Here is a 111,866-nt window from a genome sequence, read left to right as displayed (position 1 = left end):
TGCCTCCTCGCAGTCGAGCCGGGGCGGCATATGGACGCAGCGGTTGAGGTAGGCATAGACCCGGCCGTCGAAGCGCAGGAGCAGGCATTCCTCCTTGCGCCCCTCGAAAACCATCGTCAGCTTGCGATGCTGACCGTCGGCCAGGGCGGCGCTGGGACAGACGGGAAACTTCGGCGGCTGCGGCTGCTGCATCGTTCAGCCGCGCTTCAGGCAGCCGGCGAGCGCCGCATCCATGGTCGCGAGATGGGTCGCGAACCAGTCTGGCAGGCCCATGACGTACTTGCGCGCCAGGCCTAGGCGGCCGGCGGCGACGCCGCGCCCGAAATGGGCCAGCTCGCCGAGCACCCGCAGGTGCTCGCTGTGGTGTTCGCCGATCGCCGGAAAGCGGCAGCTTTTCATCAGCCTGCCCTCGTCCTCGAAATGCCGGCGGGTATGCTCGGCCAGCTGCGCGAAGAGGGCCGGGAACTCGTCGTCGCCGGCCAGCAGCAGGGCATCGGCCAGTTCGACGAATTCCCGGTGGGTGGCGTCCATCTCGGCCACTCCGAGCGCATAACGTTCGCCCCAGGGCATCAGACCGCGCCGTGCACTTCGCGCTTGGCGTTGTTGGTGGTCTTCAGCGCTTCCTCGACCGACACTTCCGGATATTTGTACTTGTTGCCCTTCAAGGCGTTGAAGACGGTGACGATCTTGTCGGCGGCCCCCTGCCCCTTGAAATCGCCCTTTTCCAGCGCCGCCAGGTCGATCAGCTCATTCCAGCACAGGCCTTCGGTCAGCGGGATGAAGACGACGGTGGCGCCGTTGATGGTCGACACGAAGGGCTTGGGAATGTTGACCGTGAACATGACGGCGATGGTGGCCGGCGTGAAGTCGGCCCCGAACTTTTCCATGAAGTGCGGCCAGTGCTGCAACTCCTCCAGCGAACCGGAGATGAGCTTGAGCTCGTCGCCCTGGGCGAGCACGGTGGCCTGCTTGAACAGCGCATGGGGCGGCTTGCGGCGGCCCTGGTCATCGGCGACTTCCCCCTCAATGACCACCAGTTCGCCGCGATAGCCTTCCCAGCCGGCCTCGCTGGCCGCTTCGCGGAAATTCGAGTTAAAGAAATAGGGTTCGTAGCGATTCAACAACATGGTTTTTCCTCCCGTTTTATGAACTGGTTCAGGCCGGCTGCGCGGCACCGATGAATTCGAAAATGTCGGCGTCGATGATCTCGAGGCCGATCTTCCTGCAGTAGCGCCTTTCCTTTTCCGTCGGCTCGCTGATGAACACCCAGCCGGCCGGCTCGGCGGCGCTGTAGATCATGTCGGCCATGACCATGCGCTCGGTGTCGCGGTTCAGGCGCATGCCCAGCAGCAGGTACTGCTTGCCCTTGCGCAATTCCTTGATTTCCGGCGGGATCGAGAAGCCGCCCATCAGCTCGGTGATGAAATCGACGTAGTCGGCATCGGAGGCGATATAGACGGCCTCCGGCTTCGGCGTGCCCATCGGCTTGAACAGGATAGGCAGCGCCGGGTTGATCACCTCGGTCTTCCGGTAGGCGGCGCCGTCCCAGAAATACAGCTTGTAGCGGAAATCGGTGCCGCCGATGCGGGCGATGCCGACGATCAGGTTGTGCGGCAGGTCGGCGTAGGAATCCTGCAGCTGCGTGTCGCGGTTGATGTCGATGACGTAATGCGGCGAAATCGCCTTCAGCCAGTCGTGGACCGCAGCACGCGTCCATTGCGTCTCGCCGTAGACGCGGGTCAGGAACTTGGTCACCGTCGTCCGCCCGCGCTTCAATTCGACGTTCATCGCCGCGCGCGGAAATTCGTACATCAGCTTGGGCGCCATCGGCTTGCCGTCGTTCATCGCGTAGATCAGCGAATCGCTGTCGGCGGGAATCGGCGCGCCGGTCGCGACATTCTTGACGTCGGCCAGCACGCCCGGGCCGAGATAGGGAACGATGCTGCCGTCCTTGAGGCCGGCCAGCAGTTTTGCGCGAAGTTCTGGGGTCATGTCTTTTGCTCTGAAGTGGGTCTCCCCCCTCCACAGCAAATTCCACGCCCGGCGCCGAAGGACGCAGCGGCGCGCCTTTCCGGACGCAGCGCCGCGCGATTGTCGTGTTTACGACAGGGCGTTTCGCGGCTGGCCCGACAACGGCCCCGCCGCCCGCTCAGGCGCGCTCACCCCCGGAACGCCCCCGGCCGCACCCGGCCGGGGAATGGTCGGCGAACAGCCCTAGTTGACCGCGACCCCGCGCAGTTCGGCGAAGCGTTTGGCGACCAGCATCGACCACTTGTCGAAGGCGTTCTTGGCATACGACCACGCCTGGAACGAGTTCATGTAGCCGCTGGCCCAGGTCTGCGCCGTGCCGACCGCGCCGGCATCGACATCGGCGGCGTACTTGCGGCCGATCTGGGTATCGCGACATTCGGCGAGAATCGCGCCGTTCGCACCGTCGCGGAATTGCATCTCCATCGCGGTTTCGCCCAGGTAAGGGGTCGACCCCGCCGGACGGCCGGTGGCCACGCCGGACCCCGCTTCGGCGATGAAGGCGTACGGAACGAGGGTCCCGGTCAGGCTGTCGGCCACCTTGGTCGGCACCAGATTGGTCAGCGCGATGCGGATCACGACGACCCCTGGCCCCGCCTTGTCGACGACCGGCATCTGCGGCTTGAGGGCTTTGGTCAGCGAATCGTGGAAGTAGTCGGTCAGCGTCTTGAGATCGTTCGGATCGATCATCGGCTGCTCGCCGGCTTCGCCGCTCTTCGGCGGCACGAGCGAGACGACGATGCGCGAGATCATCGCCTTGTCGAATTTTTTGGCGTCGAGGCGCGCGTCGCGCCAGCACTCGATGCCGCCCGCTGCCGGATTGGCCTTGAGCCGCGCGTAGTCGCTCAGAAACCCGCTTTTCGTCAGGCGCGCGCTGTCGGTCGCCGTCACGCTGGTGCCGCTGCCCAGCGCGGCGTCGTAGGCCTGGCAGCCGGCGAACAGCGTCGCCGCGCCGGCCACGAGACAAACACCCAAACCGCGCACGGCAGCCGCCCCCGTATTTTTCCTGATGGTCATGATCATCACGTTTCCTTGTTTCGTCTGTTGGTCATCCGCTATCGCCGCCCCGCCACGCTAGCCGGTTGTCATCGGCACGGCCGGGATGCAGTTTATCGCATCGCCCGCCGGCAGTGCTGTCGCCGCGACCGGCAAAGATGAATAATGACGCATCGGGCATCCCCGCCCGCATTCGACGATGGCGGTCAGATGATGACCAGGATGGAAGAATGAACATGGCTGGCAAGCGGGTGCCGGCGAACCCGGCTGGCGGGCGCACGGCCTCGATCCTGCGCGCCCTCGGCATCGCCCTGTTGCTGGCGACGGCCGGCTGCGCCACGCCGGAGCGGGCGCCCGGACCGCCGCCGGTGCAGGTCGCCGACGATACCTGGCTGCAGGTCGACGGCGACATCGTCGCCGCGTCGCAGGCGGCGCGTGAACCGGCACGCAATTACGCGCACGGCTTCATGGCGCGCTGGCGGGAACTCGTTCACCAGCGCACCGAGTCGGACTTCATTCCCTGGCTCACCGGCTACTGGACCCGGCAATGGCTGGCGATCCGGGTCGCCTGGTACAAGCTCAACGACGGCGAGGGCAACGACCCCGCCGTGCGACGACTGGCCGCCTACCTGCAGGAACAATACGACGGGCGCGTCTTGGCGCCGGTCGCCCGGGAGATAGATCCTGCGGCGGTCAGGGACCGGACGACGACCCTCTACGTGCGCCTGCTCGGCGAGCAGTTGCAGGCCATCCCGCGCCGCCACGGTGTGCCGCGCGACCAGTTCGACCGCCGGCTCGCCGACATTCCGGCAATCGCGCCGCCATCGCCGGGCGCGCCGGGCGCTTCGCTGCGTGAACTCGTCGATGCCGATCCGCTCGCCCGGCTGCCGGCCTACGCGGCACTGAACGCCCGGATCCGCAAGGCGGCCGGCGAGGCCGGCACCGGTCCGTCGGGCGCCCGCATCTCGCCGGCGGCCGAACAGGCCAGCGAAAAAATGATGTCCAGGCTCGCCGTCAGCGGCGGCGCCAGCGCTGCCGCGGCAGCGGTCGGCGGCGTTGCCGGCATGGTGATTTCACTGGGTGCCGCCGGCTTCGGCGCGCTGGCGCACGAAAGCGAGCGGCCGGCGCTGGAAGCGCAGCTCCGCGAGAACCTGGCGGCGGCGCTCGACGAGCAGTGGCGCACGCTGACGGAAGACCCCGCCAGCAGCGTCATGGCAGCGGTCGATCACATCGCCGGACAGATCGAGGGAGGCCTGGCCCGGCCCGAAACCCTGCCGCTCGAACTGCCGGCGGCACCACAGGAATCCCCGCTACCCGACCTGCCGCCCGTGCCGGACGACGAAACCGGCGCTGCAGCAGCGGACGTCAGGGACGCCGATCGCTGAGCGCCCGCCTCACGCCCCTCAGGCCGGGCGGCACTCGTTGACCAGCGGCTTGCCGGTCTTGCCGTCGAGCAGCATGCTCTTCCACGGCAGGTCGATCCACACCAGGCCGCTGGCGCTGTCCTCGAAGCGCGGCAGGCCCGAATGGGAAGGATCGCGTTCAAGGCGGTAGGTGTCGCCGTTCCAGACGAGATTGATGCGGTAATTCACCTTGTCGCGGACTTCGCGCCTGACCTGGATGCGCACCCGCTGTTCGCAGTTGTAGGTGCCGCTCGCCAGCTTCAGTTCGAGCTGTGGATTGCCGGCCGCCGGCGGCTGCTCTTTGGGCGGGCTCGCACAGGCCGCCAGAAAGAGAAAGGACGACGCAACGAGCGCCGGAAGCAGGGAATGGCGCATGGGCATGACTCCCGTTAGCAGAATGTGGGTCGGCGCGACACTCACAGCGTAGACAGGGTGACATCGACGACGCCGCCGATGACGAGGAATTCGTCCTCGCCCTGCAGCACGCCGGGCAGCAGGCCGCAGTGGAAGAAAATCTTGCTCAGCGGGACGTCGACCGCAAGGATGTAGTCGCCGAATTCGCAGGCACGCTCGCGGCTGTGGGTGAACGAGCTGATGTTGTTGAGCAGGATGACGTGGTGTCCGCCGTCGCCCTTCGCCAGCACCTCGTGGTCGGCCATGCGATTGACGCCGCGATAGAGGGTGACGTGGCGGGCGCCCGGGTGGCGCAGCGCCAGTTCCTGCTGGCAGAAGGCATAGACCAGGTCGAGCTGGGCCTCCAGCGCGTTGGTGCCGTAGAGGCCCTGCGAACGCATTTCCAGGTAGCGCCGGTAGGCCGCGCCCGACGGATCGCGCAGCGGCTGGCCGTGGTGCCGGGGCATCAGGCCGAAGCGCGACTCGACCCAGCCCTTGAGCACGGCGCCCTCGCGGCTGTCCGAATCGAAGCTCCAGCCGCGGATCATGCGCACGTAATTGGCCTTGGCCCGGCTTTTCTTCTGCCCGGTGAAGCCCATCTCCTCCGGCCGTTCGAGCCGGAAATGCACGGTCAGGTAATCGCGGAACACCGCCGCACGCGCCTCCGGCGCGGCGGCCTGCAGGCGGCGGAAGAGATCGCCGTGGAGTTCGGCGACGCCGTCGAGCATCAGCGGCGAGGGATGCCGCTGGTAGGTCAGGCTGCCCAGCACGACGGCCGGCAGGTTGCAGCGGTTGATCGGCAGGCGCGCCTCGCGCGGTAGCGACGCCTTGTGCGCTGCCACGGCCGGAAGCCCGTGGCTGCTGCGTAAGGAGTCAGAGAGGAGACTGTCGTCTCCTGAGCAGGGTTTTGTCTCGCTTGCGCTCGCCGCGTTGTGAGTTGCCACGGTCTCAAGCCCGCGGCCGCCTCGCAACAAGTTAGAGAGGAGACTGTCGTCTCCCGAGTACGGCTTTGTCTCGCTTGCGCTCGCCGCGTTGTCGTCACCCCTACAAGGTGTAGGGGAATTGTCGGATGCCGACATGCCGACCAGCGCCGGCTGTTTTTCAATTTTCATCGAAAATTCAATCGCTTGAGGTCTGCCAGTCGACCTGGCACGGTCCGTGCAGAAGGTGAGGTGCGACTCTCACTGATTCCTCGCAAATCGACTGACAGACTAAGGAGATTACACCATGGCAAAACTGCGTCAATGCGCCATTTACGGCAAAGGCGGCATCGGCAAGTCCACCACCACCCAGAACCTGGTGGCTGCGCTGGCCGAATCCGGCAAGAAAGTGATGATCGTCGGCTGCGACCCGAAAGCCGACTCGACCCGCCTGATCCTGCATAGCAAGGCTCAGACCACCGTGATGCACCTGGCTGCCGAAGCCGGCTCCGTCGAAGATCTCGAACTCGAGGACGTTCTCTCGGTCGGTTTCGGTGGCGTCAAGTGCGTCGAGTCCGGTGGCCCGGAACCCGGCGTCGGTTGTGCCGGCCGCGGCGTCATCACCGCCATCAACTTCCTGGAAGAAGAAGGCGCCTATGACGAAGACCTCGACTTCGTCTTCTACGACGTGCTCGGCGACGTGGTCTGCGGCGGCTTCGCCATGCCGATCCGCGAGAACAAGGCGCAGGAAATCTACATCGTCTGCTCGGGCGAAATGATGGCCATGTACGCTGCCAACAACATCTCCAAGGGTATCGTGAAGTACGCGAACTCCGGCGGTGTCCGTCTGGCCGGCCTGATCTGCAACTCGCGTAACACCGACCGCGAAGACGAACTGATCATGGCCCTGGCCGCCCGCCTCGGCACCACCATGATCCACTTCGTGCCGCGTGACAACGCCGTCCAGCACGCCGAAATCCGCCGCATGACCGTCATCGAATACGATCCGAAGCACAAGCAGGCCGACGAGTACCGTCAGCTGGCCTCCAAGATCGTCAACAACACCAACTTCGTCATCCCGACCCCGATCGAGATGGAAGAGCTGGAAGAGCTGCTGATGGAATTCGGCATCATGGAAGCGGAAGACGAGTCCGTCGTTGGCAAGACCGCCGCCGAACTGGCCGCCTAAGCAACACCTGCACGTCCCGGGCGGGTGCGCAGGCACCCGCCAATTTCAACCAGCACGCCGGCTACAGATTGGTAGCGGCGTCAGGAGGAAAACATGAGCACCATGACTCGCGAAGAAACCGAAGCCCTCATTGCCGAGGTGCTGGAGGTTTATCCGGACAAGGCCAAGAAGGATCGCACCAAGCACCTGGCCGCCAACGACGTTTCCGTCGAACAATCCAAGAAGTGCATCACATCCAACCGCAAGTCCCTGCCCGGCGTCATGACCATCCGTGGCTGCGCCTATGCCGGCTCCAAGGGCGTGGTCTGGGGTCCGATCAAGGACATGATCCACATCTCGCACGGCCCCGTCGGCTGCGGCCAGTATTCCCGCGCCGGTCGCCGCAACTACTATGTCGGCACCACCGGCGTCGACACCTTCGGCACGATGAACTTCACCTCGGACTTCCAGGAAAAGGACATCGTCTTCGGCGGCGACAAGAAGCTGGCGAAGCTGATCGAGGAAATCGAACAACTGTTCCCGCTGCACAAGGGCATATCCGTCCAGTCCGAGTGCCCGATCGGCCTCATCGGCGACGACATCGAGTCGGTTTCCAAGAAGGCTGCCGCCGCCATCGACAAGCCGGTCGTTCCCGTTCGCTGCGAAGGCTTCCGCGGCGTCTCGCAGTCCCTCGGCCACCACATCGCCAACGACGCGATCCGTGACTGGGTGCTCGACAAGCGCGACGGCCAGCCCTACGAATCCACCCCCTACGACGTGGCCATCATCGGCGACTACAACATCGGCGGCGACGCCTGGGCGACCCGTATCCTCCTCGAAGAGATGGGTCTGCGCGTCGTGGCCCAGTGGTCCGGCGACGGCACCCTGGCCGAGATGATGAACACGCCGAAGGTCAAGCTGAACCTGCTGCACTGCTACCGCTCGATGAACTACATCTCGCGCCACATGGAAGAGAAGTACGGCATTCCCTACCTGGAATATAACTTCTTCGGTCCGACCAAGATCATCGAATCCTGCCGCAAGATCGCCGCCTTCTTCGACGATACCGTCAAGGAGAAGACCGAGGCCATGATCGCCCGCTACCAGGTGATGATGGACGAGATCATCGCCAAGTACAAACCGCGCCTGCAGGGCAAGAAGGTCATGCTCTACGTCGGCGGCCTGCGTCCGCGCCACGTCATCGGTGCCTACGAAGATCTCGGCATGGAAGTCATCGGCACCGGCTACGAATTCGCCCACAACGACGACTACGACCGCACGATCAAGGAAATGGGCGATGCCACCCTGCTCTACGACGACGTCACCGGTTTCGAGCTGGAAGAGTTCGTCAAGCGCCTCAAGCCCGACATGGTCGGTTCCGGCATCAAGGAAAAGTACATCTTCCAGAAGATGGGCATTCCGCTGCGCCAGATGCACTCCTGGGACTACTCCGGTCCGTACCACGGTTACGACGGTTTCGCCATCTTCGCCCGTGACATGGACATCGCCCTTTCCAACCCAACCTTCAAGAACCTGACCCCGCCGTGGAAGAAGGTCGCTGAAGAAGAAGTGAAGAAGGCTGCCTGAGTTTCAGGAACTGGAAAGCCGCTGCGGCGGCGGGTGATTGCGGCCCTGAGGTCTTCACCCGCCCCGCTCCCGGTGGCCCCGATCATCAACCTTGCGCCCGGCACTGCAGATGAGCGGTACGGGCAAGGAGATAGCAATGCAAACCGCAGAAAAGATCAAACCCTGTTATCCGCTGTTCCGCGACGATGACTACAAGAAGAACCTGACGGAAAAGCGTCAGCAGTTCGAGGAAGGTCACGGCCCGGAAAAGGTGTGGGAAACCTTCATGTGGACCACCACCAAGGAATACCAGGACCTCAACTTCCAGCGCGAAGCCCTGACCGTCGATCCGGCCAAGGCCTGCCAGCCGCTCGGCGCCGTCCTCTGCGCCTCCGGCTTCCACAAGACCCTGCCCTACGTGCATGGTTCGCAAGGCTGCGTCGCCTACTTCCGCACCTACTTCAACCGTCACTTCAAGGAGCCGTGCTCCTGCGTGTCCGACTCGATGACGGAAGACGCCGCGGTGTTCGGCGGCCAGAAGAACATGTTCGACGGCCTGGAAAACGCCAAGGCCATCTACAAGCCGGACATGATCGCCGTCTCCACCACCTGCATGGCCGAAGTCATCGGTGACGACCTCAACGCCTTCATCAACAACGCCAAGAAGGCCGGCCACGTGCCGCAGGAGTACCCGGTTCCCTTCGCCCATACCCCGTCCTTCGTCGGTTCGCACACCACCGGCTGGGACAACATGGAAGAAGGCATCCTGCGCTACTTCACGCTGAACAGCATGGAAGGCAAGGTCGTCGGCTCGAACAAGAAGGTCAACATCGTTCCCGGCTTCGAAACCTACCTCGGCAACTACCGCGTCATCAAGCGCATGCTGACCGAGATGGGCGTCGGCTACACCATGCTCTCCGACCCGACCGATGTCTTCGACACCCCGGCTGACGGTGAATTCCGCATGTACTCCGGCGGCACGACGATGGACGAAGTCAAGGACGCACCGAACGCCATCACCACGCTGCTGATGCAACCGGCCCAGCTGGAAAAGACGAAGAAGTTCGTCGAAAACACCTGGAAGCATGACATTCCGAAGCTCAACATCCCGATGGGTGTCGAGTGGACCGACGAGTTCCTGATGAAGGTCTCCGAAGTCACCGGCCAGCCGATCCCGGCTTCGCTGGAACTGGAACGCGGCCGCTGCATGGACCTGATATCCGACAGCCACGCCTGGTTGCACGGCAAGAAGTTCGCCATCTACGGCGACCCGGACTTCGTCATGGGCATGGTCAAGATCCTGCTGGAAGTTGGCGCCGAGCCGACCCACATCCTGTCCCACAACGCCAACAAGCGCTGGGGCAAGGCGGTCGAGAAGCTGCTCGCTTCCAGCCCCTTCGGCACCCTGGGCAAGGTCTATGTCGGCAACGACCTATGGCACATGCGCAGCCTGTGCTTCACGGACAAGCCGGACTTCCTGATCGGCAACAGCTACGGCAAGTACATCCAGCGCGACACCCGCCACAAGGGTGAAGAGTTCGAAGTACCGCTGATCCGCCTCGGCTTCCCGATCTTCGACCGTCACCATCAGCATCGTGCCACCACCATGGGCTACGAAGGCATGATGTCCGTGGTCACCCAACTGACCAACGCCGTCCTTGAGCAACTCGACAAGGAAACGATCGGCATGGGGACGACCGACTACAACTTCGACCTGGTCCGCTAAGGCGGTCCGACCCGAGCCCCGCCGACCGGCAACGGCGGCGGGGCATCGGCGCGAAGTGCAGTGACAACGAACCTAAGGGAGCCGAAATGGCCAACATCATGATCCAGCAGGGTGCCGGCGGCGGGCTGGTGTTCTACCTTCCGAAGCGCGACCTGGAAGCCTCCATCGAGTCCATCGAATTCGACACCCCGGAAAAATGGGGCGGCGAGCTGAAGCTGGACAACGGCGGCACCTACTACATCGACCCGATCGCCAAACCGCCCCGCCTGCCCATTTCCCTGCGTGCCAAGCGCCTCGGCGCCGCCGAGGACTAAGTTTGTTGTTGAATCTCACCGCCCAGCCAGCCGATTAGCCAGCGAAGGCGGATTGAAAGGAGAGCATCATGGCAATGAAGATTGATCCCGACATGTGCACCGCCTGCGGCGACTGCAAGCCGGTCTGCCCGACCAAGTCGATCAGTTCCGGCAAGATCTTCTACAAGATCGACGCCGCGACCTGCACCGAATGCGACGGCCACAACGATTCCCCGCTGTGCGTCGACGTCTGCCCCTCGGGCTGCATCAGCGCCGCCTGAACCCAGCGGCTTGAGCCGAGCGTCCGCGCCACGCGGACGCTCCACTGAAGACGCTGCCAGGAGCCCACCATGTCGCCCACCCCCATCGCCTCCCGCGAAGCCGCGCTGCGCATCGCGCTGGCTGCCCGCGCCCTCGACGGCCTCGACGTCAAGGCCTTCGTCGGTGCCCTGATCGAGAAGCTCGAAGCCCCGCTGACCGAAGCCAAGCTCGGCAAGCTGACGGTCGAGGATCTGCGCGCCATCCTCGCCGGCGACTTCGCCGAGCAGGGCTGCCATGTCGGCGTCGAACCCGAACAGCTCAAGGAAGCCGTCCGCCTGCTCTGGGGACAGGGGATCGAGCACACCGACTTCCCCGCCATCGAAGCCTATGCCGACGGCGAAATGCCCGGCTCGATCCGCGTCGCCGTCGCCGCCAACCGCGGCGAGAATCTCGACGGCCACTTCGGCTCCTGCGACCGCTTCCTGGTCTACCAGGTCGGCCAGCAGGCAATCAAGCTGATCGACGTGCGCAGCACGGCCGAGGCCGACACCGCCGAAGACAAGAATGCCGCCCGCTCGGCGCTGATCGGCGACTGCCAGATCGTCTATATCCAGTCGATCGGCGGCCCGGCTGCCGCCAAGGTGGTGCGCGCCGGCGTCCATCCGGTCAAGAAGCCGGTCGGCGGTCCGGCCCGCGAGGTGCTGGCCGAACTGCAGGGCCGTCTGTCCTGCCCGCCGCCCTGGCTGGCCCAGATCATGGGCGTCCCGGCGGCGTCGCTGGCACGCTTCGAGGAAGAACTGGAAAACGAGGAGCCGGCATGATCACCCCGACCCAGCTCGCCCAGGTCGGCGAAGCGACCCTGCTCGACGCGCGCGCCGCCTCGCTGCGCCAGCGCTTTCCCGGGATGCATTTCACCGAGTGCGGCGAGGACGACGTTTCGCCGCGCTACAGGCCGGCCTTCAGCGTCGACGGCTACGACCTCTACCTGATCTCCGGCGCCTCCGGACACTGCCTGGAGCTGACCAACGATCCGGGCTCCGCCACCGGCATTCTGGTTGCCGCCAAGGTCGATGAGGAATGAAAGCCGCCCCGCCGAGGCCGGCGTCGGCCGCCTCGGCCTCTGTTCCGGCTGCGTCTATTACCCGGACTACCTGAACGCGCATCGCTGCACGCCGGGCGACGCCTGCATCCGCGCCCACAGCGGCCGGCAGATCGACCGCTTCCTGCGCGGCAACCCGGAACTGGCGCGCGACTACCTGGGCGACATCTTCTGGGAGCGGCGCGCAATCGCCGCCCGCTATGCGCCGGTCGACGCCATTTTCGGACTCAAATCCGACCCCGACGAGGTGGTCCGCCGCGTCGTCGCCATGCGCCTGCCGGTCGACTCACTGGTCGACATGGTCGGCGACCCCGACCGCGAGGTGCGCCTGTCGGTCGCCGCCCGCCTGCCCGAGCCGCTGCTCGTCCGCCTGATCGAGGACCCGGATTACCTGATCCGCGCCACCGTCGCCCGCCGCCTGCCGCACGGCCAGCTCGCCAAGCTGGCGCGCGACCCGGAACGCGAGGTGCGCAAGGTCGTCGCCTCCCGCCTGCCGCCCTTCGCCCTGCACATGCTGGCCAACGACCCCGAGCCGGAAGTCCGCGCCGTCGTCGCCGAGCGCGCCCTCCCCGGCCTCGCCGCCGCGCTGCTGCAGGACGAGGAATGGTGGGTGCGGCTGGCCGCCGTCGGCAACGCCCCGCGCGAATTCCTGCAGCCGCTCACCAGCGACCCGGAACTCGAGGTGCGCGAAGCCGCGCAGGCCCGCCTCGCCGAATGACACTTCGCCTGCTCACGAGGAACTCCCGATGAAAGAAACCCTGGCCTGGACGGAATACTGCAAGTCGCTCGCCCCCGCCATCGTCGAAACCTGCGCCAAGGTTCCGGTCAGCAGCGGCCCCGGTGCCCTGGTCAAGGCCCTGAGCGTCGCCCTGCCCGACTGGAAGTTCCGCCACGCGATGAGCCGCGGCGGCTGGTACCGGCTGGGCGGCATCCTCGACGGCGACGGCCGGCGGATCAGCGACAACCTGGAGGCCTGGGTCGAGGACGCGCTCGACGAGCGCGACGGCGATTTCCACCGGCTGATCGACGACTTCGCCGACCAGACCCTGTTCGCCACCCGCCTGGTCGGCCAGACGCACTACCTGGTCGCCTCGGCCGGCGACGAGAGCGACGGCTTCCTGCAGCTGGAAATCGAGGACCTGCAGGAAATGCGCGTCCACCAGCTCTTCGTCAACGAACCCGGCTCGCTCGAGGAACTGGTCGACCCGCGCGGCGGCGCCGACAATCCGCAGGCGGTCGACCTGCCCTTCTACACCTTCCGCCGCATCCAGCACATCGGCGCCTTCCTCAAGCGCATGCTGGCGCAAAAGCCCGAGCCGGCCTCGATCCACCGCATGCTCGAAGACTGGGCGAAGAGCAGCGCCGCCCACACCAGCGCCTATTACAACCATTGGGTGATCGCCACCCGCGAGCACCTCGACCGCTACCACCAGCCGGTCTTCCGCGCCCAGCCGATCGCCACGCTGGCCGGCGACCCGCCGGAATTCGCCGCCGCCACCGGCACCAGCGGCCTCAAGCTGCAGGACGCGCTGACCCACTTCGACCGCGAAACCGGCTACCCGATGGCCTGGTACTTCCACATGCTGACTACCAAGGCCGTCCCGCACTGGGTCGCCCAGGCGGTCGTCGAGGATTCCCTGGCCGGCTTCGCCTACCTGCCGCAGCGCGACGTCGATGTCGTGCGCGGCTGGCTGCACCGGCCGTATTCGGTCTGAACGGGGATCCGCAGCGCGATTCCGGCCGGGGCGGCTTTCGACGGCGGCGGGCTACAGCCGGTACCTGTTGCGGTCGACCCCACGATTGAGGCAAAACCGGCATTGGCGCCTTGCCGACCATCGCCAAGGCACGCCGGATCCGCCGTTCCGGATCGGAAGCGCGATAGCGCGCATGGTGCCGGTACGGACTGCCGGCCTGCTTCCCGGTGACCTTCAATGGATCCGGCCTTTACTTTCACTCTAACAATCGCTAGATTGTTTTCATGAAGCCTAACATCACCAAATCCCAGCTCTATGAACACGTGTCGCGCATCGGCAAGGCGTTGTCGAGCCCGAAGCGCCTCGAACTGATCGAGTTGCTGGCGCAGGGCGAGAAGACCGTCGAAACCCTGGCCGCGCAGGCCCGGATCGACATGCGGCTGGCCAGCGCGCACCTACGGGCGCTGCGCGAGGCGCGCCTGGTCGAAACACGCCGCGCCGGCAAGTTCATCAACTACCGCCTGAGCGGGGAGGATGTCGGCCGACTGTGGGTCAATCTGCGCGAAGTCGCCGAGGAACACTTGGTCGAACTGCGCATCGCGCTGGCGCAGATGACGGCGGCGCCCGATGCGCTGAGTTCGGAAAGCCGGGCGTCGCTGCTCGCCAAGGCGCGCAGTGGCGACGTCCTGGTCATCGACGTCCGCCCCGCCGCAGAATACGAGGCCGGCCATCTGCCGTTCGCCCGTTCAATGCCGCTCGCCGAACTCGAAAAAAGACTGGCCGATCTGCCGGCGGACAAGGAAATCGTCGCCTACTGCCGCGGTCCGTTCTGCCTGATGTCCGACGAGGCGGTCCGGCTGCTGCGCCAGCGCGGCTACACCGCCCACAAGATTTCCGACGGCGTGAGCGAATGGCTGGCCAGCGGCCTGCCCATCGAGCGCCAGCCGCCTGTTCCCGATACGGACGGCGAGCAGCTTCGCGATATTCACTCGGGAGAACGACCATGACCACCCTGTTCATCCTCAACGATGCCCCATATGGCACCGAACGTAGCTACAACGCGCTGCGCCTGGCACGGGTGCTGGCCAAGACGGGCGGCCAGACGGTGCGGGTCTTCCTGCTGGGCGATGCCGTCAATTGCGCCAAGGCCGGCCAGAAAGTGCCCGAAGGCTACTACAACGCCGGAGACATGGTGCACATGGCCGGCGGTGAGGTCGCCCTGTGCGGCACCTGCATGGATGCCCGCGGCCTGAGCGAAGAGCAGCTGGTCGAGGGCGCGCGCCGCGGCACCCTGAAGGAACTGGCGGAGTGGACGGCCGCCGCCGACAAGGTGCTCGTTTTCTAGCCACACGACCCAGCCACAACCCCAACAGGAGACAAGATGCCATTCAAGCTGATGCGCGCCGGAGCGCTCGCCCTGGCGATGGCGGCCACGCCCGCCCTGGCCAACGACGAGGCCGTGAAGGCCATGGAGGAATACCTCGATTTCGTCGACTACGGCGGCGCCACCATCTTCCCGGAGCAGATACCGAAGGAGGACTGGAAGAAATTCCACGTCATCGACGCCCGCGACAAGGACCAGTACGCCAGGGAGCACATCCCGGGCGCCGTCAACCTCGAATGGCGGCAGGCGCTGGCCAGGCGGAGCAGCATCCCGAAGGACCAGCCGGTGCTCATCTACTGCAACACCGGCACCCTGTCGGCCCAGGCCGGGTTCGCCCTGCGCGTCGCCGGCTACGACAACGTCCGCATCCTGCAGGGCGGCTACGCCGAGTGGAAGTCCAAGGGCGGCTTCGACGCGGCAGCCCGGGCCAGTGCGCCGGCAAAACACTGAATCGACAAGGCCGGGAACCTGCATGAAGGGGCGCGAGAGCGGGATGCCCGATGAAGCGTCCTGGTCATCCTTCTTCGACCCGGCGGGGGTTCTGGAGCGACTGCTCGGCACCGGCGGCCAGGCCGGCAACCTGGTCGAGTTCGGCTGCGGCTACGGAACGTTCACGCTGCCCGCAGCCCGTCGCACCGCTGGGCTGGTCACCGCGCTGGACATCGAACCCGGCATGATCGCCCTCGTCCGCCAACGCGCTGCCATGGCGGGTCACGCAAACCTCCGCACCGTCCTGCGCGATTTCGCGGACCACGGCAGCGGGCTGGCGAATGCCTCCCAGGATCACGCCATGGTGTTCAACCTGCTCCACATCGAGGCGCCGCTCGCCCTGCTCCGGGAGGCTTTCCGCAACCTGCGCCCCGGCGGCATCCTTTCGGTGATTCACTGGCGCAGCGATATCGACACCCCGCGCGGTCCACCGCTCGCCATCCGCCCCACGCCGGCGCAATGCGCGGCATGGCTGGCGGAAGCCGGATTCGCGTCGGTGGCGCCGGTCGACCTGCAGGCGGCGGCGCCCTACCACTTCGGGCTGATCGCGCAACGGCCGGGTTAGGAGCATTGACGGCGAGCGGCGGCTCGCAGCTGCGCACGCCAGCCGGGCGGACCAGCGCGCCGTCAGGGCAGCGCGAAGCTGCTTTTCTCGACGACGCTGGTGGCCGGCGCCTGTCGGGCGGTGATGCGGAAGCTGATCGGCTGGATGCCGGACAGGGAATTGTCTCCGGGGGCCGAGACGGTCAGTGAAACCGGCCGGATGCTGCCGGGCGCGGCCGAGAACTCGTGCTCCCCGACGATCTCGACGCCCGGCAGGCCGCTGACCTCGACCGTGAAATCGCGCGGCGCTTCGGCCAGATTCATCAGCTTCAGCGTGTAGGCGTTTTCGATCCGGCCGTCGGCGGTTTCGCGCAGCAGGGCGCCGCGGTCGCGCAGCACGTCGACCAGCAGCAGCGAGCGCTGGTTCAAGGTCCACGCCCCCAGGGCCGCGAAGATAGCCAGCAGCGCAGCGTAGGCGGCGACCCGCGGGCGCTGGCGCAGCCCGGCCGGTTGCGCCTGCCCGGCCAGCTCCCGTTCCGAGGCGAAGCGGATCAGCCCGCGCGGCGCGCCAGTCTTGTCCATGACCTCGTCGCAGGCGTCGATGCACAGGCCGCAGTTGATGCACTGGTATTGCAGGCCATCGCGGATGTCGATACCGGTCGGGCAGACCTGCACGCAGATGCCGCAATCGATGCAGTCGCCGGTATTCCCGGCCTGCCGGCGGAGATTGCGCGGTTCGCCGCGCTGCCGGTCGTAGGCGACATTGCGCGTCGTGTCGTCGAACATGACGCCCTGGAAGCGCGAATACGGGCACATGTGCTGGCACACCGCCTCGCGGGCCAGCCCCGCCTGCACGTAGGTGAAGGCGGCGTAGAAGATCAGCCAGAAACCTTCCCACGGGCCGACTTCCCAGCGCGGGAGGGCGGGCAGCAGTTCGCGAATCGGCGTGAAATAGCCGACGAAGGTGATCGCCGTCCACGCGGCGATCAAAAACCACAGTCCGTGCTTGGTCGACCGCAACAGCAGCTTGCGCGCGCCCTTTGGCGCCTGATCGAGCCTGAGGCGGGCCAGATGGTCGCCCTCGACCCGGGCCTCGACCCAGGTGAAGATCGTCGTGTACACCGTCTGCGGGCAGGCGAAGCCGCAGAACAGCCGCCCGGCCAGCGCGGTGACGAGAAACAGCCCGGTCGCCGCCAGGATCAGCACGATAGCCAGCAGCAACGCATCCTGCGGCCAGAGGACGAGGCCGAACAGGTACAGTTTCTCGTGCGCGATGTCGAAAAGAATGGCTTGCCGGCGCAGGCCGTCGCTCTCCCAGGTCAGCCAGCAGGCGCCGTAAAAAATGCTCTGGGTAAGCCAAACCATGGCCCAGCGCAGGGTGTTGAAGCGGCCCGCGGTCTCCCTGGCGTGGATCTTCCCCTTCCTGCGGTAAAGCTCCAGCTTCGCCTCGCGCACCTTGCTGACTGTTTTGCCCATCCTGCCCTCGCTCCTGATGACGATGCGCGGGGACGAATTCCCCGGGCGATCTGAAAGGCAAGTAGAACACCGCGCCAAGAATGGGAACAGTTTCAGTTAATCCGATTTGTTATAGGAACAGATTCGCGATCCCGGACGCCGACGCCTGGCAACTGTGCGCATAGAAAATCAACTTTTCTGTATCTGTGCTTTTTTTGCCGGACTGCAACAATTCCGCCATCGAATCCCTCAGGAGCAGCAGACATGACAGCGGCAGCGATACCGGCATTCGACCCGCCGGCAGAACGGGAGAGCAGCGGGCGCATTCCCGGCAACAAGGGGATCTGGGTCGGCATCTGTTGCGAGTTCGTCGAGTTCCTGGTGCTCTTCATCGTCTATTTCGTCGCCCGCGCCCACTTTCCGGACGCCTTCGAACAGGGTACCGAACGGCTTTCGCGCCTTGCCGGGACGGTCATCACCCTGCTGATGGTGACCAGCAGCTTCTTCATCGCCTGCTCGGTGGCGACGATGCGTGCCGGGCAACGGCGCCGCTCGCTCTGGTGGCTGGTCGCCGGGCTGGTCGTGGCGCTCGGCTACCCGGTCGCCAAGTACCTGGAAATCCGCTGGAACCTGGCGCATGGCATCGACGGCGATTCCGGCATCTTCTTCACCGTCTATTACTACCTGACCTTCAACCATCTGGTCCATGCCACCTGGGGCATTCTCGGCATCCTCTGGGTGCTCGCCCGCCACCTGGGCGGCGGCTACACGCCCGACGACCACGACGGCCTCGAAGCCCTGGCCAGCTACTGGCACGCCACCGACATCATCTGGCTCGTCATCTTCCCGTTCTTCTACGTCCTCGCCTGAACCATGAACGCCAACAGGAAACTTCCCCCGGCCAATCTGCCGACACTGACCTTCGCCTGGCTCACCCTGGTCGCCCTGACGCTGCTCTCGCTCGGCATCGGCCAATGGTTCCACGGCGCACCCTGGCTGCCGCTGCTGGTCGCCGCCATCGTCTGGGTCAAGGGCAGGCTGGTCGTCCAGCGCTTCATCGAAGCACCGCAGACGCATCCCTTCATCGATCGCACGCTTCACGGATTCATCGCCTTCACGCCACTCGCCCTGCTCCTGACCGCCTTCTTCGGCACCCAGTTCGCCCACTGGGCGACGCTATGAACCGGCCGCGGCCAGCTCCCCGAGGGTAGCGATCGCCGCCTGTTGTTCCGGCGAATCGGGATGGCCGAAGTTGAGGCGCAGGCAATTGCCGAATTCGCGCTTGGCCGAGAAGATGGGGCCGGGTGCGATGCTGATACCGCGCACCAGCGCCTGCTGGTGCAACCACAGGGCATCAACCGACTGCGGCAGTTCCAGCCACAGGAAATAGCCGCCCTGCGGCCGCGCCAGGCGGGTGCCGGGCGGGAAATGCCGCTCGACCGCCTCGGTCATCGCCGCTTCGCGGCTGGCCAGGGTGCGGCGCAGATGGCGCAGGTGATTTTCGTAGCCGCCATGTTTAAGGTACTCGGCCAGCGCGATCTGCACCGGCACCGTCGTCGCCAGGCTGGTGGACAGTTTCAGGCGCTGAACCTGGCTGGCGTAGCGCCCGGCTGCCACCCAGCCGACGCGATAGCCGGGCGCCAGGCATTTTGCGAACGACGAAACGTGCATGACCAGGCCCTCGCGGTCCTCGGCTTTGCTGCACAGCGGCGCCTGCGGACCGAAGTGGAGTTCGGCATAGACATCGTCCTCGATCAGCGGCACCTCGTGGCGGCGCAGCAGTTCGAGCAGCGCCTTGCGGCGCTCGTCCGGGACGAGGCAGCCCAGCGGATTCGAGAAATTCAGCATGAACAGGCAGGCCTTGACCGGATGCTGGCGCAGCACCTCTTCCAGCGCCGGCAGGCTGACGCCCTCGCGCGGGTGGCTGGGAATTTCGATGACTTTGAGCCCGAGGCGCTCGCTGGCCTGCAGCCCGGCGTAGAAGGTCGGCGACTCGATGGCGATCAGGTCGCCCGGCCGCGTCACCGCCTGCAGACAGAGATTCAGTCCCTCCATGGCGCCGGAGGTGATGACGATTTCCTGCGGCGAGACGGTGGCACCGTGCGCCAGGTAACGCAGGGCCAACTGGCGGCGCAGCTCCTCGTTGCCCGGCGGCAGGTCGGTCACCGTCGCCAGCGGGTCGAGCCGGCGTGCAGCGTTGGCGAGAAAGCGGCCGAGCTTGTCGAGCGGGAACAGATACGGACTGGGAAAACTGGAGCCCAGCGGCACCACCGCGGGATCCTTGACGCTTTCGAGAATCTGGAAAATAAAATCGCTGACCTCGAGCTGTGTCGAACTGGCCGCCGGCTGGCTCATTTCCGGTTCCGGCAGGCGTTGACCGAGGCGGGCGCGGACGAAATAGCCGGACTTCGGGCGCGCCTCGATCAGACCGCGACTTTCGAGCAGGTAATAGGCCTGGGTCACGGTGATCGGGCTGACGTCGTGGATGCGGCAGGCCTGGCGCACCGACGGCAGGCGGTCGCCGGCGCGCAGCACGCCGTCGGCGATCAGCCTTTGCGAAAGATCGGCGAGTTCCTGGTAACGGCTCACGGCGCGCCACCCCGGCACGCCGCTGCGCGCGCATGCAGGTCGGCCAGCGTGTTGCCGCGGCAGCCGGCGTGGCCCGGCACCCAGCACAGGGCGGCATGGTCGAGCACGCCGGCGATCTGCAGGTCGCCGAACATGCCGGCCAGCGCCGGATCCTGCGCCAGCCCGTGCAGGCGGGCGCGGTCGAGGCGGATCACCGCATCCTGGTTGTCGGAAAACAGCGCGAAGGGTTCGCCGGGAAAATGCCGGTGCGCCTGCTGCAGCCCGAACAGGGCGGCCTGCAGTTCCAGCTCGTTGCTGCCGACAACGGGCACGGTGCGCGTGGCGACCAGCGGTGCTTCGTCCGGCTCGCCGAACAGCACCACGGCCAGCCCGCCGTGGCGCTGCCGGCTGGCGTCGCTGAAGACCAGCCGGCGACCGACGAAGCGGTCGGCCAGGCGCAGCGGCAGCGGCCCGACCGACTGGTGAATCACCCGCACTGCCTTCTTCCTTCGCCTTCCCGCCATCGTGGTTCGTCGCCTCCGCCGCACACGGGCGCAAGCATAATCCGGAACCCCCGGCCCAGAAAGGCGAAAGCCCCGCACCGGGGGAAGTGCGAGGCTTTCTGGACGGCCCGTTGGGGGGAGGGAGGGAGGTGGGGCCGTCAGGCTGATGTCTGGTCAGCGCATGGAGCAAAGATAAGGGCCGGCGCGCCCGGGTTCAAGTAACGGTTTGCAACAAAGCGTATCGTTCTGTGCCCCGGCGTCCGCGCACAAGGCGATGCCGGGCACCCGGCCCGGCGCTGTCGCCCGCCGGCACTGGCCCGTCAGCCGGCTGCCGGGGCGGGGTGGCGCAGATCCACCTCTTCGTGCTCCCACTGCGTGATCGCGTTGGAGATGATGCGCGCCTTCTCGTGAATTTCCGGCGAGTGGTGGTGTGCCTCGACGTATTCGTCCAGTGCTTCGTGGACAGCTTCGGCCTTCGTATGCGCATGAGTATGGGGCATGGTGTCACCTATATCGGTTGAAATGCTCGTTGCAAATATTTTTGCCTTGCAACAAGCCGATATTAGGCTTCTGTCAATGCATTCTCAATAATTCGGCAAACAAATTAATGCATTGCAGCATGCGAAATCCAAGCTACCGGAAAGAGATGCGCGCGAGCCTTTGCGTAAGCCAGCGCGCCCGGAATCAGTTGAGGTCCTTGTCCTTCCAGAACTTCGTGCCGCCCATCGCGCCGCCGGCCTGGAAGCCGTTCTTGGTCAGGCTGTACAGGTTGCCATAGGTGAACTGGCCGACCGTCCCGCCGGCCGCGTGCTTGCCGGCACCGGCGCCGGCGCCGACTTCACCGCCGGCTTCCCAGCCGGAATCGATGAAGGTCTGCATCCCCTTGGCGTCCTTGAAGACGAACAGATAACGGGTTTCCGACGCCCCGATCTGCAGGCCGACGCTCGCCTGCGCGAGATCCATGTAGGTCTTTTTCCCGGTCTTGTTGTCGTGCACCACGCCCTTGCCGCCGCTGCCGCCGGCCAGGAAGCTCAGCCCGTAGGTGGTGAACACGCCATAGCCGGCAGCGTTCTTCACCTCGGCCTTCAGCTTCGGCTTGGCCTTGAAGAAGTCGTTGAGCGTCTGCTCGGCCTTGGCATTGACCTCGGCCTGATTCTTTTCCTTCTCCGACTGCGCCAGGGCGCCGGTCGAGGTGAACGAGAAGATCGCCAGCGTGGCGACCGCGAGGAGCTGGGTCAGTTTCATGATGTCCCTTTCAGTGAGAAACCATCGGAGCCGGGCGCCCCCACCATGTGCCGGAGGTCGGCGCCAGACGTTCGTCATGTGCAGCGGATGACTGTTTTCACTTTAGCCCACCGCCGCCCGAACTGCGCCCCGATTTTTGCCCTTGTCCGGCCGTCGACCGCAGCAGGACCGCCTTACGCGAAACCGAAAAACACCGCCAACGCGCGATTGACCGCCAGCAGGTTTTCATTGCTCAAGCGGCCGAATGTCTCGCCAATTTTCTCGCGGGGAATGGTCTGCGCCTTGTCGACCATGACCTGTGAAGCCTGGCGCAAGCAATTGCCGGCATCCGGCTCGATCGTGATGCGAAACAGCGGCGTCGCGCGGAGTTCGCTCGTGATCGGCAACACCGTCACCGACGGGTGTTCATCGAAAAGGTCGGATTGAATCACCAGCGCCGGGCGCGGCTTGCCATACGCCCCCTGCAGCGCAACGGTGACCAGATCGCCACGCCTCATTCCCAGTCATCCGTGTCGGCTGCAGCCGCCAGCCACTCAAGGGTTTCCCGCTCCAGCGCATCGTCGCGCAAAAGATGGGACTGGCGGCGGCACTCCTCGGCAAAGCCGGGACGACGGGTGTCCGGCACCCAGATCTGGACCGGGCGCAGGCCGGAGGCACGCAAACCTGTCCGATGCTTTTGTACGCGGTCCGAAACACTTGTCGTCATGTCTTGCTCCTGAATCGATGTAGTTACATGCAACCCGATGATAGCCCCGGATCACGTTACATGCAACGAAACATCAGCACCGCCGCCGGTCGTGACGGATCAGGAGATGCCGGCCAGCATCCCGCGCATTTCGTCGACCGAGAAGGCATGCAGCGTCTGCGAGCGCACGTTGCCGAGCGAGCCGACCTTGAGCATGGCGGCCACCGCCGCCTGCTCGTTGCCTTCGACGACGATCACCATGTCGTACTGGCCGATGGTGTAGTAGGCGGCCTTGACCTTGAGCCCTGCCTTTTCCGCGAGCGCCTGGAAAGCCAGGAAGCGATCCGGGGAATCCTTGATGTTGCGGATGCCCTGGTCGGTGAACGACACCAATGAAATGAGCGTTGCCATGATTTTTCTCCTTCGTCGGACAACAAGCAGCGAGCCGCTGCAACACCGCCACGCCTGCCGCGGGCAGACGGGCGCAAACCGCTTGCGTGGGTGAATCGTCGGCGGACCGGCGCCGATGGTCTCCTGCCGGATGACCCGGCCATGCGGCGCTGCCCGGAAAACGAAGGGATGAATCCAGTGTAGGCGGAAATCGTGCAAAGGCAATCCGCACGTGACATGTCAATAAAAGCGGCCGGCGCCCTGCCCGGCCGGCGTCGGATCAGGCGGCGGCGCGCTGCAGGTTGAGCGCCAGCAAGCGACGCAGTATCTCGTCGTCGGGCAGTTCCGGGGTGTAATCGGCCCAGCCGTAGGCGGCGGCGACCGCCGCGTCGAGCTCGCGGTGGGCGAGGTCCAGCCAGGCCGGACGGGCGTTGTAGAGGTTGGTCAGGGTGCGCTTCTTGAGTTCGGCCTCGTGGCCCGGTTTGGCCACCGGGCGCGGCGGGAAGTCGGCCTTTTCCTCTTCCGTCGTGCGCACCCAGTCCACCCATTCGGCCGGGTTCAGCCAGTTTTCGCGCAACTCGTTCAGGCGGCGGGCGGCAGCGGCGATGCGTTCGGCCAGCGGGCCGGACGGCGCGCCGACGGCGGTATCGCGCGGCGTCAGGCCGGCGGGGAACGGGAAGGTTTCGAAGCAGGTGGTCGGGGTGTAGCGCGGGCGGTCTTCGAGCGAGGTACCGAGGCGCAGCGACCAGAGTTCGTGGAAGCGGGAATGCAGGATGCCGAAGGTAGTGTCGTCGGAGCGGGCGATAACTGAAGTGGCACTATCCGGAAGTGTCGCTAGAGGCATCCACACAAATAGCCGGTGCTTTGAAACTCTCGGCGTTATGAGATAGCGGCTCAAACCCTCAAGCGCAGCCCGCATTTCTGGGCGAGGCCGAGTGTGTAACCACCATTTGCTCGCAATAGCCTCGCGACTACCTTCGCGGCCAACGCGTACAAGCTCCTCGATATACGTAAATGGCAACTCATACAAGGCCGCATCGGCCTCTGGCGTTGAATGGCCAAAATCTATAATCCACGTATCAGAAGGCCGACGAGTAATGTCCATTCCGTTTGCCCAAGGCCGAACGACGTTTGCTGTAGCCTTGTTGTTTGGGTTGGGATGTTTCAACCAGGCACGCGCCATCTCCCCAGGAACATCAAAAGCACCGGTTTTCTGGGTGCCAATAAATGACGTATTGCTGTTTTCGGTCAATGGCAGCGCCTGCGTTAGATCAACACCAACGCCTGTCGTCAGATCGGCGTGAATCGCATCAACTTCCACCCCATCCAACCGGCTGTTGCGGTCGACCCCGAAAAAAGGGCCAAATCCAAGCAGCGACACACGCACCGCCGCGCCCTCGTTCACCCAGGCTTCGTCGCTCCACGCCTCGAAGATGCGCGTCGTGTCGACGATGCGTTCCAGCACCTTGCGGTTGGCGCCGCCGCGTATTGAATTGGTGGCGACGAGGCCGGCGGCTTGCAGTTGGCCGGCGGCAATCTGCGCCCGCGCTTTCTCGAACCAGTAGGTGACGAGGTCAGCACCGCCCGGCACGCGGCCGTCGAAGCGCTTGCGCAGGCGTTCGACGTAATCGGCGCCGAGTTCGCCGCGCATCATCTTGTCGCCCAGAAACGGCGGGTTGCCGACGATGACGTCGGCCACCGGCCAGTCGGCCTCGCTGCCATCTTCGTTCAACAGCGCGTCGCGGTGCTCGATGTGGTCGAGGGTGGCCAGGATGGGGTTGCGCCGGCAGTCGTAGCCGTTCCTGAGCATCCACTGAATCTCGCCGATCCAGACGGTGACGCGGGCGAGTTCGGCGGCGTAGGCGTTGATTTCGATGCCCAGCACGTTGGCCGGGCTGGTTTCGATCAGCAACTGGCGTTGCAGGCCGAGGGCTTCGGCGTCGAGGTTGGCGCGGTGTTCGAGGTCCTTGAGGGCGCGCAGGCTCAAGTACAGGAAATTGCCGGAGCCGCAGGCGGGGTCGAGGACGCGGAAGTTCTTCAGGCGTTCGATATGGCCGAGGAAGAGGCCTTGCGCTTCCTTGAGCGCGCTTTGCGAGCCTTTGCCGCCGGCGTGGTATTTGCCGACGAGGGCGCCGATGCGTTCGCGGGCGGCAGCCCATTCGCGGGCCAGCGGTTCGACGACGAGTGGGCCGACCAGCTTCATGATGGTGCCGGGGTCGGTGTAGTTGGCGCCGAGCGGGGCGCGAACCCTGGGGTCGAGGCCGCGCTCGAACAGGGTGCCGAGGATCGCGGGTTCGATGGCGCTCCAGTCCATTTTGCTGGCGGCATGCAGGGCGTCGATTTCGCCGGGGGCGAGCTCGATCAGCTCGATGCGGGCGAAGAGGCCGCCGTTGAACCAGGCGATGTCTTCGAGCAGGAAATCGCCGCCGGCCTGCATGGCGCGGAAGAGTTCGCCGAGCGCGGCGCCGAGCTTGACGGTGTCGCCGCCGCGCTTGTCGAGCACGCGCTCGAACAACCGTCTGGGCAGCAGGCCGATGTCTTCGGCGAACATGCAGAACAGGCACTGGATGAGGAAGTGGGCGACTTTTTCGGGGTCGTGCCCGCGATCCGTGAGCGAGCGGGCGATGCTGGCGAAGCGGCCGGCGGCGTCGGCGGTGATGTCCTGCACGGTGCGGCCGGGGCGGAATTTTTCGGGGTCGGTGAATAGCCAGCGCAGCTTCTGCTGGTTTTCCGGGGTGCCGATGTCGGCGAGCCGGATGGTGTGGGTTTCGGATGGGGTGCCGGTGAAATGGGTGTGGATCTGGGTGACGTCGCGGTTGCTGACGACGAGCAGCGGCGGGTTGTCGAGCGCCAGCGCGTAGGTCATCAACTGCTTGAGGGCGCCGCCGAGATCGCCGCCGGGGCCCTTGTTCTCCCAGCCGAAGTGGCCGCGCTTCCAGACGTCGGCCCAGCCGTGCCCGGCGCCGGTGCGCGTGGCGCCGCGCTCGAAACAGTAGTGGTCGGGGTCGTCGGGCGGCGCGACGTCGAGCATGGCGCACAGGTCGATGAAAAAGGGCTGCGACCCGGCGCGTTCGGAGAGCGGGTTGTCACGCCATTTGGCGATGAATTGGGCGGGGGTCATGGGCGGACCGGTGCGGTTGCGAATGCCGGGAAGGATACCCGATCTTCATGCGCGCCGCGGGCGGACGGGGATTGGCGCGGGGCCAGTCGGATGAAAACGCACCCTCCCCGTCAAGGGCAGGATTCGGGTGGGTATGGGTTATGGCCGGGAGATTGCCACCTGACCCATCCCCCTCCCGGCCTCCCCCTTGAAGGGGGAGGAGTGAGGGTGGTTTTTGGCCTTTTTTGGCGGTCGACCGCAGCCGGCGCGGGCGGCCGCCTGACGACGCCGTCAGTCGGCGATGGCGAGTGCCGGCGGGTTCCAGGTGCCGGAACCGGGGGGCAGGATGGAGGGCGGCGTGTCCTTCGGCCAGTAGAGGCGCATCACCAGATAGATATCGCCATCGGGGGCCGGCAGCCAGTTGGCTTCCTTGTCCTTGCCCGGCGAATCCTTCTGGATGTAGAGGGTCAGCGAACCGTCCTTGTTCTTCTTCATGCCGGACAGCATCGGCGAATTGATCAGGTAGCGGTTGATGGGGTTCTTGACCAGCAGCTGGTTCTTGGCGTCGTACATGGTGACCGACCAGAAGGCGTTGACCGGCGGGAACTGATCCTTGGCGAAGGTCAGCGTGTACTTGTGCTTGGCGCCGTCGAGCACCGTGCCGTCGGCTAGGGTCTTGGTCATCGGGTACATGGCTTCGGCAGCATCGTTGCCGTAGATGCCGGCGCGCGCGGCAGCCGCCCGCAGCAGCCAGTCGCCGTTGTAGAAGGCGCGGTCGCCGAACGCCGAGCCGACGTGCCAGCCGTTGATCGACTTGCCGATGCTGGCGACCTTCTCGTCGACCTTCTTGTCGCCTTCCTTCATGCCGAGCAAGACCGCCGCCTTGTGCTCGAGCGAGAGGTCCTTGAAGGCGAACTTCTTGCCCGGGCCGATACCGATGCTCGCGAGCTTGGCGCGGATCGCTTCTTCTTCCGGACCGGCCGGCGCGAACTGCAGGGCGAGATCCAGGAACTCGAAGAATTCGGTCTTGACCAGGTCCTTGTCGAACTTGGGCCACTCGACGGCAGCGGGAGCGGCCGGTGCCGGCTGGTTGAGGAACGCCGACAGCGGCTGCACCTTGTAGCCGGCCTGGACGGCTTCGACGTTGGGCATATCCTTGGCGTCGATCAACTGGGTGCGGAACACGGCGAGCGAGAAATCGGTGGTCGAATTGAATACCTTCTTGATTCCCGGCGGCGTCTCGCCCTTCCAGCGCGGGCCGGCGATCAGGTAGTCGCCGGCTTCGCTGCCGGTGGCGCGGCTGCCGATGTAGCCGTAGTTGAAAGTGTTGCCGTCGTTGAGCATCACCGAGTAGTAACGCTTGGGATCGACCGCCGGCACCGAAATGACGACCGGTTCGGCACGCAGGTCCAGCCAGGCCATGGAATAGGGGGTGTCGCTGTTGGGCGTGGGGATCGCCGTGTCCTCCCAGGTGAAGACGCGATGCTGGTTGTTGATGGTATTGAACGGTGCCTTGTACTGATTCGAGTTCTTGTCGATGACGAATTCGTACATCACCCCGTAGTTCATGACGATCGGCAGGCCGTAGATGAAGGCTTCCTCGGCGATGGCCTTGACCTCGGCGATGCCGGGCGCCGGCACGCCGGCCGCGACATCCTTCTTCGCCGCCTGGCTGACGGGATCTTCCTTCTTCCCGCAGCCCCCCAGAAGCGCGACGGCGATCAGGCCGCCGGCGAGCATCGTCTTCACATCCTTGTGCATGGTCCGGTCCTCATGGTGGGTTGAGCGCATGATTGTGGCAGACAATGCAATGACGTCCAAGTATGCGGCCGGCCGGTTTCTGGCCTTTGCGGGCGGTCGACCGCAACCGGTGGGGGCGCGCCCCCCGGTAATCATTTCATCGAATGGAGGCCGATCAGGTTGCCCTCGCTGTCGACCACCAGCGATATGAAGCCGTACTGGCCGATGGAGGCTTTCGCGCGCTCGACGCGCCCGCCCGCCTGGGCGACCCGGCCTTCCTCGACGGCGCAATCGTCACAGCTGAAATAGACCCGGATGCTGTTGCCACCCGGGGGGCAGCCGGCCATCCTGACCAGAGAGCCGCCCGCGCCCCAGAGATCCGGCGCCATCGGGAAGGCCCACATTTCCGCATCCGCGGCGTGCAGGTTTTCCAGCGTGGTCCGGAAAACCGATTCATAGAATTTCCTGGCGCGCGCCATGTCCTGCACATAAATCTCGAACCAGCCGACGGGATTGGGTTTCATCGTGCGTCTCCTTTGTCTTTGGCAGGCAACCGCTCAGGCGCGGTAGCCCGGATTCACCCGGTCGAGCCTGCGCAGCAGCGCCGGCCAGGCGAGGCCGCCGCCGACGCCGCGGGTGACCTGTTCCCACTGCGCCTGGGCGCCGTCGATGATCGGTTGCCCGATGCGGCGCAGAGGCTGACCGCCGCTCTGCGCGCGCACCTGCATCATGCAGGTGGTCTCGAAGAAATACATGGCGACGAAGGCTTCGGCGACCGAGCGGCCGACGGTCAGCAGGCCGTGGTTGCGCAGCATCAGGAAGCGCTTGTCGCCGAGGTCGCGCACGAGGCGCGGCTTTTCGTCGTCGACCAGGGCGACGCCTTCGTAGTCGTGGTAGGCGAGCGACGAGAGGACGAAGATGGAATGTTGCGACAGCGGCAGGACGCCCGCCTCCTGCGCAGAGACGGCGACGCCGTTGACGCTGTGGACATGCAGCACGCACTGGGCGTCCTCGCGGGCGGCGTGGATGGCGCTGTGGATGACGAAGCCGGCCGGGTTGATGTCGTGGGGGCTGCTCTCGACCTTGCGCCCCAGCAGGTCCACCTTGACCAGGCTGGAGGCGGTGATTTCGTCGAACATCATGCCGTAGGGGTTGATGAAGAACTGGTGCTCGGGGCCGGGCACGCGCGCCGAGATGTGGGTGAAGATCAGGTCGTCCCAGCCGAACATCGCGACCAGGCGATAGCAGGCGGCGAGATCGACGCGCAGCGACCATTCGAGTTCTTCGGCGTCGGACAGCAGTTCGCAGGCAGGCTCGTTCATGATGCGCTCCTTTCGTCGCGGGACACTGAAGGAAACACTCGTTTCGCGTTCGACACGCGGGCGCTTGTCAGGTTCGCGACACGAAGCCGACACGGCCGCACCGGCGCAATCATGAACCTTTATTTTTCAATGACTTGGTCGCTGGCACCGCCCTTGCTAGAAGCTCGGCAAGGAGACTTCCAATGACCCAGCCGCAATTCGTCACCATCAACGACACCACCCTGCGCGACGGCGAACAGTCGGCCGGCGTGGCGTTCTCGCTGGACGAAAAGCTGGGCATCGCCCGCCAGCTCGCCGCCATCGGCGTGCCGGAACTGGAAGTCGGCATCCCGGCGATGGGCGAGGAGGAGCGCGATTCGATCCGCGCCGTCGCCGCGCTCAAGCTGGCGCCGCGCCTGATGGTGTGGAGCCGCATGCACGCCGCCGACATCGCCGCCTGCGCCGGCCTCGGCGCCCATCTGATCGACATCTCGGTGCCGGCTTCCGACCAGCACCTGGCCTACAAGCTGAAGCAGGACCGCGCTTGGCTGCTGCGCGAGTTGCCGAAATACATCGGCGCCGCGCTCAGCCTCGGCCTCGAAGTCGGCCTCGGCTGCGAGGACGCCTCGCGCGCCGACATGGGTTTCCTGTGCGCCCTGGCCGCAACCGCCGAACGTGCCGGCGCCCGCCGCCTGCGTTTCGCCGACACGCTGGGCATCCTCGAACCGTTCGCCACCTTCGAGCGGATTTCCACCCTGCGCCGCAACACCGGCCTCGAAATCGAGATGCACGCCCACGACGACATGGGGCTGGCCACCGCCAACACGCTGGCCGCCTGCAAGGCCGGCGCCACGCATGTGAACACGACGGTCAACGGCCTCGGCGAGCGCGCCGGCAATGCGCCGCTGGAGGAAGTGGTGCTCGGCCTGACCAAGCTTTACGGCATTGAAACCGGCGTCAATCTCAAGGGCTTCCCGGCGCTCTCCAGCCAGGTGGCCAGCGCTTCCGGGCGCGCCGTACCGTGGCAGAAGAGCGTCGTCGGCGCCGGCGCCTTCACGCACGAGGCCGGCATCCACGTCGACGGCCTGCTCAAGCATCCGGACAACTACCAGGGCTTCGACCCGCGCGAGGTCGGCCAGGCGCACCGCATCGTGCTCGGCAAGCATTCCGGCTCGCGCGCGGTGCAGGTCGTCTATGCCGGGCTTGGCATCACCGTCGACGACGGCGAGGCGCAGGCGCTGCTGCCGCGCGTCCGCAACTTCGTCGCCGAACACAAGCATCCGCCGGAGACGCCCGACCTGCGCGCCCTCCTGGCTTCGGTCCGGAGCCCCCAACATGTCTGAAGCGATGACCATGACCGCAACCGCACTGGCCGCGCCCGGCCTCTGGGCAACCCTCAAGGAAGACCTGGCCTGCGTCTTCCAGCGCGACCCGGCGGCCCGCTCGACGCTGGAGGTGCTGACCACCTACCCGGGCGTCCATGCCATCCTCGCCCACCGCCTGTCGCACCGCCTGTGGCGTTCCGGCTGGCGCTTCCCGGCGCGCTTCCTGTCCTTCCTCGGGCGCACGCTGACCAATGTCGACATCCACCCCGGCGCCACCATCGGCCGCCGCTTCTTCATCGACCACGGGGCCGGCGTGGTGATCGGCGAGACCGCCGAAGTTGGCGACGACGTCACGCTCTACCACGGCGTCACGCTCGGCGGCACCTCGTGGAACAAGGGCAAGCGCCACCCGACGCTGGCCAGCGGCGTGGTGGTCGGCGCCGGCGCCAAGATCCTCGGGCCGATCAGCATCGGCGAGCGGGTGCGCGTCGGCGCCAACTCGGTCGTCGTCAAGGACGTGCCGGCCGACCGCACCGTGGTCGGCGTACCGGGCCGCATCGTCGATACGCGGGCCGGCGGCCAGCGCCCGGAAAACGGCATCAGCCTCGACCACAACCTGCTGCCCGACCCGGTCGCCAAATCCATCGCCTGCCTGATCGAGCGCATCGAGACGCTGGAGAAGGAACTGGCCGAAGTCCGCAACGAACCGCCGCCGTCCGATCACACCGGGCAATGTAAAACCTGTACCGCCGGCGACTTGTGCTGCGAGCACGAGTCCATGCACTGAGGGCCCCATGGACCTGCTCGACTTCTCCGACTGCAAGCTGTATTTCGAGGACGCCCTGCCCGTCGAGGCGGAGCGCCTGATCGCCCAGGCCGCCGAGGACTACGGCAGCCCGGACGCCGAGATGGCGCTGCTGCGCGCCCACCTGATCGCCCCGGAGCACCTGACCGTGCTGGTCGGCCTCTACCGCTACTACTTCTACCAGCACCGGCTGGCCGACGTGCTGATCGTCGCCGACCACGCCAAGCGCATCGCCGCCCGCCATCTCGGCATTCCCAGCGACTGGCGCCAGATCGACGAAGCCCAGCTCGGCACCGCCGCCGCCATTTCCTTCGGCCTGCTGCGCTTCTACCTGCTGGCGCTCAAGGCCGAAAGCGTCGTCCTGCTGCGCCTCGGGCGCATTGCCGAATCACGCGACCGCCTGACCCGGCTCGCCGCCCTCGACAGCCGCGACCACCTCGGCGCCGCCAAGCTGCTCGAAGTCGTCGATGAATTCCAGTGCGACGGCGCGGCCGACGCCGACAACCCTTCACTGAACCTAGCCGCAGCCTGAGGAGGCCCCATGGATGACACCCTGACCCTTGCCGAAGCCATGGAAGACCTGGTTTCCGCCGAAGATTTCCTCGACTACTTCGAGGTGCCCTACGACCCCGCCGTCGTTCATGTGAACCGCCTGCACATCCTGCAGCGCTTCCACGACTACCTGACCAAGCAGGCGCCCAACCTGCCGCCGGAAGAAGCGCAGCAGCGCGGCATCTACCGCCTGTGGCTGGAACGCGCCTACCAGGACTTCGTCACCTCCGACTCGCTGACCGAGAAGGTCTTCGCCGTCTTCCAGAACCAGGCCAGGCCGGATGGCGGGATGAGTTCCTTCGTCTCGCTCGACAAGGTGTTCCGCCAATGATGGACGCCCGCTGGGACTACGGCGAGGCCGTACGTCTGACCCGCAACGTCCGCAACGACGGGACCTACCCCGGCCTCGACCCGGGCGCCTTCCTCGTTCGCCGCGGCAGCATCGGCTATGTCGTCGATGTCGGAACCTTCCTCCAGGACCAGATCATCTACTCGGTGAACTTCCTCGACGAAGGCAAGGTCGTCGGCTGCCGCGAGGAGGAGCTGATCGGCGCCGACGACCCGTGGCTGCCGTCGCGCTTCGAATTCCGCGAGAAGGTTCGCGCGGCCAAGGGACTCTCGGTCGGCGGCGAGGTGCTGGTTCCCGTCGGCGCCCTCGGCGAGGTGATCAAGGTGATCCGCGACGCGCCCGGCGGCGTCGCCTACCACATCCACTTCGACAGCCTGCCGGGCCGCGTCCTGCAGATTCCGGAAGACGCGCTGACGGCGATCGAAGCGAAGGAGTGAGGCGATGCAGCTCGGCTATCTTGAACTGAAACTTTCCTGGGAACTCTTCAAGAAAGCGCCGGAAACGCTCTCCGACCCGGAGCGCAACCGCCTGGCCGAGGTCGCCCGCAAGCAGGACAGCATCGAGCAGCGCATCCTCGCCAGCCGCGAGGCCGCCAACGTCGTCGTCCCGGCCGCCACGCTGCAGACGCGCCTGAAGGAGATCCGCCAGCGCTACCCGAATCCGGACGAACTGGCGCACGACCTGGAACGCATCGGCCTCGCCGCCGGCGATCTCGACAAGGCCGTCGAACGCGACCTGCGGGTCGAGGCCGTGCTGGAAAAAGTCGCCTCGCAGGCGGCGCCGGTCACCGCCGTCGATGCCGAAATCTACTACCGCCTGCACCCGGAAGCCTTCGACCGCCCCGAGGCCCGCCGCCTGCGTCACATCCTGATCACCTTCAACAACGACCAGGAAAAGGCCAGGGCCGCAGTGCAACTCGAAGGGCTGCGGTCGACCGTCAAAAATACCGAAAAATTCGCTGCCGCCGCCCTGCGCCATTCGCAATGCCCGACCGCGATGGAGGGTGGCCAGCTCGGCGTCGTCAAGCGCCAGCAGCTCTACGCGGAGCTCGAACCGAGTGCCTTCGCGCTCGCCGAGGGGGAGATCAGCGCCGTCCTCGAATCGCCGATCGGCCTGCACCTCGTGCGTTGCGACGAGATCCTGGCGAGCGGCATGCTGCCTTTCGCCGACGTCCGTCAGCGCATCATCGAGCGCCTGACCGACAAGCGGCGCGGCGAGGCGCAGCGCGACTGGATCAAGCGGCTGCCGGCGGCGGCCAGGTAAACGGCCGGCGGCACCGATTCCACTGTGGCCGCTCAGGCGGCGGCCGGCTTTCCCGGCAGGCGGCGGGCGACCTGCCCATCCACCGCGACCTTCCCTTCCCGCGTCAGCCTGGCCAGCGTCCGGTAGAGCGCCTCGTGCGTCAACCCCAGCTCGGCGGCCCACGCCTTGCGCGTGGGCGGCAGCACCACCCGGCCGGCGACACCTTCGCTGTCGATGTAGTGGAGCACGCGGGCGGCGGCGCCGCGCAGCGCCAGGCGCTCGCACTGGGTCCGGCTGCGCCGCATCTCGCGCAGCAGGTGGGACATCCAGCGGTTGCGGAACTCGGGACACTCGGCGAGCGCAAGGCGGAACGCGGCCATCGGGAAGGCGAGGACAGCCGCCTCTTCGGCGGCGATGGCATCGCAGTGGTAGACCGGCGATTCGATGCTGGCTTCGGCGAGGAAGGTGTCGCGCGCCCGTTGCAGCACGATTTCCCCGCCATCGGGAGAACAGCGCCCGAGGCGCACCTCGCCGCGCGCCACGTAGAACATCCGCTGCGGCACCTCGCCCAGCTTGAACAGGGCCGCGCCGGCGGCATAGCGCCGCGCCTGCGCGGCGGCCCTGAGGGCGGGCGGCATGGCGGCGAACTCGGGACGTTGCGGCCAGACGAGGTCGGCGGCGGGCGTGGTCATATGATCGCGATCATAGGGATGGACACGGCTGCGAGCTTATCTTGCCCGGCCATACAACGCCAACGGAGACTCCCCATGCGCCTGATCGCCCCCCTCACCGCCCTCGCCCTGGCGCTGCCGGCCCTCGCCCAGCAGCACGACCCGGCGCTGCACCAGCAGCACATGGCCGGCGCGCCGGCGCCGACGACGGCGAAGGATGCCCGGCAGGCGGTGAAATTCCCTGCCCAGATGCGGGAGCACACGCTGGCCAACATGCGCGATCACCTGCTGGCACTGCAGGAAATCCAGTCCGCCCTGTCGCGCGCCGACTACGACCGCGCCGCGGACGTCGCCGAAAGCCGGCTCGGCATGACTTCCCTGACCCTGCACGGCGCCCACGAGTCGGCGAAATTCATGCCTAAAGGGATGCAGGATGCGGGCACGGCGATGCACCGCAGCGCCAGCCGGTTCGCCGTCGTCGCCCGGGATGCCGCGGTGACCGGCGACGTCCGGCCAGCGGTCGGCGCCCTGTCCGACGTCATGGGCGCCTGCGTCGCCTGCCATTCCGGCTATCGCCTGCAGTAGCCCGTCATGGAAATGGCCCGCTTTTCCGGGTCGACCGCAACCGGCCGGGAGAGCGCTGAATGAGGCCCTTTCAGGGCGTCGTCAGCGCGGCGGCCAGCGTCTTCAACGCCGCCATCGGCGGCGCGTCGCGCAGGGTGATCATGCCGGTCGGCACGCGGCCGATCTCGTCGGGCACCCTTTCGATCGCCAGGTCGGCGGCATGGGCGGACTGCTCGACGACGCGCCGCGGCATCAGGGTCCAGCCGAGGCCGACGGCGACGCAGCCGAGGATGCCTTCCAGGGTGCCGAATTCCATGGCGTCGGCGACCGCGTGGCCGATGGCGCGCTGCCAGGCGAGCGCCCGGCTGCGGTAGGCGCAGCCTTCGCGGAAGAGGATCAGCGGCTGCAGCACCGGGCTGGCGCCGACGGCGCAGACCTGCACCAGCTCCTCGACCACCAGTTCGTCGAACACCAGGTCGGGATGGATGACCGGCCCGGCGACGAAGGCGCAGTCGAGCTTGTGGGCCAGCACGCGGTCGATCAGGAAGGCGCTGGTGTCGGTATGGACACGCAGTTCGAGGCGTGGATGCCCGGCGCGCACGGCCTTGAGCGCCGCCGGCAGGCGCAGCGCAGCGAAGGTTTCCATGGCGCCGATGCGCAGTTCGCCGACGCTCTCGCCGACCTGGCGCACGGCGGCGCTGGTCTGCCGCTCGAGCAGCAGCATGCGGCGCGCGTAGTCGAGAAGCACGCGGCCGGACGGCGCCAGTTCCAGCCCGCGCCCCTTGCGGAAGAACAGCTCGGCGCCGAGTTCCTCTTCGAGCCGGCGAATGCGGCTGGTGACATTCGACTGGACGGTGTTCAGCTTGCGCGAGGCGGCGAGGATGCCACCTTCCTCGACGACCGTCTGAAAGGTGCGCAGGGCGACGAGCTCCATCGAACAATCTCCAAAAACGAATGATCAGTTCTTAACAATTCATTTGATTCGATAGCTTACCCTGTTTATCGTTCTCCCATCAAATCAAGAAGGAGAACCCCATGAGCGAACAGAGAGAGCGCATCAAGGTGCTCGGCGCCGGCATCTTCAGCCTGATCCTGGTGCTCGGCGTCGCCCGCTTCTCCTACACGCCGCTGCTGCCGCTGATGCAGGCGCAGGCCGGGCTGGGCGTCGCCGAGGCCGGCTGGCTGGCGGCGATCAACTACGCCGGCTACCTGAGCGGCGCACTGATCGCCTCGCTGATCAGCGACCTGGCGCTCAAGGACCGCCTCTACCGCATCGGCATGGTGGTCGCCATTCTCAGCACCGTCGTCATGGGCCTCACTACCGACGTCACGGTCTGGGCGCTGTCGCGCTTCGTCGCCGGCCTCTCCAGCGCCGCCGGCATGCTGCTCGGCACCGGGCTGATCCTCAACTGGCTGATCCGCCACCATCACCGCAGCGAGCTGGGCATCCATTTCGCCGGCATCGGCATCGGCATCGCCGGCTGCGCCGCCGCGGTCGCCGTCATGAGCCACTGGCTGGACTGGCGGCAGCAGTGGTTCGCCTTCACGGCGATCGGCTGCCTGCTGCTGGTTCCCGCCCTGCGCTGGCTGCCGCCGCCGGACACCAGCGGCGTGACGAAGTCGGGCCAGAAGCTGGAGGACAACCCGCCGAGTCCGCTCTTCATGCGCCTGTTCATGGCCGCCTACTTCTGCGCCGGGGTCGGCTACGTGGTCAGCGCCACCTTCATCGTCGCCATCATCGAACGCCTGCCGGGCCTCGCCGGGCAGGGCAACCTGGTCTTCCTGGCGATCGGCATCGGCGCCGCGCCGGCCTGCATCAACTGGGACTTCATCGCCCGCCGCATCGGCGACCTCAACGCCCTGATCGCGGCGGCCGTCCTGCAGATCGTCGGCATCCTGCTGCCGGTCGTCGTCGGCGGCCTGGTCGCGGCGATCTTCGGGGCGCTGCTCTTCGGCGGCACCTTCATCGGCATGGTCAGCCTGGTGCTGACCATGGCCGGCCGCTACTACCCGACGCGCCCGGCCAAGATGATGGGCAAGATGACGCTCTCCTACGGCACCGCGCAGATCCTGGCGCCGGCGCTCACCGGCTGGCTGGCGACCCGCTTCGGCAGCTACGACGCCGGCCTCTACCTGGCGGCCGCGGTGATGGTCGTCGGCACCTTGCTGCTGCTGGTGCTCAAGGGCGTCGAGAAACGCGATGCCGTTGCGGGCGGGGCGCCGCTGCAGCCCTGCCCGCAACGCTAACCGGGATTTCCCAGCCGCTGGAAGCGAGAAGTCCGCGGCCCGGAACACCGGGGACGAGGGCTTTCAAACGTGGCGCCCGGGACACGGTCGCACCCTGGCCGGCGCCACCGGTGCCGCCCATCGCCTTGCCAATCAAGGTAAAGTGCAATCTGCCCGTTTGATTGCCCGTACCGTGCCCCGGAAGCCTCTCGACCCGACACCCGCCAGCGAAGCAGCCACGGTCGTTTCACGGCCGCTGCGGAATACGCTCCTGATGGCCTGCCTGCTCGCCGCATGCGCTTCCTCGCTCGCGCGCGGGCCATGGCGCGCAAGCGACCAGAACACCAGCGGCTGGGACCTGATGTCTCCCGAAGAACGGATAGGGCATCAGGCCAGGATTCGCGGCTTCAAATCCTACGATGAATGCCAGGCCTATCGCCGCGAACACCATCAGGCCATGGAAGAACGTGCCCGCCGCGAGGGAAGGCAGCTCGGCGCCGGGCGTCGCGACTTTTGCAGCCACCTCTCACCTGCCGTCCCGCAACGGTAGGCGGACGCCCCCATGTCACCCCGGCGCCACCTCGCACTCCCGCTCGCTGCCGTCATCCTCGTCGGGCTGCCGGTATTCTGGGCTTTCCCGGAAGACCTCGCATTCTGGCGCAGCGTTGCCATCGTCTGCGGCTGGCTCGGCTGGGGGTTGCTGCTCGTCAGCCTTCTGCTCATGATCCGTGAATCCTGGTTGGCGGAATGGATGGGGGGTCTGGAGCGCATGTATCGATGGCATCATCGTTCGGGCACCCTGGCCTACCTTGTCCTGCTGCTCCATCCCCTCGCCCTGTCGGTCGATGCCTGGAGCGAAGCGCCATCCCTGGCATGGCCAGCGCTCAGCCCGCTGCGGAACAGCCTTGCGGTTCAACTCGGGTGGGCTTCCCTGCTGGCGATGATGCTCGGCCTCGCGCTCGCGTTTTCCCGAGCCCTGGCCTACGACAAGTGGCGCTGGCTCCACCTGTCGCTCGCCGCAGCGGTCGTGCTGGCGATCCTGCATCTCGTGTATCTCGGCCTCGACGACTGGCTGCTCTGGGTACCCGCCGCCGCGATCGCATTGATGCTCTGGCGTTTCCTGCGTTCCGACAGCGGCCAGGCGGCGCACCCCTATGTGGTCACCCGGGTCGATCACCCGGCCCACGCACTGATCGAGGTCTCGCTGCGCCCGCTGGCAACCGCCATCACCGCCCGCCCGGGCCAGTTCGTGCTGGCCGCATTCGCCGATGCCCCCAGCTGGAAGGGCTTCGGCGAATATCACCCGTTCTCGCTCAGCCGCATCGGAAAGGATGGCGAGATTGCCATGGGGATCAAGGCGCTCGGTGATTGCACGACCCGCCTGCAGCACGTGCAGTGCGGCTTCGCGGCAAGGGTGCAAGGCCCGTTCGGCGCCTTTCTTGCCGATGCCGGGGCGACGCCGGGCCTGTGGGTCGCCGGCGGCATCGGCATCACCCCTTTCCTGGCCCTGCTGCGGGCACGACCATTGACGCAGCCGACCCGACTGATCTACCTGTATCGGGAAAGCGCCGACGCCGCCTACATCGGGGAACTGAATGAAATCGCCGCCGGGCAGGACAGCCTGAGTCTCGTCGCATTGGCCACCGGGGCCTCCGATCCCGATATCGAACGCCTCATCCCCGACCCGAGCGGCCTCGCCGGCTGCGACTGCTACCTATGCGGACCGCCGGGACTGCTCGACTCGGTCATCGGGATCCTGGCGGCCCGCGGCGTGGCGGCGTCACGAATCCACTTCGAAAGATTCGATTTCCGATGATGCGCGTTGCCTTCACTGTCGGAACCGGATTGTTCTGCGTGGCGGTCCTGCTTGTCTGGTTATTCAGCCCGCCACCCTCGCCAACGATCGAGGCTCCACAGCCCATCCTGCCGGCAAGCCGGATTCCACTGGCCGAGGTATCGCGCCATGGCCAGGCGGACGACTGCTGGATGGCGATCGAGGGCAAGGTCTACGACCTGACCCCCTACCTGCCGCTGCATCCCACGAAGCCCGGCATCATCGTCCCCTGGTGCGGCCAGGAGGCCTCCGAAGCCTACCGGACCAAGACCCGGGGCCGGCCGCATTCCGCGGAAGCCGGCGAGCTTCTCGAGAAATACCTGATCGGCCAGCTCGCCGAGTGATCCGCCGGAGCGAGCGGTGCGCGGGGCCGGGTCGCCGGCATCGTTCCGCCCCGCCCTAATCGCCGGATGCCGTCAGGCTGCGGTCAGCCCTTCGGCCAGAGGATCATCTGCGTGCAGCGGAAGAGCGCCAGCTGGCGCCCGTCCGCCTCGTCGGTGACCACGGCATCCCAGACCTGCGTGTTGCGCCCGAGGTGCTGCGCCGTCGCCACGCAGGCGATGCTGCCGTCGCGGACGGTGCCGAGATGGTTGCTCTTGAGCTCGATGGTGGTGAACGACTGCGCGCCTTCCGGCAGATGGGCGATGGTCGCGTAGCCGCAGGTGGTGTCGGCCAGCGCCACGACGCTCGCCGCGTGCAGGAAGTCGTTCGGCGCGAAATGGAGCTTCCTGACCGGCATCCGGCTGGTCAGCGAATTGGGGGCCAGTTCGCGCATCTCGATGCCGAGATAGCCGGGCAGGTATTCGCTGCCGCGTTCGTTGAGGGTGGCGATCGAGACGCCGGGGCGCAATGTGCTCATCATGGTTTCTCCTGGTTTCAGGCCGGAGCCAGCGCCCGGGCCACCGGCGCCTCGCGGATCGGCAGGTTGAGGATGGCGGCAGCGGCGGCGAGCGCCATGTCGGCGTACCACATCCATCCGAAGTCGCCGAAGCGGGTGATCGCCAGGCCGCCGAGCCAGGCGCCGAGGAAGCCGCCGATCTGGTGGCTGAGCAGGGTGAGGCCGAACAGCGTGGCGAGGTAGCGGATGCCGAACAGCTTGCCGACGATGGCGGCGGTCGGCGGCACGGTCGCCAGCCAGGTGAAGCCGAGGCCGGCGGCGAACAGGTAGAAGTTCAGCTCGGTGCGCGGCAGCATCAGGTAGAGGGCGATCAGCACGGCGCGCGAGCCGTACATGGCGGCCAGCACGTACTTGCTGCGGTAGCGCGAGATGCACGAGCCGGCGTAGAGGCTACCGAAGATGTTGGCCAGGCCGATGATCGCCAGCGACCAGCTGGCCACCGACGGCGGCAGGCCGCACAGGTTGACCTCGCCCGGCAGGTGGGTGACAAGGAAGGCGATATGGAAGCCGCAGGTGAAGAAGCCGGCGTGCAGCAGCAGGTAGCTGCGATCCTTCATTGCGCTGCCGACCGCGTTGAGCACGCCGGTGTCGTGCTCGGCGTGTTTGGCTGGCGCCGGTGCCGCCTTGGTCAAGCGGCCGACCAGCGGCAGCGCGGCCAGGGTCATGACCGCCATCGCCCACATCGCCCCCATCCAGCCGACCGACTGGATCAGCTTCTGCAGGATCGGTGCGAAGACGAACTGGCCGAACGAGCCGCCAGCGTTGATGACGCCCGAGGCCGAGCCGCGCGCCTCGATCGGCAGGCGCTGCGCGGCGGCACCGATCAGCACCGAAAAGCTGCCGGCCCCCGAGCCCATGGCCGAGAGCAGGCCGAGCGAGACGATCAGGCCGAAGCCGCTGCCCATGAACGGGGTGATGGCGCTGCCCAGGGCCAGCACCAGCAGGCCGCCGATCAGCACGGTGCGCGGCCCGTAGCGGTCGGCCACCGCGCCGGCCACCGGCTGGATGGCGCCCCAGGTGAATTGTCCGATCGCCAGCGCCAGGCTGATGGTGGCGATGCCCAGCCCGGTCGTCGCGTCGAGCGGGGCGACGAACAGCCCGAGCGACTGGCGCGCGCCCATGGTGACCATCAGGATGCCGGCAGCCGCCAGCGTGGTGACCAGGACGTCGGGCCGGCCCAACAATGAACGCAACATGATGAAATTCCCCGCTCGATAGTTCGTTTTTGAAAGACGAGGCAACTATAGTTGTCAATTTGGTTGGCAAATAGCCCATAATTCTTGCCATTACGTCAACGGATCATTGACAACATGGCATGGCTCGCGAGTTGGGACTGTTTCGTCAAGGTCGTCGAAAGCGGCAGCATGGCGGCCGCCGCCCGCCGCCTGGACTGCACGCGGGCGCAGGTCAGCAAGCAGGTCGCCGAGCTCGAACGCACCTTCGGCGTGCGCCTCTTCGAGCGCTCGACGCGCAAGCTCGGCCTGACACCTTCCGGCGAGGTCTTCCACCAGCACGCACTGCGCGCGCTGGAGGCGATCCACGGCACCGAGGTCGCCGTCAGGAACCTCGGCGACGCGCCGCGCGGCGTGCTGCGCATCAGCGCCTCGATCACCTTCGGCCGCATGTACATCGCCCCGCTGCTGCCGCAGGTCGTCGCCAAGTATCCCGACCTGGGCTGCGAGCTGGTGCTGACCGACGCGCTGGTCGACCTCGTCGACGACAACATCGACCTCGCGCTGCGCCTGACGCGGGCGCCGCCGCAGGACGCCGTGGCCCGCAAGGTGGTACCGATGAAGCGCCTGATCTGCGGCACGCCCGCCTATTTCGCCGCGCACGGCGAACCGAAGACGCCGCACGACCTGGCCCATCACCCCTGCTTCAGCTACATGCTGCCGGAGGACGGCCGCACCTGGCGGCTGGTCGACCGCGCCGGCGAAGAGATCAGCATCCCGGTCGCCAGCAAGTTCGACTTCAACAACGTCGACTGCATCCTCGACGCCGTGCTCGCCGGCCACGGCCTGGCGATCCTGCCGACCTACCTGTGCGGCCCGGAACTGGCGCGCGGCCGCCTGCAGGCCATCCTCGGCGACTGGGAGCCGGTCAGCAGCTTCGGCCGCTACCTCTACGCCTGCTACACCCCCAACCGGGTGCGCGTGCCGAAGGTGCGGGTCTTCCTGAACGAACTGGAACGGACCTTCAACCCGGTGCCGCCGTGGGAACAGGCGTGAGCCGGAGCGCGCCGGCCTGCTACGCCTTCGCGACGGCGGCCAGCCAGGCCTCGTAGCCGCCCTGCACCGGGCGCACCGACAGGTAGCCCGCTTCCAGCAGGCGGCGGGCGGCCTGGACCGCGCCGGCGTCTTCCGGGCAGGCGCAGAGCGTGACGATCGGCCGCTCCTTCGGCCAGTGTCCGACGGCGTCGAGCAGGAAGTCGTGCTCGGCCACCGTCGCCCCCGGAATCGGGCCGGTCGCGGCGATCATCGTCGCCCCACGCAGGTCGAGGAACAGCGGCGGCTGCTCGCCGGCCAGCGCCGCCAGCAGTTCGTCCGGCGTGATGTGGGGCACCGTGCAGAATTGCCGGAAGCGGTATTTCTGCCACAGCTTCCAGCCCAGCCAGACGGCGCCGACGGCGAGCACGATGAGCAGGGCGCTGCCCGCCTGCTCGTCGAGGACAGCGAGCGCCGCATGCACCTGCTCGCGCAGGAGCCAGCCGGCGCCGAGCGCCAGCCCGGCCCACAGGGCGGCACCGACGGCGGCCGCGGCCAGGAAGCCGGGCAGCGCCATGCGCATCGAGCCGGCGATCGGCGGCGCGACGGTGGAAAAGCCGGGAATGAACTTGGCGACCACCAGCGAGGCGACGCCCCAGCGGATGAAGCGGGACTCGGTCTGGCTGACGCAGGAACCAGGATTGATCGACAGCTTGCACAGCCCGGCCAGCACCCGGTAGCCGAAGGCGCGGCCGGCCAGGTACCAGATCCAGTCGGCGAGCACCGAGGCGACGATGGCCGCCGCCAGCACCTTGCCGAGCAGGCCGGGCGCGGCGACCAGGCTGCCGGCGAGCAGCAGGGTCGGTACGGCGGGCACCGGCAGGCCGATCTGCTGGAGCAGGACATTGAGGAACACGACCCACACGACATCCTGCCGCAGCGCCTGGGTGATCTGGGAAATTTCCATGGTTGGCCTCGTGCGCGTTTCGGCGAAGCTTGGACGAAAGATGGCCGCCTGGGCAAGCGCGATCTGCGTTCAGCCGGTGCCGAGCGGCAGGCGGATGGTGAATTCGGTGACCTGCCCGGCGGCACGGGCAGCGATGGTGCCGCGGTGGGCGAGAACGATGGAACGGGCGATGGCCAGCCCGAGGCCGCTGCCTTCGGCAGTGCTGTCGAGGCGCACGAAGCGGTCGAAGATGCGCTCCAGCGCCGCCGGCGGGATGGCCGGCCCGGAATTGACGATGCCGACCACCGCGCAGTCGCCGTCCACGCCGATCCCGACGTCGACCCGGCCGCCTTCCGGCGTGTGCTGGATGGCGTTGAGCAGCAGGTTGCCGATTGCCCGCTCCAGCATCAGGCGGTCGCCGTGCACGGTCACCTCGGCGCCGTCCAGCCGCAGGCTGAGATGCTCGGCGAGGATGCCGTAGTAGTCGAGCAGGCGCTGGCACAGCGCGCGCAGCGCGACTGCCTGGCGCTCGGGAACGACCAGGCCGTGATCGGCCTTGGCCAGGAACAGCATGTCGCCGATGATCCGCGACAGGCGCTCGTATTCTTCGAGGTTGGAGGCCAGCAGGTCGCGGTATTCGTCGGCGTCGCGCGCCTTGCCGAGCGACACCTCGGTCTGCATGCGCAGGGTGTGAATCGGCGTGCGCAGCTCGTGGGCGAGGTCGGCCGAGAAATCGGACAGGCGCCGGAACGATTCCTCCAGGCGCCCGAGCATGGCGTTGAAGGCGGCGACCAGCTCGGCCAGCTCGGGCGGCACGTCGCGCTCGGGAATGCGCTCGGCCAGCTGGCCGGCCGAGATGCGCCCGGCGGCATGCGCCAGTTCGCGCACCGGCCGCATGCCGCGGCGGGCGATCAGCATGCCGACGACGACCGTGAGCAGCGCCGCGGCCAGCACCGCCAGCCAGAAGTCGCGCTGCAGCTCGTCGAGGAAGGTGGTGTGGTGATGGATGTCGCGTGCAACGACGACGCGCACCGTCTCGCCCCAGGCCGTTTCCATGCGCCCCGCGACGATCCGCAGGTCCTGCCCGGCCAGCGTCAGGCGCACCGGCGTATCGCCGATCCCGGCCGGCGCCGACGCCAGCACCGCGGCCTGGTCGTCCGCGGGCCAGGTGAAAATCGGCCCTTTTTCACCGTCGACCGCAACCAGCACCCCGTGCTCGCCGACCAGGGCATCGGCCAGCCGGGCAGCGAGCGCCGCCGGCGACTGCTCCCGGCTGCCGATGTGGCGCGCCAGCGCCAGCTTGCCGAGCAGTTCGTGGGCGTCGAGCTCGGCCATGTGGCTATCCGCCGAACGGCTCAGGTAGATGCCGAGGGCGGCGAAGACAAGGGTCGCCAGCAGCGCGAAGGCGAGCGCCAGGCGCAGCGTGAGCGAATGGTGCCAGCGCGCCACGGTCAGCGGATTTCCATGACGTAGCCCATGCCGCGCAGGGTGTGGATCAGGCGCGGCGCGAAATCGTCGTCGACCTTGGCGCGCAGCCGGCGGATGGCAACCTCGACGACGTTGGTGTCGGAATCGAAATTCATGTCCCACACCTGCGAGGCAATGAAGCTGCGCGACAGCACCTCGCCCTGCCGGCGCAGGAAGAGTTCGAGCAGCGCGAACTCCTTGGCGGTCAGGTCGATGCGCTGCCCGGCGCGCGTCGCGCGGCGCTTGAGCACGTCGAGTTCGAGATCGGCGATGGCCAGCACCGCGCTTTCCCGCGCCCGCCCCCGGCGCAGCAGGGTGCGCACGCGGGCGAGCAGCTCGGAAAAGGCGAAGGGCTTGACCAGGTAGTCGTCGGCCCCCAGCTCCAGCCCCTTGACGCGGTCGGCGACCTGGTCGCGCGCCGTCAGGAACAGTACCGGCAGGTCACGCCCAGCGGCGCGCAAGGCCTGCAGCACCTGCCAGCCGTCGAGCCCCGGCAGATTGACGTCGAGGATCAGCAGGTCATGTTCGCCGGCCAGCCCCTCGTGCATCCCGTCCACCCCGTTGCGGACGAGATCGGCAGTGAAGCCGGCCTCGCTCAGCCCCTGCTTCAGATAATCGCCGGTCTTCGCTTCGTCTTCGACGATGAGGATTTTCATTGTCGCGTCTTCGCCGGGCCAGCCTCATCCGCTGGTGAATGGCGTTTCAAATCCATGCTGTCATGGAGCAGTCGCAGCACATCGATGACATCTTGTCCATCGACGCTGGTCACCCGAAAAAGGACAAAGTGCCTGCCCTTGCGTCCTTGCCGTGCAACGTGCAGCGTCCTGATGTCGGCGCCGATTTCGGGGCGCGCCTTGATGCCGATGGTGGCGGGGCCGGCAGACAAGGCCTGCAGCGCGGCAGACAGGGTGTCGGCATATGTTCCGGCCTGTGCAGTACCGAAGTTCTCCGCCGTCCAGCCCAGGACTTGCCGAAAATCCGCTGCGGCGCTTGCCGTCAGGCGAACGGTCCAAACGTTGCCAGCCACTATTCGCCGATCGCCTTGGCAGTCAATGTGGCCAGATGTTCACCCAGGGCTGCTGCCGAATCGAAGCTGCGATAATCGCCGGCCTCGATGTCGGCAATGCCGAGACGTGCCGCTTCACGCAGTGCGGTCAAGCGTATTTCGTCCTCGGACTCGCGGCGCTCGATCAGGCGTAACCCTTCCCGCAGGACCTCGCTGGCATTCTGGTAACGCCCTGACTTCACGAGCTTCTCGACAAAATTTGATTGGTGATCGGTTAGAACCACATTTCGGGTAGCCATGGTGCCCTCGCGCTTTGAATGTTCCGATTGGCACATTATGCCAATTTATCAGTAGCCGCAAGCGCCGTCGGCAGCACGCAGGATTACAAACTTGTAATCCTGCCGTCAGGAGGCCGTCGACCGCGGCAGCCGACAATGCGGGAAACATTCTTCGAGGAATCCGCCATGCGTCTGCTGCTCTCCCTGTTGCTCGGCCTCAGCCTGCCCGCCTTCGCCCAGCACGACCACCACGCCAGCCCGCCGCCGGCCGCCGCCAAGGCCGCGCCGTTGAGCGACGGCACGGTCAGGAAGATCGACAAGGCTGCCGGCGAGGTCGTCATCCAGCACGGCCAGCTCGACAGCATCGGCATGCCGCCGATGACGATGGCCTTCGGTGTCGCCGACAAGGCGTGGCTGGGCAAGCTCAAGGCCGGCGACCGGATCCGCTTCGCGGCCGAGATGCGGGGCAGCACGCCCGTCGTCAGCCGCTACGAAATGGCGAAGTAGTCCGGCCCGCGATGCCTGAAATCGTTCCCAACTGGCATCCGGCGATCGTCCACTTCCCGATTGCGCTGACGATCACGACGACGCTGCTCCTGCTGGCCGCCCGCCTGCGCCCGGCGCACCCGCTGCTGCCGGCCTGCGCCCGCCTGCTGCTGCCGCTCGCCGCGTTAAGCGCCGTCGCCGCCGTCGGCCTCGGCTGGCAGGCCTACCTGACGGTCGAGCACGATGCCGCCGGCCACCGCGTCATGACCCGCCATCGCGACTGGGCGCAGCTGTCCGCCGGCGGCCTGCTGATACTCGCGCTGTGGGACGGTTTCCGGCTGCGGCGTGGACGAGGCGTCAGCGCGGGCCTGCTGCCGGCCCTGCTGCTGCTCTCCGGCAGCTTCGCCTTCACCGGCTGGCTGGGCGGCGAAATGGTCTATCGGCACGGGGTCGGGGTCTCGGCGGCGGCCTTCGCCAGCCCGCCGCCGGCGGTCGAAGCCGCCGCCGCGCCGGCGCCGGCGAGCGAGCCATCCGCTCCGGCCGCCCCGGCCACCGCGCCCGGCGAGCATGTCCACAAGGATGGCCGGCGCCATCGCCATTGAGCCCGTCACCGCCATGAAAGCTCCGCTGCTCGTCGCCCTCTTCCTTGCCGCGGCCCTGCCCGCCGGCGCCGCCGAGCCGCTGCCCGGCGCCAGCGTCGATTCGCTGCTGGCGGCCGCCCGCGAGGGCAGCCCGGACCTGCGCCTGGCGCAGCTGGAAGCGGAGGCGGCGCGCGAGCGGATCGGGCCGGCCGGCGCCCTGCCCGACCCCTTCCTGCGCGTCGAGCTGGAGAACATCACGCGCAACGGCACGCAGAACGCGACGCTGTCACCGTCGCGCGTCGGCGACACCAAGTACCTGCTGGCGCAGCCGCTGCCGTTCTGGGGCAAGCGCGACCTCAAGCGCGAGATCGCCGAGGCCGAGGCCGAGCAGGCCGGCGGCCGGGCGGCCGACACCTGGGCCGAGGTGGCCGGCCGCATCAAGGGGCTCTACGCGCAGTACTGGCTGACCCACCGGACGCTGCAGCTGATGCGCGAGAACATCGCCCTCGGCCGCCAGCTCGAGCAGATCGCCCAGGTCCGCTACGCCGGCGGCCTGGCCGCGCAGCAGGACGCGATTCGCGCCCAGGTCGAGCGCAGCAGCATGGAAGCCGAACTGGTCGGCATGGAGGCCGAGTACCACCACCTGAGCACCTTCATCAACGCCATGCTGGCGCGCCATGCCGACGCGCCGCTGGCGACACCCGAGGCCCTGCGCCCGATCCCGGCGCGCCTCGACCATGTCGTGCTCGGCGAACGCCTGCGCGCCCGCAACCCGCAGCTGGCCGTCGAATCCGCCCGCCTGGAGGGCGCCGGGAAGAGCCGCGACCTCGCCTACCGCAACAACTTCCCGGACTTCATCGTCGGCGTCCAGCCGATGCAGGTGCAGGACCGCGTCGACGCCTGGAACCTGATGCTGGAATTGAACATACCGCTGCAGCAGGGCACCCGGCGCAGCCAGGAACGCGAGGCCGAGCGCATGCTGGAAGCCGCCGCCGCGCGCAAGGAGGCGCTCGGCCATCGCCTGCACGGCGAGCTGAGCGGCGCCGTCGCCAACCTGGAGGCGGCGCGCACGACCGAGGACATCACCCGCACCCGCCTGTTGCCGCAGGCCGAACTGACCTTCAAGGCGGCGCTCGCCGGCTACGAGACGGGCAAGGTGGATTTCGCCACGCTGCTCGACGCCCAGCGCCAGATCCGCAACGCCAAGCTCGCCCTGCTGCGCGCCCAGGCCGGCCAGCAGCAGCGGCTCGCCGAAATCGAACGCCTGCTCGGAGAAGACCTGTGAACACCGGCACCACCCTGACCGTCGCCCTCATCGCCCTGGCCGCCGGCGGTTTCGCCGGCTACCGCCTGGCGCAGCCGAACCACGACGGCGACACGCCGATGGCTGCGGTCGACACGCAGAAACCGGCCAAAAAGCTGCTCTACTACCGCAACCCGATGGGCCTGCCCGACACCTCGCCGGTCCCCAAGAAGGACCCAATGGGCATGGATTACCTGCCCGTTTACGAAGGCGACGACGAGGCCGCGGACGACGGCGGGCTGAAGATCAACCCCGGCAAGGTCCAGAAACTGGGCGTGCGCACGGCGCCGGCGCGCCTGCAGGTGCTCGACCGCAGCGTGCGCGCCAGCGGCCGCGTCGAGATCGACGAGAGCCGCAGCTACGCGGTGACTGCCAAGTTCGAGGGCTACATCGAGCGCCTCTACGTGAACACCAGCGGCCAGCCGGTCGGCCGCGGCCAGCCGCTGTTCGAGGTCTACAGCCCGGAACTGGTCTCCGCCCAGCGCGAATACGCGCTCGCCGCGCAGGGCGTCGCCCAGTTGGGCGAGGCCGGCGGCGAGGCGCAGGGCGCCATGCGCCAGCTCGCCGAATCCAGCCTGCAGCGGCTGAAGAACTGGGACATTTCCGCCGAACAGGTCAAGGCGCTGGCCAAATCGGGGGACGCGAAACGCACCCTGACCTTCCGCTCGCCGGTGGCCGGCATCGTCACCGACCGGAAGGCCGTCCAGGGCATGCGCTTCATGCCCGGCGAAACGCTGTTCCAGATCGCCGACATCTCGTCGGTGTGGGTCCAGGCCGACGTCTTCGAGCAGGACATCGGCGCGGTCCACGTCGGCCAGAAGGCCAATATCCGGATCAACGCCTACCCCGGCGAAGTCTTCACCGGCCGCATCGCCTACGTCTATCCGACGCTCAAGGCGGAAACACGGACTGTGCCGGTGCGCATCGAACTGCCCAACCCCAGGGGCCGGCTCAAGCCGGCGATGTTCGCCGACGTCGACATCCCGACCGGCGGCGCCGCCCCGGTGCTGACCGTGCCGGTCTCGGCGGTGATCGACAGCGGCGCGCGCCAGGTGGTCGTCGTCCAGCTCGCCGAAGGCCGCTTCGACCCGCGCCCGGTCAAGCTCGGCCAGCGCGGCGGGGATTTCGTGCAGGTGCTGGAAGGCATCCGGGAAGGCGAGCTGGTGGTCACCGCGGCCAACTTCCTGATCGATGCCGAAAGCAATCTCAAGGCGGCACTCGGCGGCATGCAGACCCCCGACCCGGCGGCGAAGCCGGCCGCCGTCGGCCACCGGGCCGAGGGAACGCTCAACGCCATCGACCTCGCGGCCGGCAGCGTGACGATCAGCCACGGGCCGGTGGCAAGCCTGAACTGGCCGGCGATGAAGATGGATTTCGCGCTGGCCAACCCGGCACTGGTGTCCGGGGTGCAACCGGGAACGGCGGTGACGTTCGAGTTTGTCGAGCGGCAGGCGGGGGAATGGGTGATTACTTCGTTGGTGAGGAAATGATCTGGTGGCCCGATGCGTCGGGTTCCGCGCCTGATGCGCGGGCGGTTTTCTTGATACGCCGTTTTCCGCCTGGTCGGCGGGCATACTTTCTTTTGGGTGGCCAAAAGAAAGTAGCCAAAGAAAAGGCCACCCCTGGGTCGGCGCCGGGCAAGCCCGGTCCCTTGCGCTACTCGGCGGGCCGGGCGGCTTGCCTGAACTCGCCTGCGGCTCAAACAAGGCAAGCCGACTGCTCCCGACCCGCCTGCGTTGCTCAGCGCCTCTCAAGGGGCCCGAAAAACCGAGGGTGTGCGAAGGGCGTTCCGCATTTTTGGCCATTTTGGAGGGTCGACCACAGCAAAGCGTTTTCCTTCTTTGCCGGTTGTGCCGCGACGCCTTTCCGGGTCCCCATGTGGCGCGCCGAGCAACGCAGACGGGCCGGGGGCAGTCGGCGAGGACTGTCTGAGGGCCGCAGCCCCGAGTTCCGCAGCCGCCCGGCCCGGCGAGTAGCGCAGGGAAGTCGGCGCAGCCGGGCGCAAAACCTGGGGTCGCCATTTCTTTGGCTACTTTCTTTTGGCGAAGCAAAAGAAAGTACGCCCGCCGGCAGGCGGAAAGCAGCGGCCAAACCGATGCGCAGCGAATAAATCATGCTCAACACCCTCATCACATGGTCCGCCAGAAACCGCTTCCTCGTCCTCCTGGCCACCGCCTTCATCGTCATCGCCGGCGTCTGGTCGCTGGCCAGGACGCCGCTCGACGCCATCCCCGACCTCTCCGACGTGCAGGTCATCCTGTACACCGAATTCCCCGGCCAGGCGCCACAGGTAGTCGAGGACCAGGTCACCTATCCGCTGACCACCGCCCTGCTCTCGGTGCCGAAATCGAAGGTGGTGCGCGGCTTTTCCTTCTTCGGCGCGTCCTTCGTCTATGTCATCTTCGAGGACGGCACCGACATCTACTGGGCGCGCTCGCGGGTGCTGGAGTACGTCAATTCGGTCGCCGGCAAGCTGCCGAAGGGCGTCAGTCCGACGCTCGGGCCGGATGCCACCGGCGTCGGCTGGGTCTATCAGTACGCATTACTGGCCAAGGACAAAACGTTGGCCGAGTTGCGCACCTTGCAGGACTGGTATCTGCGCTATCAACTGGCCAAGGCGCCGGGCGTCGCCGAGGTGGCGAGCATCGGCGGCTTCGTGCAGCAGTACCAGGTCACCGTCGATCCGGCCAAGCTCCGGGCCTACAACATCCCGCTGATGCGCGTCGCCGAGGCGATCCGCAATTCCAACCGCGACGTCGGCGGGCGCACGCTGGAAATGGCCGAAACCGAGTACATGGTGCGCGGCCGCGGCTACCTGCGCGGCCGGGAGGACATCGAGAACCTGGTACTGAAGGCGCAGAACGGCACGCCGGTGCGCATCGCCGAGATCGGCCGCGTCGAACTGGTGGCCGACGAGCGGCGCGGCCTGACCGAACTGGACGGCACCGGCGAGGTGGTTTCCGGCATCGCCATGGCGCGCTACGGGCAGAACGCGCTGGAGGTCATCGACAACCTCAAGGCGAAGGTCGCCGAGCTTTCGGCCGGGCTGCCGGCCGGCGTCAGCATCGAAACCGTCTATGATCGTTCCGAGCTGATCCGGCGCGCCATCGCCACGCTGAAGCGGACGCTGGCCGAGGAAAGCCTGATCGTCGCACTGGTCTGCATCGTCTTCCTGTTCCACATGCGCTCGGCGCTGGTCGCCATCCTGATGCTGCCGGTCGCCATTCTCGCCGCCTTCATCGGCATGCGGGCGCTCGGCATCAACGCCAACATCATGAGCCTGGGCGGCATCGCGATCGCCGTCGGGGCGATGATCGACGCGGCGATCGTCATGATCGAGAACGCGCACAAGCATCTGGAACGGCTGGAGGCGACCCATCCCCACCCCACCCCTCCCCTTGAAGGGGAGGGGGCCGCACGCTCCTCCCCCTTCAAGGGGGAGGCCGGGAGGGGGATGGGTTCCGATGCCCGTGCCCAAGCCATCATCACGGCGTGCAAGGAAGTCGGCCCGGCCCTGTTCTTCAGCCTGCTCATCATCACCGTTTCCTTCCTGCCCGTGTTCACGTTGGAGGCGCAGGAAGGCCGGCTGTTCGCCCCGCTGGCATGGACCAAGACCTTCTCGATGGCGGCCGCCGCCTTCCTCTCGGTGACGCTGGTGCCGGTGCTGATGCTGCTCTTCATCCGCGGCAAGATCCGCCCGGAAGCCGAGAACCCGATCAACCGCTTCCTGATCCGCATCTACCGGCCGATCATCGCCGGCGTCATGAACTGGAAGAAGGCGACCATCGCCGCCGCCGTCGCCGTGCTGGCGCTCAGCGTCGTCCCAGCCAGCCGGCTGGGCAGCGAATTCATGCCGACGCTCAACGAGGGCACGTTGTTCTACATGCCGACCACCCTGCCCGGCCTCTCGGTGACCAAGGCGGCGGAGCTGCTGCAGACGCAGAACAAGATCATCAAGAGCTTCCCGGAAGTGGCTTCGGTTTACGGCAAGGCGGGCCGCGCGCAGACGGCGACCGACCCGGCGCCGCTGGAAATGTTCGAGACGGTGATCAACCTCAAGCCGGAATCCGAATGGCGGCCCGGCCTCACCACCGACAAGCTGATCGCCGAGCTCGACAAGGCGCTGCAGTTCCCCGGTGTCGCCAACTCGTGGACGATGCCGATCAAGGCGCGCATCGACATGCTGTCGACCGGCATCCGGACGCCGGTCGGAATCAAGGTCTTCGGCACCGACCTCGTCGAAATGGAGCGCCTGGCCAAGGAAATCGAGCGTGTCGTCAAGACCGTGCCGGGCACCAGCAGCGCCTTCGCCGAGCGCATCACCGGCGGCTTCTACCTCGACATCGTGCCCGACCGCCGGGCGCTCGCCCGCTACGGGCTAACTGTCGGCGAGGTGATGGACGTGGTGGCGGCGGCGCTCGGCGGCGAAATGGTCACCACCACTGTCGAAGGCCGCGAGCGCTTCGGCGTCACCGTGCGCTACCCGCGCGACCTGCGCAGCGACCCGCAGGCCATCGCTCGCGACGTGCTGGTGCCGGTGCCCGGGGAAATGGGCGGCGCGGCGGGCATGGTGCCGCTCGGCCAGCTGGCCGAGGTGAAGATCGCCACCGGCGCCCCGGCCATCCGCACCGAGAACGCGCTGCTCTCGGCCTACATCTACGTCGACATCCGCGACCGCGACATCGGTTCCTACGTCGCCGAGGCGCGGAAGGCGGTCAACGAGCAGGTCAAATTCACGCCCGGCACCTACGTGACGTGGAGCGGCCAGTTCGAGTACATGGAGCGCGCCATCGCCAAGCTGAAGGTCGTCGTGCCGCTTACGCTGCTGATCATCTTCGTGCTGCTCTACATGAACTTCCGGCGCCTCACCGAAACGCTGATCGTCATGCTCTCGGTGCCCTTCGCGCTGGTCGGTGGCATCTGGCTGATGTGGCTGCTCGGCTACAACCTCTCCGTCGCCGCCGCCATCGGCTTCATCGCGCTGGCCGGCGTCGCCGCCGAAACCGGCGTCATCATGCTGATCTACCTCGACCACGCATGGACGGCGGTGCAGGCAAAATGTGCCTCCGAAGGGCGTCGACCGCAACCGGCCGACCTCTACGCCGCGATCATGGAAGGCGCCGTCGAACGCGTGCGCCCCAAGATGATGACCGTCACCGCGATCATGGCCGGCCTGCTGCCGATCCTGTGGGGCACCGGCACCGGCGCCGAGGTCATGAGCCGCATCGCGGCGCCGATGGTCGGCGGCATGATTTCATCGACCGTGCTGACGCTGGCGGTGATCCCGGCGATCTACGCGCTGCTGATGCAGCGCCGCCTGCGGGACTGAACACGCCGGCCCGGGGCCGGGCGACGCTCAGCGGGTATCGAAGACCGGCGCGCGGAGACCTTTCCGGGGCGCCGGCCGGAAGACATCGCCGTCCGCCTCGGTGCGCGGCTTCTGGCGGTAGAGCCGGGCGGCGGGACGCTCGACGAAGCGGTAGAACAGTTCCGCCACCAGCAGGCTCAGGCCATACGCGACGAACAGCCCGGTGACACCGGCCGCCGGCGATACCCAGTCGAGACGGGTCCACACCGTGCCGACCAGGACCAGCACCGGGAAATGCACGAGAAAGAGGCTGAACGAAATCTTCCCGAGCCAGGAAACCATCCGCATCTGCGGCCAGCGCGCGCCCAAGCCGCGCCGTTCGACAACGAACAGCAGCAGTCCGACCAGCAGCGCACTCAGCAGTCGCCAGCGCCATTCGAAGGTCATCGCACCAACGAAGAGCAGCAGGCAGAGCCAGAATTCGAGCTTGTGGGCCTCGCCCCGCACGCTCCGGTGGATGACGATCCCCATGAAGAAATAGGGGAAGAAATAGAGCCACCAACTGTCCCAGGCATCGTTGAGATTGAAGTAGAACAGCGAAAAGGCGAGCAGCGGCCAGCCCAGCAGGCCGACGAAATCGACTTTACCCCGCCCGACGGTGTCGCGCAGCCAGAGACTGGCGGCATACACCAGGCCGAGCTGGAAATTGATGCAGACGAACCACAGGCCCGCCGACAGCTGTTCATAGCCGAGAATACCCTGGAGGAAGAACAGGTGTGCCAGCAGCTGCGGCAGCGTCGGCGCCTGGCCGACAACCTGCTCGGGCAGCCAGTCGCGCGCCAGCACGTAGATCGGCAGGATCATCGCGATGGCGCCCAGATAGGGCAGCCCCAGCCGGCAGTAGCGCTGCACGACGAACGACCGGATCCGACGCATGCTCCAGCAGCGGGCACTCATGCTGCGGGCCATGACGTAGCCGCCGACCACGAAAAACACCTGCGTCGTCCTGGCGTTCTGCGCCAGCCAGTCGAGCACGTCGCCCAGCAGCGGCGCCGCCCACTCCCGCAACGGCGGATAGATGGCGAAGTGGTGCCAGACGATGATCGTCGCCGCGATCGCACGCAGGGCGATGACGAATTGCAGCGGATGATTGCCGGTCGGCAGGCGATGGGGAACGGGTTGGCAGATCACTGTGTTATGGGGGCCGGCTCGTGCCTTCTTCGCCACCGGGCTAGGTCGTTTGATCCTCTGCTGCGACCCCATACCGGCTCGTCGGAGAATTGATCGACAGCATCCGCACAGGCTGCGGCGGGGCGATTCTTGGCGAACGAGATAGGCTGAAATGTCTAATCAGTCCGTATTTTACTGCAGTGCACCAATTTTCGCCATCCCGGATTTCCTGACTGGGCAATTCACCCCCGGGCGCGGGCGGGCCAAAGCATCGTCATGGCGGTTCGAGGGCCGCGCCCCCGTCGATTGGCGCCACCTGTCGCTTCCGACAGGTGCCCGGCGCCCTGGCATCTGCTATCTTTCCATCACTTTCCATGCCGTGCCAATATCGGTTGGCAGCCATGGGACAATTCCATAAAACAACCACGTTCAGGGAGAACGATTTCATGGAGGCGATCGAGTCGCTGATTTCCAATGTCGAGAAGGTCATCGTCGGCAAACGTTCGGTCATCGAACTGGCCGTCGCATCACTGATCTGTCGCGGCCATGTCCTGCTCGAAGACGTCCCGGGAACCGGCAAGACCATGCTGGCCCGCGCCCTGGCCCGCTCGGTGAATGTCGAGATGAAGCGCCTGCAATGCACCCCCGACCTGCTGCCGTCGGACATCACCGGGGTACCGATCTATAACCAGCGGACGACCGACTTCGAGTTTCGTCCCGGCCCGGTATTCACCCACATCCTGCTGGCCGACGAAATCAACCGTGCCACGCCGCGCGCCCAGTCAGCCCTGCTGGAATGCATGGAAGAGTTCCGCGTCAGCGTCGACGGCGTCAGCTACGACCTGCCCAAGGTCTTCATGGTCCTCGCGACCCAGAATCCGATCGACATGGCCGGCACGCACCCGCTCCCCGAGGCGCAGCTTGATCGCTTCTTCGTGCGCCTGCACGTCGGTTACCCCAGCCTCGACGAGGAAGTGCGGATACTGGCGGCGCAGGCGCAAAGTCATCCCATCGACGCCCTGCAACCGGTCATCGGCGAGTCGGACGTTCTGGCGGCACGCGATCGGGTCAAGTCCGTATTCGTCAGCGCCGACGTCGCTGCCTACATCGTGCGCATCGGCGCGGCGACCCGGACGCATCCCGACCTGCGGCTGGGCGTCAGCCCGCGCGGCACCCTGGCGTTGGCACGCGGTTCGCAGGGCATGGCCTTTCTCCGCGGGCAGGCCTTCGTCACGCCCGACATCGTCAAGGCCATGGCCGGCGCCGTGCTCGAACACCGCCTCATCGTTCGGCCGCAAGCCGCGGCGGCCGGCAGGACGGCGTCCCAGATACTGGCTGAAATCCTGAACCAGTTGCCGCCGCCGGTCTGATTCATGGGCTTGGGAGCCTTGTCCAACTGGCTTGCGGCGCGTCGCAAAGTCCTGGTCCTGATGTCGCTGACGGCAGTCGCCTATCTCGCCGCCATCAATCGCGCGCAGGCCTTCCCGTGGGCGATCGGCGCCTTGCTGACGGCAACGCTGATCACCGGGTTCGTCTGGCCGCGCTGGCTGGTCAGGCATCTCGCGGTCAGCCGGTCCGGACCGACGCGAGCCGAAGAAGGTGAAACCATCCATTTCGATGTGGAAGTCGAGAACCATGGCTGGTTGCCGCGCTTCATGGTCGAACTGGTCGATCGCCTGCCCTTTGTCGACCTCGCCGACCGGAAACGCGATGCCGGCGAGAAGGTCCTCGGTCTGCTGGCCTATCTGCCGGGACGCGCCAGTCGGCGCTTCGCCGTGCCCGTCCTGTGCGAAAGGCGGGGCTACTATCGGCTGGGCCCGGTGAGCCTGGCGTCCAGCTTTCCCCTCGGCCTGTCCGAGGCGAGGATGCGCAGCAACAGCGGAATCCAGGCGCTGACGATCTACCCGGACGTATTCACCATTCTCGCGTTGCCGCTGCATGGCGCACCGAGCCAGATCCATCGCGGCGGCTACCTGTTGCCCGAAGGTGCGGGGGCCGCCGAATTCTCCGGCTTGCGCGAATACCGCCGGGGCGACAACCCGCGTCACGTGCATTGGCCGACGACGGCACGCCTCAATGAACTGATGGTCCGCGAGTATGAACCGCTTGCCTCGGCCTGCCTTTATATCGCACTGGACCAGGCGGCCGAATCGAACCTCGGCCACGGCCGGGAGGCCACCTTCGAATACGCGGTCCGCATCGCTGCCTCGATCGCGCGCTGCGCCTGCGCCCAGAGCATCCGCATCCGGATTGCCGGCGATGGCCAGCGCCCGCTGCGTGGTCTGCAGGGCACCGGCGACGCGCACTACCAGGGCATCCTCGACGAATTCGCGGTCGTTGCGGGCGACGGCACCACCCCCTACGCGCGGTTGCTGACGGAAATCGGCCCGCAGTGTCTGCGCGGCGAAACGGTGGTCGTCTTTCTCTCCGAAAACAACGCCCGCACCGCCGCCACCCTGCAGGCGCTGGCGACCCTGCGGGCCCGCCAGGCACATATTTTCGCCATCGCCTTCGACCAGGCCAGCTTTCTTCCGGCGGGGAAGGCGCTTCCTGGCTCGCTGCCGGACCCGGCGACGCTGATGGCGGCGCTGCTGGAGCTGGGCGCGCATTACATTTCCGTTCGCCAAGGTGACGACCTCGTGCCGCTGTTCAACCCATGAGCCCGCCGCTAACCTACCTGCCGGCCTATCTTGGCCTCTATGCCTCGCTCCTGCTCGCCGTGGCGTGCAATGCGTTTCTCGATATCCGGTACGGCAGTTTCGGTTTCGAAATGTTTTTGTGGGCAGCGGTCTTCGGCTGGACCTTGCTGGTCGGCTGGAAACAACATGGCCAGGCCAACGAAAGCGGCCCGCAGCAGCAAAAGGCGGTCCTGCTGCTCGGTGCCGTCGTCTCGATCCTGATCTTCATCCCGATGTGGGGCTTTCCGCGTGCCGGACTCTACATCCTGGTCATCCTGCAGGCCTCGATGAACTGCGTGACGACGACCCGCCGGCAACTCCATTTCGGATTGCTGGTGTCGGCGGTCATGGTCATGTTCGCCGCAACGCACTACCGCGCCGACTGGACGATGCTGTTCTATCTGATCCCCTACATCGTCACCGTCGTCTTCACGCTCGTTTCCGAACAGGTGAGCCGCCGCGCCCTCGACCTGCGACAGGCCAGCCTGGCCGCGCCGACACATGCCGGGCAGGGACTGGCCATCGCCTCAGCGACCGCCGTCATCCTGGGCATCGGTGCCATGCTGTATATCGCCACGCCACAGGTCTCTTGGCCCTATCTGCAATGGCGCTACGGGCAAGCGACAAATATCGGCTGGCTGTGGCAAGGACAGGAACACGGCGGCGCCGGGCAAGCCGAAGGCGATACCACACAGTCCGGGCAAGGTACCGGTTCGGGACAGGAAGGCAGCGGGGGACAGGGGCAAGGCAGCGGCGCGGGAAGCTCTTCCGGCGGCGCAGAAACCGAAGGGGAGTCCGGGCAGGGCTACGAACTCCTGCCCGGACGCGGCTGGCCCACCCCGGCGGAGATGCGCGAGGCGGCAAGCCGTCCCGGCATGCCTGCCTGGCAATCGGCGGCCATCCGGCAGATGGCCAGTCTGGACGAAGACATCCGGCAGGCACTGGCGCCCATCATCGAAACACTCGAGGCACTGATGAACAGCATCCGGCAGTGGCTCGAGGAACATCGGACCCTGGCCTGGCTGATCGCGCTTTCGCTGCTGGCACTTGTGCTGCTGGCGGTACTCATCCTGTTGTTGCGCGAGGCCAGGGCCGGGATCTGGCTGCGGACGCGATTCGACTACCTGCGACTGGGCATGCTCGGGCGGCACCCGTCCGGCGTTGCGGGAGCCCGGCGATACTACCAGGCGATGGAGCGACTGTTCGCCCTCAGCGAGACGCCGCGCGCGCCAAGTGCCAATTGCCAGGAATTCCTGCAGGATGCCATCCAGTTCAGGGACGGCATTCGCGTCGAGGCCAGCGAGATGACGCGATTGTTCGAGCTATACCGTTACGGCCCCCGGGAGCCGGATCCCGAGCAACTCGGCAAAATGCGCCTCGTGTATCGTGCGCTGTTCCGGAAGATGAGTTGATCCGCCCCGCTTGCCAGGGGTCCAGAATTGAACGATGGACACTGCAGTTTTCGGTGCCCATGAACAAAAAAGCCAATCGGCTGCAAGCGATTGGCTTTTAAGTGTTTTTTGGTTGCGGGGGCAGGATTTGAACCTGCGACCTTCGGGTTATGAGCCCGACGAGCTGCCAGACTGCTCCACCCCGCGTCCGTCAGAGGGCCGCATTATCCACGCCTTCCCCAATACTGTCAACGGTGATTCGCGAATTTCGGCCGATCAGCTTGCCAGCCATTCCAGGACGCCTTCCCACTGCTCGATGTCCCGCTTGTGGCGCGCGCGCGGCGGATCGAAGATGGTGAGGCCGGCGGCGGCGACGTTGACGTAATTTTGCGTGGTGCGCAGGTAGCCGACGATGGGAATGTCGAAGTGCTTGAGGAATTCCTCGAGCATGCCGGCAGCCCGTGTCCGCGGGTCGACGCGCATGGCGACGATGCCGAGGCTGCCACGCCGGCCGCGCATTTCGTTGCGGATCGAGTTGAGGAAGTCCTCGGTGGCCGCCATGTCGAAGATCGACGGCACCAGCGGTACCAGCACCTTGTCGACGGTGCGCAGGTAGTCCGAGAGCTTGTAGCCCTGCAGGCCGGCCGGCGCGTCGAGCACCGCCCAGTCGGCTTCCTGCGGCAGGTTGAGGACAATCTGGTTGCCGGCGAAGTAACCGGTCACCGGCGCCAGGTCCGGGTCGCGGAAGGCCATCCAGCGCAGCGACGACTGTTGCCGGTCGAGGTCGCACAGCGTGACCTGCTTGCCCTGATTCGCGAAATAGCCGGCGAGATTGGTCGCCAACGTCGTCTTGCCCGCTCCACCTTTCGGATTTGCCACCAGCACCGCGCGCATATCATCCCCCTGTTATTGATCCCGTGATTATATTCGCCGCTGCGGAGCGGCATAAACACATAAAATCAAGCTTTTTACCGCGCGAGAATTCCATGATCACCAAAGTAGCCGGCGACCGCCAGGGAATACAGTCGATAGAAGTGGGCTTTCGCCTTCTGCGCGTGCTGGCGGCGGCCAACCGGCCGATGATGCTGCGCGACATCGCCAAGGGGGCGGGCATGCCGGCGGCCAAGGCGCACCGCTACATGGTCAGCTTCATGCGCATCGGCCTGGTCGAACAGGACAGCGCCAGCGGGCGCTACGACCTCGGCAGCTATGCGCTCGATCTCGGCCTCGCCGGCCTCGGGCGCCTCGACCCTGTGCGCCTGGCCGGGCCGATCCTGGAAAACCTCTGCGAGGAAATCCAGGAAACGGTGGCGCTGGGCGTCTGGGGCAACCGCGGCGCGACCATCGTGCGCATCGTCGACGCCGGAGCGCCGGTCACCATCACGCTGCGCGCCGGCACCGTGCTATCCCTGTGCAAATCGGCGACCGGCCGGGCGTTCGCCGCCTTCTTCCGCTCACCCTTCCTCAAGCAGATGCTCGACGACGAACTGCGCGCGACGGCGGAATCGGGCAAGACGGCGATCACCACGGTCCGCCGCCAGCTCGAAAAGACGCTCACCGAGATCCGCGCGCACGGCATCTCGCGCGCCACCGGCAGCCTGACCCCCGGCATCAACGGCTTCAGCGCGCCGGTGTTCGACCATACCGGGACGATGGTCGCCGCCATCACCTCGCTCGGTTCCGTCGGCGATTTCGACGTGGAATGGGACAGCCCGGTCGCGAAGGCGATGCTCGCCGCCGCCGACCAGCTGTCGCGGCGCCTCGGCTACCAAGGCGTCAGCGCAGGCGGATGATCGCCGGCAGGAAGACCTCGGTCACCAGCACGCGCCGGGCTCAAGTCGACGTGGCACGCACCGCACCCGCGGATATCACGGACTTTGGCGGCAACAGCCGTTGGTTGCGGTCGACGGCCTGGATTGGGCAAAAATGACGGGGCGGACGCCGGAAGGCGCCGCCCCGTTTGCCTGAAGTCTATCGGCTGACGTTCAGGCCGCCCCCGACAACCCGGATCCGCGCCGCATCCGGCAAGGAAGAAGGATCATCCTGGTCGGACACATACAGCACGGCGGGAACCTGCCCCACCATCGGCACGGCGTCCATGTAGGTCGCTGCCACTGCCTGCGGATCGAAGCGGTCACCTTGGGCAACTGGCGGAACAGGCGGGACGATCGGTGGAGTCACCGGCTGACCGACGACCTGCAACCGGCCATCCAGATAAGTGATCCTGTAGTTGGCGGAAGACTGGCCGAACGGCGTGATCGGATAATCGCCTGCCGGGGACGCTACCGTTGCCGGCGTCGAGAACTGCAACGCACCCGAAAGATCGGCCGGTGTTTCGCCGCCCACCAATCCGGCATAGGTCGCTGTAAACGTTGGATTCGGCGTGTTGATCGGCCGCGTTTTGTCATCGGCAGTGATGGCCAGCGGAGCAGGCGTGATGGTGCCGCTCGCCGTGTTCTGGGTAACGGTATAGTTGGCACCACCGTTGCCGTCGTTAATGACGAAGCCGGCATTGACCTGCAGGGTGCTGCCATTGGCCCCGAGCACGTTCTTGCTCTGGTAGCTCTGGCTCAACCCGCTCACCGTGTCGCCGCCCAGCAGGCCGGTTATACCCACCGTGCCGGTTGAGTTGACGGTGCCATCGTACACCTTGGTACCGGTAACGGCGTTGAGCGTCAGCGCTGCCGGCGTAATCTGCAGGCTGCCGTTGACGTAGCTGATGGTGTAGTTGGAGAGGCCGGTGCCGGTGGCGTTCGACAGGGTGTCGGCGTAAGTACCGACGTTGGTGCCAGTGCCGAGACCGCTGACCCCGGTCACGCTGTCGCTGCCGAGCAGCCCCGTCGTGCCGAAGGTGTTGGTCTGGGCATTGGCGGTGTAGGTGTTGCTGGTCGTCGCGCCGGTCACGGTCAGCGCCGCCGGCGTAATCTGCAGGCTGCCGTTGACGTAGCTGATGGTGTAGTTGGAAAGACCGGTGCCGGTGGCGTTCGACAGGGTGTCGGCGTAAGTACCGACGTTGGTGCCGGTGCCGAGACCACTGACCCCGGTCACGCTGTCGCTGCCGAGCAGCCCCGTCGTGCCGAAGGTGTTGGTCTGGGCATTGGCCGTGTAGGTGCTGCTGGTCGTCGCGCCGGTCACGGTCAGCGCCGCCGGGGTGATCTCGCCGATGTTCGCGCTCGCGGTCGTCGATGTGAGCGTATAGCCATAAACCGGCTTGCTGCCTTCGGCGATACTCGATGTGACTGTCGCGGCAATGCCAGAGGCCGTGACCAACTTGGTCGGGCTACCCGCCACGTTCGGGTTGTCGTAGGCGCCGGTGCCGGTCATCGCGATGACGTCGCCGTCCATACCGGTTGTCGGAGTGAAATTCGCGGCGGTCAGCGTCGCCGTGGTCGTCGTGTCGTAGACCTTGCTCACCGTGCCGGTCAGCCCCGGCGTGATGGTCGGCGCGAGGGTGTAGAGAAAGCCGTTGCCGGCCCCCTGGACGGGCGTTACCCCGTAGATCGCGTTGTACTGCTTGAAGTCGTAGGCCAGCCCGCCGCGAACGTCGGGCGTGGCGCCACCGAAGGGGTTGGCGTTGCTCGACCACACCAGCCAGCGCCCGTTCGGCGCCGCCAGGGCACTCGCACCGGCCGAATTGACAAACCGCGTTCCGGAAAGCGTGATTGTGTCGCCTGTGCCGTTTGCCGTGATCGCACCATTGAGCGTTAGGGCGCCGCCCGCCTGCACCAGCAGGTTACCGGCCAGGGTCGAACCGTTCAAGGCGATCGCATTGGCATCGCGCAACGCGACGCTGCCGGCGTTGGTCGCGGTGAGCGACGCGACGTCATTGGTGGCGTTCTGGGCGATGAAACTGCCCGTTCCGGCGACAGTCAGATCCCTCCCTGCCCCGTTGAGTGCACCCGAAATGGTCAGCGTGGAATTGGCATCCGTTACGATGAGGGCCGAACCGCTCAGGGTGACGCCGCCGGTCACCATGTTGTTGCCAACGAGGTTGCGCAGTGCGCCACCACCGCTATAGCCTGTGCCAGTGATGGCCAGCGTGTCGGCAACGGTGATGCCGCCATCGAAGGCCAAGGTTCCGCCAGCACCTACGTTGGTACCGCTCGAAGCATCACCCAGTGCCCCGTTGTTCGCGACAATGAGCGCACCGTCATTGATCGAGGTCGCCCCGCTATAGGTGTTGGCGCCGGACAGGGTCTGCGTACCGGTGCCGATCTTGGTCAAGGCCAGGGTGCCGGTCGGGTTCTGGATCACGCCCGAGAAGGCGCCCGATCCGTTGTTAAAGCCCACAGTCAGCGTGGTGGCCCCGGTGCCCGTCTTAGTCACCGCGCCCCCGCCCGTCAGGGCATCGATGGTTTCATTGAACCCCCGAAGGTCAAAGGTGGCGCCGGATGCCACGTTAACGGTACTGGCATCGGCGATATTCTCGCTGCCGCCGATTGCCAGCGTTCCGGCCTGGATATTCGTCGTACCCGTGTAGGTATTGGCATGGGACAATTGCAGTGTGCCGGCGCCGATCTTGGTCAGTCCGCCCGTCCCGCTCATCAGGCCGGCATAGACCGTCGAACCGGACTGATTGACCGTCAGCGTATTGGCACCGAGCGTGACGTTGCCACCGGTTGCTCCTCCACCGGAAAGGTCGCCAATTGTTTCACTGTTTGCCAGGTTGAGCACGGCACTCGCGTTATTGAGCAGTGTGACCGGGGAGGAATCAGGCAGGGCATTGCCGCCGGCCGCTGTCAGGCTGCCGCCGTTGATGAAGGTGGTGCCCGTATAGGTGTTGTTCCCTGAGAGTGTCAGCGCGCCGGTCAAGTTGGTCTTGGTTAGTGACCCCGTGCCGCTGATGTTGTTAGCGACGGTGTAGGTGTCGGAACGCGCGAAGGACAAACTGCCGTTATCGATCACGTTCCCCGTTCCGAGGCTCCCGCTGGTACCGCTATTGCCGACCTGCAAGGTGCCGGCACTGATTGTCGTTGTACCCGAATACGTATTGTTTCCGGTAAAGATGGTGGTTCCACCTCCTGCTTGCGTCACCGTGCCGTTCCCGCTGATCACATTAGCGACGGTTAATATATTGCTCCGATTGAACACCAACGCGGCGTTGTCAATCACGGCCCCGGTTCCCAGCGTTCCGGTTGTGCCGCCATTCCCGACCTGCAGGGTTCCACCGCTGATCGTCGTCGTACCGGTGTAGGTGTTTGTGCCGGACAGCGTCAATATGCCGCTACCATCTTTGGTCAGTGTTCCGGACGTCGTGCCGATCGCGCCGCTGATCGTCGTATTGCCGGCACCACCGAGAGTCAGTGGTCGTGTCGCCCCGCCAATCGCGCCGGACATGGTCAGCAGACCGGCATCGGAATTGATACGGGCGCCACCTGCCCCCAGGGTCACCGCCCCGCTAGTCGTGTTGTTCCCGTTGAGATTGCGCAGGGCTCCGCCACCGCCGACGCCAGTACCGTTAAGTGTCAGCGCGTCGGCAATGGTGATCCCGCCCTGCAGGGCCAGGGTCGCGCCAGACGCGACGGTGGTCGCACCCGCAGCAGTACCCAAGGCCCCGTTGTTTGCAGCCACCAGCGTGCCGGCATTGATGCTGGTCGCGCCGGTGTAGGTATCGGCGCCGGACAGCGTCAGCGTGCCCGTACCATTCTTGGTCAATGTGCCCGTGCCCGTGGTGATGGTGCCGTTAATGGCCGTATCGCCTGCCCCGTCGATGGTGAGCGCCCGGTTGGTACCCGTCACGGAATTGGCAGCGCTGAGGGTAAGCGTGCCGGCGTCGGACTGGATCTCCGTTGTTCCTGCCAATGTCACCGTACCGCCCCAGGTATTGTTTCCGCTGAGGTTGCGCAATGCGCCGTTGGTGCCGACACCGGTTCCATTCAGGCTCAGTGTTTCCGCCCCGATTGTGATACCCCCTTGGAGCGCCAAGCTTGCGTTAGTGCCGGAGACCACAGTACCTCCGGCCGTGGTGCCCAGTGCTGTATTGTTCGCCGCGACCAGGGTGCCGGCGCTGATCGTCGTCGTGCCGGTGTAGGTATTGGCACCGGACAGCGTCAGCGTGCCGGTACCTGCCTTGATCAGCCCACCGGTACCGCTCACCACACCCGAGAAGCTCGTTGTCGTGTTGTCGCCACCCGCCGTCAGGGTCGCGCTGCCCAGTGTGACATTACCCGCCCCAGCCAGCGAACCAACCGTTTCGGCAAAGTTCGCCAGGTTAAATGTCGCGCCCGATGCAACAGTCACCGCGCTCGTGTTCGCGATCCGGTTGGCCGCCCCGAGTGCCAGTGTGCCGGCATTGATGTTGGTGGCGCCGGTATAGGTGTTGGCACCGGACAGGGTCAACGTGCCCGCCCCCAGCTTGGTCAGTGACGTTCCAGTGCCGCTGATCACCCCCGCCGACGTCGTTGCTGCGCCGACGTCGAGCGTGATAGCGCCGCCACCGGCGTTAATGGCACCCAGACGCAGCGCCTCGCCGCTGGTGATGACGATCTCGCCGCTGGCACCTGCACCGCCGTCGGTCGTGGCGGTCAGCGAGCCGACCGTGTTGGTTGCCCCGCCCGTTGCTGCCCCGAACGAGACATCGATGGCACTGCCGGCGGTGCCGTTATTGATGCGGTCGGCGCTGGTGAACGTGATGTTTCCGGTCGTTGCCGTCGACCCGGCGCCGTTTCCGGTGGCCGAGCCAATGGTCAGGGCATTCGTGCCACCGAGTCCGATGGCACCCGCGCCCGTCACATTGAGCGTGATGTTGCCGGAGCGGATTGCTTCGGTCCCTGCCGCCGCGCCGGTGAGGGTGGCATTGCCAGTGATCAGCCGCCCGGCGCCGGAGATGCCCGTGACGGCGGTGACGGTGATCGCACCTGATGCCGCCGTCGTGTTTCCGGCCGCGTCGGCCACCGTCGCACTGCCGGTGGCAATGTCGGCGTTGAGCACCACGTTGCCGCCGGCGGTGAGGGTCACTGCACCGGTGGTTCCGCTCGTCGTCCGGTTGGCCGTCACGATCGGCGCATTGACCGTGATGTTGCCGGTCTGGGTCGTCGCCGTCAGGCTCCAGCCGGGATTTGTCATGCTGACCGCGTTAGTGAAGAGGATGTTGTTGGTTGCCTGCAGGACGACGTTCGCGGTTGCCGCGTTGATCGTCGTCGGCGCGATGCGGCTGCAGGCCGCGTTGCCGAATGCGGCACACGATGCGGTGAGATCCGGGTCGGTAAACTGATTGACCTGGGCCAGCGTCGCCGTGCCCCCGCTGACGACTTCGATATTGGTCGGGTCAAGCAACAGCGTTCCGACGCTGCCGTTCAGGGCAGCCGTGTCGACCACGCCGTTGAAGTCGAGATACCCTTTGCCCGAAACTTCGACGAAGCCACCGTTGCCGGCCAGCGTTCCGCCGGTCGCGCTGATCTTGCCGTAGAAGCGCGTCGCGTCGTCCGCCCAGACGATGACCTTGCCGCCATCTCCCTGCTGCAGGGCGTCGGCTCTGATTGTCGCCGCCGGCGAGACGTAGGTGCGCCATGCGTTCTGCACCGCCGCATTGCCGCCTTGGTAATCCCCGCCAATCAGAACCGTCCCGCCACCCGTTGCGCCCGAGGCATCGACCTGCGCCGCATTGACGAGGCCGACCTGGCGGCCCAGGAGCTGGACGCTGCCGCCAGTACCGCTCGCGCCGCGCGCCGAGAGGCTGCCGTCGGCCAGCAGCGTGCCGGCCTTGGCCTGGACGGTGATTTCGCCGCCTTTTTGGCCGTCGACCGCAACCGATGATCCGGCGCCGAAATTGATGTCGTTGCCGGCCGTGAGCACGATGCGCCCGCCGTCCGCGGTCAGGCTGCCGGCTTCCAGCACGCCGCTGTTGTTGATGACGCCGCGCGTGACTGCTTCGGCGCCGGCGGCGGTGAGCAGGATGGCGCCACCCTCGGCGCGGATGGCCTGGCGGTTCTCGATCAGGGTGTCGAGCGTTGCGGCAGTGACGCTGAGGCCGACCAGGCGGTCGCCGGCGAAATTGAGCGTGACGCGCTCGCCGGCGCCCATGGCGACGGTGCCCTGCGGCGCGCTGAGCGTGCCGGCGTTGGTGATCTTCGGGGCGATGAAGGCGAGGTAGCCGCCCGGCGCGGCGGAGATCGCGCCCTGGTTCTCGATGGCGCCACCGGTGCCGGTGAAAGTGTAATTGCCGGTGAGAAAATCGTCGTCGCGGATATTGAGCGTCGAGGCGACAAAAGCGCCGGCGTTGACCCGCGCACCGTTGCCGAACAGGACGCCGTTGGGATTGATCAGGAAAACCTGGCCGTTGGCGGTGAGCTGACCTTCGATGCGCGTCGCGGCCGGGCCGCTGACGCGGTTGAGGGCGACGGCCGAGGCATTGGGCTGGGCGAAGTTGACCTGCGCCTGGCTGCCGATGTCGAAACCCTGCCAGTTGATGATGGCTTTCTGGCTGCCCTGGGTGATGTCCATGCGCGTGCCGCTGGCGACGATGTCGGCCTGCCCGGCGACGACCGTGCCGCCGGTCGGCAAGGCCCCCGGTGGCAGATCGGCGGCGGCGAGCGGCAGACTGGTGCCGAGCGCGAGGACCACGGCGGCGACGCCGGCGCGGGTGCGGCAGGAGGATTTCTTGCCACTGGCGCGCGTCAGCTCGGAGGCGACGACCCAGGCGTTGAGACGGTGGTTCCAGATGAGACGGTATGTCTTGTTCATGATCAGAAGGCCCATTCCGCGCCGACCCAGCCGCGCGTGTTGTTGCTCTTTCCGTCGGCATTGTTGCCGCTGGCCGAGGCGCCCGGGTTGTCACCGATTGCCGTGGCGACATAGGCAGTCAGGGAGACGCTGCGCGGCAGCGCCCAGTTGAGGCCAAGGCCGGCGCCGGACAGCGAGTAGTGATTGCGGATGCCGGGATCGGCCCGCCCGCCGCGCAGATCGTCGACGATCCACACCGCGCCGCTGTCGGCGAAGACACGGAATGACGCCTTGCCCGGGATGGCGGCGGCGGTCAGCGGGAACACCCAGTCGAGGCGGGCCAGCCAGGCGTTGTCGCCGGCCGCTTCGCCTTCCGGATAGGCGCGCACGCCGTTGAAGCCGCCGAGCAGGAATTTCTCGGAGGAATCGAGGTTGCGGCTGGCGCTCTGCCCGGACAGGCGCAGGTTGAGGAAACTCCAGCCGGTGACTGGATGGAGGAACTCCCCCTGCCCCCACAGCTTGCCGTAGCCTCCCGCGGTGTCGACCGTCGCCGCGTTGGCCCGGACGAAATCCGCCGGTCCCTTGAGCTGGACGTCGCCGCCGGTCAGCGCCAGCCGGTAGCGTACCTGCCCGGCGGCAGCCGCCGCGGCGCCGTCGAGCGAGAGAACGGCGACATTGATCCGCTTGTCGTCGAGATCACCGCCCGTCCAGGTGTCGGTCAGGCGTTTGCGTTCGAGGCTAAGGCCGACGTAGTGCACCGCGTTCTGCCGCAGCACGAGGGGATAGCGCGCCTGGATGCCGGCGACCGCGGCGTCGCCGGCGCGGTCGAGAGCGGCGAACTGGCAGCAGAGATCGTAGCGGTAGTAGGCGGCGCTTGCGCCGAGGGTCAACCCGTCGTAGCCGACCGGCACCTGATAGGAACCGAAGACGGCGGTCGCCCCGGTGGAATAGGCGAGCCAGAGATTGCCGCGGTCACCGATGCCGAGCGGGCTGTTGAGGGCCAGCGAGGCGGTGGCCCGACCCTGGCCGGTAAACCGGTTGCCGTAGTTGTCGGCGCCGAGCGACCCGCCGACCAGCGGACCGGCGGGGGTGTCGACCTGCAGATGGGAGGTGCCGATGGTGGCGCCCGGCTGCAGCAGGGCGGATGCCGGCGCACCGGCCTTTTGCTCGAGGAGGATGAGACTGCGCTCGAGCGCGGCCTGCTCGACGGGTTGCCCGGCAACGACGCCCTGGGCGGCGAGCGTCCGGCCCGCCACATCGGCGCCGAGTCGCTCGGACCCGGCGGCATCCACCCGGTCAAAGCGCCCTTCCAGCACGGCGATGCGGACGACGCCGCCGACGATCTCCTGCGGCGGCACGTAGGCGCGTGCCAGGAAATAACCGCGCTCCCGGTAGAGCGCGGTGATGCGCCCCGCCCCCAGGCGCAGGTCGTTGAGCGTGGCGTCGCGTCCGACCAGTTCGGCAAGCTGTGCCTCGACCTCGGCCGGCGGCAGCAGGCTGACGCCCTCGATCACGAAGCGGGACACCTTGACGGAACCCTGCGCCATGTCGCCCGCCGGCTTCTCGTCCGCCGGCAGCGGCAATGCCGACGCCGGCAGGGTCGGCCCCTCGACCGGCGGCGCAAAAATATTCAGCAGCGTGCCGGCGTTGGGATGGAATGCCGGCGGCGTCTGCGACCAGGCGGCCGGGGTGGTTGCGGCCAGCATCAGGGCCGCCACGGTCCGGAAGCGAAAAAGGGGAAGATCAGCGAACATTCTTGTAGTCCGGGGGCCGGTCGGCGCGCATGGCGAACGAACCTTGTTTCAATTTATGAAGAATACCGTGCAACCATATGAATGCAATGAAATAACTCACGGATGCACACCCCTCGGGCCGGCTTTCGGCGCTCGCGCAACGGATTACCGCCGCCGGAAACCACTTCCGGCGTCGACCGGCGTCAGCGCAGGCGGGTAATCGCCGGCAGGAAGACCTCGGTCACCAGCACGCGCTGGGCGCGGAGGCGATGCAGCGAGCGCCGCGCCCACAGGTGGTCGCCAACTTCGGCGACGGCGGCGGCCCGCTGGTAGAGCGGATGGCGACGGTCGAGCCGCAGGTACTCGATCGCTTCGCGCCGGAACCCGGGATGGGCGAACAGCAGCGAGCCGAGCGAACGGCTGCCGAGGCGGCTCATCCAGCGCGTCAGGCGGCCGCTGGTTGCGGTCGACAGCGTGGTATGGGCAAAAATGACCGGGCGCCCGTCGCATTCGAGCAGGACTTCGCGCACCCACGCCGGTTCGCGTCCGCGCCGGCCGCCGGCGGACTCGTCGGCCAGCGGCCGGCCCTTGCCGTAGCGCAGCAGGCACACGCGGAAGCTGGCGCTGGCACGCTGGCAGCGGGCAGTCAGCGAGCCCGGCTCGGTCAGCCAGGAACGGAGCAGCGGATCGCGCAGGCCACCGGCCAGGCGGGTCCGCCATTTGCTGCGCTTCATCACTGCGGACGCGGCGCCTTCTCGATGCCTTTCAGCTTCATCCCCGGCTTGATGCCGCGCTGGGCGAACCAGTCGAGGTTCATTTCCAGCGCGTAACGCGCCGGCACCTTGGCACAATGGTTGTCCTCGGTCTGCGGCTGCATGTTCTCGATGTTGATGATGACACCATCGGCATCGATGAAGGCGACGGAGAGCGGGATCAGCGTGTTGCGCATCCACATGCAGTGCGTGTTTTCCTGCGGGAAGACGAAGAGCATGCCGCGTTGCGGCGGCATCGCCTTGCGGTTCATCAGGCCGACCTGGCGGTTCTGGTCGGTGGCGGCGACCTCGGCCTCGATGCGGTGGAAACCGGCGTTCAGCTCGAGTACCGGCATTGCATTCTGGGCCCCGGCGGCCGCGCTCAGGGTCAGCCCGCAGAGGGCGGCGACAATCTTATTCATTGAATTTTCCTTGCAAATCCTTGTAACTGCCGTCGATCTGCCGCCATTGCCCCGGCGCCAGACCATCCAGCGTCGCCGACCCGACGGCGGCGCGAACCAGGCGGAGCGTAGGATAACCGATGGCCGCCGTCATCCGCCTGACCTGGCGGTTCTTGCCCTCCGCGATGCGGATTTCCAGCCACGACGTCGGGATCGCCGCGCGGTAACGGATCGGCGGGTCGCGCGGCCAGAGGTCGGCCGGTTCGTCGATGCGCCGCACCCTGGCCGGCTGCGCGGTGAAGTCGGCGAGTGCGATGCCGGCGCGCAGACGGTCAAGCGCCGCCTCGTCGGGCGTCCCCTCGACCTGCGCCCAGTAGGTCTTCTCCAGCTTGTGCCGCGGATCGGCGATCTTCGCCTGCAGCTTGCCGTCGTCGGTCAAAATCAACAGCCCCTCGCTGTCGGCGTCGAGGCGGCCGGCGACATAGATGTCCTTGACCGGAATGAACTCGGCCAGCGCCCGCCACTTGCCTTCCGGCGTGAACTGGCTGAGGACGCCGTAGGGCTTGTTGAAGAAGACGATCCTGGACACGCGACGGGCCGGCAACGGAAAACCGTGATTTTCGCCTATTTTTGCCCGTCGACCGCAGCAGCCCTGCCGTTTTTCAGTGATAGAAGGCGTAGCCGATCAGGATCGCGCCGACCAGCCCGACGGCGTCGGCGATCAGGCCGCCGGCCACGGCGTAGCGGGTCTTGGTGATATTGACGCTGCCGAAATAGACGGCCAGCACGTAGAAGGTCGTCTCGGTCGACCCCTGGATGATCGCAGCCAGCTTGCCCTGGAAGGAATCGACGCCGTAGGTCGTCATCACGTCCACCATCAGGCCGCGCGCGCCGCTGCCGGAAAGCGTCTTCATCAGCCCGACCGGCAGCGCCGGCACGAAATCGTCGTTGAGGCCGAGCGCCAGCACGCCGGCGCGGATGGCGCCGATCACGTAATCCATGCAGCCCGTGGTGCGGAAGACCGAGATCGCCACCAGCATGGCGATCAGGTAGGGAATGATCTGTACGGCGACGCCGAAGCCTTCCTTGGCGCCCTCGACGAAGCTTTCATAGACATCGATCCCGCGCCACGCCGCGACGGCGACGAAGAGCACGATGATCGACACGATGATGCCGCTGCCGAGGAGGCCGATCATCTGCGCCATCTGCTCGGGCGGCATGCCGGCCAGCCAGAAATACAGCCCGCCCATCAGCGCCGCGAAGCCGGCAAAGAAGGCGAGCACCGGCCGGCAGAACAGGTTGATGCGCTGCCAGACCGCCACCGCAACCAGCCCGGCGCAGAACGACACGAAGGTGCCGAGCAGCGTCGGCAGGAAGATGTCGGCGGCGTTGAAGCCGACCAGCCCCTGCTTCAAGGCGATGCTCTGGCGGATGGCGATCACCGAGGTCGGAATCAGCGTGATGCCGGCCGTGTTGAGCACCAGGAACATGATCATCGGATTGCTCGCCGTGTCCTTGTGCGGGTTGATTTCCTGCAGCTCGCGCATCGCCTTGAGGCCGAGCGGCGTCGCCGCGTTGTCGAGGCCGAGGATGTTGGCGCTGACGTTCATCACGATGCTGCCGCTCGCCGGATGGCCGGGCGGAATGTCGGGAAAGACGCGGCGGAAGAACGGCGCCAGTGCCCGCCCGAACAACTGGATCAGCCCGCCGCGCTCGCCGATCTTCATCACCCCCAGCCACAGGCTCATAATGCCGACCAGCCCGAGGGCGATCTCGAAGCCGGTTTTCGCCGTGTCGAACAGGCCGTTGAGGACGCGGGTGAACACCGCCAGGTCGCCCTGCAGCGTCTGGACGAGCGCCGCGACGAAGCCGACGAGGATGAAGGCGGTCCAGATTCGATTGAGCACGGGCAGGGACGGGATGGCTGAAAGGCCGTCAGTCTATCGGCGCCGCCGGCAACTGTCACCGCGACGGCATGTCGCCCGGCACGCCACACGGCGCACCGACCGGCTACGGGATGAACGGCGGCAACGCCCAGTCCGCGCGCTTGCGCTCGTATTCCGCCTGCGGCAGTTGCACCAGCAGCGGTGCCGCCGCTCCGTCCAGCCATCCGGCAAGGTCGCTCATGGCGGCGCGGGACATCGCCGTGCACCCCGCGGTCGGTGCCCCTGCGCATTCCCAGACGTGCAGGAAGATGCACGACCCGGCGCCCGGCAGCGGCGGATCGGCGTTGTGGGCGACGACGGCGCCGATCGCGTAACGGCCGTCGGCGCGCAGCATGTCCTCGCACGATGTCCAGTCGGGCTGCGCCAGCGAGGACAGGTCGACGATCCGGTTGTAATGCGCGGACGCCGGGTCGTCGACGGCCTTGAGCGCGGCGCTGGCCGCCAGGTAGGGCAGTTTCGCGGTGCGTGCCAGCGGGCTGTCGGCATCGCCGAACAACGCCGTGATCGCGAAAACACCGGCCGGCGAGCGACCGTCGCCCTCGCGCTTCAGCGGCCCGGCCCCGGCGACCGGCGGATGCAGGCCCCGCCCCCACGCCAGCCCAGCGCGCCCCAGGCTGACCGCCAGCGCGTCGCCGACGGGTTGCCAGCCACCGTCGACGCCGGCGCGGGCGAAGCGCCGCAAGCGCCCGGCGCGGCTCTCCCAGTGCGCCGCGACGACGACCAGCAACTGGCGGGATGCCGCCGTGAGTGGTCGGGATGGTTGCGCAGAAGACATGACCCCGATTTTGGCCGATTTTTGCCGTCGACCGCAGCAGATCCGATCGGCGAACCGGAAATGGCCGCCGGCAACCCAATGAAGCAGGGGCAGTCCGGAATCTCCGGCACTGCCCCTGATCTTCCCGTTGCCGGCGCACCCGGGCGCCGGCCCGGCCCTTACTTCAGATCGAAGCGGTCGAGGTTCATCACCTTGTTCCAGGCCGCGACAAAGTCACGCACGAACTTCTCCTTGCCGTCGTCCTGCGCATAGACCTCGGCCAGGGCGCGCAGCTGCGAGTTGGAGCCGAAGATCAGGTCGACGCGGGTGCCGGTCCACCGGAGCTCGCCCGTCTTGCGGTCGCGCCCTTCGAAGGTGTCGCCGGCCTCCGACGTGGGCGACCATACCGTACCCATGTCGAGCAGGTTGACGAAGAAGTCGTTGGTGAGCGTCTGCGGCCGTTTCGTAAACACGCCGTGCGGCGAGCCGCCCGTGTTGGCGCCGAGCACGCGCAGGCCGCCGACGAGGACTGTCATTTCCGGCGCGCTCAGCGTCAGGAGCTGCGCCTTGTCGACCAGCATTTCCTCGGCCGACACGGAGTAGGCCGCCTTCCGGTAGTTGCGGAAACCGTCGGCTTCCGGCTCCATCACGGCGAAGGACGCGGCGTCGGTCTGTTCCGGCGAAGCATCGGTGCGACCCGGCGTGAAGGGCACCGTCACCGCGTGTCCGGCAGCCTGGGCCGCCGCGGCGACCGCCGCGCAACCAGCCAGCACGATGAGGTCGGCCAGCGACACTTTTTTTCCGCCGCTCTGCGCGTCGTTGAATGCCTTCCGGATGCCTTCGAGCGTCGTCAGCACCTTGCCCAGTTGCGCCGGCTGGTTGGCTGCCCAGTCCTTCTGCGGCGCCAGGCGGATGCGCGCGCCGTTCGCGCCGCCGCGCATGTCGGAGCCGCGGAAGGTCGAGGCCGAGGCCCAGGCGGTCGTCACCAGTTCGGCGATCGACAGGCCGGAAGCAAGGATCTTCGCCTTCAGGTCGGCGATGTCGGCAGCGTCGATCAGCGGGTGATCGACAGGCGGCACCGGATCCTGCCAGATCAGGTCTTCGGCCGGGACTTCCGGGCCGAGGTAGCGGGCCTTGGGCCCCATGTCGCGGTGGGTGAGCTTGAACCAGGCACGGGCGAAGGCGTCGGCGAAGGCCGCCGGGTCCTTGTGGAAGCGGCGTGCGATCGGCTCGTAGATCGGATCGAAGCGCAGCGACAGATCGGCCGTGGTCATCATCGGCGGGTGCTTCTTCGCCGGGTTGTGCGCGTCGGGAATCATGTCCTCGGGCCTGACGTCCTTCGCCACCCACTGATTGGCGCCGGCCGGGCTCTTGGTGAGTTCCCATTCGTAGCCGAACAGGGTGTCGAAGTAGCCGTTGTCCCAAGTCGTGGGGTTGCGCTTCCAGGCGCCTTCGATGCCGCTGGTGGTAGTGAATTCGCCCTTGCCGGTGCCGAGCTTGTTGATCCAGCCGAGGCCCTGCGCCTCGATCGGCGCGGCTTCCGGTTCGGGACCGACCAGCGCCGGATCGCCGGCGCCGTGCGCCTTGCCGAAGGTGTGGCCGCCGGCGGTGAGGGCGACGGTTTCCTCGTCACCCATCGCCATGCGGGCGAAGGTTTCGCGCACGTCGCGGCCCGAGGCGACCGGATCGGGGTTGCCGTCCGGACCTTCGGGATTGACGTAGATCAGGCCCATCTGCACCGCGGCCAGGGGGTTTTCCAGTTGGCGGTCGCCGGAGTAGCGGCTGTTCGGCTTGTCGCTGGTCGCCAGCCATTCCTTCTCGGCGCCCCAGTAGATGTCCTCTTCGGGCTGGTAGATGTCGGCGCGGCCGCCGCCGAAACCGAAGGTCTTGAAGCCCATCGACTCCAGCGCGCAGTTGCCGGCCAAGATCATCAGGTCGGCCCACGAGATCCTGTTGCCGTATTTCTGCTTGATCGGCCACAGCAGGCGGCGCGCCTTGTCCAGGTTGCCGTTGTCGGGCCAGCTGTTGACCGGTGCGAAACGCTGGTTGCCGGTACCGCCGCCACCCCGGCCATCGGCCGTGCGGTAGGTGCCGGCGCTGTGCCAGGCCATGCGGATGAAGAGACCGCCGTAGTGGCCCCAGTCGGCCGGCCACCACTCCTGCGAGTCGGTCATCAGCTCATACAAATCCTTCTTCAGCGCGGCGAAATCGAGTTTTTTGAATTCCTCGGCGTAGTCGAAACCCGCGTCCATCGGGTTGGACGCCGGGGCGTGCTGGTGCAGGATGTTGAGGTTCAGCTGGTTCGGCCACCAGTCCCGGTTCGACCGGATGCCGACCGTGGTTTTTCCACCGTGCATGCCGGCAAATGGGCACTTTTCTTCGTTGCTCATGAGTCTCTCCATTTCTTTTTGGTTGAACGGGGGTTATTCACTACGCAGCTTAGTCAACTAGTGTTTCAGTTTCTATTGAGTTGGTGCTATAGCGACGATACATTGGCGCTATCGCGCTACGGCTGGCGTATCGCGCCTGTGCTATTGGCTGCCCCAACGCCTAAACTTGAGATCGCGAAAGCATGACGCGCAGCAACGGCGCCCGGAAGCATCCGAAACGGCAGCGGCGAAGCCGGACGATGTGACTTTCCCGTGCCGCCCAGTCGCCAAGGAGGAGCCGACCATGTCTTACCTGTTTGAATTCAGCTACCACAACCCGACGCAGATCGTCTTTGGGCCGAACAGCTTTGCCAGGCTGGGCGACCTCGTACCGTCGGACACCAAGGTGCTGCTGCTCTACGGCGGCGGCTCGATCAAGCGCAACGGCGTTTACGACCAGGTGACGGAGGCGCTCGCCGGGCGCGCGGTCGTCGAATTCGCCGGTGTCGAGCCCAACCCGACGCTCGAAACCCTGACGGCTGCGGTCGACCTCGCAAAAGTGCAAAAAATCGGTTTCATCCTCGGCGTCGGCGGCGGCTCGGTGGCCGATGGCGCCAAGTACGTCGCCTGCGCGGCGCTGTACGACGGCGACGGCTGGGATATCGTGAGCGGCAGGTTCCATCCTCGGCAGGCGCTGCCGGTCGGCATCGTGCTGACCTTGCCGGCCACCGGCTCGGAATCAAACGTCGGCGCCGTCGTCACGCGCAAGTCGACGCTGGAAAAGCGCGTCTTCTACGTTCCGCCAGCCCGCCCGCGCTTCGCCATCCTCAATCCCGAGGTGATGTCCAGCCTGCCGGACCGCCAGCTGGAGAACGGCATCGTGGACGCCTTCGTCCACGTCTGCGAGCAATACCTGACCTACCCGGTCGGCGCGCTGGTCCAGGACGGCTACGCCGAAGCCGTCCTGACGACGCTGAAGACGCTGGCCGACACCTTTGAGCGAAGACGCGAGACGACCTGGCAGCAAAACCTGATGTGGGCAGCCAACCAGGCGCTGTGCGGCATCGTCGGCGTCGGCGTGCCGCAGGACTGGATCACCCACCGCATCGCCGTCGAGCTGACCGCCCTGTGGAACATCGATCACGGCCGCACGCTTTCGATCATCCAGCCGGCCCTGCTGCGCGAACTGATCGAGCCCAAGCGCGCCAAGCTGGAACAGATGGGGAGCAAGGTCTTCGGCCTCGACCAGCCGGGCGCCGAAGCCACCATCGCCGCGATCGAGGCTTTCTATCGCAGCCTGCGCATGCCGACGCACCTCCGGGAGGCCGGGATCGTCGAGGCCGATGCCGCCGACCGCGTCTTCGCCGCCGTCCTGGCGCACGGCAATGCCGCGCTCGGCACCCACGCCGGGGTCGACGCGGCGACGACCGAACGCATCATCCGTGCCGCCTGTAGCTGACCGGGCGGGTCGCCGCCGGTAGCAAACCGGCCGTTCGTTGCCGGTCATCGACCACGACGGGCGGGCATGCTGCGCCCGGAGGTGGCCGCGGTAATCAGCGCACCGTTGCGGTGGACGCCGGTTTTCGCCCCGAAACCGGATGAGCCCTCAGTGGCTCGTCCCCTCCGACTTGCTGATCTTGTTCCACACGTTGTACTTGCCGACCGGCTTCTTCATCGGCAGGCGCTTCACTTCCCTGAGCGTCGCGGCATCGTAGACGATCAGCGCGCCGTCCATTTCCCACAGGCTGGCCAGCACGTACTTGCCATCCTTCGTGAACTCGACGTGGGCGAAGGTCTTGCCCGGTTCCGGCTTGAGTTCGGCGACGACTTCGAGCTTGTCCTTGTCGATGATCTGCATGGTGTCCTTGAACTCCTTGCTCATCATCGAATCGGTCCATGCGTAGCGACTGTTCTCGTGGCTGCGCATGAAGAAGCCGGGGCCGCGCGTTTTAATCTGCTTGACCGTCTTCCAGGTCTGCATGTCGATGATGCTGATCAGCCCCTCGTTGAGGTTGGGCGTTGCCATGACCGTCTTGTCGCCCCATTTCCAGCTGATGCCCGATCCGAGGTGCGGCATGCCGGGCAGTTCGAGGTCGGCGATCTTCTTGCGCGCGTCGAGATTGACCACCTGGCCGCTGACGGCGCTCTTCGAATCGTTGCGCGAGGCGCCCATCACCTCATCGTAGCCCTGGGTGAAATAGAAGTCGTCGAGGTAGTCGTCGAGCTGGCTGCGCTGCGGGTTGAGGAAACCGGGGACGAAAGCACCCTCCTTGTACTTGAAGTCGTGGATCATGCCGGCCGGCAGGTCGGGCGCGCTGGGATTGTACGAGACCTCCCAGACCTCCTTGACGTCCTTCAGCGCGGCGACGAAGCTCTGGCGCGGCGCGGCGTCGTAGACCGCCGAAACGCGCGACGAGACCTTGCCGTCCTTGTCGGCCACCGGCAGGATCTTCTTCAGATTGAGATCGGCGTCGAGGATGACCAGGCTGTGCGGCAGGTAGTTGGCCACGGCGACCCACTTGCCGTCGCCCGACACTGCGGCGTTGCGGGTGTTGATGCCGGCGCGCACTTCGGCGACCACCTTGAGGTTCCACAGGTCGTACTTGGTGATCCAGCCGTCGCGCGAGGCGAAAAATACATAGCGCCCGTCCGGCGTGAATTTCGGCCCGCCGTGCAGGGCGAAGCGGGTCGGGAAGCGGTGAATCGGCTCCAGCTTGTCGCCGTCGAGGATGGACACGTGGTGGTCGCCGCTTTCGACGACGACGAACAGGTTGAGGGGATCGGCGGCGAACTGCGGCTTGCCGGGCAGGCTGCCGGGCGCGAAATTGACGATGCGCGAAGCCCTGATCTCGGCTTCTCCCCAGACCGGCATCGGCTTGATCGGCGTGTAGGCGAAGTCGACCAGCGCCTTGATCTCGTCGGCCGACAGCTTGTCGCCGAAGCCAAGCATCTGCGTCGCCGGGCGGCCCTCGCGGATGACTTTTTCGGCTTCCGGCTTGCGCAGGCGGGCGAGGTTTTCCGGCAGCAGCGCCGGGCCGATGCCGCCGAGGCGCTCGGCGCCGTGGCAGGCGGCGCAATGCTGCTTGTAATTGGCGGCAACGTCCGCCGCCTCGGCCAGCTGCGCCATGCCGAACAGGAAGTAGGCGGCGAAGCCGGCCGGGACCAGGATTTTCCAGCTCAGGTTCATAGCCCGATTTCCTCGTCGGAAAGATAGCAGCCCGGGTCTTCGGCCCAGGCGTCGCCGGTCATCTGCTGCGCGCGGACGCGCGTGTTGCCGTTGCAGATCGCCAGGTAGGCGCAGGCGCCGCAGCGCCCCTTGACCGCCCGCGGGTGCTGCTTGAGGCCGGCCATCAGCGCATCCGACGTATCCGGCCAGATCTGCGAGAACGGCCGGTCTTTCACATTCCCCAGGTTGTGGTGCCACCACATGGTGTCCGGGTGCACGTTGCCGAGATTGTCGATATTGGCGACATTGACGCCCGACGAATTGCCGCCCCACTGGCGCAGCTTGGCCTCGACATGGGCGGCCGAATCGGGGAAGCGGCGGCGGACCCAGTACAGGAAATAGACGCCGTCGGCGTCGTTGTTGCCGGTGGTGAATTCCTTCTCCAGCCCGCGCTGGTTGTAGTCCCAGCAGGTGTCGAAGAGGAGGTCCATCGCCCGCCGCGTCAGCTGGTGCTGGGCGTCGTCCTTGCGATTCTTGTTGCCACGCCCGGCGTAGTTGAGGTGCGAGAAATAGAAGCGGTCGATGCCCTCGTCCTCGACCAGCTTCAGCAGGCCGGGCAGATCGTGCGCGTTGTCCTGCGTCATCGTGAAGCGAACGCCGATCTTCAGGCCGAGGTCGCGGCACAGGCGGATGCCCTTCAGCGACGCCTCGAAAGCGCCGTCCAGGCGGCGGAACTTGTCGTGTGTCTCGCGGATGCCGTCGAGCGAGACGCCGACGTAATTGAAATCGCACTCGGCGATGCGGTCGATGTTGCGCTCGTCGATCAGCGTGCCGTTCGACGACAACCCGACGTAGAAGCCCTGGCTCTTGGCCCGCTTGGCGATGTCGTAGATGTCCGGGCGCAAAAGCGGCTCGCCGCCGGACAGGATCAGCACCGGCACCTTGAAGCCCTTGAGGTCGTCCATCACCGTGTAGACCTGCCCGGTGGTCAGCTCGCCGGGAAAGTTGGTGTCGGCGGAAATCGAGTAGCAATGCTTGCAGGTCAGGTTGCAGCGCCGGATCAGGTTCCAGATCACCACCGGGCCGGGCGGGTTGCGCTTCGGGCCGAGCGGTGTCGGGGCGGCGATTTCCTGCATGTACTGGGAGATGCGAAACATGGATTTCCTTGCTGAAGGCTACGCCGTATTCAACGGCAGCGCGGGCGGCGACTCCTTGACGTGCGTCAACCGCCGGGAAAATGGGGCGTTAGGCAGGCATTCGAAGCCTTGCGCGGTATACTCGCCAAATGTCCCCCACTGCACAAATTAACGCCGCTACCGAGCCGGCGCTCCCCGGCCACTGGGCCGCCGCAGTCGAGCCGCAATTGGTGCCCGGCGAGACGACCCAGGCCTGGGTGGAAACCGACCTCGACGGCCGATTGCAATACGCCAGCGGCTTGGTCGTTGTTACGGACCGGCGCGTGCTGGCGCGCGCGCCGGGCGAGGAAACATGGCAGGCCTGGCCGCTGCGCGCCGGGCTGGCGCTCAACCATGTCGACCACGCCGGTGTCGGCGCGCTGGAACTGATCGACGAGCAGGGCCGGCTGGCCTGCTGGCGCTACACGCTAGGCCGCAACCTCGCCGCGCTGAGCGTCATCGCCGAATTCGACCTGCACCGCGACAGCATAGCCGCCGGCCGGCCCGTATTGCGGTCGACGGTGGAAATCTGCCCGAAATGCAAGGCGCCGCTGCCGCCGGGCGAGGACGAATGCCCGATCTGCACGCGCGAAGCCACCGTCGCCCCGTCCACGTGGACGCTGTTCCGCCTGTGGCGTTTCGCCCGGCCCTACCGCTGGCAGCTTTTCCTCGGCTTCGCACTGACGCTGGCGTCGACGGCCGCGACGCTGGTCCCGCCCTACCTGACCATGCCGCTGATGGACGACGTGCTGATCCCCTTCCAGAACGGCAAGCCAATCGACTGGCAACTGGTCTCGATGTACCTCGGCGGCCTGCTCGGCGCCGCCATGCTGGCCTGGGTACTGGGCTGGATCCGCACCTACATCCTGTCGCTGGTTTCCGAACGCATCGGCCGCGACCTGCGCACCACCACCTACGAGCACCTGCTCGGCCTGTCGCTCGAATACTTCGGCGGCAAGCGCACCGGCGATCTGATGGCGCGCATCGGCAACGAGACCGACCGCATCAACATCTTCCTCTCCCTTGACCTGCTCAACTTCGCCACCGACGTGCTGATGATCACGATGACCGCCGTCATCCTGTTCACCATCAACCCGTGGCTGGCGCTGGTGACGCTGCTGCCGCTGCCGGTCATCGGCTGGCTGATCCACTTCGTCCGCGAAAAGCTGCGCACCGGTTTCGAGAAGATCGACCGCGTCTGGGCCGAGGTGACCAACGTGCTGGCCGACACCATCCCGGGTATCCGTGTCGTCAAGGCCTTCGCCCAGGAAAAGCGCGAGGGCGACCGCTTCCGCGCCGCCAACGAGCACAACCTGGCGATGAACGACAAGCTGAACAAGACCTGGTCGGTGTTCACCCCGACCGTGACGCTGCTCACCGAAGTCGGGCTGCTCGTGGTCTGGATCTTCGGCATCTGGCAGATCGCCAAGGGCGACTCCACCGTCGGCACGCTGACCGCCTTCCTCGCCTACATCGGCCGCTTCTACACCCGCCTCGATTCGATGAGCCGCATCGTCTCGGCAGTCCAGCGCGCCGCATCGTCGACCAAGCGCATCTTCGACATTCTCGACCACGTTTCGAGCGTGCCGGAGCCGGCCAACCCGGTGCACCTGTCCGGCGTCACCGGCCGCCTCGAACTGAAGAAGGCCAGCTTCCGCTACGGCACCCGCTCCGTCACCAAGGACGTCGACCTGGTCATCCAGCCCGGCGAGATGATCGGCCTGGTCGGCCATTCGGGTTCCGGCAAGTCGACGCTGGTCAACCTGATCTGCCGCTTCTACGACGTTTCCGAAGGCCAGGTGCTGATCGACGGCGTCGACGTCCGCTCGGTGCCGGTCGCCGAATTCCGCCAGCACATCGGTCTCGTGCTGCAGGAACCCTTCCTCTTCTTCGGCACCATTGCCGACAACATCGCCTACGGCAAGCCCAACGCGACGCGCCAGGAGATCATCGCCGCAGCCCGCGCCGCCCATGCCCACGAGTTCATCCTGCGCCTGCCGCACGGCTACGACTCGCTGGTCGGTGAACGCGGCCAGGGCCTGTCCGGCGGCGAGCGCCAGCGCATCTCGATCGCGCGCGCCCTGTTGATCGACCCGCGCATCCTGATCCTCGACGAAGCCACTTCGGCGGTCGACACCGAGACCGAGAAGGAAATCCAGAAAGCCCTCGACAACCTGGTCAAGGGCCGCACGACGATCGCCATCGCCCACCGCCTGTCGACACTGCGCAAGGCCGACCGGCTGGTCGTCATGGATCGCGGCAAGATAGTCGAGATCGGCAACCACGACCAGCTGATGGAAGCCGAAGGCCATTACTTCAAGCTCTACATGGCGCAGGCCCGCAATGTCGACACCGAAGACATGCTGCCGCGCAGCCCCGACCTGCCGAAAACCCACACGGACTGACCGCCCACCATGTCGAACGCCAATTTCCAACTGCAACGCGACAGCTACGGTCGACTGGTCCTGACGGCCCAAAATGGCCAGGTCCACGAAGGCGTGACGCCGGTTCGCGCCTTTCCCATCGCCGCCCCCGACGAAGGCCTGTCGCTGGTCAATTTCGAAGGGCACGAAGTGGCATGGATCGAGAAGCTCGCCGACCTGCCGCCGGCCATCGCGCAGCTGATCGAGGAATACCTGGCCAGCCGCGAGTTCGTGCCGGAGATCAAGCGCATCGTTGGCGTTTCCAGCTTCGCCTGCCCGAGCACCTGGCAGCTCGTCACCGACCGTGGCGCCGCCGAGCTGATCCTCAAGGGCGAGGAAGACATCCGCCGCCTGAGCCAGACCCGCCTGCTGATCGCCGACGCCAACGGCATCCACTTCCTGGTGCGCGACCTGACGACCCTCGACCGCCACAGCCGCAAGCTGCTCGACCGCTTTCTGTAGTGGTCCGCCGTGTAACGGCGCGTACCGGATCGTGACATTTTTGCACCGCGGTCAGCCGCAAATGGCGTGAAACCGTTAATAATGCTGAAATCAAAAATTCATCACCGCCGGCCATCGGAGCCACAGCCAAGAGCATGAAGAAAAAGGACATCATCTTTCGGGACACCATTTCGCTGCGTGGCCCAAGCATCTGGACCTACCCCCCGGCCATCGAAAGCTGGATCGACATCGGGGAACTCGAAGATCTCCCCTCCAACAAGATTCCCGGCCTCTACGAGCGCCTCACCGCCTGGTTGCCGTCGCTGGTCGAGCATCGCTGCAACTACGACGAGCGCGGCGGGTTCCTGCGCCGCCTCGAAGAGGGCACGTGGGCCGGTCACATCCTCGAACACGTCGTTCTCGAACTGATGACCCAGGCCGGGCTGCCCGACGGTTTCGGGCGCACCCGCGAAACGACGACGCGCGGCGTCTACAAGCTGGTGGTCAGCAACTTCCACGAGGAATGCACCCGCCTGGCCCTGGACATCGGCCGCGAACTGCTGCTCGCCGCCATCCACGACGAACCCTTCGATCTCGCCGAGGCGATCAGGCCCTTGCGCCGCAAGGTAGACCGCAAGTACCTCGGCCCGTCGACCGCCGCCATCGTCAATGCCGCCGAGGCGCGCAAGATCCCGCACATCCGCCTGCTCGACGACGGCAACCTCGTCCAGCTCGGCTACGGCGCCGCGATGCGCCGCATCTGGACGGCCGAAACGGACCAGACCAGCGCCATCGCGGAAACCATCTCGCGCGACAAGGACCTGACCAAGGAACTGATCTCCTCGGTCGGCGTGCCGGTTCCGGAAGGCCGCGAGGTCGACGACGCCGACGACGCCTGCGAGGCCGCCGAGGACATCGGCTACCCGGTCGTCGTCAAGCCGACCGACGGCAACCACGGCCGCGGCGTCTTCATCGATCTGAAGAGTGCCGACGACGTGCGCAAGGCCTACGCCATCGCCGTCGAGGAAGGCTCCGGCGTGCTCGTCGAGCGCTCCATCCAGGGCATCGAACACCGCCTGCTGGTCATCGGCGGCAAGCTGGTCGCCGCCAATCGCAGCGACCTGATCACCGTCACGGGTGACGGCAAATCGACCGTGCAGACGCTGATCGACACCCAGATCAATATCGACCCGCGCCGTGGCACGACGGAGCTGCATCCGCTGTCCATCATCCGCATCGACACGGCTGCCCAGATGGAACTGGATCGCCAGAAGCTGACCGCCGACAGCGTGCCGGAAGCTGGCCGCGAAGTGCTGATCCAGCGCAACGCCAACCACGCCTTCGACTGCACCGACGAAGTCCATCCCGACACCGCCGCCGTCGCCTCGCTGGCCGCCCGCGTCGTCGGCCTCGACATCGCCGGCATCGATCTCGTCTGCCAGGACATTTCGCAGCCGCTGGCCAGCCAGGGCGGCGCCATCGTCGAGGTCAACGCCGGCCCCAGCCTGCTGATGCACATCAAGCCGGGCATCGGCAAGCCGCGTCCGGTCGGCCAGGCCATCGTCGACAACCTGTTCGCCGCCGGCCAGTCCGGCCGCGTCCCGCTGGTCGGCGTCAGCGGCACGCACGGCACCAACGCCGTCGCCAAGCTGATCGCCCGCCTGCTCTACCTCTCCGCCCAGTACGTCGGCCTCGCCTGCCGCGACGGCATCTTCCTCGGCCGCCGCCAGGTCCAGAAGACCAGCGCCGCGAACTGGGAAGGCGGCCGTCGCCTGCTGCTCAACCGCGCCGTCGAGGCGGCGGTGATCGAGAACGGCGCCGACGTGATCCTCGGCCAGGGGCTGTCCTACGATCGCTGCGCGGTCGGCGTCATCACCAACATCGTGCCGGCCGACGAGGATCTCGCGCGCTGGGACGTGCAGCCGACCGGCGGCGAGTACTACACGACGCACCGCTCGATCTTCCGCACCCAGGTCGACGTCGTGCTGCCGGACGGCCACGCCGTCCTAAACGCCGAAGACGAACTGGTCGCCGATTTCGCCGAACTGTGCGACGGCGAAGTGATCTTCTTCGCCTGCGATGCCGCCAACCCGGTGCTGGTCGCCCACCTGGCGGCCGGCAAGCGCGGGGTCACCGTGGCCGACAACCGCATCGTCCTGCGTTCGGGCAGCGACGAGATCAGGCTCTGCCGCCTGGTGGACGCCCCCTACATCGGCAAGGCCAAGGCGCCTCCGAAAATCGCCAACGTGCTGGCCGGCGTCGCTGCTGGCTGGGCGCTCGGCCTCAGCCAGGACGTGCTGACGACGGGGGTCAAGACCTTCGGCCTCGCCCTTCCCGACCCGGCCACCCTGCTCGCGCAGCGCGCCAAGAATCCGCAGCCGGCCCGGAAGCCGGCCACCGCCCGGAAATAACAAGGAATCCAGCGTCATGGACGTTTCCCGCATTCGTGCCCTGCGCGGCCCCAACCTGTGGAGCCGGCACACTGCCATCCAGGCCATCGTCTCCTGCGAGGGCGCCGAAGTCGCCATCGCCCACCTGCCCGGCTTCGAAGCCCGCCTACGCGAGCGCTTCCCGGAGCTCGGCGATCTCATCCCTTCCGACCACCTCGACACCGTGTCGATGGCCCACGCGCTCGAATTCGCGGCGCTCGGCCTGCAGGCGCAGGCCGGCTGTCCGGTCACCTTCAGCCGTACGGCGCAGACCGTCGAAACCGGCGTCTATCAGGTGGTCGTCGAATACACCGAGGAAGACGTCGGCCGCCTGGCTTTCGAGCGCGCCGAGCAGCTCTGCCTGTCGGCGCTCGACGACACGCCCTTCGACCTCGAAGGTACGCTCAAGGAACTGCGCGAACTCGACGAGGACATCCGTCTCGGCCCTTCGACCGGCGCCATCGTCTCGGCCGCCGTGGCCCGCGGCATCCCCTTCCGCCGCCTGACGCAGGGCAGCCTCGTCCAGTTCGGCTGGGGCAGCAAGCAGAAGCGCATCCAGGCCGCCGAAACCAGCTTCACCAGTGCCATCGCCGAATCGATTGCGCAGGACAAGGAACTGACCAAGAAACTGCTGCACGCCGCCGGCGTCGCCGTTCCCTACGGCCGTCCGGTCGAGGACGAGGACGATGCCTGGGTTGCAGCACAGGAGGTCGGCCTGCCGGTCGTCGTCAAGCCGCAGGACGGCAATCAGGGCAAAGGCATTTCTGTTAACCTGACGAGCGAGGAACAGGTGCGCCGCGCCTACCGCGTTGCCATCGAGTTCCGCGACGACATCATGGTCGAGAAGTACCTGCCGGGCCACGACTGGCGCCTGCTGGTCATTGGCGACAAGCTGATCGCCGCCGCCCGCCGCGACCCGCCGCTGGTCATCGGCGACGGCAGGCACACCGTCCGCCAACTGGTCGATATCGTCAATAGCGACCCGCGCCGCTCCGACGGTCACGCCACCTCGCTGACCAAGATCCGGTTCGACGAGATCGCGCTGGCCCGCCTGTCCGAGCAGGGCTTCACCGCCGATTCGGTACCGCCGCGCGGCGTGCGCGTCGTGCTGCGCAACAACGCCAACCTGTCGACCGGCGGCACCGCCACCGACGTCACCGACGACGTGCACCCCGAGCTGGCGGCCGCCGCCATCGCCGCGGCGCAGACGGTCGGCCTCGACATCGCCGGCATCGACGTCGTCTGCGACACCATGCACAAACCGCTCGAAGACCAGGGCGGCGGCATCGTCGAGGTCAATGCCGCGCCCGGCCTGCGCATGCACCTCGATCCTTCGTTCGGCAAGGGCCGCGCGGTCGGCGAGGCCATCGTCGGCATGATGTTCCCGGATGGCGACAATGCGCGCATCCCGGTCGTCGCCATCGCCGGCACCAACGGCAAGACGACGACCAGCCGCCTGATCGGCCGCATTTTCGAGGCCAACGGCCAGCGCGTCGGCATGACCAGCACCGATGGCGTTTATATCCAGGGCAAGCAGATCGATAATGGCGATTGCTCCGGCCCGCGCAGTGCCCGCAACGTGCTGATGCACCCCGACGTCGATGCCGCCGTCTTCGAGACCGCGCGCGGCGGCGTGCTGCGAGAGGGTCTCGGCTTCGACATGTGCGACGTCGCCGTCGTCACCAACATCGGCCTCGGCGACCATCTCGGCCTCAACTACATCACCACGGTCGACGAGCTGGCGGTGGTCAAGCGGGTGATCGTCGAGAACGTCGCGCCGACTGGCACCGCCGTGCTCAACGCGGCCGACCCGGTGGTCGCCGCGATGGCCCACCATTGCCAGGGCGACATCATTTTCTTCGCCCGCGACCGGATGAATCCGGTGCTGGCGACGCACCGCGCCCAGGGCCGCCGCGTCGTCCATGTCGAACGCGACGCCATCGTCTGCAGCGAAGGGCGCCGCAAGCACCGCATCCCCTTCGCCGGCATCCCGCTCACCCGCAACGGCACGATCGGCTTCCAGGTCGAGAATGCGATGGCCGCCACGGCGACCGGCTGGGCGCTCGGCCTCTCCTGGGAGAGCATCGAGCGCGCGCTGGCCGGCTTCGTCAGTGACGCCGCGACCGCCCCCGGCCGCTTCAACGTCTTCGACTACCGGGGCGCTACGCTGATCGCCGACTACGGCCACAACCCGGACGCCATCCAGGCGCTGGTCGGCGCCATCGAGAACATGCCGGCGGTGCGCCGCTCGGTGGTCATCAGCGGCGCCGGCGACCGGCGCGACGACGACATCCGCCAGCAGACCGAGATTCTCGGCGAAGCCTTCGACGACGTCATCCTCTACCAGGATGCCTGCCAGCGCGGCCGCGAGGACGGCGAAGTCATCGGCCTGCTGCGCGAAGGTCTGGCCAACGCCAGCCGCACCAAGCACATCGACGCGATCACCGGCGAGTTCATCGCCATCGATACGGCGCTGGCCCGCCTGCGGCCGGGCGACCTGTGCCTGATCCTGATCGACCAGGTCGAGGAAGCCCTCGCCCATATCGCCGGGCGCATCGCCGAAGCCTGACCGGAACCCCGGGGCTGCCGGCCGGCGGCCCCGCCCTCAGTCCCCCAGTTCGTACTGCTTGATCAGGCGGTAGATGTTGCGTTCGCTGATGCCGAGCACCGCCGCCGCGCGCGCCCGGTTGCCGCCGTGGCGCAGCAGGGTGTGGCGCAGGTAGTCGCGTTCGATGTCGCCGAGGCTGGGTTCGTGCTCGAAGGCCAGGACGACCGCATCGTTGCGCCGCCCGACGAGTGGGCCGAAGTGTTCGGCGCCGATCCGCGCCTCGCTGCCGGCCAGGATGACGGCGCGTTCGATCAGGTTGCGCAGCTCCCGGACGTTGCCCGGCCAGTCGTAGGCCGTCAGCAGTTCGCTCGCCTCGGGCGTCAGGCGGCGCTCCACCCCGCGCGCGAAACGTTGCAGGAAATGCTCGGCGAGCAGCGGGATGTCCTCGCGCCGCTCACGCAGCGGCGGCACCTTGATGACGAAGCTCGCCAGGCGGAAGTAGAGGTCGCTGCGAAACGTGCCGTCGCGGCCCATGGCCTCCAGGTCGCGGTTGCTGGCGACCACGAAGCGGACATCGGCTTTCAGGGTGCGCGTCCCGCCCAGGCGCCGGAAGGTCGCCGTTTCGAGCACGCGCAGCAGCTTGGCCTGGTTGGCCTGGCTGGTTTCGCCGATTTCGTCGAGGAACAGCGTGCTCCCCTCGGCCTCTTCGATCAGCCCCTTCTTCTGGCGCTCGGCGCCGGTAAATGCCCCGCGCTCGTGGCCGAAGAGTTCCGACTCGAACAGGGTTTCCTGCAGGGTGCCGCCGTCGACCGTGACCATCTCGCGGCCGCGGCGCCGGCTCGCCTCGTGGATGGCTTGGGCGACCATTTCCTTGCCGCTCCCCGATTCGCCCTGGATCATCACCGTCGCGTCGGTGGGCGCCACCGCCTCGACCAGGTTCATGACCTCGTGCATCGCCCGCGAGTTGCCGATCAGCGGCCCCGGCCGGCGCGATGCCAGTTGCCGGCGATAGAAGGCGTTGCGGCGCCGCAGCTCGGCATTGTCGAGTTCGCGCCGGAGGGTGATTTCCAATTCGTCGAGCCCGACCGGCTTGGTCAGGTATTCGACGGCGCCAGCCTGGATCAGGCTGACCGCGTTGCGGATCGAGCCGTAGCCGGTCAGGACGACGATCGGGAATTGCCCGGACAGCGTTTCGACGAGTTGCGGCGTGTCCGCATCGGGCAATTTCAGGTCGAGCAGGACGAGGTCGGGTTCGCTCTCCTGAAGGAATTGCTGCGCCTCCTGCCAGCTGTGGGCGCCGAACGCGTCGAGGCCCATCTCGGCGATCTGCTCGACCAACAGGCGGTTGAACACGCGGTCGTCATCGACGACGAGGACGAGTTTCTTCATTCAGCCACCATCCACCAGGGGAAATACGACCCTGAACAGCGTGCCCCGTCCGGGCGTGCTGTCCACCTCGATCCGCCCGCCGTAGCGCTCGACGATGCTCCTGCAGATGGTCAGGCCGAGGCCGGTGCCGCCTTCGCCATCGGCACGGTCGCTGAAGAAGGGATCGAAGATGCGCCCGATCTTTTCCGGGGGAATGCCCGTGCCGGCGTCACGGACCGCGATGACCGCCGACGCCCCCTCGACCGAGGTGGACACGTGTAGATCCCCGCCCGCCGGCATGGCATGGTGAGCGTTCTGGACGAGGTTGAGGATCAGCATCCGCAGATCGCTATCGTCGCCCAGGATGCGCGGCTGCGCGGGATCAAGCGCAACGTGCTGGGTGATGCGATGGCTGCCGGCATCGTATTCGAGCAGCTGCAGGGTATCGCCGACCGCCGGGTTGAGCGGGACGATCTGGGCCTGTTGCTGCGGCAGGCGCGACAGCAGCAGCAGGCGCTGGGTGACGCCGGTGCAGCGGTCGATTTCGGCATTGACCATTTCGAGATAGGCGGCCAGGCGCGCCGGATCGGCCGTACCGTGGTGCAGGCTGCGCAACAGGCCCTCGACCGCGAGCCGGATCGAGCCGAGCGGGTTGTGGATCTCGTGGGCGATGCCGGCGGCGAGCAGCCCGAGTTCGGAAAGGCGCTGCTCCTGCGACAGCCGCGCGACATGCGACAGGTCGCTGGTCGATTCGACGATCAGCCGCTCGGTGGCATCGCCGTGCCGGCGCTCGATCAGCACCGCATGAACCTCGACCGGAAACTCTTTCCCCGCCGCGGTGCGATGCCGGTGACGGCACTTGAGCGCCGCCCCGGGCGCCGTGAGTTCCGCCGCCGGGCAAACCACCAGCGTCGCCGGGCACGGCGCTTCGCGCTGATGGCTGGAGGCGTAGCAGTGCTGCCCCAGCGCCTCGCCTTCGCTCACCTGCATTTGGGCGCAATAGGCGCGGTTGACCGCGACGATCCGCAGGTCGCTCTGGCGGATGACACGCACGCCGTCCGGCAGGCTGTCGAGGAGTTCCTGCAGGTAAGCCTGCTGCGTCTCGGCCAGCGCGATCTGCTCGACCAGGCTGTCCGCCATCCGGTTGAAGCTGGCAGCCAGACGCGCCGGTTCATCGGTGCCGGCAACCCGGGCGCGCAGTGCGACATCGCCGGCGCTCAGGGCGCGCGCGGTGGCGTCGAGCTCGGCCAGCGGCCGGACGACGCGCTGCCGGAGCAGACGCCACAGCGAGAGCAGCGTCAGCGCCAGCACCACGGCGCCGGCGAGGGCGAACAGGGCGGCGCTCCGCCAGGCATCGCTGCGCAGGGTATCGGCGCGGTAGTCGACGACTAGCACGCCATTTATGGGGTTTTTTTCGAGTGGACCGTGGCAGGCCACGCACTGCGCCTGGTTGGGCACCGGGTTGATGGCGCGCAGGATCTCGCCGCCGTCCGGCGCGTCGACGAAACGGTTGCCGGCACCGGCCCGCGCCAGTTCCGGATGGTGACGCCCGAGATTCTCCGGCCGCGAGGCGAAACGTACCTCGCCGGCCGGCGCCAGGATCATCACGTCGCGGATACCGGGCAGGCTGCCCATGCGCGCGACGATCTCGCGCAGGCCGGGCACGTCGCGCTTAAGCATGGCGTTTTCGAGGGCGACGCGCAGCAGCTGGTTGATCTGTTCGGAGGCGGCCGCCTTTTCGCGCGCCAGCTGGTCGCGGTAGAGCGCGAGGAAGAGCAGGCCGAAGAGCAGCGAAGCGCCGCCGGCGACCAGCAGCACCTGGCGCAGCATGCGCTGCCCGAGGGAAAGCGAAGGAATCCGGCCGAAATCAGGCATATCCGGCAAGCATACCCAAACGACCGCTCGCCCGGTCGGCAAATCTGCCCAACGCAGCGCAGCGATCCATCACGGAGGAAGCTTATTTTCCGTCGACGCGCCCCTTGCTGTGCGGCACGAAGCCGATCGACGGCTTGGTCAGCCGCGGGTCGGCCATGTTCCTGACCTGCCGCACGACCTGCTCGTGCGGCCCGACGGCCTTGGTCTTGAGCGTTCCCTTCCAGATCTCCTCGACCGGCCCGATGTCGAGCACGCGCATCATGCACGCCATCACGCAATACGGCTTGCGCCCGGCCTCCAGCTCGTCGATGCACATGTTGCACTTCTTGATCACCTGCGCCTGCGGATCCCACTGCGGCGCGCCGTAGGGGCACGATGCCTCGCACTTGCGGCAGCCGATGCACAGCGTCGAGTCGATGTCGACGACACCGTTGTCGGCGCGCTTCCAGATCGCGCCGGTCGGGCAGGTCGGCAGGCAGGCCGGCTCCGCACAGTGGTTGCACGACATGTTCACCTTGTAGGCGAAGACCTCGGGATAGTTGCCGCCTTCGATGTACATGACGCGCCGGAAGCGCGGCCCCGGCGGCAGGCCGTTCTTGTCCTTGCAGGCGATCTCGCAGGCGCGGCAGCCGATGCAATCGACGTTGTTGTGCACGAAGCCGAGCTGCACCGCCGGCCTCACCGGCTCGTAAGTCTGCGCCACCTTGCGCCGGATGGCCTGTTCGAGTTCCTGTTTGTCGACCTTCTTGACCATGCTCGCCTCACTTGTCCCGGCGGAACACTGCCGAGCGCGATGTGGCCTGCACATCCCAGCCCGGCCGGTGGTCCAGCGCGGTCTTCTTCATGTCCACCAGGATGGTGTTGTACGCGAATGCGCCGGCCGGACTGGGCTGGTCGAGGGTCAGGAAATCCGGGTTGCCGGCGCGGTCGGTGCCGTCCTTGGCCAGATCCATCCACGCCCCCTCGAACAGCACCACCACGTTGGGCATGCAGCGCTCAGTCACGTAGGCCGGCACCACCACCCTGCCGCGCTCGTTCCAGATTTCCACGATGTCGCCGGTCTTGATGCCGAGCTTCGCGGCATCCTTCGCGTTGATCGTCACCTCCTGCTGGTAGGTTTCGCGCAGCCAAGGGATGTTGTGGAAAATGGAATGGGTGCGCCAGCGCGGATGCGGCGTGATCATGTGGAAGGGGAATTTTTCCACCTTCTTGTGATTGAGCGATTCGAAGGGCTCGATCCACTTCGGAATGTAGGGAATCTCGTAGCCGTACTGTGTCCGCGTCCAGTCCTTGATGTTGGCCAGCGTCGTCGACAGGATTTCGATCTTGCCCGACGGCGTCTCGAACGGCACGCCGCCCTTGATCTGCTCCTCGAAGGCGACCAGCGGCTTGCTCAGGGAGAACTTGTAGACGCCGTGCTGCTTGAAGGTTTCCCAGGACATCTTCACGCCCTGATGTTCCTGGACGCGCTTCCACCAGGCGACCAGATAGGCTTCGTCGGTCGCGTCGTTGTTCTGGAAATAGTCGCGCCCGGCCTTCGGGTTGTAGCGCTTGCCGAAATCCTTGACCGTCGGGTCGAGCTTCTCGATCCGGTAGGCAAGCTCGGTGAACACCTGGAAGTCGGTCTTCGATTCGCCCAGCGGCTCGATCACCTTCGGGCGGTGGATGTAGTAATGCCCCTTGTACCAGGGCAAGCCGACATCGTGGCGCTCGAAGTGGGTGGCGATCGGGAACAGCACGTCGGCCCACAGGCCGGACGGCGTGATGGTCGAGTCCATGCAGACCACCAACTCCAGCTTTTTGATCGCCTGGATCTCCTTGTTGACGTTGGTCAGCTGATTGAACCAGTCCGAGCCGTGCCAGAAGATCGCCTTGATGTTGGGAATCTTGCCGTCGAGTTCATCGTTGCGCGGCCATAGCCCGAGTTCCTCGCGCTTCAGGTTCGGATAGTTGAGCACGCAGTGCGCCCAGCGGTCGGACTTGATCGAGGCGTACCAGACGTTGGCGTACTCGTCGTAGGGATAGGCCACGGCCTCGGCGTGCCAGCCCTTGCCGACGCCTTCCGCGCAGCCGCCGAGGATGCCGATGTTGCCGGTCATCGCCTGCAGCGCCGCCGCCATCCGGTTGTACTGCTCGCCGTAGCTGGCGCGGCCCGGCGCCCAGCTCGCCTTGAGCGCCGCCGGCTTGGTCGTGGCGTACATTTCGGCCAGTTTTTTGATGTCGACCGCAGCAACCCCGCAAATCTGCTCGGCCCACTCCGGCGTTTTTGGCATGTTGTCGTACTTGCCGAGAATGTAATCCTTGAAGTTCTCCCGGTCGGCGAACTGCGCCGGCGTCGTGCCGGCATCCATGCCCTGGCAGAATTTGTCGATGAACTTCTGGTCCTGCCAGTTGTTGGCGAAGATGTGGTGCGCCATGCCGGCCAGCATGGCGGCGTCGGTGTTCGGCTTGATCGGAATCCACCAGGCGTCGTAGCTCGCCGCCGAATCGGTGTATTGCGGATCGACGACGACGAACTTGCAGCCGCGCTGCTTGGCCAGCCGCATGTAGTAGAAGGTGTTGCCGCCGTGGAAGGTGTAGGCCGGGTTCCAGCCCCACATGATGATCAGCTTGCTGTGCGCGAAGGCGTCGTCCTCGTTGCCGTCGGTGATGGTGCCGAAGGTCATGCGCGAGCTGAAGGTCGTGCCCTGGTAGCTAGGTACCGACCACGAGTTGGTGCGGCAGCCGAACATGCCGAGGAAACGGGCGAGCAGTCCCTCGATCTGGTCCGACTTGTGCAGCACGCCGTAGGAGGTGCCAGCGTAGGCCTGGTCGAGGATCGCCGTCGGGCCGTACTTCTGCTTGATCTCGACCATCTTCCTGGCGACGTGGTCGAGGGCTTCGTCCCACGACACGCGCTTGAACTTGCCCTCGCCGCGCTCGCCGACGCGCAGCATCGGGTAGAGCAGGCGTTCCGGCGAGTAGAGGCGCGAACGGTAGGAGCGGCCACGCAGGCAGGCGCGCAGTTGCGGTGCCTCCTCGGTGTCGAGCCCGAACTTGCCGCCTTCCTGGTAACGCCCGTCGTCGGTCGACAGGCGCACGATGACGTCGCCCTTCTTGTGCGCGACCAGCATGTGGCGCGAGCCGCAGTTGTGGTCGCAGGAGGTGACGACGGTCGTCAGGTCGTCGTCGCGCGGATACGGCGCGTAGGGAAAAGCGATCGCCTGCTGCTCGCCGAGCCCGATTTCGACCAGGCCGCCGGTCGTCGCCACCGCCGCGCCGGCGCCGACCGTCTTGAGGAAGCTGCGGCGCTGCGGATTGAGAACATCCAGCCAGTTGCGTTGCGTGTCCATGCTGCGTCCTTATTTCGTATTCTGTCCGCCGGCCGGCAGGGTAAAACGGGCCTCGCTCGTCAGCGGACGATTCTTCGCCCAGTCCGGCACCTCCGGCGCCATGCCTTCCCACGGATGCCGCGGATAGGGATATTCGATGCGGTACCAGGCCCGCCCGCCGTGGCAGCCGTAGCAGACGTCGGCATTCTTCTGCCCCGCCGCCTCGATCGCCTCGGCCTTGAGGTAGCTGACCCGATGCCGGACCGTGCGGATGGCGGCATGGCAGGTGATGCAGGAGTTGCCGAACATCTCCTTCGCACCCGGCCATGGCGCGGGCAAGCCCATCACCGTCGCGTTCATCTGGCCGTGGCATTTCAGGCAGGTCGTTTCGGGATTGACGGTCTTGCGCAGGGTGAAGCCGTCGTCGCTCTGCGGCGTCCCGGTCGCCGACGTGCCCTGGGCTTCGTCGCGCGGGTCGCTGCCCTGGTGACAGGTGTTGCAGGAAAGGTTCATCAGTTCCCTGGCCAGCGGCGAGGTCAGGTGACGGCGATGAAAGGTGTCCTGCTCTCCGCTGTAGGTGCTGAGCTGCTGATACCAGGCCTTGCTGGAACCGGCCTTGATGCCGGCCGGGGAATGGGTCCGGACCTTGTCCTCGAGCACTTCGCGATGGCATGCCAGGCATTGTTCGTCGCGCGCGGTTTCGATGGCGTGCCGGAAATGGATGGGGTCGTAGGTGGCGCGCAGGATGTCCTTGTGCCCCTTGAACGCGCTGTCCGCATCGTGCACGCCGCCCGCCCCCTGTGCCTGTTGCTGGCGAATCTGCCAGCCGGCGAAGCCGCCGACCAGCGACGCCCCGAGCACCAGGGCGAGGATCGCAATCCCGACTTTCGGGTTCGTCATGATTATTCCTTGGCTCCCTGGGCACTGTAAAAGCCGCGAATGTCGTAGCGGCCGGTGCTGTTGGGATGAATGAACGGGGTATACCAGGCGCCCTGATCGTTCAGGAAGGCGATCCCCGTCTGCGGCGCGGCGATGCCGTGCCGGGCCTGCGCCTGCCACGCCGGCGTCTGTTCGAACACGGTGATGACGGGCGCCCCCTCGGGACGCCTGTCCGGCGTCAGGCCGCCGATGAATTCCTGTGCCTGCGCCGCGGCGCCACCGGCAACCGCCAACCACCCGAACACCAGAATCGATTTTTTCATTTTTTCGCCAGAGTCGAATCGGGAGCGAGGCAGGCTGGCCTGCCCTGCCTCACTCGCATCACGGAGCGTGTTACTTCTTGCCTTCCATACCACCCATGCCGGACATCCCGCCCATGCCCGACATGCCTTCCCGCTTGGACTTGGACTTCTTGCCTTCCATGCCCGACATGCCGCCCATACCGGACATGCCCTTCTGACCTTCCATGCCCTGCATCCCGGACATGCCCTTCTGACCCTCCATGCCCGACATGCCGCCCATGCCCGACATGCCCTTCTGGCCTTCCATCCCGGACATGCCCTTCTGGTCAGCAGCGTAGACGTTGGCGGCGAAAGCGGCGGCGATGGCGATAACGGTAGCGATCTTCTTCATGTAATACCTCACATATGATGGATTGTAATGAATTCACCGCCCTCGCATCTGTCGGCGAAGGCGTCCCGCGCCCCTTGCACGGGTGGTGAATGTTCTGCACACACCGTGCCAATCCGGAGAAATCCGCCAACCATATGATTTACAACGGTTATTGCGCGCACGCCAAAGGCGACGAAAAAGCGCGTCATGCCAAATTGACAGACGTGCCTCCCCGTAAAAACGCTAACCCGTTGATTCGACAAATTTTCGCGTCATGCCAATTTGGCAGGCCACCTGCAAATTCGGCAGGCCGGATTTTCAGATCCGCAGGCCGGTCTTTTTCAGGATGCGCGTCGAGAAGAGCACGTCGCGCGCGCGGCAGTCGGCGCCGAGCAGTTCGGCGATCTGCGCGGCCTTGTCCCGGACCTCGTCGCGCGAACTGCCGTGCACCATGGCGAACAGGTTGTACGGCCAATCGGGCAGTGCGCGCGGCCGGCGGTAGCAATGGGTGACGAAATCCAGCGCGCCGACGCGGGCGCCGAGTTCGTCGACGCGTACATCGGGAACGTCCCACACCGTCATGCCATTGGCTGTCCAGCCGATGGCATAATGGTTGGGCACGGCGCCAATGCGGCGGATGACGCCGGATTCGAGCATGGCCTGCAGACGGCGCATCACTTCGTCGCCGGCAATGCCGACCTGCTCGCCAATCGCCTGATAGGGCCGGGCGACGAGCGGCAGGCCGCCCTGCGTGGCGACGATCAGCGCGCGATCAATGGCGTCGAGTCGCAGGGCATCCTTCATGCGCGCGCCGCCAGTTTCATCTCGACGAAATACTCGCGCTCCTTGGGGAAGGCGAAGACCGGCAGACCGGTGTCGGCCTCGATGCGCGCGACCGCCTCGGCGATGCCGGCCGGCGTTTCGGTGGCCAGCACGAACCACATGTTCAGGGCGTGCTCACGGCGGTAGTTGTGGGCGACCTGCGGCAGTGCATTGACCAGCGCCGTCACCTCGTCGTAGCGCGCTTCCGGCACCGCCAGCGCGGCCAGCACGAAGGCGCCGCCCATGCGCTCGATCTGCACCATCGGTCCGAAGCGGGTCAGCACCCTGGCGTCGAGCAGGCGCTGCAGGCGAACCAGCAACTCGTCCTCGGTGATGCCGAGGCGTTCGGCCGCCGCGGCGTAGGGGCGTTCGCAGAGCGGGAAGTCGCCCTGCAATTTGTCGATGATTTGCCGGTCGACCGCGTCAATCTCAAGCATAGCGCGCGCCGTTCTGCTTGAAGCGGGTCAGCGAAAACAGCACGTCGTGGGCGCAATCGTTCAAGCCGTGGCGCTGGCGCAGGTCGGCGATGATGCTTTCGACTTCCGCCCGTTCGCGGCCGTGGATCATGCAGAAGAGGTTGTACGGCCAGTCCGGGAGCTTGCGCGGGCGGCGGTAGCAGAGCGTCACCGCCGGCTCCTCGGCCAGCGCGCGACCGAGTTCGCTGACGCGTTCGTCGGGAATGTCGTGCACCAGCATGGCGTTGGCCGTGTAGCCCAGTTCATGATGGCGGACAACGACGCCGAAACGCTTGATCGCGCCGTCCTCCAGCCAGTTGCCGATACGCGCCAAGACCTCGTTTTCCGAGGCGCCGATGCGCTCGGCGATCAGCGCGAAGGGGCGGATGAACAGCGGCAGGCCTTCCTGCAGGACCGACACCAGGCGACGCTCGGCCTCACCGATCGGCGCCACCGGATGCACCTCACGCGCCGTCGCGACGTTCTTCGCCACGTTGCCCTGTAGCGGAAAGCCGAGATCGATGTGGAATTCCTCGAGCAGCGGCAAGGCCAGCAGCGGGTAGCCGGCCGCCTTTTCGATGGCCCCCAGCGTCGCCTGCAGGCGGCCTTCGCTGCCGGCGGTGACGACGAACCACAGGTTGTAGCGGTGCTCGCGTTCGTAGTTGTGATTGACCTCGGGGAAGCGGTTGACCGCAGCCGCGACGGCAGCCAGCTGTTCGGGCGGCACCGCCATCGCCGCCAGCGTCGAGGCGCCGATGCGCTTGGGCGCGAAGACGGCGCCGACGCGCGAAATCTTGCCCTCGCGGCGCAGCTTCTCGAGACCGCCGAGCACCGCCTTTTCGGCGACCCCGAGGCGCGCCGCCAGCTCGGCGAAGGGCGCCGGACAGAGCGGGAAATCGCGCTGAAAATCGTTGAGCAGGTGGAACTCGAGGGCGTCGTCCATCTTCAGAAGCCGATGCGCGCAGCGCGCGTGGTGAAGAAGATGCCGGACGGATTGTCGGCGGCGATTTCGCCGACGCGGGCGAAGGTCGTCGTGTCGTAGATCAGCACCCTGTTGTCGTCACGCGCCGAGAGCCAGACGTTCTCGCCGCGCGGCGTGAATTCCATGTGCAGGATGCCCTTGCCCGGCTCGAAGGCGTGCACGACCTTGCCGGCCAGGGTATCAATGACGTCCATCTTGCCGTTGTCCGGGAAGGCGAAATTGACCCAGATCTGGCGCCCGTCCGGCCGCGCCATGACGAACACCGGCTGGCCGCGCACCGGGATGCGGCCGACTTCCTTCCAGGTTGCGACGTCGACGACCAGCACCTCGTGGCGGCCGATCGCCGGCAGGTAGGCCTTGCCCTGCGCCACCGACCAGCCGCGCAGGTGCGGCATCTTGAACACCGGCAGCTTTTCCTGGCCGCGCCCGTAGTTCTCGAGAATCTTGCGCGCGCCCTTTTCCGGCTGCCAGAGGTCGAGCATCGCCACGCCGTCCTCGCCGAAGAGGCCGGCCAGGAAGTAGCGGCCGTCGGGCGTCACCAGGCCGTCGTAGGGCTGGCTGCCGGCCGGGAAGCGCTGCGTCGTCGGCTGACGCGGATTGGAAAAGTCCGTGACCCTGATTTCGCCGGCCTCGAACAGCGCGTAGGCGAACTTGTTGCCGGACGAATCGGCGAGGCCGACGACCTTGGAGAACTTGCCCGGCGCGTACTCGGCCGGCACTTCGGAAAGCAATTCGAGCGTCGCGGCATCGAAGGCCTTGATGCCGCCCGGCGAGTAGTTCTGGGCGACGACGATCTTGCCATCCTGCGAGATCGAGCCGCCGATGGCGTTGCCGGACTGAATGACGCGCTTGACCACCTTCGCTTCGAGCATGTCGATCTTGGTCAGCCCGCCGTCGCGGCCGAAGACGAAGGCGTAGCGGCCGTCGCGCGAATAGACTGCGGAGGCGTGCGAGAGGTCGCCGAGCCCGCCGATGCGCGCGTAGGGCTGGCGTGTCGTGGTATCGACCAGCGTGACGTGGCCGCTGGCGCGTTCGATGACCAGGCCGAGGTCGCCGGTGCCGCGCACCTGTGGACCGGCGCAGGCGGCCAGCGTCAGGGCGAGCAGGAAAGTCAGGAACAGGCGCATCGCTTCCTCATTGCGGAAAACCGCTCATCAATTTTTGCACGATCCAGCCGGCCTCGGCCTCCGACATGAATTGCTTCCACGGCGGCATCGGCGTGCCGGGGCGCCCGTAATAGATGGTCGCCACCAGGCTTTCGGCCGGCTTGTCGTGCAGTGTGGCCGGCAGCAGCGCCGGTCCGAGGCCGCCCTGCAGGGTCATGCCGTGGCACGAACCGCAATCCTGGCGGACCAGCCGCACCAGTTCCTTTTGCCGGGCCGCATCGGGCTCGCTGGCCATGGTTGCGGTCGACGCCCAGAAAAGGGCAAAAACCAGCCTACTCGCCAACAATCACGACACCTTTCATTTCCGGATGCGGACCACAAGTGTAGTCGTAACGCCCCGCCCGGGTGAACTGCCGCTGCCAGCTTTCGTCGGGAAACAGGCGCTCGGATTCCAGCCCGCTCTCCGCCGGGAACAGCACCGAATGGCTGGTGCGCTTCTCGCGGTTGGACCAACGTACGCTGTCGCCGACACGGATCGTCACCTCCGCCGGCATGAACTTGTAGCCTTCGATGGCGACATCGACCGTCTCGGCCGCGCCGGCCGCAAAGGCAACGAGCGCCAGCACGGCCGACGCCCGTTTCAACAGCAACGGCCCGGCACGCCTGCGAATGGGTTTCCGGGCCGGTTGCATGGCTACTGCTTGGTCGCCTTCACGTCACCATCGGCACCGAGACCGATGGTGTGGCCGAAGGAAACGTGGTGGAAGCGGCCGCCCGCGTTGTCGGCGTGGATCGCCACCCCGAACGGCACCGCCTTGCCCGGGGCCAGATTGACGCCGCCGGCCAGCTTGCGGGTGAAGGTCACGGTGTAGGTGTCGCCGGACTTGCTGCCCTCGGCCGTCACGCCGGCCTTGCCGCCTTCCATGTTGCGCTTGTCGGTGACCGTGCCGTCGACCGCCTTGCCGCCACCGCCGCTCTTCCACTGCATGAGGTCCATGGCGCCCGGCGTCGCGTACTTGGTCTTCTTGTCGTCGGCGCCCGGCATGGTGCGGGCGTCCTTGTGGCAAGCCGCCCAGCAGCCGGCCTGGTCGCCCAGCGGCACCTTGTCGTTGGGGAACATGACGGTTGCCTTGACCTCGTTGTCCTTGTCCGAATGGTCGGCGCCGCCGGCCGGCGCCTTGAAGGTCAGGCGGACGTAGAGATTGGTGGCATCGTAGGCCGCCTGGACGCTGACCGGGTAGGTCATGGTCTTCGGCGCGCCCTTCGGCTCCATTTCCTTGCTGGCCAGGCGCTTGAGGTCGATGTCGAGCTTGTTGCCGTCGGTGATGTGGCAACCGGCGCAGGTCTCGCCCTTCTTCAGGCCGCTGGCGCCACTGTGGTCGCCGCTCTTCACCCACTCGACCGGCGCGACGCCGGGGTGGATGACGTGGATATCCTTCTTCGGCACCTTGCTCCAGTCCGGGTTGGCGAAGGCAACCTGGGAGCCGAGCGCCATGAAGGCACCCATCACGAACAGCGAGGTCAATTTCTGGTTCATCGTTATCTCCGTTTTACATGCGAGACGGGGGCTTGCGCCCCCGTTTTCGTTACAGGATCAGGCTGGCGCCGAATCAGTAGATGTCGTGCTGCGTGTTATAGACGTTGAACTTGCCGGTCGGCGTGATCATCTTCGGATCGGTGATCACCTTCTTGACCTTCAGCGTTGCATCATCATAGACGACGATGGCGGACTGGTCAGTCTTGCCGCCCCACAGCGAAATCCAGACTTCCTTGCCGTCGGCCGAATATTCCGGATGGACGGCGCGCTTGACCGCCTTGGTCGGCGGCAGGCCGGAGTCCTTGGCCACGTTGAGCACGGCCTTGGGCTTGGACAGGTCGGCCATGTCCCAGACGGCGACGGATTCAGCCAGGTCCTTGTCCGGGTTCTGCGGCGAGTCGGCCCACAGGTTCTTGGACTTCGGGTGCGTCTTGACGAACAGGTTGCCCGGCACGTGCTTGATTTCCTGGACGACCTTCCAGTTCTTGTCCTTGTACTTGGCGAACTTCTTGTCGTCGGACGGCGTCGAGATCAGCGTCACGACGTCGGCGCCGAGGTGGCCCGTCGCCCAGACCGGGCCATATTGCGGATGCACGAAGTTGGCGCCGCGCCCCGGGTGCGGGATCTTGGCGACATCGACGAGCGCCGCCAGCTTGCCGGTCTTGGTGTCGACCGCGGCGATCTTGTTGGAAGCGTTGGCCGCCACCAGGAAGTAGCGCTTGGAGGCATCCCAGCCACCGTCGTGCAGGAACTTGGCGGAGCCGATGGTGGTCGTCTTCAGGTTGTTGATGTCGGAATAATCGACGAGCAGGATCTGCCCGGTTTCCTTGATGTTGACCACCCATTCCGGCTTGATTTCGGAAGCGACGATCGAGGCGACGCGCGGTTCCGGATGGTATTCGCCATCGACCGTCATGCCACGGGTGGACACCACCTTGAGCGGCTTCAGCGTGTCGCCTTCCATGATCACGTACTGCGGCGGCCAGTAGGAACCGGCGATGGCGTACTTGTCGTCGAAGCCCTTGAACTTGGAGGTATCGACCGAGCGGGCATCGAAGCCGATCTTGACTTCGGCGACGACGGCCGGCTTTTCCATCCACAGGTCGATCAGCGACAGGCGACCGTCACGACCGATCACGTAGACATAGCGGCCGGACTTGGACATGCGCGAGATATGCACCGCGTAGCCGGTCTTGACGATGGAGCGGATTTCCTTGGTGTCGCCGTCGATCAGCGCCACTTCACCGGTGTCGCGCAGGGTCACCGAGAACATGTTCTTCAGGTTGAAGTTGTTCATCTGCTTGGTCGGGCGATCCTTGACCGGCACGATCACCTTCCAAGAATCCATCGTGTCCTTGAAGCTGTACTCGGGCGGCGTATCCGGGGTGTTCTGGATGTACTTCGCCATCAGGGCGATTTCTTCCTTGGTCAGGATGTCGTCGAAGTTCACCATGCCGCCGTCGGTGCCGTAGCCGATGATCTTCTCCAGACGCTGCTGGCCGAGCTTGGTGGTGCCACCCTCGGTGACGTTGCCGTCCTTGTCCTTCTTGGTCCAGTGCGGCTCGAGGTTCTTGCCGGTGGCGCCCTTGCGCAGCACGCCGTGGCAGCCGGCGCAGCGCTCGAAATAAATCTTCTTGGCCTGTTCCTTCTCCTCTGCTGTCAGCGTCGGCGCCGCCTTGGCCGCCTCCTGGGCAAACGCGGAACCCATGGCCGCGGCCATGGCAGTCATTGCAAGCATCCCCACTACGGTTTTTTTCATCTTCCTCTCCTAGAACAAAACAAGGCGCGCCCAATCCCCGACGCGATGGGCGTTAGGTTGAACCTGACCCCACCGGGCATCCTTGATGCTCATCAAGCTTTTGGCGCATCAGAAACCGTTGATATTCAATTGCTTATAGTCACTACGCATTAGTCGCCTAGTTCGTTCGAACTATAGCCAGTACGTTGGCCGGGGCGCCCTATTGGCAGGCACGGATTCCCGCATTAGGATGAGCGGCCAAAGACACAAGGGCATCATGGACAATCGCAACCCTCTCGCAGCCGGCAAGGTCTGGCTGATCGGTGCCGGCCCCGGCGACCCCGACCTCCTCACCGTCAAGGCCGCCCGCCTGATTGCCCGGGCCGACGTACTGGTCTTCGATCATCTGGTCGGGGAAGGCATCATGGATCTTGCGCGCCCCGACGCCCGCCGCATCTACGCCGGCAAGGAAGCGTCGAAGCACACCCTGCCGCAGGAGTCGATCAACGCCCTGCTCGTCGACCTGGCACGCGAAGGCCTGTCCGTGGTCCGCCTCAAGGGCGGCGACCCCTTCATCTTCGGCCGCGGCGGCGAGGAACTGGAAACGCTGGTCGCTTCCGGCATTCCCTTCGAAGTGGTGCCCGGCGTCACCGCCGCTGCCGGTTGCGCCGCCTATTCCGGCTTCCCGCTGACCCACCGCGACCACGCCCAGGCCGTCACCTTCGTCACCGGCCACCTCAAGGATGGCACGGTGAATCTCGACTGGCCGGCGCTCGCCCGCCCCAACCAGACCGTCGTCTTCTACATGGGCATCGGCGCCGCCGGCGAAATCTGCCGGCAGATGATCAATCACGGACTCCCCTCGCTGACCCCGGCCGCCGTCATCCGCAACGGTACGCTGCCCGACCAGCAGACGCTGCTTGCCACGCTCGGCACCCTGCCGCACCGGATCGAGGAAACCGGCATCAAGCCGCCGGCGCTGATCGTCGTCGGCAGTGTCGTCAACCTGCACGCCAAGCTCAGCTGGTTCGAAAAGACATGAAATACCTGCTGTTGTTGATCGCAGCGCTTCTTACCCTTCCGGCACACGCCTACTCCGGCAAGGAACTGCGCGAGGATTGCCAGGCCGCCGAAGAAGCCTACGCCAAACAAGGCCGGCTCGACCCCTACCAGTCCCCCCGGGGCGCACGCTGCATCGGCTATGTCGAAGGCTTCGCCGACGGCTACGCAGTCAGCGATTTCCTCGCCGAATCGGTCGGCATCAGGCTCAACGCGTTCTGCCTGCCGGCCGGCCGCGACCTTTCCTACCGTCTGGTGCGCGCAGTCCTCTCCCATCTCGAACGGCAGCCGCCGAACCCGGAAAGCAGCACGGCCACCCTGGTCGCCGCTGCCCTCGCGAAAACCTTCCCCTGCACCGAGCCGCTTGAACCCCGGAAGTGATTCGGGGATAATCCGCGCTCCATTCGCCCCGATGGCGGAATCGGTAGACGCAGCGGATTCAAAATCCGCCGCCGAAAGGTGTGCCAGTTCGAGTCTGGCTCGGGGCACCAGGTAGCAAGAAACGAGGCCTTCCGGAAAGAAGGCCTTTATATGTTTATCTGGCGCCGAAACGATGGCCGGCAATCGGGCATGAGCGCCCTAGAACGGCCAGCTGTCCTTGCCGACCTGTCGCGCCTCGGCGGCACGCTGCCGGTCGGCCAGTTCGCGCAGCGCGCGCTCGATCTGCTGCATGTCGGCGCGGATCATCCCGACCAGCCGCTGCAGTCCCAGTTCGCGGGCCACGTCGAGCGCCTGCGCCTCGATTCTGGTCTGCGCCTCGAGAACGATGCGTTGCAGTTCGTCAGCTTCTTCCGGCTCCATCCGCCCCTCCGACGACACGCGCCGCCACCCTCAGGCGCCCGAGGGACATGATACCCGCTCGCCGATACGAATTCGACTCGCTCAATTTCAGCAGCCATCGCACCTTTCGGCGGAGAGCCGAACGGCGAGCCATCGAAGGGAACCGCGAAGATTTACAGCTTGCCCGACTGCCTCATGGCCTGGGCGTTTGCCAGCGCCTGCCAAATGTTCATGGGCGCTTCCTGCAATGTCCGGTCGCCATCCAGTCCGGCGCCCCGACGTTCCATTGTGTCTGGTTGTGGCGGCGGCAGCTTTGGCCGTGGCTGGTGCCGTCGCTCGATTGAAGCATTTTCCATTCTGCCTCCAGCGATTGTCACAGAGTCTTATGGACCGGAAATCCCGCCTCGGGTTCATGCAAAAAACCGAAACCGTGAAATCCGCCGGGATGGCAAGCAAGGAAGGCGAGCCAAACCGGAAGAAATGTGCAACAATTTCGCCCCCGCAAGCCATTGAATCGATGGCGTTTTATCCAAACTGGATTTTTCGCCGCTGGCAAAGGGGTGGACTTTGCATTCTGCGCCGAACAATGCCGGGAAGCAAGCCCCCGATTCCGGCACACGACCCCCCGCACTATCAGCCCCGGCACTTCACCCGTATGTCATTGACCCTGGTACCAGCCTTGCTAGAATCGTCGTTCCAATAAATCCAACAGGGGTATCCGTCATGAATCCATCCGTCAAGCGCGCATTCCTGGCTGCCGCCTGCAGCCTGATGATCGGCGCGGTTGCCGCGGCCGATCTCGATCCGGCCGGCGACATCAAGGCCCAGGCCGAGAAGTTCGTCAAGGTCGACAATCCGGAATATCTGCCGGCCATCAAGCGCGTCGTCATCACCAATTACATGGTCGATTTCGTCAGCGAACTGAAGTACACGAAATCACTCAGCGGCCTCGAGGCGATGATCGGAGCGGATTCCGACGTTTCGATCAAGCTGGTCGGCGGCAGCAACGAGCAGTTCCAGGCGATCACCGACAAGTTCTACCAGCAAAGCGTCGAGCAACTCAAGGCGCAGGGGATCGAGGTCGTTCCCCTGGAAGAACTGAAGGCCCTGCCCGAGTTCGCCGAACTTGCGGCGACCGGCGTCACCCCGCTGCCCAGCGAACAGGACGCCAATGCCGGCAAGGGCCTGTTCTTCAGCGCCAACGGACTGCCGCTGCACCTGAGCGACGAAACCCAGTTCATCTACATGTTCACGCCGCCGTTCACCAAGCCGAAGAAGGATGACTTCCTGACCTTCGGCACGCGCTTTGCCGGCGGCTTCTCGACCGCCCAGGCGCAGATGATCGAGGAAAAGATCGCCAAGAAGCTGGATGCCAGCATCCTCAAGGTGCGCCTGACCGTGCTCGGCGGCCAGCTGACGCCGGACACCAGCTTCTGGAGTGGCGGCAAGGTGTCGACGCGTGCGGCGGCGAGCTTCGTGGACTTCGTCTCGCGCTACGCCTTCATCACGCCGGACGGCAACAAGGCGCGGGTGCGGCTGGGCGAGATCGCCGAAACCGGCGACATCGGCGAGCTGGTCAATGTCACCAGCGACGGCACCAAGACCGTCGACACCGCCAAGAACGTCGCGCTGGTGGCGCTCAACGTCGTGAGTATCGCCGCCCGCCTGGGTGGCGTCGGCGGCACCGGCGCCATCGGCGGCTTCTCGTCGACCACCGAGTACGAATGCCGCGTTCAGCCGGAATCCTTCGAGAAGGCCCTGCTCGGCCATCAGCTCGCCGTCGCGCAGATGTTCGGCGAAAAGATGCGGAACCCCGGACAGTGAGCGGGAATTTGACTGCGTTGCCGGGGCGGCGGATGCCGAATCCATGTCGCTGACCGTCGACGACTTCGACTTTCCCCTCCCGCCCGAACTGATCGCCCAGCATCCGGCTGCCGAACGGCGCGGCAGCCGGTTGTTGCACGTCTGCGGCCGACAACTCGTAGACCGCCGTTTCGCCGAGCTACCGACGCTGCTGCAGGCCGGCGACCTGCTCGTCTTCAACGATACCCGCGTCATCAAGGCGCGTTTCTTCGGGCACAAGGAAACCGGCGGCCAGGTCGAGGTGCTGCTCGAGCGCATTGTCGACGCCGGCCATGCCATCGCCCAGGTGCGCGCCAGCAAGTCGCCCAGGCCCGGCACGCGGCTCCGCCTGGCCGATGCCTTCGAGGTGGTCGTCACCGGGCGGGCGGGCGCCGTCGGCGAATTCTTCGCCCTGGAGACGGTCGACCGCAGCAGCCTGTGGGATCTCGCCGAACGCTACGGCGCCCTGCCGCTGCCACCCTATATCGACCACCCCGCCGACGGCGCCGACGAAACGCGCTACCAGACGGTCTATGCCCGCGAACCGGGTGCCGTCGCAGCGCCGACCGCCGGCCTGCACTTCGACGAGGCGATGCTCGACACCCTGCGCGCGCAAGGCGTGAACACCGCCTTCCTGACCCTGCACGTGGGGGCCGGCACCTACCAGCCGGTGCGCGTCGAGAAGATCGCCGAACACCGGATGCACAGCGAGCGCTTCGAGATTCCACCGGCGACCGCCGCCGCCATCGCCGCCACGCGCGCCGCCGGTGGCCGCGTCGTCGCCGTCGGCACGACCAGCCTGCGCGCACTGGAATCGGCCGGCAATGCCAACGGCACGGTCAACGCCGGCCCGGCCGAGACCGACATCTTCATCACCCCTGGTTACCGCTTCCAGGTCGTCGACCGGCTGATCACCAATTTCCACCTGCCGAAATCGACCCTGCTCATGCTGGTTTCGGCCTTCGCCGGCTACGATCACATCCGCGCCGCCTACGCCCACGCCGTCACTGAGCGCTACCGCTTCTTCAGCTACGGCGACGCCATGCTTCTCGAGAAATCCGATGCAGTTTGAACTCCTCAAGACCGATGGCGCCGCCCGCCGCGGCGCGTTGACGCTGGCGCACGGCATCGTCCAGACCCCGGTCTTCATGCCGGTCGGCACCTACGGCACGGTCAAGGCGATGACGCCGCAGTCCCTTGCCGACATCGGTGCGCAGATCTGCCTCGGCAATACCTTCCATCTGTGGCTGCGCCCGGGGCTCGACGTCATCCACGCCCACGGCGGCCTGCACGACTTCATGGGCTGGCAGAAGCCCATCCTGACCGACTCCGGAGGCTTCCAGGTCTTTTCGCTGGGCGCCATGCGCAAGATCACCGAGGAAGGCGTCAAGTTCAGTTCGCCGATCGACGGCGCCAAGCTCTTCTTGACCCCGGAAATCTCGATGCAGATCCAGCACGTGCTGAATTCCGACATCGTCATGATCTTCGACGAATGCACGCCCTACCCGGCGACGCGCGACGAGGCGGCCAAGTCGATGCGCCTGTCGATGCGCTGGGCACAGCGTTCGCGCGACGAGCACAACCGTCTGGAGAACCGCAACGCGCTGTTCGGCATCGTCCAGGGCGGCATGTACGAGGACCTGCGCGACGAGTCGCTGGCCGGCCTCGACCGGATCGGCTTCGACGGCATGGCGATCGGCGGCCTGTCGGTCGGCGAGCCGAAGGAGGACATGGCGCGCATTCTCGCCCACACGGCGCCGCAACTGCCGATCCACAAGCCACGCTACCTGATGGGCGTCGGCACGCCGGAAGACCTGGTCCACTCGGTAAAAGCCGGCATCGACATGTTCGACTGCGTGATGCCGACCCGCAACGCCCGCAACGGCCATTTGTTCACCCGCTTCGGCGACCTCAAGATCAAGAACGCCCGGCACAAGACCGACACCGGCCCGCTCGACCCGTCGTGCACCTGCTACACCTGCGCAAATTTCAGCCGCGCCTACCTGCACCACCTGTTCCGCGCCGGCGAGATCCTCGGCAGCATGCTCAACACCATCCACAACCTGCATTTCTACCAGACCATCATGGCCGAAATGCGCGCCGCCATCGAGACCGGCACGCTGGAACCATGGTCGGCCGCCTTTGCCCGCGATCGATCATCCGGCCAGTGATAGAATGTTACGTTTCGATTTGATCGCTTTCAGGAGTTTCCATGATTAGTCTCGCCCACGCCCAGACCGCTGCCGCCTCGTCCGACCCCACCGGCGGCTTCATGCAGCTGCTGCCGATGATCCTGATGTTCGCCGTGCTGTGGTTCCTGATGGTGCGCCCGCAGATGAAGAAGGCCAAGGAACACAAGGCGCTGCTTGGCGCGCTGGCCAAGGGCGACGAGGTCGTCACCCAGGGCGGCATCGTCGGCAAGATCGTCAAGGTCGGCGACAACTACGTGACCGTCGAAATCGCCGAAGGCACCGAAGTCGTCCTCCAGAAGCCGGCCATCGGCCTGGTCCTGCCCAAGGGCACCCTGAAGTCGCTGTAATCCACCCCGGAAGGCGGCCGCTGGCCGCCTTTTTCGCTTTGAAGCCCCTATGAATCGCTACCCACTCTGGAAGTACATCACCGTCGCCATCGCGCTGGTGCTGGGCTTCGTCTATACCCTGCCCAATTTCTTCGGCGAATCGCCTGCCGTGCAGGTTTCCAGCGCCAAGGCCACGCTCAAGGTCGACCAGAAGACGCTGGCCCGCGTCGAGGACGCCCTGAAGGGCGCCGGCATCACGCACGACGGCATCCAGCTCGACTTCAACGGCGTCAAGACCCGGCTCCGCGATACCGACACCCAGCTGAAGGCCAAGGACATCCTGGAACGGACCTTCAACCCGGACCCCGCCGACCCGCAATACGTCGTCGCCCTCAACCTGCTTTCGGCCTCGCCGCAGTGGTTGACCGCGCTGCACGCGCTGCCGATGTACCTCGGCCTCGACCTGCGCGGCGGCGTGCACTTCCTGCTCCAGGTCGACATGAAGGGGGCGCTGACCAAGCGTCTCGATTCCGTTTCAGCCGACCTGCGCACAGTGCTGCGCGACAAGAACATCCGCCACGCCGGCGTCAACCGCGAGGGCGATCGCCTGGTCGTCAAATTCCGCGATACCGAAACCCGCGACAAGGCGCGCAACGCCATCGCCGACAGCCAGCCGGACCTGGTGCTGGCCGAACAGGGCGAAGGCAGCGACCTGCGCCTGGTCGCCACGCTCAAGCCGGAAGCCCAGAAGAAAATCGGCGAATTCGCGCTCAAGCAGAACATCACCACCCTGCACAACCGGATCAACGAACTCGGCGTCGCCGAGCCGGTGATCCAGCAGCAGGGCGCCGACCGCATCGTCGTCCAACTGCCCGGCGTGCAGGATACGGCCAAGGCCAAGGATATCCTCGGCCGCACCGCGACCCTGGAAATCCGCATGGTCGACGATTCCCCCGGCGCGCTGGAAGCGGCGCTCGCCGGCAACCCGCCGTTCGGCACCGAGGTGTATACCGAGCGCGGCGGCCAGCCGCTGCTGGTCAAGAAGCAGGTCGTCCTCACCGGCGACCGCCTGACCGACGCCCAGCCCGGCTTCGACAACCAGACCCAGGAGCCGGCCGTGCACCTGACGCTGGATTCGGCCGGCGCCCGCATATTCAAGGACATCACGCGCGACAACGTCGGCAAGCGCATGGCCATCCTGCTGATCGAGAAGGGCAAGGGCGAGGTCGTCACCGCGCCGGTCATCCGCACCGAAATCGGCGGCGGCCGCGTCCAGATTTCCGGCCGCATGAGCAGCATGGAAGCCAACGACACCGCCCTGCTGCTGCGCGCCGGCTCGCTGGCGGCGCCGATGGACATCGTCGAGGAACGCACCATCGGCCCCAGCCTCGGCGCCGACAACATCAAGAAGGGCTTCCACTCGACGCTGTGGGGCTTCGCCGCCATCGCCGTGTTCATGATCGTCTATTACCAGATCTTCGGCGTCGTCTCGGTGCTGGCACTGGCCTCCAACCTGCTGTTCCTGATCGCCATCCTGTCGCTGCTGCAGGCCACTCTGACCCTGCCCGGCATCGCCGCCATCGCGCTGACGCTGGGCATGGCGATCGACGCCAACGTGCTGATCAACGAACGCATCCGCGAGGAACTGCGCGCCGGGATGCCCCCGCAGGCGGCGATCTCGGAAGGCTACGAGCGCGCCTTCGGGACCATCCTCGACTCCAACATCACCACGCTGATCGCCGGCCTCGCCCTGCTCATCTTCGGCTCCGGCCCGGTGCGCGGCTTCGCGGTGGTGCACTGCCTCGGCATCCTGACCTCGATCTTCTCCTCGGTCGTCGTCTCGCGCTCGCTGGTCAACCTGATCTACGGCCGCCAGAAAAAGCTGACCAAGGTTGCCATCGGCCAGATCTGGAAACCGGGCAACAGCGCCGGCACTGCTGCGGTCAACGGCCAGAAATAAGGGAAAACGGTCATGGAATTCTTCCGCATCAAAAAAGACATCCCCTTCATGCGCCATGCGCTGAAGTTCAACATCATCTCGCTGGTCACCTTCCTGCTCGCTGTGGCTTTCCTGCTCACCAAGGGCCTGCACCTGTCGGTCGAGTTCACCGGCGGCACGCTGATCGAGGTCAATTACCAGCAGGCCGCCGATCTGGAAAAGATTCGCGGCGCGCTCGGCAAGTCGGGCTTCAGCGACTTCTCGGTGCAGAACTTCGGCTCCTCGCAGGACGTCATGATCCGCCTGCCGCTCAAGGGCGACCAGAACACCTCGCAGCTCGGCGAGGCGGTCATGAATTCGCTCAATGCCGAAGCGCCCGGCGCCCAGCTGCGCCGCGTCGAGTTCGTAGGCCCGCAGGTCGGCAAGGAACTCGCCGAGAACGGCGCGATGGCGCTGCTGCTGGTCGTCATCGGCATCGTCATCTACCTCGCCTTCCGCTTCGAGTGGCGCTTCTCGGTGTCGGCGATCATCGCCAACCTGCACGACGTCATCATCATTCTCGGCTTCTTCGCCTTCTTCCAGTGGGAGTTCTCGCTGTCGGTGCTGGCCGCCGTGCTCGCCGTGCTCGGCTACTCGGTCAACGAGTCGGTCGTCGTCTTCGACCGCGTGCGCGAAACCTTCAAGAAGTCGCGCGGCCTGACCACCCCGCAGGTTCTCGACCACGCCATCACCAGCACCATCTCGCGGACCATCATCACGCACGGCAGTACCCAGCTGATGGTGCTGTCGATGCTGATCTTCGGCGGCGAGACCCTGCACTACTTCGCCATGGCCCTGACCATCGGCATCTGCTTCGGCATCTACTCCTCGGTGCTGGTCGCCAGCCCGCTGGTCATGTGGCTGGGCGTCTCGCGCGAACAGTTCATCAAGCCGAAAAAGGTCATCGAAGGCGCAAACGAGGACGGCGCGGTCGTCTGACCCCCTCGTTCCCGCGACATCAAGCCACCGGAAACGGTGGCTTTTTTGTTTGGCGATGGATGGTCACTGTTGCGACGCTATGCATCGCATGATCCGCCTAAGATCCTTACCGTTTTCGACCGATGGCGCCGTACCCTCTGGACATGACGGCCCGCGCTCCATATGCTCCGCCGGAATACAAATACCGAGCCATTCATGCACATGAAATATACGACTCCGGCAGTTTGCATCGCGCTCTCCTCATTGCTGAGCGCCGGCTGTACAACTGAAGCCTGGTACGAGAGCATGCGCCGCGGCGCGGAAAACGAATGCAGGAAACAGCCGGCCAGTTCGGCTGACGACTGCCTGTCGCGGCTTAACAAGCAAACCTATCAGGATTACGAGAAAGAGCGCTCCGGCAGCCGGTAGTCCGGGGCGTCAGGCACGCCGGCGTCCGCACCGCTGCGGACGCCGCGCCTTACCAGTCCGGAGTTTCCGCTGCCGGCGTCGGGGGCGGAGGCGCCGGCAGCCAGTCTCCGCTGGCACCCCAGGCCGCGCCGATGCCGATGGCCAACGCGATCAGCAGCGCCACCGGGCCGCCACCGCGCGCCGATTCGCCGGTCGCATCGTCCTTCCAGCCAGTGATCATCGGTTTGAGGAGGGACTGTTTCCTGAAATGGCCGTAGAAGACGATGACGGCGACGTGCAGGCAGACGAGCCCGATGAGCAGCTTGCTCAACAGGTGGTGCAGCCCGGTCAGGCGATTGCTGGCGGCCTTGTCGACGAGCTCGAACAGCGGACCGGTGAAGGCGATGTCGTCGTTGGTGAAGAGGCCGCTGACGGCTTGCGCGGTCAACAGTCCCAGCAGGGCAAAAACCGATAGCGCACCCAAGGGGTTGTGCCCTTCACCGCGCCATTCGCCGCGCAGGTAGCTGCCGAGCCGGCCGGGAGTCGGGAAGAACTGGGCAAAGCGTGCATAGGTCGAGCCAAGCAC

General features: G+C 66.3%; 108 protein-coding genes and 2 tRNA genes (2 of these 110 only partly in view). 52 read left to right on the top strand and 58 right to left on the bottom strand.

All coding sequences use genetic code 11. The features are described 5' to 3' along the window. The 5 genes from GH660_RS06620 to GH660_RS06600 all read right to left on the bottom strand — a co-directional run. Window positions 1–192, bottom strand: the 5' portion of a protein-coding gene (locus GH660_RS06620) for a Rieske 2Fe-2S domain-containing protein (protein WP_153145857.1). Its footprint begins 183 nt before the window's first position; the window shows 192 of its 375 coding nt (coding positions 1–192); its start codon is at window positions 190–192; the stop codon falls past the left edge of the window. Between the two features lie 3 nt (window positions 193–195). Beyond that, entirely contained in the window at window positions 196–570 is a 375-nt protein-coding gene (locus GH660_RS06615) for a bacteriohemerythrin (RefSeq protein ID WP_153145856.1), read from the bottom strand. Continuing rightward, on the bottom strand, window positions 570–1,127 hold the full coding sequence (locus GH660_RS06610) for a hypothetical protein (RefSeq protein ID WP_153145855.1): 558 nt from the start codon (window positions 1,125–1,127) through the stop codon (window positions 570–572). Before GH660_RS06610 ends, GH660_RS06615 begins: the two co-directional genes overlap by 1 nt. Window positions 1,128–1,155: 28 nt before the next feature. Next, the gene (locus GH660_RS06605) at window positions 1,156–1,992 is read right to left on the bottom strand and encodes an SIR2 family protein (protein ID WP_153145854.1); all 837 of its coding nucleotides are present in this window, start codon (window positions 1,990–1,992) and stop codon (window positions 1,156–1,158) included. 222 nt (window positions 1,993–2,214) lie between these two features. Then, a complete protein-coding gene (locus GH660_RS06600; RefSeq protein WP_153145853.1) occupies window positions 2,215–3,045 on the bottom strand; it encodes a DUF3313 domain-containing protein in 831 nt (276 codons plus the stop codon). Between the two features lie 209 nt (window positions 3,046–3,254). Here GH660_RS06600 and GH660_RS06595 point away from each other — a divergent pair, with 209 nt between their 5' ends. Next, complete coding sequence (locus tag GH660_RS06595) at window positions 3,255–4,409, top strand: hypothetical protein (RefSeq protein WP_153145852.1); 1,155 nt, start codon at window positions 3,255–3,257, stop codon at window positions 4,407–4,409. A gap of 18 nt (window positions 4,410–4,427) precedes the next feature. Here the strand turns inward: GH660_RS06595 and GH660_RS06590 are convergent, their stop codons facing one another. Continuing rightward, window positions 4,428–4,808: a hypothetical protein gene (locus GH660_RS06590; protein ID WP_153145851.1), complete on the bottom strand. Its 381-nt coding sequence runs from the start codon at window positions 4,806–4,808 to the stop codon at window positions 4,428–4,430. 35 nt (window positions 4,809–4,843) lie between these two features. After that, complete coding sequence (locus GH660_RS06585) at window positions 4,844–5,662, bottom strand: NAD(+)--dinitrogen-reductase ADP-D-ribosyltransferase (RefSeq protein WP_194266242.1); 819 nt, start codon at window positions 5,660–5,662, stop codon at window positions 4,844–4,846. 385 nt (window positions 5,663–6,047) lie between these two features. Between GH660_RS06585 and nifH the strand changes: the two genes are divergently transcribed. The 13 genes from nifH (at window position 6,048) to GH660_RS06520 (ending at window position 15,985) form a co-directional block, all read left to right on the top strand. After that, window positions 6,048–6,929, top strand: a complete 882-nt coding sequence (gene nifH / locus GH660_RS06580) for a nitrogenase iron protein (RefSeq protein ID WP_153145850.1) — start codon at window positions 6,048–6,050, stop codon at window positions 6,927–6,929. Between the two features lie 93 nt (window positions 6,930–7,022). Continuing rightward, window positions 7,023–8,495, top strand: coding sequence for a nitrogenase molybdenum-iron protein alpha chain (gene nifD / locus GH660_RS06575; protein ID WP_153145849.1), 1,473 nt, complete (start codon window positions 7,023–7,025; stop codon window positions 8,493–8,495). A gap of 136 nt (window positions 8,496–8,631) precedes the next feature. Next, on the top strand, window positions 8,632–10,200 hold the full coding sequence (nifK, locus tag GH660_RS06570) for a nitrogenase molybdenum-iron protein subunit beta (RefSeq protein WP_153145848.1): 1,569 nt from the start codon (window positions 8,632–8,634) through the stop codon (window positions 10,198–10,200). An 86-nt stretch (window positions 10,201–10,286) separates the two neighbouring features. Then, the gene (nifT, locus tag GH660_RS06565) at window positions 10,287–10,514 is read left to right on the top strand and encodes a putative nitrogen fixation protein NifT (protein WP_153145847.1); all 228 of its coding nucleotides are present in this window, start codon (window positions 10,287–10,289) and stop codon (window positions 10,512–10,514) included. A 68-nt stretch (window positions 10,515–10,582) separates the two neighbouring features. After that, the gene (locus GH660_RS06560) at window positions 10,583–10,774 is read left to right on the top strand and encodes a 4Fe-4S binding protein (RefSeq protein ID WP_153145846.1); all 192 of its coding nucleotides are present in this window, start codon (window positions 10,583–10,585) and stop codon (window positions 10,772–10,774) included. Between the two features lie 69 nt (window positions 10,775–10,843). Further along, window positions 10,844–11,575, top strand: coding sequence for a dinitrogenase iron-molybdenum cofactor biosynthesis protein (locus GH660_RS06555; RefSeq protein WP_153145845.1), 732 nt, complete (start codon window positions 10,844–10,846; stop codon window positions 11,573–11,575). Continuing rightward, entirely contained in the window at window positions 11,572–11,835 is a 264-nt protein-coding gene (locus GH660_RS06550; RefSeq protein WP_153145844.1) for a DUF6129 family protein, read from the top strand. The genes GH660_RS06555 and GH660_RS06550 overlap by 4 nt, the downstream gene beginning before the upstream one ends. After that, entirely contained in the window at window positions 11,825–12,571 is a 747-nt protein-coding gene (locus tag GH660_RS06545) for a 4Fe4S-binding leucine-rich repeat protein (protein ID WP_153145843.1), read from the top strand. Before GH660_RS06550 ends, GH660_RS06545 begins: the two co-directional genes overlap by 11 nt. A gap of 28 nt (window positions 12,572–12,599) precedes the next feature. Then, entirely contained in the window at window positions 12,600–13,568 is a 969-nt protein-coding gene (locus GH660_RS06540) for a hypothetical protein (RefSeq protein WP_153145842.1), read from the top strand. Between the two features lie 263 nt (window positions 13,569–13,831). Beyond that, complete coding sequence (locus GH660_RS06535) at window positions 13,832–14,554, top strand: metalloregulator ArsR/SmtB family transcription factor (RefSeq protein ID WP_153145841.1); 723 nt, start codon at window positions 13,832–13,834, stop codon at window positions 14,552–14,554. Beyond that, on the top strand, window positions 14,551–14,892 hold the full coding sequence (locus tag GH660_RS06530; protein WP_153145840.1) for a DsrE/DsrF/TusD sulfur relay family protein: 342 nt from the start codon (window positions 14,551–14,553) through the stop codon (window positions 14,890–14,892). The genes GH660_RS06535 and GH660_RS06530 overlap by 4 nt, the downstream gene beginning before the upstream one ends. Window positions 14,893–14,928: 36 nt before the next feature. Then, window positions 14,929–15,381 (top strand): rhodanese-like domain-containing protein, encoded by a 453-nt coding sequence (locus tag GH660_RS06525; RefSeq protein ID WP_153145839.1) that lies wholly within the window; start codon window positions 14,929–14,931, stop codon window positions 15,379–15,381. Window positions 15,382–15,424: 43 nt separating this feature from the next. After that, window positions 15,425–15,985: a class I SAM-dependent methyltransferase gene (locus GH660_RS06520; RefSeq protein ID WP_228276390.1), complete on the top strand. Its 561-nt coding sequence runs from the start codon at window positions 15,425–15,427 to the stop codon at window positions 15,983–15,985. A 62-nt stretch (window positions 15,986–16,047) separates the two neighbouring features. Here the strand turns inward: GH660_RS06520 and ccoG are convergent, their stop codons facing one another. Further along, window positions 16,048–17,439 carry a cytochrome c oxidase accessory protein CcoG gene (ccoG, locus tag GH660_RS06515; RefSeq protein WP_153145838.1) on the bottom strand — a complete coding sequence of 464 codons (1,392 nt, stop codon included), beginning with the start codon at window positions 17,437–17,439 and terminating at the stop codon, window positions 16,048–16,050. A 243-nt stretch (window positions 17,440–17,682) separates the two neighbouring features. Between ccoG and GH660_RS06510 the strand changes: the two genes are divergently transcribed. Further along, on the top strand, window positions 17,683–18,288 hold the full coding sequence (locus tag GH660_RS06510; RefSeq protein ID WP_153145837.1) for a cytochrome c oxidase subunit 3 family protein: 606 nt from the start codon (window positions 17,683–17,685) through the stop codon (window positions 18,286–18,288). 3 nt (window positions 18,289–18,291) lie between these two features. After that, window positions 18,292–18,600: a hypothetical protein gene (locus GH660_RS06505; protein ID WP_153145836.1), complete on the top strand. Its 309-nt coding sequence runs from the start codon at window positions 18,292–18,294 to the stop codon at window positions 18,598–18,600. On the opposite strand, the gene GH660_RS06500 is transcribed toward GH660_RS06505, so the two are convergent. The 11 genes from GH660_RS06500 to GH660_RS06450 form a co-directional block, all read right to left on the bottom strand. Further along, window positions 18,595–20,007, bottom strand: a complete 1,413-nt coding sequence (locus GH660_RS06500; RefSeq protein WP_153145835.1) for a PLP-dependent aminotransferase family protein — start codon at window positions 20,005–20,007, stop codon at window positions 18,595–18,597. The two genes, GH660_RS06505 and GH660_RS06500, sit on opposite strands and share 6 nt — an antisense overlap. Further along, a complete protein-coding gene (locus tag GH660_RS06495) occupies window positions 20,004–20,483 on the bottom strand; it encodes an RNase H family protein (protein ID WP_194266241.1) in 480 nt (159 codons plus the stop codon). Before GH660_RS06495 ends, GH660_RS06500 begins: the two co-directional genes overlap by 4 nt. A gap of 326 nt (window positions 20,484–20,809) precedes the next feature. After that, window positions 20,810–20,989 (bottom strand): type II toxin-antitoxin system VapB family antitoxin, encoded by a 180-nt coding sequence (locus GH660_RS06490; RefSeq protein ID WP_153145833.1) that lies wholly within the window; start codon window positions 20,987–20,989, stop codon window positions 20,810–20,812. A 184-nt stretch (window positions 20,990–21,173) separates the two neighbouring features. Further along, the gene (locus GH660_RS06485; protein ID WP_194266240.1) at window positions 21,174–21,734 is read right to left on the bottom strand and encodes a YSC84-related protein; all 561 of its coding nucleotides are present in this window, start codon (window positions 21,732–21,734) and stop codon (window positions 21,174–21,176) included. 173 nt (window positions 21,735–21,907) lie between these two features. After that, entirely contained in the window at window positions 21,908–22,231 is a 324-nt protein-coding gene (locus GH660_RS06480; protein ID WP_153145831.1) for a type II toxin-antitoxin system PemK/MazF family toxin, read from the bottom strand. Next, window positions 22,228–22,440 carry an antitoxin MazE family protein gene (locus GH660_RS06475; protein ID WP_153145830.1) on the bottom strand — a complete coding sequence of 71 codons (213 nt, stop codon included), beginning with the start codon at window positions 22,438–22,440 and terminating at the stop codon, window positions 22,228–22,230. The genes GH660_RS06480 and GH660_RS06475 overlap by 4 nt, the downstream gene beginning before the upstream one ends. A gap of 99 nt (window positions 22,441–22,539) precedes the next feature. After that, a complete protein-coding gene (locus GH660_RS06470) occupies window positions 22,540–22,830 on the bottom strand; it encodes a GYD domain-containing protein (RefSeq protein ID WP_153145829.1) in 291 nt (96 codons plus the stop codon). Window positions 22,831–23,089: 259 nt separating this feature from the next. Then, complete coding sequence (locus GH660_RS06465) at window positions 23,090–25,930, bottom strand: DNA methyltransferase (RefSeq protein WP_153145828.1); 2,841 nt, start codon at window positions 25,928–25,930, stop codon at window positions 23,090–23,092. 270 nt (window positions 25,931–26,200) lie between these two features. Then, window positions 26,201–27,670, bottom strand: coding sequence for a DUF1254 domain-containing protein (locus GH660_RS06460; protein ID WP_228276389.1), 1,470 nt, complete (start codon window positions 27,668–27,670; stop codon window positions 26,201–26,203). A gap of 131 nt (window positions 27,671–27,801) precedes the next feature. Then, window positions 27,802–28,173, bottom strand: coding sequence for a VOC family protein (locus tag GH660_RS06455; protein WP_153145827.1), 372 nt, complete (start codon window positions 28,171–28,173; stop codon window positions 27,802–27,804). Window positions 28,174–28,206: 33 nt separating this feature from the next. Continuing rightward, window positions 28,207–28,971, bottom strand: coding sequence for a class II aldolase/adducin family protein (locus GH660_RS06450; protein ID WP_153145826.1), 765 nt, complete (start codon window positions 28,969–28,971; stop codon window positions 28,207–28,209). Window positions 28,972–29,153: 182 nt separating this feature from the next. Here GH660_RS06450 and nifV point away from each other — a divergent pair, with 182 nt between their 5' ends. The 6 genes from nifV to nifM are packed head-to-tail and all read left to right on the top strand — an operon-like array spanning window position 29,154 to window position 33,244. After that, window positions 29,154–30,293 carry a homocitrate synthase gene (gene nifV, locus GH660_RS06445; protein WP_153145825.1) on the top strand — a complete coding sequence of 380 codons (1,140 nt, stop codon included), beginning with the start codon at window positions 29,154–29,156 and terminating at the stop codon, window positions 30,291–30,293. Then, window positions 30,286–31,062: a serine O-acetyltransferase gene (gene cysE / locus GH660_RS06440; RefSeq protein ID WP_228276388.1), complete on the top strand. Its 777-nt coding sequence runs from the start codon at window positions 30,286–30,288 to the stop codon at window positions 31,060–31,062. The genes nifV and cysE overlap by 8 nt, the downstream gene beginning before the upstream one ends. Before the next feature lie 7 nt (window positions 31,063–31,069). Continuing rightward, entirely contained in the window at window positions 31,070–31,612 is a 543-nt protein-coding gene (locus GH660_RS06435) for a hypothetical protein (RefSeq protein WP_153145824.1), read from the top strand. A gap of 9 nt (window positions 31,613–31,621) precedes the next feature. Next, window positions 31,622–31,963, top strand: a complete 342-nt coding sequence (nifW, locus tag GH660_RS06430; RefSeq protein WP_153145823.1) for a nitrogenase-stabilizing/protective protein NifW — start codon at window positions 31,622–31,624, stop codon at window positions 31,961–31,963. Continuing rightward, window positions 31,960–32,418, top strand: coding sequence for a nitrogen fixation protein NifZ (locus GH660_RS06425; protein ID WP_228276387.1), 459 nt, complete (start codon window positions 31,960–31,962; stop codon window positions 32,416–32,418). Before nifW ends, GH660_RS06425 begins: the two co-directional genes overlap by 4 nt. Before the next feature lie 4 nt (window positions 32,419–32,422). Then, the gene (nifM, locus tag GH660_RS06420; protein WP_153145822.1) at window positions 32,423–33,244 is read left to right on the top strand and encodes a nitrogen fixation protein NifM; all 822 of its coding nucleotides are present in this window, start codon (window positions 32,423–32,425) and stop codon (window positions 33,242–33,244) included. A gap of 32 nt (window positions 33,245–33,276) precedes the next feature. Here the strand turns inward: nifM and GH660_RS06415 are convergent, their stop codons facing one another. After that, complete coding sequence (locus GH660_RS06415; RefSeq protein ID WP_153145821.1) at window positions 33,277–33,915, bottom strand: Crp/Fnr family transcriptional regulator; 639 nt, start codon at window positions 33,913–33,915, stop codon at window positions 33,277–33,279. Between the two features lie 75 nt (window positions 33,916–33,990). On the opposite strand from GH660_RS06415, the gene GH660_RS06410 reads away from it, so the two are divergent. Next, on the top strand, window positions 33,991–34,479 hold the full coding sequence (locus tag GH660_RS06410) for a hypothetical protein (RefSeq protein ID WP_153145820.1): 489 nt from the start codon (window positions 33,991–33,993) through the stop codon (window positions 34,477–34,479). A 70-nt stretch (window positions 34,480–34,549) separates the two neighbouring features. Here GH660_RS06410 and GH660_RS06405 read toward each other — a convergent pair whose 3' ends face one another. Next, window positions 34,550–35,392, bottom strand: a complete 843-nt coding sequence (locus GH660_RS06405; RefSeq protein ID WP_153145819.1) for a LysR substrate-binding domain-containing protein — start codon at window positions 35,390–35,392, stop codon at window positions 34,550–34,552. Between the two features lie 101 nt (window positions 35,393–35,493). On the opposite strand from GH660_RS06405, the gene GH660_RS06400 reads away from it, so the two are divergent. The 4 genes from GH660_RS06400 (at window position 35,494) to GH660_RS06385 (ending at window position 38,862) form a co-directional block, all read left to right on the top strand. Beyond that, window positions 35,494–36,705 carry a YbfB/YjiJ family MFS transporter gene (locus GH660_RS06400; RefSeq protein WP_153145818.1) on the top strand — a complete coding sequence of 404 codons (1,212 nt, stop codon included), beginning with the start codon at window positions 35,494–35,496 and terminating at the stop codon, window positions 36,703–36,705. 253 nt (window positions 36,706–36,958) lie between these two features. After that, the gene (locus tag GH660_RS06395; RefSeq protein ID WP_153145817.1) at window positions 36,959–37,234 is read left to right on the top strand and encodes a hypothetical protein; all 276 of its coding nucleotides are present in this window, start codon (window positions 36,959–36,961) and stop codon (window positions 37,232–37,234) included. A gap of 12 nt (window positions 37,235–37,246) precedes the next feature. Then, the gene (locus GH660_RS06390; RefSeq protein WP_153145816.1) at window positions 37,247–38,500 is read left to right on the top strand and encodes a ferric reductase-like transmembrane domain-containing protein; all 1,254 of its coding nucleotides are present in this window, start codon (window positions 37,247–37,249) and stop codon (window positions 38,498–38,500) included. After that, window positions 38,497–38,862, top strand: coding sequence for a cytochrome b5-like heme/steroid binding domain-containing protein (locus GH660_RS06385; protein WP_153145815.1), 366 nt, complete (start codon window positions 38,497–38,499; stop codon window positions 38,860–38,862). The genes GH660_RS06390 and GH660_RS06385 overlap by 4 nt, the downstream gene beginning before the upstream one ends. An 83-nt stretch (window positions 38,863–38,945) precedes the next feature. Here GH660_RS06385 and GH660_RS06380 read toward each other — a convergent pair whose 3' ends face one another. Both GH660_RS06380 and GH660_RS06375 read right to left on the bottom strand, forming a co-directional pair. Next, window positions 38,946–39,380, bottom strand: coding sequence for a PaaI family thioesterase (locus GH660_RS06380; protein WP_228276386.1), 435 nt, complete (start codon window positions 39,378–39,380; stop codon window positions 38,946–38,948). A gap of 14 nt (window positions 39,381–39,394) precedes the next feature. Next, complete coding sequence (locus tag GH660_RS06375; RefSeq protein ID WP_153145814.1) at window positions 39,395–40,612, bottom strand: MFS transporter; 1,218 nt, start codon at window positions 40,610–40,612, stop codon at window positions 39,395–39,397. A 114-nt stretch (window positions 40,613–40,726) separates the two neighbouring features. Here GH660_RS06375 and GH660_RS06370 point away from each other — a divergent pair, with 114 nt between their 5' ends. Continuing rightward, the gene (locus GH660_RS06370) at window positions 40,727–41,644 is read left to right on the top strand and encodes a LysR family transcriptional regulator (RefSeq protein WP_153145813.1); all 918 of its coding nucleotides are present in this window, start codon (window positions 40,727–40,729) and stop codon (window positions 41,642–41,644) included. Window positions 41,645–41,663: 19 nt separating this feature from the next. On the opposite strand, the gene GH660_RS06365 is transcribed toward GH660_RS06370, so the two are convergent. The 5 genes from GH660_RS06365 to GH660_RS06345 all read right to left on the bottom strand — a co-directional run bounded on the left by GH660_RS06365 (window position 41,664) and on the right by GH660_RS06345 (window position 45,338). Further along, window positions 41,664–42,587 (bottom strand): VTT domain-containing protein, encoded by a 924-nt coding sequence (locus GH660_RS06365; protein ID WP_153145812.1) that lies wholly within the window; start codon window positions 42,585–42,587, stop codon window positions 41,664–41,666. Window positions 42,588–42,656: 69 nt separating this feature from the next. Further along, window positions 42,657–44,015, bottom strand: coding sequence for a heavy metal sensor histidine kinase (locus GH660_RS06360; RefSeq protein ID WP_194266239.1), 1,359 nt, complete (start codon window positions 44,013–44,015; stop codon window positions 42,657–42,659). Window positions 44,016–44,017: 2 nt separating this feature from the next. Then, window positions 44,018–44,689, bottom strand: a complete 672-nt coding sequence (locus GH660_RS06355; protein ID WP_153145810.1) for a heavy metal response regulator transcription factor — start codon at window positions 44,687–44,689, stop codon at window positions 44,018–44,020. Beyond that, complete coding sequence (locus tag GH660_RS06350; RefSeq protein ID WP_228276385.1) at window positions 44,686–45,060, bottom strand: type II toxin-antitoxin system RelE/ParE family toxin; 375 nt, start codon at window positions 45,058–45,060, stop codon at window positions 44,686–44,688. The genes GH660_RS06355 and GH660_RS06350 overlap by 4 nt, the downstream gene beginning before the upstream one ends. Then, the gene (locus tag GH660_RS06345; RefSeq protein ID WP_153145808.1) at window positions 45,060–45,338 is read right to left on the bottom strand and encodes a type II toxin-antitoxin system ParD family antitoxin; all 279 of its coding nucleotides are present in this window, start codon (window positions 45,336–45,338) and stop codon (window positions 45,060–45,062) included. Before GH660_RS06345 ends, GH660_RS06350 begins: the two co-directional genes overlap by 1 nt. Window positions 45,339–45,503: 165 nt before the next feature. Between GH660_RS06345 and GH660_RS06340 the strand changes: the two genes are divergently transcribed. The 5 genes from GH660_RS06340 (at window position 45,504) to GH660_RS06320 (ending at window position 53,016) form a co-directional block, all read left to right on the top strand. Further along, entirely contained in the window at window positions 45,504–45,824 is a 321-nt protein-coding gene (locus GH660_RS06340) for a copper-binding protein (protein ID WP_153146195.1), read from the top strand. Window positions 45,825–45,835: 11 nt separating this feature from the next. Beyond that, the gene (locus tag GH660_RS06335; RefSeq protein WP_153145807.1) at window positions 45,836–46,405 is read left to right on the top strand and encodes a DUF2231 domain-containing protein; all 570 of its coding nucleotides are present in this window, start codon (window positions 45,836–45,838) and stop codon (window positions 46,403–46,405) included. After that, window positions 46,371–47,669, top strand: a complete 1,299-nt coding sequence (locus GH660_RS06330) for a TolC family protein (RefSeq protein WP_228276384.1) — start codon at window positions 46,371–46,373, stop codon at window positions 47,667–47,669. The genes GH660_RS06335 and GH660_RS06330 overlap by 35 nt, the downstream gene beginning before the upstream one ends. Then, entirely contained in the window at window positions 47,666–49,177 is a 1,512-nt protein-coding gene (locus GH660_RS06325) for an efflux RND transporter periplasmic adaptor subunit (RefSeq protein WP_228276383.1), read from the top strand. Before GH660_RS06330 ends, GH660_RS06325 begins: the two co-directional genes overlap by 4 nt. Window positions 49,178–49,800: 623 nt before the next feature. Beyond that, the gene (locus GH660_RS06320) at window positions 49,801–53,016 is read left to right on the top strand and encodes an efflux RND transporter permease subunit (RefSeq protein WP_153145806.1); all 3,216 of its coding nucleotides are present in this window, start codon (window positions 49,801–49,803) and stop codon (window positions 53,014–53,016) included. Window positions 53,017–53,043: 27 nt separating this feature from the next. On the opposite strand, the gene GH660_RS06315 is transcribed toward GH660_RS06320, so the two are convergent. Continuing rightward, complete coding sequence (locus GH660_RS06315; protein WP_194266238.1) at window positions 53,044–54,186, bottom strand: acyltransferase; 1,143 nt, start codon at window positions 54,184–54,186, stop codon at window positions 53,044–53,046. Window positions 54,187–54,611: 425 nt separating this feature from the next. Between GH660_RS06315 and GH660_RS06310 the strand changes: the two genes are divergently transcribed. Genes GH660_RS06310 through GH660_RS06300 form a run of 3 tightly spaced genes read left to right on the top strand, consistent with a single transcriptional unit; the run spans window position 54,612 to window position 58,255 of the window. Beyond that, window positions 54,612–55,535, top strand: coding sequence for a MoxR family ATPase (locus GH660_RS06310; RefSeq protein ID WP_153145804.1), 924 nt, complete (start codon window positions 54,612–54,614; stop codon window positions 55,533–55,535). Window positions 55,536–55,553: 18 nt separating this feature from the next. Continuing rightward, window positions 55,554–56,825, top strand: coding sequence for a DUF58 domain-containing protein (locus GH660_RS06305; protein WP_228276382.1), 1,272 nt, complete (start codon window positions 55,554–55,556; stop codon window positions 56,823–56,825). Further along, window positions 56,822–58,255 carry a DUF4129 domain-containing protein gene (locus tag GH660_RS06300; RefSeq protein ID WP_153145802.1) on the top strand — a complete coding sequence of 478 codons (1,434 nt, stop codon included), beginning with the start codon at window positions 56,822–56,824 and terminating at the stop codon, window positions 58,253–58,255. The genes GH660_RS06305 and GH660_RS06300 overlap by 4 nt, the downstream gene beginning before the upstream one ends. Window positions 58,256–58,364: 109 nt before the next feature. Here GH660_RS06300 and GH660_RS06295 read toward each other — a convergent pair. Together GH660_RS06295 and GH660_RS06290 are read right to left on the bottom strand one after the other, a co-directional pair. Then, window positions 58,365–58,441: transfer RNA gene (locus GH660_RS06295), tRNA-Met, on the bottom strand. Window positions 58,442–58,510: 69 nt separating this feature from the next. Then, window positions 58,511–59,128, bottom strand: coding sequence for a ParA family protein (locus GH660_RS06290; RefSeq protein ID WP_153145801.1), 618 nt, complete (start codon window positions 59,126–59,128; stop codon window positions 58,511–58,513). A gap of 92 nt (window positions 59,129–59,220) precedes the next feature. On the opposite strand from GH660_RS06290, the gene GH660_RS06285 reads away from it, so the two are divergent. Continuing rightward, entirely contained in the window at window positions 59,221–60,027 is an 807-nt protein-coding gene (locus tag GH660_RS06285; RefSeq protein ID WP_153145800.1) for an IclR family transcriptional regulator, read from the top strand. A 178-nt stretch (window positions 60,028–60,205) separates the two neighbouring features. Here GH660_RS06285 and GH660_RS06280 read toward each other — a convergent pair whose 3' ends face one another. The 8 genes from GH660_RS06280 to katG form a co-directional block, all read right to left on the bottom strand. Next, entirely contained in the window at window positions 60,206–66,916 is a 6,711-nt protein-coding gene (locus tag GH660_RS06280) for an autotransporter-associated beta strand repeat-containing protein (RefSeq protein ID WP_194266237.1), read from the bottom strand. Between the two features lie 2 nt (window positions 66,917–66,918). Continuing rightward, window positions 66,919–68,649: a ShlB/FhaC/HecB family hemolysin secretion/activation protein gene (locus GH660_RS06275; RefSeq protein ID WP_153145798.1), complete on the bottom strand. Its 1,731-nt coding sequence runs from the start codon at window positions 68,647–68,649 to the stop codon at window positions 66,919–66,921. 182 nt (window positions 68,650–68,831) lie between these two features. Beyond that, window positions 68,832–69,362 carry a chorismate lyase gene (locus tag GH660_RS06270; protein WP_153145797.1) on the bottom strand — a complete coding sequence of 177 codons (531 nt, stop codon included), beginning with the start codon at window positions 69,360–69,362 and terminating at the stop codon, window positions 68,832–68,834. After that, window positions 69,362–69,802, bottom strand: a complete 441-nt coding sequence (locus tag GH660_RS06265; protein WP_153145796.1) for a DUF192 domain-containing protein — start codon at window positions 69,800–69,802, stop codon at window positions 69,362–69,364. The genes GH660_RS06270 and GH660_RS06265 overlap by 1 nt, the downstream gene beginning before the upstream one ends. Next, the gene (locus GH660_RS06260; RefSeq protein WP_153145795.1) at window positions 69,795–70,370 is read right to left on the bottom strand and encodes a pseudouridine synthase; all 576 of its coding nucleotides are present in this window, start codon (window positions 70,368–70,370) and stop codon (window positions 69,795–69,797) included. The genes GH660_RS06265 and GH660_RS06260 overlap by 8 nt, the downstream gene beginning before the upstream one ends. Window positions 70,371–70,443: 73 nt before the next feature. Beyond that, window positions 70,444–71,688: a nucleoside recognition domain-containing protein gene (locus GH660_RS06255; protein WP_153145794.1), complete on the bottom strand. Its 1,245-nt coding sequence runs from the start codon at window positions 71,686–71,688 to the stop codon at window positions 70,444–70,446. Window positions 71,689–71,791: 103 nt separating this feature from the next. Then, window positions 71,792–72,502, bottom strand: a complete 711-nt coding sequence (locus GH660_RS06250; RefSeq protein ID WP_153145793.1) for a L,D-transpeptidase — start codon at window positions 72,500–72,502, stop codon at window positions 71,792–71,794. A gap of 158 nt (window positions 72,503–72,660) precedes the next feature. After that, on the bottom strand, window positions 72,661–74,871 hold the full coding sequence (gene katG, locus GH660_RS06245) for a catalase/peroxidase HPI (RefSeq protein WP_153145792.1): 2,211 nt from the start codon (window positions 74,869–74,871) through the stop codon (window positions 72,661–72,663). 283 nt (window positions 74,872–75,154) lie between these two features. Here katG and GH660_RS06240 point away from each other — a divergent pair, with 283 nt between their 5' ends. Continuing rightward, window positions 75,155–76,309 (top strand): iron-containing alcohol dehydrogenase, encoded by a 1,155-nt coding sequence (locus GH660_RS06240; protein ID WP_153145791.1) that lies wholly within the window; start codon window positions 75,155–75,157, stop codon window positions 76,307–76,309. 147 nt (window positions 76,310–76,456) lie between these two features. Here the strand turns inward: GH660_RS06240 and GH660_RS06235 are convergent, their stop codons facing one another. Both GH660_RS06235 and nirJ read right to left on the bottom strand, forming a co-directional pair. Beyond that, window positions 76,457–77,977: a nitrite reductase gene (locus GH660_RS06235; RefSeq protein ID WP_228276411.1), complete on the bottom strand. Its 1,521-nt coding sequence runs from the start codon at window positions 77,975–77,977 to the stop codon at window positions 76,457–76,459. Window positions 77,978–78,033: 56 nt separating this feature from the next. Next, entirely contained in the window at window positions 78,034–79,173 is a 1,140-nt protein-coding gene (gene nirJ, locus GH660_RS06230; protein WP_153145789.1) for a heme d1 biosynthesis radical SAM protein NirJ, read from the bottom strand. Between the two features lie 128 nt (window positions 79,174–79,301). Between nirJ and GH660_RS06225 the strand changes: the two genes are divergently transcribed. The 4 genes from GH660_RS06225 (at window position 79,302) to cphA (GH660_RS06210) (ending at window position 87,053) form a co-directional block, all read left to right on the top strand. Next, window positions 79,302–81,596 (top strand): ABC transporter ATP-binding protein, encoded by a 2,295-nt coding sequence (locus GH660_RS06225; RefSeq protein WP_153145788.1) that lies wholly within the window; start codon window positions 79,302–79,304, stop codon window positions 81,594–81,596. A 9-nt stretch (window positions 81,597–81,605) separates the two neighbouring features. Further along, window positions 81,606–82,076, top strand: a complete 471-nt coding sequence (locus tag GH660_RS06220) for a DUF1854 domain-containing protein (protein ID WP_153145787.1) — start codon at window positions 81,606–81,608, stop codon at window positions 82,074–82,076. Between the two features lie 134 nt (window positions 82,077–82,210). Continuing rightward, window positions 82,211–84,466, top strand: a complete 2,256-nt coding sequence (gene cphA, locus GH660_RS06215; RefSeq protein WP_153145786.1) for a cyanophycin synthetase — start codon at window positions 82,211–82,213, stop codon at window positions 84,464–84,466. A 16-nt stretch (window positions 84,467–84,482) separates the two neighbouring features. Then, window positions 84,483–87,053: a cyanophycin synthetase gene (gene cphA / locus GH660_RS06210; protein WP_153145785.1), complete on the top strand. Its 2,571-nt coding sequence runs from the start codon at window positions 84,483–84,485 to the stop codon at window positions 87,051–87,053. 36 nt (window positions 87,054–87,089) lie between these two features. Here the strand turns inward: cphA (GH660_RS06210) and GH660_RS06205 are convergent, their stop codons facing one another. The 15 genes from GH660_RS06205 to GH660_RS06135 form a co-directional block, all read right to left on the bottom strand. Next, a complete protein-coding gene (locus GH660_RS06205) occupies window positions 87,090–88,421 on the bottom strand; it encodes a sigma-54 dependent transcriptional regulator (protein WP_153145784.1) in 1,332 nt (443 codons plus the stop codon). After that, window positions 88,422–90,275, bottom strand: a complete 1,854-nt coding sequence (locus tag GH660_RS06200; RefSeq protein WP_153145783.1) for a PAS domain-containing sensor histidine kinase — start codon at window positions 90,273–90,275, stop codon at window positions 88,422–88,424. It lies immediately after the preceding gene. An 82-nt stretch (window positions 90,276–90,357) separates the two neighbouring features. After that, the gene (locus tag GH660_RS06195) at window positions 90,358–91,029 is read right to left on the bottom strand and encodes a 4Fe-4S dicluster domain-containing protein (protein WP_153145782.1); all 672 of its coding nucleotides are present in this window, start codon (window positions 91,027–91,029) and stop codon (window positions 90,358–90,360) included. Between the two features lie 7 nt (window positions 91,030–91,036). Then, window positions 91,037–93,607, bottom strand: a complete 2,571-nt coding sequence (locus GH660_RS06190; RefSeq protein WP_153145781.1) for a molybdopterin-dependent oxidoreductase — start codon at window positions 93,605–93,607, stop codon at window positions 91,037–91,039. A gap of 9 nt (window positions 93,608–93,616) precedes the next feature. Continuing rightward, complete coding sequence (locus GH660_RS06185) at window positions 93,617–94,486, bottom strand: hypothetical protein (protein ID WP_153145780.1); 870 nt, start codon at window positions 94,484–94,486, stop codon at window positions 93,617–93,619. A gap of 2 nt (window positions 94,487–94,488) precedes the next feature. After that, entirely contained in the window at window positions 94,489–94,788 is a 300-nt protein-coding gene (locus GH660_RS06180) for a hypothetical protein (protein ID WP_153145779.1), read from the bottom strand. Window positions 94,789–94,858: 70 nt separating this feature from the next. After that, on the bottom strand, window positions 94,859–95,158 hold the full coding sequence (locus GH660_RS06175; RefSeq protein ID WP_194266236.1) for a hypothetical protein: 300 nt from the start codon (window positions 95,156–95,158) through the stop codon (window positions 94,859–94,861). A gap of 297 nt (window positions 95,159–95,455) precedes the next feature. Continuing rightward, window positions 95,456–95,941 (bottom strand): AsnC family transcriptional regulator, encoded by a 486-nt coding sequence (locus GH660_RS06170; RefSeq protein ID WP_153145778.1) that lies wholly within the window; start codon window positions 95,939–95,941, stop codon window positions 95,456–95,458. Continuing rightward, window positions 95,938–96,396: an Lrp/AsnC family transcriptional regulator gene (locus GH660_RS06165; protein WP_153145777.1), complete on the bottom strand. Its 459-nt coding sequence runs from the start codon at window positions 96,394–96,396 to the stop codon at window positions 95,938–95,940. Before GH660_RS06165 ends, GH660_RS06170 begins: the two co-directional genes overlap by 4 nt. After that, on the bottom strand, window positions 96,389–97,357 hold the full coding sequence (locus GH660_RS06160; RefSeq protein ID WP_153145776.1) for an Lrp/AsnC family transcriptional regulator: 969 nt from the start codon (window positions 97,355–97,357) through the stop codon (window positions 96,389–96,391). Before GH660_RS06160 ends, GH660_RS06165 begins: the two co-directional genes overlap by 8 nt. Window positions 97,358–97,359: 2 nt before the next feature. Next, window positions 97,360–98,523 (bottom strand): cytochrome D1 domain-containing protein, encoded by a 1,164-nt coding sequence (locus GH660_RS06155; protein ID WP_153145775.1) that lies wholly within the window; start codon window positions 98,521–98,523, stop codon window positions 97,360–97,362. Between the two features lie 7 nt (window positions 98,524–98,530). Further along, the gene (locus tag GH660_RS06150) at window positions 98,531–98,797 is read right to left on the bottom strand and encodes a cytochrome c (RefSeq protein ID WP_153145774.1); all 267 of its coding nucleotides are present in this window, start codon (window positions 98,795–98,797) and stop codon (window positions 98,531–98,533) included. 37 nt (window positions 98,798–98,834) lie between these two features. Continuing rightward, a complete protein-coding gene (locus GH660_RS06145) occupies window positions 98,835–99,128 on the bottom strand; it encodes a plastocyanin/azurin family copper-binding protein (RefSeq protein ID WP_228276381.1) in 294 nt (97 codons plus the stop codon). 68 nt (window positions 99,129–99,196) lie between these two features. Beyond that, the gene (locus GH660_RS06140; protein ID WP_153145772.1) at window positions 99,197–100,039 is read right to left on the bottom strand and encodes an ethylbenzene dehydrogenase-related protein; all 843 of its coding nucleotides are present in this window, start codon (window positions 100,037–100,039) and stop codon (window positions 99,197–99,199) included. 73 nt (window positions 100,040–100,112) lie between these two features. After that, window positions 100,113–101,798, bottom strand: coding sequence for a cytochrome D1 domain-containing protein (locus tag GH660_RS06135; protein WP_153145771.1), 1,686 nt, complete (start codon window positions 101,796–101,798; stop codon window positions 100,113–100,115). Between the two features lie 229 nt (window positions 101,799–102,027). On the opposite strand from GH660_RS06135, the gene cobA reads away from it, so the two are divergent. The 3 genes from cobA (at window position 102,028) to GH660_RS06120 (ending at window position 103,327) form a co-directional block, all read left to right on the top strand. Then, window positions 102,028–102,819 (top strand): uroporphyrinogen-III C-methyltransferase, encoded by a 792-nt coding sequence (cobA, locus tag GH660_RS06130; RefSeq protein ID WP_228276380.1) that lies wholly within the window; start codon window positions 102,028–102,030, stop codon window positions 102,817–102,819. Further along, window positions 102,816–103,217 (top strand): Rap1a/Tai family immunity protein, encoded by a 402-nt coding sequence (locus GH660_RS06125; RefSeq protein WP_153145770.1) that lies wholly within the window; start codon window positions 102,816–102,818, stop codon window positions 103,215–103,217. The genes cobA and GH660_RS06125 overlap by 4 nt, the downstream gene beginning before the upstream one ends. Window positions 103,218–103,242: 25 nt before the next feature. Then, a tRNA-Leu gene (locus GH660_RS06120) sits at window positions 103,243–103,327 on the top strand. A gap of 88 nt (window positions 103,328–103,415) precedes the next feature. Here the strand turns inward: GH660_RS06120 and GH660_RS06115 are convergent. Further along, a complete protein-coding gene (locus GH660_RS06115) occupies window positions 103,416–103,637 on the bottom strand; it encodes a hypothetical protein (RefSeq protein ID WP_153145769.1) in 222 nt (73 codons plus the stop codon). 702 nt (window positions 103,638–104,339) lie between these two features. Between GH660_RS06115 and GH660_RS06110 the strand changes: the two genes are divergently transcribed. From GH660_RS06110 to GH660_RS06080, 7 genes are all read left to right on the top strand, one after another. Beyond that, window positions 104,340–105,440, top strand: a complete 1,101-nt coding sequence (locus GH660_RS06110) for a hypothetical protein (RefSeq protein ID WP_153145768.1) — start codon at window positions 104,340–104,342, stop codon at window positions 105,438–105,440. 43 nt (window positions 105,441–105,483) lie between these two features. Beyond that, window positions 105,484–106,530 (top strand): tRNA preQ1(34) S-adenosylmethionine ribosyltransferase-isomerase QueA, encoded by a 1,047-nt coding sequence (gene queA / locus GH660_RS06105; RefSeq protein WP_153145767.1) that lies wholly within the window; start codon window positions 105,484–105,486, stop codon window positions 106,528–106,530. After that, a complete protein-coding gene (gene tgt, locus GH660_RS06100; RefSeq protein ID WP_153145766.1) occupies window positions 106,520–107,629 on the top strand; it encodes a tRNA guanosine(34) transglycosylase Tgt in 1,110 nt (369 codons plus the stop codon). The genes queA and tgt overlap by 11 nt, the downstream gene beginning before the upstream one ends. Before the next feature lie 41 nt (window positions 107,630–107,670). Further along, window positions 107,671–107,997, top strand: a complete 327-nt coding sequence (gene yajC, locus GH660_RS06095) for a preprotein translocase subunit YajC (RefSeq protein ID WP_153145765.1) — start codon at window positions 107,671–107,673, stop codon at window positions 107,995–107,997. A 49-nt stretch (window positions 107,998–108,046) separates the two neighbouring features. Continuing rightward, window positions 108,047–109,936: a protein translocase subunit SecD gene (gene secD / locus GH660_RS06090; RefSeq protein ID WP_153145764.1), complete on the top strand. Its 1,890-nt coding sequence runs from the start codon at window positions 108,047–108,049 to the stop codon at window positions 109,934–109,936. Window positions 109,937–109,948: 12 nt separating this feature from the next. Next, window positions 109,949–110,893, top strand: coding sequence for a protein translocase subunit SecF (secF, locus tag GH660_RS06085; RefSeq protein WP_153145763.1), 945 nt, complete (start codon window positions 109,949–109,951; stop codon window positions 110,891–110,893). A gap of 195 nt (window positions 110,894–111,088) precedes the next feature. Next, entirely contained in the window at window positions 111,089–111,301 is a 213-nt protein-coding gene (locus tag GH660_RS06080) for a hypothetical protein (RefSeq protein WP_228276379.1), read from the top strand. 49 nt (window positions 111,302–111,350) lie between these two features. On the opposite strand, the gene GH660_RS06075 is transcribed toward GH660_RS06080, so the two are convergent. Next, a protein-coding gene (locus GH660_RS06075; protein WP_153145762.1) for a cytochrome b/b6 domain-containing protein crosses the window boundary here: on the bottom strand, window positions 111,351–111,866 show its 3' portion. The gene runs 177 nt beyond the window's last position; 516 of the gene's 693 nt are visible here — the last part of the coding sequence; the start codon falls outside the window, past its right edge; the stop codon is at window positions 111,351–111,353.

Source organism: Dechloromonas sp. H13 (assembly GCF_009469615.1).
GTDB lineage: Bacteria > Pseudomonadota > Gammaproteobacteria > Burkholderiales > Rhodocyclaceae > Azonexus.
The sequence above is the reverse complement of the archived record's forward strand: the minus strand, read 5'-3'. Positions and strand labels throughout refer to the sequence as shown.

What these genes read in the sequence shown, in the direction of transcription:
- GH660_RS06340 (WP_153146195.1), top strand. Translation starts at nt 45,504, where the DNA reads ATGCGTCTGCTGCTCTCCCTGTTGCTCGGCCTCAGCCTGCCCGCCTTC.
- GH660_RS06525 (WP_153145839.1), top strand. Translation starts at nt 14,929, where the DNA reads ATGCCATTCAAGCTGATGCGCGCCGGAGCGCTCGCCCTGGCGATGGCG.
- nifM (WP_153145822.1), top strand. Translation starts at nt 32,423, where the DNA reads ATGCAGCTCGGCTATCTTGAACTGAAACTTTCCTGGGAACTCTTCAAG.
- GH660_RS06380 (WP_228276386.1), bottom strand. Translation starts at nt 39,380, where the DNA reads ATGATGAGCACATTGCGCCCCGGCGTCTCGATCGCCACCCTCAACGAA.
- GH660_RS06195 (WP_153145782.1), bottom strand. Translation starts at nt 91,029, where the DNA reads ATGGTCAAGAAGGTCGACAAACAGGAACTCGAACAGGCCATCCGGCGC.
- GH660_RS06460 (WP_228276389.1), bottom strand. Translation starts at nt 27,670, where the DNA reads ATGCACAAGGATGTGAAGACGATGCTCGCCGGCGGCCTGATCGCCGTC.
- GH660_RS06320 (WP_153145806.1), top strand. Translation starts at nt 49,801, where the DNA reads ATGCTCAACACCCTCATCACATGGTCCGCCAGAAACCGCTTCCTCGTC.
- GH660_RS06110 (WP_153145768.1), top strand. Translation starts at nt 104,340, where the DNA reads ATGAATCCATCCGTCAAGCGCGCATTCCTGGCTGCCGCCTGCAGCCTG.
- nifT (WP_153145847.1), top strand. Translation starts at nt 10,287, where the DNA reads ATGGCCAACATCATGATCCAGCAGGGTGCCGGCGGCGGGCTGGTGTTC.
- GH660_RS06370 (WP_153145813.1), top strand. Translation starts at nt 40,727, where the DNA reads ATGGCATGGCTCGCGAGTTGGGACTGTTTCGTCAAGGTCGTCGAAAGC.
- GH660_RS06200 (WP_153145783.1), bottom strand. Translation starts at nt 90,275, where the DNA reads ATGCCTGATTTCGGCCGGATTCCTTCGCTTTCCCTCGGGCAGCGCATG.
- GH660_RS06300 (WP_153145802.1), top strand. Translation starts at nt 56,822, where the DNA reads ATGAGCCCGCCGCTAACCTACCTGCCGGCCTATCTTGGCCTCTATGCC.
- GH660_RS06310 (WP_153145804.1), top strand. Translation starts at nt 54,612, where the DNA reads ATGGAGGCGATCGAGTCGCTGATTTCCAATGTCGAGAAGGTCATCGTC.
- GH660_RS06365 (WP_153145812.1), bottom strand. Translation starts at nt 42,587, where the DNA reads ATGGAAATTTCCCAGATCACCCAGGCGCTGCGGCAGGATGTCGTGTGG.
- GH660_RS06455 (WP_153145827.1), bottom strand. Translation starts at nt 28,173, where the DNA reads ATGAAACCCAATCCCGTCGGCTGGTTCGAGATTTATGTGCAGGACATG.
- GH660_RS06555 (WP_153145845.1), top strand. Translation starts at nt 10,844, where the DNA reads ATGTCGCCCACCCCCATCGCCTCCCGCGAAGCCGCGCTGCGCATCGCG.
- GH660_RS06280 (WP_194266237.1), bottom strand. Translation starts at nt 66,916, where the DNA reads ATGAACAAGACATACCGTCTCATCTGGAACCACCGTCTCAACGCCTGG.
- GH660_RS06435 (WP_153145824.1), top strand. Translation starts at nt 31,070, where the DNA reads ATGGACCTGCTCGACTTCTCCGACTGCAAGCTGTATTTCGAGGACGCC.
- GH660_RS06190 (WP_153145781.1), bottom strand. Translation starts at nt 93,607, where the DNA reads ATGGACACGCAACGCAACTGGCTGGATGTTCTCAATCCGCAGCGCCGC.
- nifK (WP_153145848.1), top strand. Translation starts at nt 8,632, where the DNA reads ATGCAAACCGCAGAAAAGATCAAACCCTGTTATCCGCTGTTCCGCGAC.
- nirJ (WP_153145789.1), bottom strand. Translation starts at nt 79,173, where the DNA reads ATGTTTCGCATCTCCCAGTACATGCAGGAAATCGCCGCCCCGACACCG.
- GH660_RS06335 (WP_153145807.1), top strand. Translation starts at nt 45,836, where the DNA reads ATGCCTGAAATCGTTCCCAACTGGCATCCGGCGATCGTCCACTTCCCG.
- GH660_RS06530 (WP_153145840.1), top strand. Translation starts at nt 14,551, where the DNA reads ATGACCACCCTGTTCATCCTCAACGATGCCCCATATGGCACCGAACGT.
- GH660_RS06220 (WP_153145787.1), top strand. Translation starts at nt 81,606, where the DNA reads ATGTCGAACGCCAATTTCCAACTGCAACGCGACAGCTACGGTCGACTG.
- GH660_RS06115 (WP_153145769.1), bottom strand. Translation starts at nt 103,637, where the DNA reads ATGGAGCCGGAAGAAGCTGACGAACTGCAACGCATCGTTCTCGAGGCG.
- GH660_RS06185 (WP_153145780.1), bottom strand. Translation starts at nt 94,486, where the DNA reads ATGACGAACCCGAAAGTCGGGATTGCGATCCTCGCCCTGGTGCTCGGG.
- GH660_RS06290 (WP_153145801.1), bottom strand. Translation starts at nt 59,128, where the DNA reads ATGCGCGCGGTGCTGGTGGCAAATCCGAAAGGTGGAGCGGGCAAGACG.
- GH660_RS06225 (WP_153145788.1), top strand. Translation starts at nt 79,302, where the DNA reads ATGTCCCCCACTGCACAAATTAACGCCGCTACCGAGCCGGCGCTCCCC.
- GH660_RS06390 (WP_153145816.1), top strand. Translation starts at nt 37,247, where the DNA reads ATGTCACCCCGGCGCCACCTCGCACTCCCGCTCGCTGCCGTCATCCTC.
- nifW (WP_153145823.1), top strand. Translation starts at nt 31,622, where the DNA reads ATGGATGACACCCTGACCCTTGCCGAAGCCATGGAAGACCTGGTTTCC.
- GH660_RS06425 (WP_228276387.1), top strand. Translation starts at nt 31,960, where the DNA reads ATGATGGACGCCCGCTGGGACTACGGCGAGGCCGTACGTCTGACCCGC.
- nifV (WP_153145825.1), top strand. Translation starts at nt 29,154, where the DNA reads ATGACCCAGCCGCAATTCGTCACCATCAACGACACCACCCTGCGCGAC.
- GH660_RS06540 (WP_153145842.1), top strand. Translation starts at nt 12,600, where the DNA reads ATGAAAGAAACCCTGGCCTGGACGGAATACTGCAAGTCGCTCGCCCCC.
- cysE (WP_228276388.1), top strand. Translation starts at nt 30,286, where the DNA reads ATGTCTGAAGCGATGACCATGACCGCAACCGCACTGGCCGCGCCCGGC.
- GH660_RS06170 (WP_153145778.1), bottom strand. Translation starts at nt 95,941, where the DNA reads ATGAAGGATGCCCTGCGACTCGACGCCATTGATCGCGCGCTGATCGTC.
- GH660_RS06275 (WP_153145798.1), bottom strand. Translation starts at nt 68,649, where the DNA reads ATGTTCGCTGATCTTCCCCTTTTTCGCTTCCGGACCGTGGCGGCCCTG.
- GH660_RS06560 (WP_153145846.1), top strand. Translation starts at nt 10,583, where the DNA reads ATGGCAATGAAGATTGATCCCGACATGTGCACCGCCTGCGGCGACTGC.
- GH660_RS06450 (WP_153145826.1), bottom strand. Translation starts at nt 28,971, where the DNA reads ATGAACGAGCCTGCCTGCGAACTGCTGTCCGACGCCGAAGAACTCGAA.
- secF (WP_153145763.1), top strand. Translation starts at nt 109,949, where the DNA reads ATGGAATTCTTCCGCATCAAAAAAGACATCCCCTTCATGCGCCATGCG.
- GH660_RS06140 (WP_153145772.1), bottom strand. Translation starts at nt 100,039, where the DNA reads ATGAACCAGAAATTGACCTCGCTGTTCGTGATGGGTGCCTTCATGGCG.
- yajC (WP_153145765.1), top strand. Translation starts at nt 107,671, where the DNA reads ATGATTAGTCTCGCCCACGCCCAGACCGCTGCCGCCTCGTCCGACCCC.
- GH660_RS06595 (WP_153145852.1), top strand. Translation starts at nt 3,255, where the DNA reads ATGAACATGGCTGGCAAGCGGGTGCCGGCGAACCCGGCTGGCGGGCGC.
- GH660_RS06270 (WP_153145797.1), bottom strand. Translation starts at nt 69,362, where the DNA reads ATGAAGCGCAGCAAATGGCGGACCCGCCTGGCCGGTGGCCTGCGCGAT.
- GH660_RS06355 (WP_153145810.1), bottom strand. Translation starts at nt 44,689, where the DNA reads ATGAAAATCCTCATCGTCGAAGACGAAGCGAAGACCGGCGATTATCTG.
- GH660_RS06475 (WP_153145830.1), bottom strand. Translation starts at nt 22,440, where the DNA reads ATGACGACAAGTGTTTCGGACCGCGTACAAAAGCATCGGACAGGTTTG.
- GH660_RS06150 (WP_153145774.1), bottom strand. Translation starts at nt 98,797, where the DNA reads ATGGCCAGCGAGCCCGATGCGGCCCGGCAAAAGGAACTGGTGCGGCTG.
- GH660_RS06465 (WP_153145828.1), bottom strand. Translation starts at nt 25,930, where the DNA reads ATGACCCCCGCCCAATTCATCGCCAAATGGCGTGACAACCCGCTCTCC.
- GH660_RS06400 (WP_153145818.1), top strand. Translation starts at nt 35,494, where the DNA reads ATGAGCGAACAGAGAGAGCGCATCAAGGTGCTCGGCGCCGGCATCTTC.
- GH660_RS06550 (WP_153145844.1), top strand. Translation starts at nt 11,572, where the DNA reads ATGATCACCCCGACCCAGCTCGCCCAGGTCGGCGAAGCGACCCTGCTC.
- GH660_RS06485 (WP_194266240.1), bottom strand. Translation starts at nt 21,734, where the DNA reads ATGAAACTGACCCAGCTCCTCGCGGTCGCCACGCTGGCGATCTTCTCG.
- queA (WP_153145767.1), top strand. Translation starts at nt 105,484, where the DNA reads ATGTCGCTGACCGTCGACGACTTCGACTTTCCCCTCCCGCCCGAACTG.
- nifD (WP_153145849.1), top strand. Translation starts at nt 7,023, where the DNA reads ATGAGCACCATGACTCGCGAAGAAACCGAAGCCCTCATTGCCGAGGTG.
- GH660_RS06480 (WP_153145831.1), bottom strand. Translation starts at nt 22,231, where the DNA reads ATGAGGCGTGGCGATCTGGTCACCGTTGCGCTGCAGGGGGCGTATGGC.
- GH660_RS06395 (WP_153145817.1), top strand. Translation starts at nt 36,959, where the DNA reads ATGGCCTGCCTGCTCGCCGCATGCGCTTCCTCGCTCGCGCGCGGGCCA.
- GH660_RS06590 (WP_153145851.1), bottom strand. Translation starts at nt 4,808, where the DNA reads ATGCCCATGCGCCATTCCCTGCTTCCGGCGCTCGTTGCGTCGTCCTTT.
- GH660_RS06415 (WP_153145821.1), bottom strand. Translation starts at nt 33,915, where the DNA reads ATGACCACGCCCGCCGCCGACCTCGTCTGGCCGCAACGTCCCGAGTTC.
- GH660_RS06545 (WP_153145843.1), top strand. Translation starts at nt 11,825, where the DNA reads ATGAGGAATGAAAGCCGCCCCGCCGAGGCCGGCGTCGGCCGCCTCGGC.
- GH660_RS06160 (WP_153145776.1), bottom strand. Translation starts at nt 97,357, where the DNA reads ATGGACGACGCCCTCGAGTTCCACCTGCTCAACGATTTTCAGCGCGAT.
- GH660_RS06175 (WP_194266236.1), bottom strand. Translation starts at nt 95,158, where the DNA reads ATGAAGAAGATCGCTACCGTTATCGCCATCGCCGCCGCTTTCGCCGCC.
- GH660_RS06240 (WP_153145791.1), top strand. Translation starts at nt 75,155, where the DNA reads ATGTCTTACCTGTTTGAATTCAGCTACCACAACCCGACGCAGATCGTC.
- GH660_RS06605 (WP_153145854.1), bottom strand. Translation starts at nt 1,992, where the DNA reads ATGACCCCAGAACTTCGCGCAAAACTGCTGGCCGGCCTCAAGGACGGC.
- GH660_RS06125 (WP_153145770.1), top strand. Translation starts at nt 102,816, where the DNA reads ATGAAATACCTGCTGTTGTTGATCGCAGCGCTTCTTACCCTTCCGGCA.
- cobA (WP_228276380.1), top strand. Translation starts at nt 102,028, where the DNA reads ATGAGCGGCCAAAGACACAAGGGCATCATGGACAATCGCAACCCTCTC.
- GH660_RS06265 (WP_153145796.1), bottom strand. Translation starts at nt 69,802, where the DNA reads ATGAATAAGATTGTCGCCGCCCTCTGCGGGCTGACCCTGAGCGCGGCC.
- GH660_RS06165 (WP_153145777.1), bottom strand. Translation starts at nt 96,396, where the DNA reads ATGCTTGAGATTGACGCGGTCGACCGGCAAATCATCGACAAATTGCAG.
- cphA (WP_153145786.1), top strand. Translation starts at nt 82,211, where the DNA reads ATGAAGAAAAAGGACATCATCTTTCGGGACACCATTTCGCTGCGTGGC.
- ccoG (WP_153145838.1), bottom strand. Translation starts at nt 17,439, where the DNA reads ATGGGCAAAACAGTCAGCAAGGTGCGCGAGGCGAAGCTGGAGCTTTAC.
- GH660_RS06615 (WP_153145856.1), bottom strand. Translation starts at nt 570, where the DNA reads ATGCCCTGGGGCGAACGTTATGCGCTCGGAGTGGCCGAGATGGACGCC.
- GH660_RS06535 (WP_153145841.1), top strand. Translation starts at nt 13,832, where the DNA reads ATGAAGCCTAACATCACCAAATCCCAGCTCTATGAACACGTGTCGCGC.
- GH660_RS06180 (WP_153145779.1), bottom strand. Translation starts at nt 94,788, where the DNA reads ATGAAAAAATCGATTCTGGTGTTCGGGTGGTTGGCGGTTGCCGGTGGC.
- GH660_RS06155 (WP_153145775.1), bottom strand. Translation starts at nt 98,523, where the DNA reads ATGCGCCTGTTCCTGACTTTCCTGCTCGCCCTGACGCTGGCCGCCTGC.
- GH660_RS06510 (WP_153145837.1), top strand. Translation starts at nt 17,683, where the DNA reads ATGACAGCGGCAGCGATACCGGCATTCGACCCGCCGGCAGAACGGGAG.
- katG (WP_153145792.1), bottom strand. Translation starts at nt 74,871, where the DNA reads ATGAGCAACGAAGAAAAGTGCCCATTTGCCGGCATGCACGGTGGAAAA.
- GH660_RS06375 (WP_153145814.1), bottom strand. Translation starts at nt 40,612, where the DNA reads ATGTTGCGTTCATTGTTGGGCCGGCCCGACGTCCTGGTCACCACGCTG.
- GH660_RS06520 (WP_228276390.1), top strand. Translation starts at nt 15,425, where the DNA reads ATGCCCGATGAAGCGTCCTGGTCATCCTTCTTCGACCCGGCGGGGGTT.
- GH660_RS06285 (WP_153145800.1), top strand. Translation starts at nt 59,221, where the DNA reads ATGATCACCAAAGTAGCCGGCGACCGCCAGGGAATACAGTCGATAGAA.
- GH660_RS06410 (WP_153145820.1), top strand. Translation starts at nt 33,991, where the DNA reads ATGCGCCTGATCGCCCCCCTCACCGCCCTCGCCCTGGCGCTGCCGGCC.
- GH660_RS06490 (WP_153145833.1), bottom strand. Translation starts at nt 20,989, where the DNA reads ATGCCCCATACTCATGCGCATACGAAGGCCGAAGCTGTCCACGAAGCA.
- nifH (WP_153145850.1), top strand. Translation starts at nt 6,048, where the DNA reads ATGGCAAAACTGCGTCAATGCGCCATTTACGGCAAAGGCGGCATCGGC.
- GH660_RS06600 (WP_153145853.1), bottom strand. Translation starts at nt 3,045, where the DNA reads ATGACCATCAGGAAAAATACGGGGGCGGCTGCCGTGCGCGGTTTGGGT.
- GH660_RS06205 (WP_153145784.1), bottom strand. Translation starts at nt 88,421, where the DNA reads ATGAAGAAACTCGTCCTCGTCGTCGATGACGACCGCGTGTTCAACCGC.
- GH660_RS06470 (WP_153145829.1), bottom strand. Translation starts at nt 22,830, where the DNA reads ATGGCAACGCTCATTTCATTGGTGTCGTTCACCGACCAGGGCATCCGC.
- GH660_RS06610 (WP_153145855.1), bottom strand. Translation starts at nt 1,127, where the DNA reads ATGTTGTTGAATCGCTACGAACCCTATTTCTTTAACTCGAATTTCCGC.
- tgt (WP_153145766.1), top strand. Translation starts at nt 106,520, where the DNA reads ATGCAGTTTGAACTCCTCAAGACCGATGGCGCCGCCCGCCGCGGCGCG.
- GH660_RS06505 (WP_153145836.1), top strand. Translation starts at nt 18,292, where the DNA reads ATGAACGCCAACAGGAAACTTCCCCCGGCCAATCTGCCGACACTGACC.
- cphA (WP_153145785.1), top strand. Translation starts at nt 84,483, where the DNA reads ATGGACGTTTCCCGCATTCGTGCCCTGCGCGGCCCCAACCTGTGGAGC.
- GH660_RS06330 (WP_228276384.1), top strand. Translation starts at nt 46,371, where the DNA reads ATGTCCACAAGGATGGCCGGCGCCATCGCCATTGAGCCCGTCACCGCC.
- secD (WP_153145764.1), top strand. Translation starts at nt 108,047, where the DNA reads ATGAATCGCTACCCACTCTGGAAGTACATCACCGTCGCCATCGCGCTG.
- GH660_RS06250 (WP_153145793.1), bottom strand. Translation starts at nt 72,502, where the DNA reads ATGTCTTCTGCGCAACCATCCCGACCACTCACGGCGGCATCCCGCCAG.
- GH660_RS06385 (WP_153145815.1), top strand. Translation starts at nt 38,497, where the DNA reads ATGATGCGCGTTGCCTTCACTGTCGGAACCGGATTGTTCTGCGTGGCG.
- GH660_RS06080 (WP_228276379.1), top strand. Translation starts at nt 111,089, where the DNA reads ATGCACATGAAATATACGACTCCGGCAGTTTGCATCGCGCTCTCCTCA.
- GH660_RS06135 (WP_153145771.1), bottom strand. Translation starts at nt 101,798, where the DNA reads ATGAAAAAAACCGTAGTGGGGATGCTTGCAATGACTGCCATGGCCGCG.
- GH660_RS06405 (WP_153145819.1), bottom strand. Translation starts at nt 35,392, where the DNA reads ATGGAGCTCGTCGCCCTGCGCACCTTTCAGACGGTCGTCGAGGAAGGT.
- GH660_RS06235 (WP_228276411.1), bottom strand. Translation starts at nt 77,977, where the DNA reads ATGGCGCAGCTGGCCGAGGCGGCGGACGTTGCCGCCAATTACAAGCAG.
- GH660_RS06345 (WP_153145808.1), bottom strand. Translation starts at nt 45,338, where the DNA reads ATGGCTACCCGAAATGTGGTTCTAACCGATCACCAATCAAATTTTGTC.